Raw genomic sequence first — 111498 nt, 5'->3', positions numbered from 1 at the left:
AAAAGGCACCCCATGGACACCTTCCAACCCGCTTTCAGCAGTTGGCTGAACGCCCCCGCCCATCAGCACTGGCTCGCCGACGAAGGCCTGCGCCTGCTGGCCTTCGCCAAGGCTTCGAAGCTTCCCGAAGGCTTCGGCAATCTTGATGAAAAGGGCTGCCTCCCGGCCAACGCCCAAGCCGAAACCATGAACACCGCCCGCATGACCCACAGCTTCGCCATGGCCCACATTCAAGGCTTGCCGGGTTTCGCCGAGCTGGTGGATCACGGTGTCAAAGCCCTCAGCGGCCCATTGCGTGACGCCGAACACGGTGGCTGGTTCGCTGCCCCCGAACATCGCGACGGCAACACCGGCAAGGCGGCTTACCTGCACGCCTTCGTCGCGCTGGCCGCCAGTTCTGCGGTTGTCGCTCAGCGTCACGGCGCGCAGGCCTTGCTCGACGATGCCATCCACATCATCGACGCGCATTTCTGGAGCGAGGAGGAAGGCGCGATGCGCGAATCCTTCAACCGCGACTGGAGCTGCGAGGAAGCCTATCGCGGCGCCAACAGCAACATGCACGCCACCGAAGCGTTTCTCGCGTTGGCCGATGTCACCGACGACAACCGCTGGCTGGTCCGCGCCCAGCGCATCGTTGAGCGAGTGATCCACGGTCACGCCGCCGCCAACGATTACCTGGTGGTCGAGCATTTCGACCGCGACTGGCAACCCTTGCGCGAATACAACCACAACAACCCGGCCGATGGTTTTCGCCCCTACGGCACCACGCCGGGTCACGGTTTCGAATGGGCCCGGTTGATGCTGCATCTCGAAGCAGCGCGGGTTAAGGCCGGGATGCTGACGCCGGGCTGGCTGGCCACCGACGCGCAAAAACTCTTCGACCACAACTGCCGTCACGGGTGGGATGTCGACGGGGCGCCGGGGATTGTCTACACACTCGATTGGGACAATCGCGCGGTGGTCCGCCATCGTTTGCACTGGACTCATTGCGAAGCCAGCGCCGCCGCCAGCGCTCTGCTGAAACGCACGGGCGACGACCAGTACGAACACTGGTACCGACTGTTCTGGGAATTCTGTGACAGTCATTTCATCGACCGATGTGATGGCAGCTGGCACCACGAGCTCGATCCGCAGAATCGCCCGAGCGCCGATATCTGGGCTGGTAAGCCTGATCTTTATCACGCCTGGCAAGCCGTATTGATCCCGCGATTGCCTCTGGCGCCCAGTATGGCGACTGCCTTGGCACAGTTATCCCAGAGCGCTCCTGTGTAACCATGTGGTGACATTCGAACGTCCCTTCGTTACCTGCGAAGGGATAACTCCTGTTTAAAATCCATGCAGCGCAAGCACCAGACTTGCATGCATAACAACAAGAAAGGTAATTCTAGATGAATGCGATTTCTCGCCTCGCTACTGTCATTTCTCTTGCCTCATTGCTTCCTCTCAGTGCATTCCCTCTCAGTACGCTTGCCGCCGATTCCAAAGGTTCGGTAGAAGTCGTTCACTGGTGGACCTCCGGTGGCGAAAAAGCGGCCGTCGATGTCCTCAAGGCCCAAGTTGAAAAAGACGGTTTCACCTGGAAGGACGGCGCAGTTGCCGGTGGTGGCGGTGCTACCGCCATGACCGTACTCAAAAGCCGCGCCGTGGCCGGTAACCCGCCGGGCGTAGCGCAGATCAAAGGTCCGGACATCCAGGAATGGGCGTCTACCGGTCTGCTCGACACCGACGTCTTGAAAGACGCTGCCAAATCAGAGAAGTGGGACAGCCTGCTCGACAAAAAAGTCTCCGATACCGTGAAGTACGAGGGCGACTACGTGGCCGTGCCGGTGAACATTCACCGCGTCAACTGGCTGTGGATCAACCCGGAAGTCTTCAAGAAAGCCGGTATCGAAAAAGCGCCAACCACCCTTCAGGAATTCTACGCGGCCGGTGACAAGCTCAAGGCTGCGGGCTTCATTGCGCTTGCCCACGGCGGCCAGCCTTGGCAGGACAGCACCGTGTTCGAAGCGGTGGTCCTTTCGGTCATGGGCGTCGACGGCTACAAGAAAGCCCTGGTCGACCTGGACAACGGTGCACTGACCGGTCCTGAAATGGTCAAGGCGCTGACCGAGCTGAAGAAAGTCGCGACCTACATGGACGCCGACGGCAAAGGCCAGGACTGGAACCTGGAAGCGGCCAAGGTCATTAATGGCAAGGCCGGCATGCAGATCATGGGTGACTGGGCCAAGAGCGAGTGGACCGCGGCCAAGAAAGTCGCCGGCAAGGACTACGAGTGCGTAGCCTTCCCGGGCACCGACAAGGCCTTCACCTACAACATCGACTCCCTGGCCGTGTTCAAGCAGAAAGACAAGGGCACTGCTGCCGCTCAGCAGGACATTGCCAAGGTCGTGCTGGGTGAGAACTTCCAGAAAGTCTTCAGCATCAACAAGGGCTCGATCCCGGTTCGAATCGACATGCTGAGCGACATGGGCAAGTACGGTTTCGACTCCTGCGCCCAGACCGCTGCCAAGGACTTCCTGGCGGACGCCAAGTCCGGCGGCCTGCAGCCGAGCATGGCGCACAACATGGCGACCACGCTGGCGGTACAAGGCGCGTTCTTTGATGTAGTGACCAACTTCATCAACGATCCGAAAGCCGATCCGGCTACTGCCGCCAAGCAACTGGGCACTGCCGTCAAAGCTGCCAAGTAATGCTTGGCCCCTGTAGGAGCGAGCCTGCTCGCGATAGCTGATTGTCAGACTCTGGATGTATCAACTGATACATCGCTATCGCGAGCAGGCTCACTCCTACAAGGGGGGCATTTCCAAAGTAATTTTTCCTCACGTACGGGATCTTCCCATGAGTTCTGTTGCTGTGTTCAGCAAGGCCTCGCCGTTCGATGCATTGCAGCGCTGGCTCCCCAAACTGGTGCTGGCGCCCAGCATGTTCATCGTCCTGGTGGGCTTCTATGGCTATATCCTGTGGACGTTCGTCCTGTCGTTCACCACGTCGACCTTCCTGCCGACTTACAAATGGGCGGGCCTGGCGCAATACGAGCGGCTGTTCGACAACGACCGTTGGTGGGTAGCGAGCAAGAACCTGGCGGTTTTCGGTGGCATGTTTATCGGCATCACGCTGGTGATCGGTGTGCTGCTGGCGGTGTTTCTAGACCAGCGCATTCGTCGCGAAGGTTTCATTCGCACCATTTACCTGTACCCGATGGCGCTCTCGATGATCGTCACCGGTACCGCCTGGAAGTGGCTGCTCAACCCGGGCATGGGCCTGGACAAATTGCTGCGTGACTGGGGCTGGGAAGGCTTTCGCCTGGACTGGCTGATCGACCCGGATCGCGTGGTGTATTGCCTGGTGATCGCTGCGGTATGGCAAGCCTCGGGCTTTATCATGGCGATGTTCCTCGCCGGTCTGCGTGGCGTTGATCAATCGATCATCCGTGCCGCCCAGATCGATGGCGCGAGCATGCCGCGGATCTACCTGAAAGTGGTGTTGCCGAGCCTGCGCCCGGTGTTCTTCAGTGCGGTGATGATCCTGGCCCACATCGCGATCAAGAGTTTCGACCTGGTGGCGGCAATGACCGCCGGTGGTCCGGGTTACTCCTCCGACCTGCCCGCCATGTTCATGTATTCCTTCACCTTCAGTCGCGGGCAGATGGGCATGGGTTCGGCCAGTGCGATTCTGATGCTCGGTGCGATTCTCGCAATCATCGTGCCCTACCTGTACTCCGAGCTGAGGACCAAGCGTCATGACTAGTTTCGCTGCCAAACCTTCCATCAGCCTGAGTCGCATCGCCATCTACGGCGTGCTGATCCTGGCCGTATTCCTTTACCTGATACCGCTGGTGGTCATGCTGTTGACCAGTTTCAAGACGCCGGAAGACATCAACACCGGCAACCTGCTGAGCTGGCCGACCGTGGTCAGCGGCATTGGCTGGGTCAAGGCCTGGGCCACGGTCGACGGGTATTTCTGGAATTCGATCAAGATCACCGTCCCGGCGGTAATGATCTCCACGGCCATCGGTGCGCTGAACGGCTATGTGCTGTCGATGTGGCGCTTTCGTGGGTCGCAGTTGTTCTTCGGCCTGCTGCTGTTCGGTTGCTTCCTGCCGTTCCAGACCGTCCTGCTGCCGGCCTCGTTCACCCTCGGCAAGATGGGCCTGGCCAGTACCACCACGGGCCTGGTGTTCGTGCACGTGGTCTACGGCCTGGCGTTCACCACGCTGTTTTTCCGTAACTACTACGTCAGCGTTCCCGATGCGCTGGTGAAGGCGGCGCGGCTCGATGGCGCGGGTTTCTTCACCATCTTCCGCTTGATCATCCTGCCGATGTCCACTCCGATCATCATGGTCTGCCTGATCTGGCAGTTCACTCAGATCTGGAACGACTTCCTGTTCGGCGTGGTGTTCTCCAGCGGTGACTCGCAACCCATTACGGTGGCGTTGAACAACTTGGTCAACACCAGTACCGGGGCCAAGGAATACAACGTTGATATGGCGGCGGCGATGATCGCCGGGCTGCCGACCCTGCTGGTCTATGTGGTCGCAGGCAAGTATTTCGTGCGCGGGCTGACGGCCGGCGCAGTCAAGGGGTAATCATGGCTACGCTCGAACTTCGCAATGTAAACAAGACCTATGGCCCCGGCCTGCCGGACACCCTCAAGGACATCGATCTGTCGATCAAGGACGGTGAGTTCCTGATTCTTGTCGGACCTTCGGGTTGCGGCAAATCGACCCTGATGAATTGCATCGCCGGCCTTGAGACCATCACCGGCGGCGCGATCATGATCGACGACCAGGACGTCAGCGGCATGAGCCCGAAAGATCGCGACATCGCCATGGTGTTCCAGTCCTACGCGCTGTACCCGACCATGAGCGTGCGCGAGAACATCGCCTTCGGCTTGAAGATCCGCAAAATGCCCGCTGCCGACATCGAAGCGGAAGTGGCGCGGGTGTCCAAGCTGTTGCAGATCGAACACTTGCTCAACCGCAAACCCGGCCAGCTCTCCGGTGGTCAGCAACAGCGCGTGGCGATGGGCCGTGCCCTGGCGCGGCGGCCGAAGATCTATCTGTTCGACGAACCGCTGTCCAACCTCGACGCCAAGCTGCGGGTCGAGATGCGCACCGAAATGAAACTGATGCACCAGCGCCTGAAAACCACCACGGTCTACGTGACCCACGACCAGATCGAAGCGATGACCCTGGGCGACAAAGTGGCGGTGATGAAGGACGGGATCATTCAGCAATTCGGTACGCCGAAAGACATCTACAACAACCCGGCCAACCTGTTCGTGGCGAGTTTCATCGGTTCGCCGCCGATGAACTTCATCCCCCTGCGTTTGCAGCGCAAGGACGGTCGTCTGGTGGCGCTGCTCGACAGTGGCCAGGCGCGCTGTGAATTGCCGCTGGGCATGCAGGACGCCGGTCTTGAAGACCGCGAAGTGATCCTCGGCCTGCGCCCGGAGCAGATCGTTTTGGCGGGCAGCGAGCCGAATGGTTTGCCGACCATTCGCGCCGAAGTCCAGGTCACCGAGCCAACCGGTCCCGACACCCTGGTGTTCGTCAATCTCAACGAAACCAAAGTCTGCTGCCGTCTGGCGCCGGACGTTGCACCGGCCGTGGGCGAGACCCTGACCCTGCAATTCGATCCATCGAAAGTGCTGTTGTTCGATGCCAAGACCGGGGAGCGCCTGGGGGTGGCTGGTCAGCCAAAAGCCGAGAGCCACAGCGCCAACGTCGCCCAATTCAAAGGCCGCTGAAGATTAAAAATGTGGGAGCGAGCCTGCTCGCGATGACGGACTGACATTCAACATCGATGTCGACTGATACACCGCTATCGCGAGCAGGCTCGCTCCCACAAGGGGAAATCCATGGCGGGCGGACTGTCGCCCGTCGCAACCGATGTCACCGCGTTAGATAAAAACAGTTAATAACAATAAAACGAGGATGTAGGGATGAAGAAGAAGAACAACGCTCAGCTTATCTGCCAGTTGTCGGCGATTGCGGCAATGATGCTGGCCGGTAGCGTGCATGCGGCTGACGCGTTCAGCGCCGATTCCGAGTGGATGACTGGCGATTGGGGTGGCGAACGGACCAAGCTGATCGAGCAGGGTATCGACATCAAGATGGACTACGTCGGTGAAGTGGGCGGCAACCTCCACGGCGGCTACAACAACGACAAGACCGCACGTTACGCCGACCAGTTTGGCCTGGGCGTGGCGCTGGACCTGCAAAAGCTGTGGGGCTGGGATAACACCCAGGCCAAGATCCAGCTCACCAACCGTAACGGTGAGAACATCTCCAATGACCGTGTCGGCGATCCGCGTGCCGGCACCTTGAGTTCGTCTCAGGAAGTCTACGGCCGCGGCCATATGGTCCGTCTGACTCAATTGTGGATCAAGCACCAGTTCCTCGACGGTAAACTGGACGTCAAAGCCGGTTACTTCGGCGAAGGCGAAGACTTCAACACCTTCCCGTGCGAGTTCCAGAACCTGGCGTTCTGCGGTTCCCAAGCGGGTAACTGGGCGACCAACATCTGGTACAACTGGCCGGTCATGCAGGCTGCGGTTCGCGTGAAGTACAACATCTCGCCTGAGTTCTATGCGCAGATCGGCGCGTACAACCAGAACCCGTCGCAACTGGAGCACGGTAACGGCTTCAAGCTCAGCGGCAGTGGCACTGCCGGCACCGTCTTGCCGGTCGAACTGGTCTGGTCGCCGAACCCTAACAACCTGCCCGGCGAATACCGTGTCGGTTACTACAAAAGCACAGCCAATGCCGATGACGTCCGCAAGGATGAAAACGGCAATGATGCAGCCACCAGCGGTAACGCCTATCGCAGCCACGATAGCAAGCACGGTTACTGGTTCGTGGCCCAGCAACAGCTGACCGACCACAACGGTGACAAGAGCCGCGGTCTGACCGTTTCGGCCAACGCCACGTTCCACGACAAGGACACCAACTTCGTCGACAACTACCAGTCGCTGATGTTTGTGTACAAAGGCCCGTTCGATGCACGTCCAAAAGATGACGTCGGTATCGGTTTCGCCCGTATCCATGTCAACGATGACGTGAAGAAAAACGCCGAGCTGGTCAACGCCTCCAACGGTGTTACCGAGTACGAGGATCCACTGTTCTCGCCGCTGCGTACCACCGAGTACAACTACGAGATCAACTACGGCTTCCACGTTACCAACTGGCTGACCGTGCGTCCTAACCTGCAGTACATCACTCACCCAGGTGGTGTTGATGAAGTCGACAACGCGCTGGTCGCTGGTCTGAAAATTCAGTCGGTGTTCTAACGTTGTTGCGATAAGCTCCTCTCTATGTGCGCATTTTTGCGGACAGCCTAGGCTGTCCGCTTTTTTTTGGGGGCTGCGCACCCCGGGTGATTTTCAGGACCGTGGCACATGCAAGAGCATCCGCTACAACGCTTCTTCAAATCCTTGCGCGAACGTCCGGTGTTTGCGTGGGAGCGCTATCAGAAGCGCGACGTGCTGGTGATCGACCATCCGCTGTGTCAGGCGGTGTTCAGTCGGCAGGGGGCGCAGTTGCTGCACTTCCAGCCAAAGGGTCAGAAACCCTGGCTTTGGTGTGCGGCGAAGTGGCCGCAGGTCGGCGCGATTCGTGGTGGCGTTCCGGTGTGCTGGCCGTGGTATGGCCGTCATCCGAGCGAAAACGCCTGGCCGTCCCATGGCTGGGCACGGTTGATCGACTGGAAGCTGCTGGACAGCAGCACTGATGACGATGGCGTGCGCTTGCACTGGCAACTTCAGTTGTGCGACTGGCAAGTAGACCTGCACGCACACTTGGGCGAACGCATGGATTTACGCCTGAGTACCGAGCATCAGGACAGTCTGCCGTGCCAATTGAGTCAGGCGTTGCATGCATATTGGCGTATTGGCGATGTCGGCGAGGTAGCGCTGTCTGGTCTCGACGGGGCGCAGGGTTACGACCAGTTGAACCGTCAGGTTTGTCATCAGGAAGGCGAATTGCGGGTAGAGGGTGGCTGTCAGCGGGTGTTCCAGCATGACGGCGAATTACAGATCAAGGACCACGCCTGGCAGCGTGAGTTGTGCATCGATACCGGCAACCATGCGGACACGGTGGTCTGGCATCCAGGCTCACGGCCGTTGCTGGGAGTGAGCTGGAATGAGATTTCGGAATTTGTGTGTGTTGAAGCCGCGAGTGGCGGGACCGATAGCCTGAGCCTGGCGCCGGGGGAGAGGGCGCATTTGAGTTTGCAGGCACGGACTTCCTCACCCTAACCCTCCCGAAACGTCGGACCGCCCGGAGGGAGAGGGGACTGATCGAGGTGTTCTTGGAACTGCATCGACCTGAATAACCGAGTCGAACTCAGGATTTGAAACGCTTGAATCTCAGCTCCCTTTCCCCCTCTCCCCTATGGGGCGGTCCGACGTTTCGGGAGGGCTGGGGTGAGGGGTGGCTCTTGCAGCCTCAGTTAAACTCATCCCCGATCGGATACCGACTGGCATTCAAGCTTTCCTTGATCTTGCGCAAATGCGGCTGGAAATCCACGCCTCGGCGCAAGGTCATGCCGGTGGCGAGCACGTCCAGCACGGTCAGCTGAATGATCCGCGACGTCATCGGCATATAGATGTCGGTGTCTTCCGGCAGCGGAATGTTCAGGCTCAACGTGCTGGCCTTGGCCAGTGGCGAGCCCTCGGCCGTCAGGCCCAGTACCGAAGCACCGTTTTCCCGGGCAATACGCGCCACTTCCACCAGTTCGCGGGTACGGCCGGTGTAGGAAATGATCACGAACAACTCGCCGGTGTGCGCCACCGACGCAATCATGCGCTGCATCAGCACGTCCGCGTGGGCGGTGACCGCCAGGTTGAAGCGGAAAAACTTGTGCTGCGCATCCAGCGCCACCGGGGCCGAGGCGCCGAGACCGAAGAAGTGGATCTGCCGGGCCTGGATCAACAGGTCGACGGCGCGGCTGATCAGGTTCGGGTCAAGCGCCTGTAATGCACTGTCCAAAGAGGCGATGGCGCTGCCGAAAATCTTTTTGGTATAGGCCTCCGGATTATCATCGGCCTCGACCGCACGGCTGACATACGCCGCGCCACTGGCCAGGCTCTGGGCCAATTGAAGCTTGAGTTCCGGGTAGCCGCTAACGCCAAACGAACGGCAGAAACGGTTGACCGTCGGCTCGCTGACTTTAGAGGCCTGGGCGAGGGCGGCGATGCTGAACCGGGTGGCCTGCTCTGGGTTGAGCAGGATTACTTCGGCGACTTTGCGTTCTGCCTTGTTCAGGTCTTCAAGGCGATTCTGGATCTGTTCCAGTAAATTTCGCACGCGGTCCATATATGTTCCTTAGCTCCGCAAACATGAGAGCAATGCAAATAAGGGCCCCGGCTATGCAAATTGGGACTTTGATCGGGCCCGTAACGGTGGCCTATCCTACTGATGGCTCCGACCGTCCACCACTCGGAATCTGTATTTTGCGAAAATGTTGTGGTTATTACTACATTTTCCCTTGAGTGATGCCTTAAAAAAAGGTATTTGTAGCTTAACTTGATAAAAGAACAAACATCATGCCTTCTATTACGGTTGAACCGTGCACCTTTGCCTTGTTCGGCGCCCTCGGCGATCTGGCCCTGCGCAAGCTGTTTCCTGCCCTTTATCAGCTCGATGGCGCAGGCCTCTTGCACGAGGACACGCGAATTATCGCGCTGGCCCGTGAGCCTGGCAGCGAGCAGCAGCATTTGGCGTTCATCGCCTCCGAGCTGCGCCGCTACGTCGTCGCCAAAGAGCTGGACGAAGCCGTGGTCGAACGCTTTCTGGCCCGCCTGAGTTACCTGCACGTCGACTTCCTCAAGGCTGACGATTACGTCGCCCTGGCCGAAATGGCCGGCAGCGCCCAGCGAGTGATTGCCTACTTCGCGACACCGGCCGCTGTTTACGGCGCGATCTGCGAGAACCTGTCGAAGGTCGGTCTGACCGAAAACACCCGCGTGGTGCTGGAAAAACCCATTGGTTCGGACCTGGAATCCTCGCGCAAGGTTAACGACGCCGTGGCGCAGTTCTTCCCGGAGAACCGCACCTACCGCATCGACCACTACCTGGGCAAAGAAACCGTCCAGAACCTGATCGCCCTGCGTTTCGCCAACAGCCTGTTCGAAACCCAGTGGAACCAGAATTATATCTCCCACGTGGAAATCACCGTGGCCGAGAAGGTCGGGATCGAAGGTCGCTGGGGTTACTTCGACAAGGCCGGTCAGCTGCGGGACATGATCCAGAATCACCTGCTGCAACTGCTCTGCCTGATCGCCATGGACCCGCCGGCCGACCTGTCCGCCGACAGCATCCGTGACGAGAAAGTCAAAGTGCTCAAGGCACTGGCGCCGATCAGCCCGGAAGGCCTGACCACTCAGGTGGTGCGCGGCCAGTACATCGCCGGTTACAGCGAAGGCAAACCGGTTCCCGGTTACCTGGAAGAGCCAAACTCCAATACCCAGAGCGACACCGAAACCTTCGTTGCGCTGCGTGCCGATATCCGCAACTGGCGTTGGGCCGGTGTGCCGTTTTACCTGCGTACCGGCAAGCGCATGCCGCAGAAGCTGTCGCAGATCGTCATCCACTTCAAGGAACCGTCCCACTACATCTTCGCTCCCGAGCAGCGCCTGCAAATCAGCAACAAGCTGATTATCCGCCTGCAACCGGACGAAGGCATTTCCTTGCGCGTGATGACCAAAGAACAAGGCCTGGACAAGGGCATGCAGCTGCGCAGCGGTCCGTTGCAGCTGAATTTTTCCGACACTTATCGCAGCGCACGGATTCCCGATGCCTACGAGCGGTTGTTGCTGGAAGTGATGCGCGGCAATCAGAACCTGTTTGTCCGTAAAGATGAAATCGAAGCCGCGTGGAAGTGGTGTGACCAGTTGATCGCCGGGTGGAAGAAATCCGGTGATGCGCCCAAGCCGTACGCGGCCGGGTCCTGGGGGCCGATGAGCTCCATTGCATTGATCACGCGGGATGGGAGGTCGTGGTATGGCGATATCTGAATTGAAACTGCCTCAGGGCGTCAGCGCCCATGAGTTCAAAAGCCCGGTGCTGCTGGCCGAAGGCCTGGCGCTGAATGTGGCCAAGCAACTGAGTGACGCGATCGACGCGCGCGGCACCGCGACCTTGGTGGTTTCCGGTGGACGCAGTCCGGTGGCTTTTTTCCAGCACCTGGCCAAGCAGACGCTGGACTGGTCCAAGGTTGTCGTCACCCTGGCCGACGAGCGCTGGGTTCCGGTTGAACACGCCGACAGCAATGCCGGTCTGCTCAAGCGTTACCTGTTGCAAGGACCGGCGGCCAAGGCTCAGTTCCTGAGTCTGTACAGCGCCACGGCCAACCTTGAACTGGCGGCCGAGCAGGCGGATCGCTTGCTCGCGGAATTGCCGCCGATCGACGTGCTGATACTCGGCATGGGCGATGACGGTCACACCGCCTCGCTGTTCCCCAACAGCCCGAACCTGGCTGACGCCTTGAAAGCCGACGGCACACGTCGTTGCTACCCGATGCTGGCGCCGACCGTGCCGCATCAGCGCTTGACCATGAGCCGCGCGCTTCTGGCGTCGGCCAAGACCACCGTTCTATCGATTTCCGGTCAGTCCAAGCTGACCACTTTGAGTGCCGCATTGGCCGGTGACGATGTCGCCGCCATGCCGATTCGCGCGTTTCTGCAACCTACGTTAGAGATTTACTGGTGCCCATGAGCCAAGGAACAGCCGCTATGACAACCCCATCCCCGACCGTTTCCATGGCGGACAAAGTTGCCCTGATCGACAGCCTCTGCGCCAAGGCGCGGATCCTGCCGGTGATTACCATCGCTCGCGAACAGGACATCCTGCCACTGGCCGATGCCCTCGCGGCCGGTGGCCTGACAGCACTGGAAGTGACCTTGCGTTCGCAGTTCGGCCTAAAGGCTATCCAGATTCTGCGCGAGCAGCGTCCGGAGCTGGTGACCGGTGCCGGTACTGTGCTGGATCGCAACATGCTGGCGGCTGCCGAAGCGGCCGGTTCGCAGTTCATCGTCACGCCGGGCATCACCCGTGACCTGCTGGAAGCCAGCGTCAACAGCCCGATTCCGCTGTTGCCAGGCATCAGCAACGCCTCCGGCATCATGGAAGGCTATGGCCTGGGTTATCGCCGCTTCAAGTTGTTCCCGGCGGAAGTCAGCGGCGGCGTCGCGGCTATCAAAGCCCTTGGCGGCCCGTTTGGCGAAGTGAAATTCTGCCCGACTGGCGGCGTCAGCCCGGCCAACATCAAGAGCTACATGGCGTTGAAAAACGTGATGTGCGTGGGCGGTAGCTGGATGCTTGATCCCGAGTGGATCAAGAACGGCGACTGGGCCCGCATTCAGGAATGCACCGCCGAGGCACTGGCGCTGCTGGACTGATCGGCTTTTACCAAACACTTCGTTGTGTGTTCTACGGCTTTACGGTGCGCTTGGTCGGTGCACCGTTTTTTTTTGCCCGGTGAAAACTCTTTTGGCGGTCGACTCGCTCTTTGTAGCAGCTGTCGAGCTTGCGAGGCTGCGTTCGGCTGCGTAGCAGTCGTAAAATCAGAGATTGCGGTACGTCAGGCAGACCGCGTAAGCCGGATTCACGACGGCTATGCAGCCGAACGCAGCCTCGCAGGCTCGGCAGCTGCTACAGATCGACATCATGCGATACATAGTTACCGCATCTCGCTGCTCGGCCAGCGTTAACCTGCGTTCATCTTATGGAAGAGAGAACGTCATGGACGACAACAACCCGGTTTCATCCTCACCAGCGGTTTACCTGCTTTCACCCGAACAGATCGCCGGTCCTTATTTCCGAAATCCGAAATTGATCAGAAGAAACATCAGCGAAGGCATGGACGGTATTCCCTTGGTGCTGAGGCTGACGATCGTCGATGCCATGACCGGTCAACCGGTGACTGATGCGTTAGTGGATATCTGGCACTGCAACGCGCGCGGTGCGTATTCGGGCTGGAGCAAGGTCAATCCGGATAAGGAAGTCGACGTCGATGACATCGGCTCGATCCCGCGCACCGACGACGACACTTACCTGCGAGGCGGGCAATTCACGGACAAGAACGGCATCGTGCGGTTTACCACGATCTATCCGGGGTTCTACGCCGGCCGTGCCCTGCACATTCACGTCGTCGTACGCATTGCAGCAGGCAATAACTATCTGGAAGAACGGCATGTCGCCTGGGTCGGTCAGCTCTACTTTCCCGAGGTGGCCTCACGCTCGGTACTCAACGCCAGGGAGTACCGGGGGCGGGCCGTTTCGCCACTGACCAACGATCAAGACTTTTTCTATGAAAACATGGGCGGCGAAGCTTCGACCTTGAACGTTCACACCTTGGGTCGAGACTCGAATGAAGACGGCTACTTCGGGCACACGACCATCGGCATCGACACATTCGCGGTATCGACTCAGATCAAGCCCGAGGACTTCGACAAACACACCGTGTGACGTCAGCGCAGTTCGGTCAGCGCCCGGGCCAGTAGATCCATGTCTGCACCCGTGGTGGTAAGCCCCGGGGTTATGCGAATGCACGGACCACTCGCGGCACCACTGCGCGCCACGGTAAACAGGTTGTAGTCCTTGAGCAGCCGCTCGACCATCGCCTGTTGATCGGCATGCCGGGTAAAGCGCATCGAAGTGATGCCGCAATACAGTCGCGGGTCGTCCGGGGTCATGACTTCGATCCCCGGCAACTCACGTACCGCGCTCACCCAGCGGTTGCGCAGGTAATTGAGCCGAGCGCCCTTGGCCGCGGAGCCGCCCATGGCCCGATGTTCCTCGAACACCAGCGGCAGGGTCAGCAGCGCCGGGATGTTGGGCGTGCTGTACGGCGTGCGGGCGCGAATGTCGGTGACCGGGAAATGCATCTCTCCCATGTCCGGGTCGATGTCGGCCAGGCGTTCGGGGGCGATGTAAATGAAGCCCAGGGTCAGCGGCGCACCGATCCATTTGTGTAGATTGAAACCGGCGAACGCGATCCCAAGGTTATCGAGATTGAACTGGATCTGGCCGAGCGCATGGGCACCGTCGAGGATTACGTCTATACCGTGTTCTTTGGCGGCTGCGGCAATCGCCTGCACCGGCATCACCAGCCCGGTGCGGTGAGTGACGTGAGTCAGGGCCATCAGTTTGAGTCGCGGATAACGCTCGAAAGCTTCGCGGTAAGTGGCCAGCAAACTGTCGAAACTGGCAGGGTGCGAGTGTTCGATCTCGATCACTTCGACACCGCGATGACGTGCCAGCCAGCGCATGGCCCCTTTGACCGTGTCGTACTCCAGATCACATATCAGCACCTGATCGCCCGGCATCAGACGGTTGTAGTTGCGGATCAGCGATTGCAGACCGTCCGAAGCGTTGCGGGTGAGGGCGACGGTGTCGGCTGGAACGCCAACCAGTTCGGCAAGCTGCGCGCGGATTTCAAGACTTTCGCCCTGTTCGAAGCGTTGCCGCACATGCACCGAGTTGCTGCGGTTGATCAGTTCGATGTTGCGCTGATACTCCTCGACCACCGTGCGCGACATGCGCCCGAAGTATCCGTTTTCGAGATTGACCGGGCCGGGTTCAACCGCGTATCGGTCGGCAAAGGTTCGCCAAAAGGCTTCGTCACGGGCGCGGCGGGTGTTATCGGGCATGGGTTACTCAATCAGGGGCCAGGTCTGGGTGTCGGGTCAATGGCGAGGGGCGGGTTTGCCATGTTTTGCGCGCAGGGGTTCGAGCAACTCCGACAGGCCGTTGTGATCGATTTCCTGCATCAAGGCCAGCAAGCCGCCGAGTTCGCCATGGGGGAAACCTTCGCGAGCGAACCAGTTCAGGTACTGGCCGGGGAGGTCGGCAATGATCCGGCCCTTGTATTTGCCAAAGGGCATTTCACGGGTAATCAACAGTTCGAGCTTTTCAGGGTTCATCAATCAGTCGTCTTGATTCAAACAGTCTGGAAAATACAGGCATTCTGCATGCAGGCCAAATGACAGATCATGCAAATAAAGCGGATACAGTTTTCGCGTTAATCGATAAGCAATTGAAATATAAGGAATAACTTATCAATTCAAAGCTGGCATGCAGGATGCAACACCTACTGCATCTTTCATCAACCCGCGAGGAATTGAAAATGACCGACATGAATAAAGAAGCCATCTCTGTACTCAACGACCTGATTGAAACCAGCAAAGACGGTCAGGAAGGGTTCAAGACTTGCGCTGAAGACATCAAACACCCAGAACTGAAATCGCTGTTCATGCAGCGTTCCGCCGACTGCGCCACTGCGGCTTCCGAACTGCAAGCGCAGGTGCGTGCGCTGGGTGGCGATCCGGAAACCTCCACCAGTGTCAGCGGTGACCTGCACCGTCGCTGGGTCGACGTGAAAGCGATGTTCACCGGCAAGGATGAAGAGGCCGTACTGAACGAAGCAGAACGGGGTGAAGACCATGCACTGAAGGCTTACAAAGAAGCCATCGAAAAAATCAACAAACACAACCTGGTGAGCATTCGTGATCTGGTTGAACGTCAGTACCACGGCGTGCAACGCAATCACGATCAGGTAAAAGCCCTGCGTAACCAGGCGCGAGCACGCTCGTAAGCGTTCGTTGCCTGTCGAAAACGCCAGCCAGTCTGGCGTTTTTTTGCGTCCGGGAATTAGCACTGGACGGATGTTAGTTAGCTAGCTAATAATTTGTTTATCAAGTGACTGAACCGATCCCGACTATCGTTAAATCGCCTTTCCAAGAGTCCTTTACGTGCCTATCACTTTGCAGGCTTTGTTTGCGCCTGACCGCCGCGCCTTACAGTTCGCGATCAAAACCTTGATCGGCGGCGGCCTGGCGCTGTGGCTGGCATTACGCTGGGGTCTGGAGCAACCGGCATGGGCGTTGATGACGGCGTTCATCGTCGCCCAGCCCTTGTCGGGGATGGTGGTGCAGAAGGGCCTGGCGCGGTTGCTGGGGACTCTGGTCGGGACGATCATGTCAGTGGTGTTCATGGGGTTGTTTGCCCAGACGCCTTGGCTGTTTTTGTTGGCCTTGGCGTTATGGCTGGGTCTGTGTACGGCGAGTTCGACCTTGCTGCGCAGCGCCTGGTCCTATTCATTCGTGCTGGCCGGTTATACGGTGGCGATCATCGCGCTGCCGGCCATTACTCATCCGCTGACGGTGTTCGATCAAGCCGTGGCTCGCTGCACAGAAATCTGCCTGGGCATTCTTTGCGCCACCGCCGCCAGTGCGCTGCTGTGGCCGATGCGGGTCGAACGGCAACTGGCGGATCAGGCGCGGGCAGCGTGGCAAAGCGGTATGAACGCCGCGCGTGCGACTCTGGCCGGTGATGGTCAGGCGCGTAAAGGCTTGCTGGAAATCCTCGGGAAAATCGTCGCCGTCGATGCCCAGCGCGAGCATGCCTGGTTTGAAGGAAGCCTGGGGCGGCAACGAGCACGCGCCATCAGCGGCTTGAGCCAGAAGCTGTTGATGCTGCTGCGCATCGCCCGTTCGGCGCGTCGTCAGTGGAAGCAATTGGAACCCCAGGAAGCCGAGCAACTGTTGCCCTGGATGACCGAGGTTCAAGAGGCGCTCAACAGCCCGGATACCGCGACCCTGCAAGCGCTGCGTCCGAGGTTGCTCGACGCTTCCCACGACCCGCACATCAGCTCCGCACAGAGTTACTGCCTGGTCCGTTTCACCTTGTTGCTCGATACCGCCATGGCGGCCAGCGCTGCGTTGAACGCCGTTGAGGAGGGCAAGGAAACGGTCGATCCACCGAGAACCCTGACACCACACCGTGACCTGTCATTGGCGCTGATGTTCGGTGCCCGAAGTGCGTTGGCGTTTCTGGTGGTCTCGTGCTTCTGGTTGGCGACCGCCTGGCCCGCCGCCTCCGGCGCGCTGCTGTTGACGTGCGTGGTGTGCAGTCTGTTTGCCAGCCGCGAGAACGGCGCTCAGATCGGCATGAGTTTTATGCGCGGGATCTTCCTGGCGATTCCGGCCGCGTTTATCGTCGGGCAGATTCTGCTGCCGCAATGGAGTGGTTTTGCGTTGCTGTGCATGGGCATGGGCGTGCCGTTGTTCCTCGGCGCGTTGGGCATGGCCAAACCGCAGATCGGTGCGACGGCTACCTCATTTTGTCTGCATTTCATCGTGCTGGTCTCGCCGCTCAATGCGATGAAATTCGATGTTGCGACGTTCTTCAACAGCGCTCAATCCATCGTGGTTGGTGTCGGCGCCGCCGTGCTGGCGTTCCATTTGTTGATCCTGCGCAACCCGACGTGGCATGGCCGACGTTTGCTGGCGGCGACCCTCGACGATCTGGTGCGCCTGACCCGGCGCAATCTGCGCGGTGCCGAAAGCTGGTTTGGCGGGCGCATGGCCGACCGTTTGCTGCAATTGGCGCGGCACTATCCCGAGTTGCCGGAACCGGCGCGCAGTCGCTGGGACGATGGCTTGCTCGGCCTGGACATCGGCGACGAACTGCTGCATTTGCGTTTAAGTCTGGCGGTGGCGCAGGCACCGGTCAGTGCGCCTCAGCGGCGTTATCTCGAACAGCTGGAAAAAATCCTCGAGCAAGGCCCGGCCGGCAGTCGCGCCGAGGCGTTGGCGCTGCCGAGTGAAGAATTCTTGAAGACCTTGTACGCATTGCCCCCCAGCGATGCCGTGAAACTGGCCCAAGGCGCGGTGCTGCAATTGCAAAGCAGCTGGCGCGCCTGGTGCCGTCAACAGGAGCAAAGCCATGGGCTTGCGTGAGTGGTCGGTGGGCGGCGTGCTGCTCAGTCCGTTTCTGATTTATGTGCTGCTGGCGCTGCTCGTCACTGGAGCCTTGCGCATGCTCTTGCGCCTGACGCCGGTGGGCCGCTGGATCTGGCACGAAGCATTGTTTGATTGCGCCTTGTACGTCTGTGTATTGACCTTGATCACCGTCGTCCTCGGACCTTTATAAGGAGTTGAAAATGCGAACACCGATACGTGTCGCGGTGACCTTGTGCCTGGTGGTGGCGGCGATATTTGCCGGCTTTCATTTGTGGCAGTACTACATGCTCACGCCTTGGACTCGGGATGCGCGGATCCGCGCCGACGTGGTGGTGATCGCGCCGGACGTCTCGGGTTGGGTGCGTGAGCTCAAGGCTTTTGATAACCAGCAGGTCAAGGCCGGCGATTTATTGCTGAGCATCGACCGCGATCGTTTCGAAGCGGCGCTGGAGAAAGCCCAGGCGGTGGTGCAGACCCGCCAGCAGCAACTCAATCTGCGCGAACGCGAAGCCAGCCGCCGCGCTGCCCTCGGTCCGCAGGCAATCAGTGCCGAGCTGCGCGAGAACGCACAAATCAACGCCGGAATCGCCCGTGGCGAACTGCGTGAAGCCCAGGCCGAAGCCAAGGTTGCGGAACTCAACCTCGCCCGTAGTCAGGTCCATGCGCCGCGCAATGGTCATATCACCAACCTGCGTCTGGCTGAAGGCAACTACGTGAATGCCGGGCAATCGGTGATGGCGTTGATCGACGATTCGACTTTCTATGTGCAGGCGTATTTCGAAGAAACCAAGCTGCCACGGATTCGTGTCGGCGATCCGGTGAAGGTCTGGTTGATGAGTGCGGGGGAGGCGTTGCAGGGGCATGTGGAAAGCATCAGTCGCGGGATTACCGATCGCAATACCACGCCGGATGGGCAGTTGCTGGCAGAGGTCGAGCCGACGTTTAACTGGGTGAGGCTGGCGCAGCGGATTCCGGTACGGATCAAGATTGATCAGTTGCCGGAGGGGATGAATTTGAGTTCGGGGATGACGGCGAGTGTGCAGGTGCAGGAGGGTTCACAATGATCGTTCCCACGCTCTGCGTGGGAATGCAGCCCGGGACGCTCCGCGTCCCATCAACAGCCGAACGCGGAGCGTCCGTTGAGGCATTCCCACGCAGAGCGTGGGAACGATCAGTGTCAGGTGTTCAGCCGATGCTGATTGCCGGCAGCTTAGGCAACGTCACCGTCTGTTGCTTACGCGGCGCCAGAATCTCCGCCTCGCCATCCACTACCAATTCATCACGCTGGTTAAACACGCGAGTGGCAATCCGCACACGAAACTTCGGCAGCTTCTCGAGAATCTCCAGACGCACGGTCAGCGTATCGCCAATTTTCACCGGCTTCTGAAAGCTCATTTGCTGACCGATATAAATAGTCCCCGGCCCAGGCAATTCGCAGGCAACGGCAGCGCTGATCAGCGCACCGCTGAACATGCCGTGAGCAATGCGCTCCTTGAACATGGTGGCGGCGGCGAATTCAGCGTCCAGGTGCACCGGGTTGTGATCGCCGGACATCGCGGCGAACAACTGAATGTCGCGCTCTTCGACCGTCTTGCTGTAGCTGGCGGTCTGGCCGACTTCAAGGGCTTCGTAAGGGGTGTTGGTAACCTGGGTCATCTGTTTCAATTCCTGTCACGAATAAATAAATTCAAAAAAACTATTCCGATCTGGGTGGCCGACGGTGGCTCAGCGCCTGGGCGATCCAGCTCAACACGTCATTGATCACTTCATCGCGGTTGCTCTCGTTGAACAGTTCATGCCGTGCCTGCGGGTAAATAGTCAGTTGCAGGCTCTGGCTGCCGGCCGTGCGTAGCGCATGGGCCAGATCTTTCAGACGCTTGCCTTCGCTCACCGGATCACATTCACCGCCGATGACCAGCAACGGCAGGCCCGGATCAATCTGAGCGAGATTGGACGCTTTGCTGATTTGCTGCAACCCACCGAGCAAATCGATCCACAGTTGATTGGTGCAGCGAAAGCCGCAGAGCGGGTCGTTGGCGTACAGATCGACCTCCGCCGGATCGCGGCTGAGCCAGTCGAACCGCGTCCGTACCGGTTTGAATTTCTTGTTGAACGAACCAAACGACAGCCATTCGATCAGCGCGCTGCGACCCTTCGGACCCTGGCGCAAACGTTCTAACCGAGCAATCTGCCGCGCTGCGCGATAGAGCGCCACCGGTTGGAAGTTCGACCCGCTGAGAACGGCCCCGTGCAGGCTGGCGCTGTGATGCAGCAGATAGGCCTGGGCGATGTAGCTGCCCATGCTGTGACCGAGCAGCACAATCGGCGCGCCGGAATGTTGTTGGCCGATGTGCTGGTTGAGGCTCGCCAGGTCGCCGACCACCTTGCACCAACCGTCATCGTCGGCGAAATGGCCGAGGGTCCCGTTTTCGGCAGTTTTGCCATGTCCACGCAGGTCCGGCGCATACACACCGTAACCCTGAGCGCAGAGTTTTTCCGCCAGACGGGCGTAGCGGCCACTGTGTTCCGCCATGCCGTGGGCCAGCAGGATCACTGCTTTTAAAGGCTCGGCGGGCAGCCACTGGTTGACGAAGAGGCGGCTGCGGTCGCTCGCGGTCAGCCAGAAAGTGTCGTGGATCATGGCGGTTCCTTTGCATAGGGCTGCATGTGGCATGGGCGTCGTTGCATTGTATAGCGCATCCAAAGCGTGCCGTCTGATCAGGCCACGCCACGGCAGCAAGATTCACACGATCAATGTCGACCGTGCGCATATTTGCCTGATTCGCCATAGCTGCTAGTGTCCGTGAAGCTCCGCTTTTCGCTTTTTGTTTTGAAGAAGGACAGAAAAGCGGCCCCGGATAGGTTCAGGTAAAGAGGACAAGAACAATGCAACCTGATTTCTGGAATGACAAACGCCCGGCCGGCGTGCCCCTGGACATCGATCAAGGGGCCTATAAGTCGGTGATCGAGGTGTTCGAGCGTTCCTGCAAGAAATTTGCTGACCGCCCGGCATTCAGCAACATGGGCGTAACCCTGACCTACGCCGAACTGGAACGCTACAGCGCAGCGTTCGCCGGTTACCTGCAAGCCCACACCGACCTGGTGCCGGGGGATCGCATTGCGGTGCAGATGCCCAACGTCCTGCATTACCCGATTGCCGTGTTCGGTGCCTTGCGCGCCGGGCTGATCGTGGTCAACACCAACCCGCTGTACACCGCGCGGGAGATGCGTCATCAGTTCAAGGACTCCGGTGCCCGGGCGCTGGTCTACCTGAACATGTTCGGGGCCAAAGTCCAGGAAGTGCTGCCCGACACCGACATCCAGTACCTGATCGAAGCCCGGATGGGCGACCTGATGCCCACCGCCAAGGGCTGGCTGGTCAATACGATGGTGAGCAAGGTCAAGAAGATGGTCCCGGCGTACTCCTTGCCGCAGGCCACTTCCTTCAAGAGCGCGCTGCGTCTGGGCCGGGGCCTGGGCATCAAGCCGCTGAAAGTCGGGCTCGACGACATCGCCGTGCTGCAATACACCGGCGGCACCACCGGCCTGGCCAAGGGCGCGATGCTGACCCACGGCAACCTGGTGGCCAACATGCAGCAAGTGCGGGCGTGTCTGGAGCAGTTCGGCAATGACGGCCAGCCGCTGTTGCGCGAAGGGCAAGAGGTCATGGTCGCGCCGCTGCCGCTGTACCACATCTATGCCTTCACGGCGAATTGCATGTGCATGATGGTGTCGGGCAACCACAACGTGCTGATCACCAATCCACGAGACATCAAGGGCTTTATCAAGGAGCTGACGAACTGGCGGTTTTCGGCCCTGCTGGGGTTGAACACCCTGTTCGTTGCGCTGATGGATCACCCGGACTTCAAGACCCTGGATTTCTCCAGCCTCAAACTCACCAACTCCGGCGGCACCGCGCTGGTCAAGGCCACGGCCGAGCGCTGGGAACAGCTCACCGGTTGTCGCATCACCGAAGGTTACGGCCTGACTGAAACCTCGCCGGTGGCCTGCACCAACCCGTACGGCGACAAGTCGCGCCTCGGCACGGTCGGCCTGCCGGTGCCGGGCACCACGCTGAAAGTCATCAACGATGAAGGCGTCGAGCAGGCGCTGGGCGAGCGCGGCGAACTGTGCATCAAGGGCCCGCAGATCATGAAGGGCTACTGGCAGAAACCCGAAGCCACCGCCGAAGTGCTGGATGCCGAAGGCTGGTTCAAGTCTGGCGACATTGCGGTAATCGATCCGGACGGTTTTGTGCGCATCGTCGATCGCAAGAAAGACATGATCATCGTCTCGGGTTTCAACGTGTACCCGAACGAGATCGAAGACGTGGTCATGGCTCACCCGAAAGTCGCCAACTGTGCGGTGATCGGGGTGCCGGACGAGCGTTCGGGGGAGGCGGTGAAGCTGTTTGTGGTGGCCCGTGAAACGGGTGTCAGCCTTGAAGAGCTGAAGGCCTACTGCAAGGAAAACTTCACGGCGTACAAAGTGCCCAAGCACATTGTTCTGCGTGAGTCGTTGCCGATGACGCCGGTGGGCAAGATATTGCGGCGGGAGTTGCGTGATATCGCGTAACCGCTCGTAGGTCGAGGTGCTGCCAAAAGATCGCAGCCTTCGGCAGCTCCTACAGGGGATCGCATTCCTTTGTAGGAGCTGCCGAAGGCTGCGATCTTTTGCTTTTAAGCCCCATATTTATGGGGCTTTCAAGGTTGTATAGAATCTTTGCTCTAAAATGACTGCTAGCCATTCTTGAGTCATTAAAGTGACTGTAGAGGCGGCTTTTGGCTCTAGTCGGCCCTTGGCAAAGCTGCTACTCTCGGCGCGCTTTGTGACTTCTCGGCCTATATAAATAGCCAGACTCACCAACAAACACACACCAATAATAATCGCATCAAATGCGGTGATGAAATTCGCGTTGCTGAGGAGTGGGCTTCCATGATCGAAGACTTTTGGAAGGATAAGTACCCTGCCGGGATTGCTGCCGACATCAATCCGGACGAGTATCCGAATATTCAGGCAGTGTTGAAGCAGTCCTGCCAACGCTTTGCCGACAAACCGGCGTTCAGCAACCTGGGCAAGACAATCACCTACGGTGAACTGTACGAATTGTCCGGTGCCTTTGCCGCATACCTGCAACAGCATACCGACTTGCAGCCGGGCGATCGAATCGCCGTGCAGCTGCCCAACGTGTTGCAGTACCCGGTCGCCGTCTTCGGTGCCATCCGCGCCGGGCTGATCGTGGTCAACACCAACCCGCTGTACACCGCGCGGGAAATGGAACACCAATTCAACGACTCCGGTGCCAAAGCCCTGGTCTGCCTGGCCAACATGGCGCACCTGGCCCAGCTCGTCGTGCCGAAAACCGGCGTCAAGCACGTGATCGTCACCGAAGTGGCCGACCTGCTGCCGCCGCTCAAGCGCCTGCTGGTCAACAGCGTCATCAAGTATGTGAAGAAGATGGTCCCGGCGTATCACTTGCCCAAGGCCATCAAGTTCAACGACGTATTGAGCAAGGGCCACGGCCAGCCAGTGGCTGAAGCCAACCCGGCCAGCAGCGACGTTGCCGTGCTGCAATACACCGGCGGCACCACCGGCGTGGCCAAGGGCGCAATGCTGACCCATCGCAACCTGGTGGCGAACATGCTGCAGTGCAAGGCGCTGATGGGTTCCAACCTCAATGAAGGTTGCGAGGTCCTGATCACGCCGCTGCCGCTGTACCACATCTATGCCTTCACCTTTCATTGCATGGCGATGATGCTGATCGGCAACCACAACATCCTGATCAGCAACCCGCGCGATTTGACGGCGATGGTCAAGGAACTGTCGAAGTGGAAGTTCAGCGGTTTCGTCGGGCTCAATACGCTGTTTGTCGCGCTGTGCAACAACGAAGGTTTCCGCAAGCTGGATTTCTCTGCACTGAAAGTCACCCTGTCCGGTGGCATGGCCCTGCAACTGGCCGCCGCCGAGCGCTGGAAAGCGGTCACCGGTTGCGCCATCTGCGAAGGTTACGGCATGACCGAAACCAGCCCGGTGGCCACCGTCAATCCAATCCAGAACATCCAGATCGGCACCATCGGTATTCCGGTGCCGTCGACCCTGTGCAAAGTCATCGACGATGCCGGCGTTGAACAGCCGTTAGGCGACATCGGCGAGCTGTGTGTGAAAGGTCCGCAAGTGATGAAGGGCTACTGGCAGCGTCAGGACGCCACCGATGAAATCCTCGACAGCGAAGGCTGGTTGAAGACCGGTGACATCGCGCTGATCCAGCCTGACGGTTACATGCGCATCGTCGATCGCAAGAAAGACATGATTCTGGTCTCCGGTTTCAACGTGTACCCGAACGAACTGGAAGACGTGCTGGCGACCCTGCCGGGCGTGCTGCAATGCGCCGCCATCGGCGTGCCGGACGAGAAGTCGGGCGAGGCGATCAAGATCTTCATCGTCGCCAAACCGGGCGTGACGCTGACCAAGGAACAGGTGATGGAGCACATGCGCGCCAACGTCACCGGATACAAAGTGCCGAAAGCCGTGGAGTTCCGCGATGCGCTGCCGACCACCAACGTCGGCAAGATCCTGCGCCGCGAGTTGCGCGACGAAGAGCTGAAGAAGCTCGGCGTCAAGAAGGTCAGCGCGTAACAAACAAAAGCCCCGCAGATGCGGGGCTTTTTGTTGCCTGACCGGAAAGGTTCATTGTCTGTCAGACCGCTTTCGCGAGCAGGCTCGCTCCCACATGTGACCGCATTCTTCCTGGAGGAACTCGGTCAACTGTGGGAGCGAGCCTGCTCGCGAAGCTTTTAGCTCAGAGGCGGAACTGCGCGAAATTGACGTTGGTACCCGCCGGGCGCATGTCCTGGAGGTACGAGTCCTTGTCGGCGCTCAGTTCCAGGCTCAGGGCCGCTTTGCGTTTACCTTCGTTGCGCACGACCAGACCTTCGAGCTTCTCGCGCAGGAACACCGTCGGCACTTTCAGGTGCAGCAGTTCGTCGGTATCCGGGGTGTGCATCAGCAGGTGAACCCATTCGTACTGACCAATGGCCAGGCGCGCGACCGGAATATCAAACCACCAGATGTTGCGGTTGCGGTTCAATTCGGTGAAATGGCAGTTGTTGACGCCAAGCACAGCACCGCCAAGTTCCTGGTTTCTGCGGGCAATGGCCTGCTTTTTATCGAGTTTCATAACATTCCTACGGGATTGGATCTTCAGCGCCATGGCCTGAATACGTTGCGCATTCTCGGGGGTTGGCCGGCAAACATAAAGCCCAACCTGCACTGAACGATAAAATGTCGCCGTGAAAATAAATGAAACTCCGCGCAAACGCCCCCGGTCAACCTTGTGTAACGACTTTTCTCGTTCAATTGTTCACAGGAGAAACACCATGAGCAGCACTGGCGATAAAGCAAAAGGCTTGGCCAACGAAGCAGTCGGCAACGTCAAACAAGGCGTCGGCAAGGCCACCGGCAACGATAAAATGCGCACCGAAGGCGTGGTGCAGGAAAGGAAAGGCGAAGCCCAGCAAGCGGTCGGCAAAGCCAAGGATGCAATCAAGAAAGGCATCGACAAGGCGTGATCAGGCCTTTGATGAGCAACAGAAACGGCCATCCGCGGATGGCCGTTTTTGTGTCAGCCTGAACTTGCACAAGGAAATTGTTTCAAACTCGCCAAGTAGGCTACTTTGATGTAGAAAACGGCCCCTGAGTCGCCACGACTTCAACCTTTTTGCGGCGAAAGGAGACGCTAATGTTTTTCCCTCACATGAAAGGTCAGCGCCTGCACCGTGTCATGGTGCGCACGATCACCGAGTTCGTCGACGACGAGATGTCGACCTATGCCTCGGCGTTGGCCTATCAGATGCTGTTCTCGCTGTTCCCCTTCATTCTGTTCCTGATCGCCCTGATCGGTTTCCTGCACCTGCCGGACTTCTTCTCCTGGCTGCGCCTGCAATCGGAACTGGTCCTGCCGCCTCAGGCGCTGGAGCAGGTCAACCCGGTCATCGACCAGCTCCAGCAATCCAAGGGTGGCTTGCTGTCGGTCGGTATCGTGATTGCCCTGTGGACCGCGTCCGCCGGTGTGCGGCTGATGATGAGCGCGATGAACGCCGCCTACGACGTGGTCGAAGGCCGGCCGGCGTGGAAGCGTTTCCCGCTGTCGATTTTCTACACCATCGGCATCGCCGGCATGCTGCTGGTGGCCGCTGCGCTGATGGTGCTCGGGCCGCAGGTGATGGGCTGGATCGCCTCGCAAGTCGGCCTCGAAGACTTCATCGTGACCCTCTGGACCATCGTGCGCTGGCCGGTGGTCGTGATTCTGTTGATGATGGCGGTGGCGCTGATTTATTACGTCATGCCCGACGTCAAACAAGAGTTTCGCTTTATCACCCCCGGTTCGGTGCTGGCCGTGGTGGTGTGGATCCTTGCATCGGTGGGCTTCGGTCTGTACGTCAAAACATTCGCCGACTACAACGCCATGTATGGCAGTATCGGCGCGATCATCGTGCTGCTGCTGTACTTCTACATTTCCGCCGCGGTGCTGTTGCTCGGCGCCGAGATGAATGCCGTGATCGAACACATGTCGACCGAGGGCAAGGATGATGGCGAAAAATTCCCCGGCGAGCACGACCACGAACACAAACACCACGTGTCGGGACTGGGTCGGGACCACTCGATCAAGCCGACCACTGACGAAGTCATCAAATGATCCGTGAAATTCTGAAAATGGGCGACGAGCGCCTGCTGCGCATCGCCCCGCCGGTGCCTGCCGAAATGTTCGACAGCCCGGAGCTGTGGCAACTGATCGACGACATGTTCCAGACCATGGAAAGTGTCGGTGGCGTTGGCCTGGCTGCGCCGCAGATTGGCGTTGACCTGCAACTGGTGATCTTCGGTTTCGAGCACAGCGAACGCTATCCGGACGCCGAAGCGGTGCCGCAGACGATTCTGATCAACCCGTTGATTACGCCGTTGAGCCCGACGCTGGAAGAGGGTTTCGAAGGCTGCCTGTCGGTGCCCGGCCTGCGCGGCGCGGTGGATCGCTATCAGCAGATTCGCTATGAAGGTTTCGATCCAAAGGGCAATCCGATCGTGCGTGTTGCCGAGGGATTCCATGCGCGCGTAGTGCAGCATGAGTGCGATCACCTGATCGGCCGGTTGTACCCGTCGCGCATCACTGATTTCAGCAAGTTCGGGTTTACCGACGTGATGTTTCCGGATCTCGATCCTAACGCCGACGACTGATCCGAAAACACCACAACCCCCTGTGGGAGCGAGCCTGCTCGCGAAAGCGGTGTGTCATTCAACGATGATGTCGAATGAAACGCCGCCTTCGCGAGCAGGCTCGCTCCCACCAGTCGAACTCACCAACGGTTCCAGGCCCATGGCGATCATCGGTTTGCTGCGCGCGTAGCGGCTCAAGCGTTCGCTCATGGCGTAGGGCATTTGCGGATCGAAGGAAAACCCTCGGCGTTCATAAAAGCCCCGCAAATCGGGATGGCAGAACAGCCAGACCGGTTGCTCGAGACCGCGCACCGCTTCGGCGATCAGCGCCGCCGCGATGCCTTGTTCCCGACAAGCCGGATCGACGAACAATCCCGTCAACCAATGTCCGCCCGAGACTGGTCGCAAACACAGCGCGCCAATGATCTCATCGCGTCTGGCGACCCACAGCTGAGCGTCGCGGACCGCTTTCATCGACGATTGGTGAGCGCGATAAAACTTGTTCATCAAGGGCCACAAAGGCTCGGCGAGCAAGGTGTACTGGGTGTTGGGCATGGTCTTCGACTGTCGGTGCGCAAAGCGGGCGATTATAAAAGAACGCGCGCGCAGCGATAGGTGTATACCTGATCTCACATCCCGTATGAGTGGAGTAAGTATCATGGCCAAAGGCATGGATTCAAAAAAAGCGGCAAAGAAAAAACCGGCAAAAACCGCCGATGAAAAGCGCGCGGACAAGAAGGCCAAGAAGGTGGATGTGTTCGGTCATTGATCCCGCCGCTGGTAAATGATCGTTCCCACGCAGACGGTTCGACGCCTCGACGTGGGAACGACCCTCAAAAATAATCTGCAAGAAAACCCTGCTCCATTGCACAGAAGGGGACTGGTCCCCGATCTGAGCAACGCCATGCCTCATTACTTCGATACCGCCCACCGAGAAGAAATCGAAACCCTGCGCCAACGCCTCACCGCTCGCACCGAGTGGCCGACCTGGTTGCTGCTGATCGGCGTGTACACTGGTTGGTTCAGCATTGTTTTGGGGAGCCATAGGCTGGGGCTTTGGTGGAGCACTGTGCTGTTGATTCCGTTGGTGGTGCTCTGGTTATCGGTGCAGCACGAATTGCTTCACGGTCATCCCACCCGCTGGACATCGTTGAACAAGATCCTCGGCTACGCGCCGTTCGCCGTCTGGTATCCCTACACCCTGTATCGCGACAGCCATTTGCTGCATCACCGCGACGAAGACCTGACCCTCCCGGGTCGCGATCCGGAAAGCCGTTACCTGAGCGCCGAGCAGTGGCAGGGCAGTTCACTGTTCGAACAGAGTTTGCACTGGCTGAACAAAACCGTACTCGGACGCTTCGCCCTCGGGGCACCGCTGGCCTTGCTGGCGCTGGCCAGGGAAGAACTGCAACGTCTAAAGGCAGGTGAGCGGCAGGCCTGGTTGATGTGGCTGACCCACGGCACGTTGGCCCTGCTGATGTTGCTGTTTATCGCCCACTACAGCGTGCTGCCGGTGTGGCATTACCTGTTGTTGATCAGCGTGCCGGCGCTATCGATTGCGATGATTCGCTCCTACTATGAACACCGTCCCCACGCCGAGCCCGAGCAAAGAACGGTCATCAATGAAGCCGCCTGGCCGTGGCGCTGGCTGTTCCTCAACCTCAATCTGCATTTGGTGCATCACGATCTGCCGGGGCTGCCCTGGTACGACTTGCCCCGCGCCTACCACGTGCGTCGCGAGCAATGGCTGGCGCGCAGCGGCGGGTTTTTGGTGCAGGGTTATGGCCAGTTGTGGCGTCAGCACGGGGTGAAGGCTATCGACAGCCCGCGCCATCCGTTTCACTGATTTTTATGATCGACACCTGACTCCTGTGGGAGCGAGCCTGCTCGCGATAGCGGTGTTACTGGCAACATCAATGTTGAATGTAATGACCTCGCTCCCACAGTGAAATTTTGTCGCCTGGAAGGTTTCGATGACACAACACATCGCTGAGTTACTGATGTACGTCGCCCCCGAGCCGATCCGCGAGGCCAACGAGCGCTGGCTGACGCGAATGCTCGAGCGACTGGATGCCACCTGCCGCAACGCCGAGGGCCTTTCGCTGATGGACCTCTGGTTGTCCCCGCACTTGCTGTTGACCCAAACCTGCGGCTACCCGCTGATGACAGCGTTGCGCGGTCGGGTCCGGGTCATCGGTCGTCCTCGTTATGAACTGCCGGACGCCAGCGGTGGCAACCATTGCAGCCTGTTGTTGAGTCGCGCCGATGATCCACGGCGCAGCTTGCCGGCCTTTCGCGACAGTCGTGGGGTGATCAATGGCGAAGACTCCAACAGCGGCATGAACCTGCTGCGTCACCGGCTGGCGCCGCTGCATCGAGACGGGCAGTTCTTCGCCAGTGTCAGTATCAGCGGCAGCCACCGCGAAAGCCTGCGCGGGTTGCGTGAAGGGACAGCGGACCTGGCGGCCATCGACAGCGTCACCTTCGCCTATCTGGCGCGGCACGCCGAAGAAGAAGTGGCCGGCCTGCGGGTCATTGCGCGAAGTGCGTTCAGTCCGACCTTGCCGTATATCACCGCCGCGACCGTCACCGATGAACAGGCAGAGGCGCTGCGACAGGTGATGAACACGACGTTGCAGGCATTGCCCGAAGTCAGGGAAATCCTCGGTCTGCAAGAGGTATTGCCGGCCGGCGAAAGCGACTATCAGATTGTGCTCGACTATCAGCTAGAGGCTGAAGCGCTGGGGTATGGGCGATTACGGTAGGGGGGAAGAACGCAGCCTCGTTTCACTCGACAGCTGCTACGGGAAATCGGTGTACATCTGTAGCAGCTGTCGAGTGAAACGAGGCTGCGATCTTTTGATGTTAAATTCCAATATGGAATATAAAAATACTTTTTAAGTATTATTAATGAATAAGGCTCCTTGCTAGGATCGCGTCACCGGATCACCGGACATTCAGCGACCCCTAACCCTTGGAGCCTCTATGTCCGGCACCGACCTTTCCCATCGCAACGACGTGGGCGGATTGTTCCGCGCGCATTACTCCTGGCTGTGCGCACGGTTGCGCCGGTATCTGGGCGCCAGTTCCAGCGTCGAAGACATCGCTGCCGAAACCTTTTTGCAGCTACTCGAATCGCCGGGGCTGACCCCGATTCGCGAGCCTCGTGCCTTGCTCACCACCATTGCCCAGCGGTTGATCTATCAGCTCTGGCGCCGCCGTGAGCTGGAGCGCCAACACCTCGATCAGTTGCAACACCTCGATCAGCCTCAAGCGATTTCGCCCGAAGAACGGGTGCAACTGACCCAGGCCTTGCATGGCCTCGACCGTACGCTGGAGCGCTTGCCGGGCAAGGTTCGCGCAACGTTCCTGTTGTCGCGAATCGACGGTCTGACCTACCCGCAAATCGCCGCCGAACTGGGCATTTCACAGCGCTCGGTCAGCGTTTACATGACTCGTACCCAAGCCCTGTGCGCTCGGCACAGCGCCAACCAATCCTCGAATCCCCTGACCCGGAGGTCCGCATGAGATCGATCAAAACCCTGCTCGGCAGTTCGCTGCTGGCCCTGAGCCTTGTGGCAACCCACGTTCCCGCCGTGGAGAAAACTGCGCCGATCCACTTCGGCGACATCACCTGGGAAAGCGGCAGCCTGATCACCGAAATCCTGCGATTGATTGTCGAGAAAGGTTACGGCTACCCGACCGATACCTTGCCGGGCAGCACCATCAGCCTCGAAGCGGCACTGGCCAAGAACGATATCCAAGTGATCGGCGAAGAGTGGGCCGGGCGCAGTCCGGCGTGGGTCAAAGCCGCCTCGGAAGGCAAAGTGTTTGGGCTGGGCGACACGGTCAAAGGCGCCACCGAAGGCTGGTGGGTGCCGGAATACGTGATCAAGGGCGACCCCGAACGCGGCATCAAACCCCTGGCCCCGGAGCTGAAATCCGTCGCCGACCTGGCGCGCTACAAGGACGTGTTCCGCGACCCGGAAGACCCGAGCCGAGGACGCTTCCTCAACAGCCCGACCGGCTGGACCTCGGAGATCGTCAACAGTCAGAAACTCAAGGCCTATGACCTGACCGGCAGCTTCGTCAACTTCCGCACGGGTTCTGGCGCCGCGCTGGATGCCGAGGTGGCTTCGTCGATCCGCCGTGGCAAACCGGTGCTGTTCTACTACTGGTCGCCGACGCCGCTGTTGGGGCGTTTCAAACTGGTGAAACTCGACGAGCCGGCCTTCGACGCCGAAGCCTGGAAGACCCTGGCCGACGCCAATAACCCGAATCCAAAAGGCACGCGTTCGATGCCGGCAAGCCTGGCGATCGGCGTGTCCGCGCCGTTCAAGGCGCAGTACCCGGACCTGGTGGCGTTCTTCGAAAAGGTCGACCTGCCGATCGATCTGCTGAACCACACGCTCGGCCAAATGAGCGAAAAACGCCTGCAACCGCGTCAGGTGGCCGAAGCGTTTTTGCGGGATCAGCCGCAGGTGTGGAAGGGCTGGGTGCCCGGTGAAGTGGCCACCAAAGTGAGTGCAAGTTTGTAGGTCAGTGGCGCCTGGAAGATAGCCTTCACGGGCAAGCCTTACTCCGACTCAGCGGCCAATGCAGCCTTCACGGTTTGCCGCTGATCAACCCTCGTCTGAAACCGCGCCAACGCCGGCCACTCATTCAAATCGATTGCAAACAGGTGCGCCCACCGCAACACCGTAAACAAATACGCATCGGCAATGCTGAACCCGTCAGCCATCAAATAATCCTGGCGCTCCAGCGTCTGGCTCAACACAACAAACCGCTTGAACAGTTTCTCCTTGATCAGCGCTTTGACCTCATCCGGGAACTGCGAACTGAACAGCCAGCCCAGCCCGCCATGAATCTCTGTCGAAATGAAATTCAGCCATTCCTGCAACCGTACCCGCTCGAACGTCCCGCTCACCGGTGCCAGGTTCGCTTCGGGGCGCAGGTCTGCCAGGTATTGCAGGATTGCCGGGCCTTCGGTCAGCACTTGGCCATTGTCCAGTTGCAATGCCGCGACGTAACCCTTGGGGTTGATGGCGAGGAAGTCCTCGCCGCTGGCAGTTCTCTTGGTGGTGTTGTCGACGCGGATCAATTCGAACGACAGATCCAGTTCGCGCAGCACGATATGCGGCGCCAGCGAGCAGGCGTGTGGGGCGTAATACAACTTCATTGGCAGGGCTCTGGCTGGGGATTTGCGCCAGTGTCATAGTGCGCGGCACCTTCGGTAAAATTAATCTTTCAGAAAACCACCATAAGGAAAGCTACTGCCATGATGAATCTGATGCATTGGCGAATGGTGGTGGCGGTGGCTGATACGGGCAACATTACCCGGGCTGCCGAACGGGTCGGCATGACGCAATCCGGTGCCAGCCAGGCTTTGGCGTTGATTGAAGAGACCCTGGGCGTTCAGCTGTTCAGTCGAGAGAATCGCCAGACTTTGCCGACGGCAATAGGCCTGACTGTGATCGAACACGCGAGAACCATGCTCGGTGCTCTGGAAACCATTCGCAGTACTGTCGATTCCACCAAAGATATTCAGCGCGGGACGATTCGCCTGGCCAGTTTCCCCATGGTGTTGGCGACTTTCCTGCCGCCGCTGCTGCGTCAGTTCAATCGGCTTTATCCCGGCATTCAGGTGGTCGCGCTGGAGGTCAGCGACGATGAAGTGGAAACGCTGCTCGGCGCCGGGCTGGTGGATGTTGGCGTGGTGTTGAACCCGGCGCCCGAGCGCAATGCCGGTCGCTTGGGACGTGATGCCTGGATGGCGGTGGTGCCTGGCGGCCATCCCTTGGCTCGCCGTTCCAATGAAGAAGGCGTCTCTCTGGCGGAGTTGGCGGAGCAACCTTTTGTACTGGCCACGGGCGGTTGTTCGACCAACGCTCGCAGCCTGGCAACCGATGCCGGACTGCAGCTGCACGACGTTCGGGTCGAGGTCCGTGAATGGAGCAGTGCGTTCACCCTGGTGCGGGAAAACATCGGCGTGACGCTGGTGCCGGAGATGACTCTGCCGAGCCAACTTCAGGGGCTGCGCGTGGTACCGGTGACTCCGCGTATCGATCGAGAGTTTGCCTTGGTGGCCGCTGCGAACAAGTCACCTTCGGCGGTGGTGCAGGCGTTGTTGGGGATGCTCGCTGAGACAACAGATAAACTGATACCGGCAACGTAGAAAGGGTCCCGCTAGAGGGACCCTTTTCAGTTGTTCCAGTGCCGTTAAAGCGAGGCGAGAAACTTGTCGACCACCTGGCTGCTGCCTTTGTCGCTGCTGCCGTTGTCTTTCTCGGCCTGCGCCAGTTTGATCTTGTCTTGCATGCGCTCGGCAATCTCTTTACCGATCGCCAGTTGTTTTTCCGGCGGCATGGCTTTTAAGTCATCTTCCGTCAGCCCCATCTCTTCGAGGATGCTGTCGCGCAACCGCTGCTCCGGCGTTTTGTTCATGTACGCCTTAAAGGCGTTCGTGGCTGTTTCAACATCGGCCGGTAGTTGGGCGGACGAGGCTTGCAGTCCCACGCGGGTTTTGGCGAACGCCTCGTCGACGTTATCGCTGATCCGGGTCGCTTCGCTGACCTGTTGCGTGGCGATTTGGCTGGCGGAGTCCTGGACCTGCTTAGTGGCCTGCGTGGTTTGCGCCTGCACATTGTTTTGCAGGGCTTGGGTCATGGCGGCTTGCAGGCCGCCCTGAAGTCCGGCGGCGGCGTCCGTGATCGGTTCGTCGCCGGGCCGCTTGGGGAGGGGCGCCACCAGGTTTTGTTTTGCACTGACCAACATGATGAGTAGACCTTGTAGGTATTTGCGGTGCAGTGCTTTGAGCAAATAGTATGCCTTGTTAAAAAAGCTAACAAAATCAATTATTTATGTTTTTACGTCGAGCAAGTGACGAATGATCAGGGTCAACCTTTGCCGCCGGGCGGCAGAGGTCGACCGCACGGTGGCTCAGCGATGAGCGATGTTTTCCAGTGCCAGGTTGCGGGTTCTTGGGCCGAACCAGCCGATGGTGATCATCACGATCAGCATGCTACTGACAATGAACGCCAGCACCCCCGGCGTGCCGAAGTGCTCGAGGAAAATCCCGATCAGTAAACTGCTGAACACCGTCGACAATCGACTGAATGAATAACAAAATCCCACCGCCCTGGCGCGGATGTTGGTCGGGAACAATTCGCTTTGGTAAGAGTGATAACTGAAGCTCAGCCAGGCATTACAGAAGGTGATCATCACCCCGCAGAAGATCAGGCCGAAGGCGCTGGTTTGCCAGGCGAACAGCGTACCGAAGGTCATGGCGCCCAAGGCCGATCCGACAATCTGCCACTTGTTCTCGAAGCGGTTGGCGAACTTCACGAACAGCAACGGCCCGAGCGGGTAGGCGAGGGTGATGATGAACGCGTACATCAGGCTGTGCGTCACGCTCACGCCCTGGCCGGAGAGCAGCGCCGGCAACCAGTTGCCGAAGCCGAAGAAACCGATGGCCTGGAACACGTGGAAGACAATCAGCATCAACGCCCGACGGCGATAAGGCGGCTGCCAGATATCGGCGAAACGCCCCGAGCCCTGAACATCCACCACCGCCAACTCCGGTTCATCCAGCGGCTTGCCCTGATCCTTCACGCAGCGGGCTTCGATGCCATCGAGAATCTTGCTGGCTTCGTCGAACCGTCCATGCTGGGCCAACCAGCGCGGCGACTCCGGCAACCGCGAACGCAGCCACCAGATGAACAGCGCAAACACCGCGCTCGCCAACACCACCCAACGCCAGCCGGACACACCGAACGGCGCTTGCGGCACCAGCCACCACGACATCAACGCCACCGCCGGCACCGACAGAAACTGCACGAAAAACGCAAAGGCAAATGCCGAACTGCGCATGCGTTTTGGCACCAGTTCCGAGAGGTAGGCGTCGATGGTCACCAGTTCGATGCCCAGTCCGATACCCACCAGAAAGCGCATGCAGATGATGCCGAGGGCTGAACTCTGAACGCCCATCGCCACCGTCGCGACGGTGTACCAGATCAGTGCGAAAGTGAAGATCGCACGTCGACCGAAGCGGTCGGCCAACGGGCTCAACAGACTCGCGCCAAGGAACAGCCCGAGAAACGTCGCCGAGGCGAAGGCGGCCTGATCTGAGAAGCCGAACACGCCTTGGTTGCCGGTGGCGAAGATGCCGTCGCGAATCAGGCCGGGGCTGATGTAGGCCGTCTGGAACAAGTCATAGAGCTCGAAAAAACCACCGATCGAGAGCAGCGCCACCAGCCGCCAGATCGTGGAGACGGCGGGGAGTCGGTCGATGCGGGCGGAAATTTGCGCGGCCCGGACGGGGTCGATTCCGTCAGGTTGAGCAAAGGCGGGGGAGTGAGCAGTCATGGGCTGATCCAATGCTTATCGTTGGAGAAGCTTAGCCTGCTATCGGAAATGAATGATTGTGAATCTCGGCGGCTTTGCGTCGAGATTCACTCAGTTATTGCAATGAATGTTTACATTTTAGCGATTTGTAGCGCGGGGACCGCTCAAGGCAGGCCGTTGCAGCCATGTTTCAGGAATCCCGGGCGTTGTGCCAATCGTTGGAAATACTCGTCGATGGCCGGGTAGTCGGGGCGCTCCATCGGTGTCATCAGCCACCGGTTGACCGACAGCCCGATGACGATGTCGGCCAGCGTAAAGTGTGGCCCGGCGACATACGCTTTGGTGGCCGCGAGCTGATGCTCGAGGATGCCCATTTTCTGATTCCAGCCGTGTACACCGGCGGCAATGTGATGCGGGTCCTGGAACTCCGGATCTTTACGCACCAATGCGGTGAACGCATAGCTCCAGGAGGCATTGAGTTCAGTCGCTTGCCAATCCATCCACTGTTCCACCCGAGCGCGGGCCGCGGGTTCGTGGGGTAGCAGATCAGTGTTGTGGTGTTTGCCGGCCAGATAGCGGCAGATGGTATTGGACTCCCACAGCACGCCGGCCTCATCGATGATCACCGGCACCAGTGCGTTGGGGTTGAGCCTGAGAAACTCCGGCGTGTGGGTCGACGCATAACCGCCGCCCCAGTCCTCACGTTCGTAGGCAACACCCAGTTCCTCACAGGTCCACAGGACTTTTCTGACGTTGATGGACGAGGCTTTACCCAAAATCTTCAGTGCATGTTCCATTGAGCTACTCCGTTAGCGATTCGACGCTTCAGGAATCTAACAGACATTCAGCGTTTTCAAACCGGGGCCGGCAGCGCCGAAGTTGGCAAACCAAACGTGCGATCAAACAACCAGTTGAAGGCGAAGGTGTAGCACGGGATGAAAATGATCAGCGCCGCGTCCAGCAGGAAGGCTTGCACCAGGCTGATGTTCATCCACCAGGCGATCAACGGGATGAGGAACACTATCAAGGTTAGTTGAAAACCCACGGCATGGGCGATGCGCCGTTTAACGGTGCGGGTTCGCGAAGGCTGACGACTTTCCCAGCGCTCAAACAGCGTGGTGTAGAAGAAATTCCAGGTCACCGCGATGGTGGTAATGATCACGGCCAACGGGCCGGTGCTGTCGGGCGAGGTGCCGGACAACAACGCCAGACCCAAGGCCGAGAAGGTCATGCCGATGACCTCGTAAAGCGACACGTAGAGCAATTTTCGTTTAACGCCTTGCATGGGGATTTGCCTCTTTCTGCGAACTTGAAGCCAGGAGTACTGGCGAAGGCGACAAAAGATAGCTTCAATAGGCGTGATAGAAAAAGTCGGTAGCTTTCAGTTTTATTGATAGGAAGAGGAATGAATTTCAACAGTGACAGCATCGAGTTGTTCCTCGCGGTGATCGAGCGCGGCTCGTTTTCCGCCGCTGCTCGGGCGCTGGGTAAAGTGCCGTCGGCGGTGAGCATGGGCATCGCCAACCTGGAAGCCGAACTCGGTTATCCACTGTTCGACCGCAGCCATCGCGAGCCGGTGCCGACGGCGATGGCCAGTGCTTTGGTACCGCATGCGCGGCTGATCGCCGAGCAGCTCAAACAGTTGCAAGTGCATGCAGTCGAGTTGTCGCTGGGGCTGGAAAGCAAGTTGTCGATCGGGGTAGTGGCGGACATCGACAAAGGCCACGTGATGGCGGCAATCAAGGTCATCGCCGAGCGTCATCCGCTACTGGAAATCGAAGTGCTCAGCGCGCCGCAGGACGATGTGCTGGCGATGCTCCACAGCAGCCGGGTCAGCGTTTGCCTGGCGTTCGCCGGGCTGAGCATGAACGTGCTGGAGCGGTTCCAGTTCGTCGGTACCGAGCGGATGATTGCCACGTTGGCGGCGGATAATCCGCTGTTTCAAGGCCAGGATTTGTTTCTCGAAGATTTGGTCCACGTACGGCAAATCATCGTCGCCAGCCGCGACCTGCCGATCAGCGAAACCCGGCCACTGGTGGCCGAGTCTTACTGGCGCACCGACACCCTGGCCATGGCGCTGGAAATGGTCGAGGCCGGATTGGGTTGGGGCAATTTTCCACTGTCGGTGGTCCAGCCGTTGCTCGATGCTGGAAGGCTCAAGCGCCTGAGCTTTCGCAACATCGAGAACGGGTTGGTGCTGCCGGTGCATGCGGTGTGGCTCAAGAGCCAGCCGTTGCAGAAGGGGGCGTTGGCGTTTGTGGAGTTGATGGGGCGCTGAGCGGTGATCCTCTGTGGGAGCGAGCCTGCTCGCGAAAGCGGAGGGGCATTCACCAATAATGTCGAATGACACACCGCTTTCGTCAGAACGCCGCCCGGAGCCAGCTCGCTCCCACACGGGTCAGGTGCTTTCGCGCACCTTCAACTCAAATCCCATGTCCTGCACCGGTTTCGCAACCGTATTACCAGCCATCAACGTCAACATCTGCTCCGCCGCGCGGCGGCCGATGGCTTCTCGTGGGGTGCTGATGCTGCTCAGACGCGGGACCATGTGGGCCGAGGCCGGCAGGTCGTTGAAGCCGAGGATCGCCACTTGTTCGGGGATCTTGATCCCGCAGCGCATGGCTTCGAGCAGTGCGCCCTGGGCCAGGTCGTCGTTGCCGAAGAAGATCGCGTCGACATCGGGATGGGTGGCGAGCAGTTGCAGGAACAGTTCGCCACCAAGGCCGACGGAGGAAGAGCGAGGTGTCAGCACTTCCAGGTCCGGGTCATACAAACCGGCCTTTTGCAGGGTTTTGCGGAAACCTTCGCCGCGCAGCAACGTGCGTTGATCCAGTTGCGCGCCGATGTAGGCCAGACGCTTGCGACCCCGTGACAGCAAATGTTCGGCCGCTGTCTCGCCGGCAGCGAGTTGCGAAAAGCCTACGCAATTGAGCCCGGCTGCGCTGTCCAGTTCCATCATGTACACGCACGGAATGTTGCTGGCCTCGATCATCCGGCGCGAACTTTCGGTGCGGTCGAAACCGGTCAGCAGCAAACCGCGAGGCTGATACGCCATGTAGTTGCGCAGCAGGTTTTCTTCTTCATCACGTGAGTAATGGAAGTTCCCGATCAGCACTTCGAAGCCTTTGGGGCGCAAAACCTGATGAATGGCTTCCAGCGTGTCGATGAACAATAAGTTGGACAGTGACGGCACCAATACCACCACCGAATGGCTCTGGGCCGAGGCTAACGCGCGGGCGGCAGGGTTGACCACGTAGTTGAGTTCAAGCGCCGCTTTCTGCACTTTTTCCACCAGTTCGGTGGCCACCGTGCTGACCCCGCGCAGGGCGCGAGAGGCGGTGATCGGGCTGACACCGGCCAGCCGTGCGACTTCGTTCAAAGTGGGGCGGCCAGTGGTGCGCGTATTTTTATCGTTTTTAGGGGAGATCATCGGACGGCTTGCCAAACAAAATTCGAGGCACTAAGGTAGCGCTGTCTCGACGCAGCTGCAAATGCGTGAGCGGGGTTTGCCTGATCCCCGTTTTTTGGCGTCGGGAACGAACATGCTGCAACCCACAAAAATGACAAGAAGGCGTCGGCAACTTCTGCTTTTGTTCTAGTGTCATAACTGGCAAAGGTAGCGCTGTCTGCGCGCTGAGGTGTTACATGAATCATCCCATCACCGCCCTGGTCATCATGGGCGTTGCCGGTTGCGGCAAGACTTGCGTCAGCGAGGCCTTGTGCCAACTCAGCGGCGCGACCGCCATTGAAGGCGACACTTTCCACCCTGCCGCCAATATCGAAAAGATGAGCGCGGGTATCCCCCTGAACGACGACGACCGTGCCGGCTGGCTCGACAGCCTGTGCGATGAATTGCGCCGCATTGACGCCAAGGGCGAACGCCCGGTGCTGACCTGCTCGGCCCTCAAACACATTTACCGCGAACGTCTGCGCAGCGCCTTGCCGGGCCTGGGCTTCGTGTTCCTTGAATTGACCCCTGAAGTTGCCGCCGATCGTGTCTCTCATCGACCGGGCCACTTCATGCCGTCGACATTGATCGACAGCCAGTTCGCCACCCTTGAATCGCCCGTTGGTGAGCCCCTGACCCTGGCTCTGGACGCTTCGAATCACAGCGTCGACCAATTGGCGAAGCAAGCTCATGACTGGTGGCAGGCGCATGGCCTGAAACACGCCGTATGAGTTTTGCCAGAAGAGATAGCGCTGTCCTGTTGGCTTGCGAATTACCCGCTTTAATAACAACAACAACCAGGAGACACCCCTAATGTTTGGCATGTCCCACGAGACGTTCCTGCTGCTAGACGCAGTGGTCACGGTGATCGGGCTTATCGTCCTGATCACCAAGTTCAAGCTTCATCCGTTCATTGCCCTGATCATCGCCGCCGCTTTTCTCGGGCTGACCTCCGGCATGCCGATCGGCACCATCATCAAGGCGTTCCAGGACGGCTTCGGTGGGGTGCTTGGTTTCGTCGGGATCATCCTTGCGCTGGGCACGATGCTCGGCAAAATGATGGCCGAGTCGGGCGGGGCGGATCAAATTGCCCAAACCCTGATTCGTGCGTTCGGCAAGGACAAGGTGCAGTGGGCGATGATGTTCGCGGCCTTCCTGGTCGGCATTCCGCTGTTCTTCGAAATCGGCTTCGTGCTGCTGATCCCGCTGGTGTTCATCGTGGCCCGGCGTACCGGCGTGTCGATCATCAAGATCGGTATCCCGCTGCTGGCCGGTCTGTCCGCCGTGCACGGTCTGGTTCCGCCGCACCCGGGTCCGTTGCTGGCCATCGGCGTGTTCGGTGCCGACATTGGTAAAACCATTCTTTACGGCCTGATCGTTGCGCTGCCGACGGCCATCATCGCAGGCCCGATCTACGGCACGTTCATTTCCAAATACATCCCGGGTCATCCTAACCAGGAACTGGTCGATCAACTGGCGCGCGAGCCCGAGGCGGCTGAGCTGCCGAGCTTCAGCATCACCCTGATCACCGTGCTGTTGCCGGTGTTCCTGATGTTGCTCAAGACCTTTGCTGACGTGGTGCTGGCGGACGGCAATTTCTTGCGCACCTTCATGGACCTGGTCGGTCACCCGATCTCTGCGTTGTTGCTGGCGTTGCTGCTGTCGCTGTACACCTTCGGGCACCGTCAGGGCATGGGCTCCAACAAGATCCTCAAGTTGCTCGACGCGAGCCTTGCGCCGACCGCCGCGATCATTCTGATCATCGGTGCCGGTGGTGGCTTCAAGCAGATGCTGGTGACCAGCGGTGTGGGTGATGTCATCGGCCACATGGCGGTGAACGCACAAATCTCGCCGATCCTGCTGGCCTGGCTGGTGGCGGCGGTGATTCGTATCGCCACCGGTTCGGCAACCGTGGCGACCATTACCGGCGCCGGCATCGTGGTGCCGGTGGTGGGGATGATTCCGGGTGTGAACCGTGAGCTGCTGGTACTGGCGACCGGTGCCGGTTCGTTGATCCTGTCTCACGTCAACGACGCGGGTTTCTGGCTGGTGAAGCAGTACTTCAACATGACCGTGGCAGAAACCTTCAAGACTTGGACGGCAATGGAAACCATCCTGTCTATCGTAGCGCTGGGCTTTATCCTGCTGCTGTCGATGTTCGTCTAAGCACACCGCAAAACAAATGTGGGAGCGAGCCTGCTCGCGAATGCGGTGTGTCAATCAACATCAAGGTTGACTGACACGCCCTCTTCGCGAGCAGGCTCGCTCCCACAGTGTTATGTGTAGGGCATCAGGTTTTGGTGATCAATCCATCCGCCCGGAACATCCCACGAATCCCGCGCACGGCCTGACGAATCCGGTCCTGGTTTTCGATCAGCGCGAAGCGCACGTGATCATCGCCATACTCACCAAACCCCACGCCGGGCGAAACGCAAACCTTAGCCTCGGACAGTAGTTTCTTGGCAAACTCCAGCGAGCCCAAGTGCGCATAAGCCTCGGGAATCTTCGCCCAGACATACATCGACGCTTTCGGATTCTCGACCATCCAGCCCAGTTCGTGCAGGCCTTTGACCAGCACGTTGCGACGCTGGCGATACTGCTCGGCGATGTCTTTGACGCACTGCTGATCACCTTCCAGCGCCGCAATCGCCGCGACTTGCAGCGGGGTGAACGTGCCGTAGTCGTGGTAGCTCTTGATCCGCGCCAGGGCGTTGACCAGTTCGGCGTTGCCGACCATGAAACCGATGCGCCAGCCCGCCATGTTGTAGCTCTTGGACAGGGTGAAAAACTCCACCGCAATGTCCTTGGCGCCCGGCACTTGCATGATCGACGGGGCTTTCCAGCCGTCGTAGACGATGTCGGCGTAAGCCAGGTCGTGCACCACCAAAACGTCGTACTGCTTGGCGAGGGCGATCACTCGCTCGAAGAAGTCCAGCTCCACGCATTGAGCAGTGGGATTCGACGGGAAGCCGAGGATCATCATTTTCGGTTTCGGAATCGAGCCGCGAATGGCGCTTTCCAGTTCGGCGAAGAAGTCCACGCCCGGAATCAACGGCACCGAACGCACCTGGGCGCCGGCAATCACGGCACCGTAGATGTGAATCGGATAGCTCGGATTCGGCACCAGGACGGTGTCGCCCTGGTCGAGGGTGGCCAGCATCAAATGCGCCAGGCCTTCCTTGGAACCGATGGTGACAATGGCTTCGCTTTCCGGGTCGATGTCGACCTCGTAGCGATCCTTGTACCAATTGGAAATCGCCCGGCGCAGACGCGGAATGCCCTTGGACGTCGAATAACCGTGGGTGTCTTCGCGCTGGGCGACGGTGACGAGTTTTTCCACGATGTGCGGCGGTGTCGGGCCGTCGGGGTTGCCCATGCTGAAGTCGATGATGTCTTCGCCACGACGACGGGCGGCCATCTTCAGCTCGGCAGTGATGTTGAATACGTAAGGGGGGAGTCGATCTATGCGCGCAAAGCGGCGCGGCGAACCTGGGTTAGCCATTGTTGCCTCGGATAACGTGAGCGCCCGGAACCGTCCGAGCGACGCTGGTCACTGCGGTGACCTGTGGCGGAATGTAAGGGTTGATGTGGCAAACTGTCCAGCGACTATGTAAACAAATTTGTCCGAAGGAAATCGGTTGATGGAATTTACCAGTGGCTTCTTGCTGAGCCTTTCGCTGTGCCTGGACATCGGCGTGGCCAACATCGCGATGATCACGCTGGCGATGCAGCGTGGCTATTTTCAAGGCTTCGCGCTGGGTTTGGGGACGTGTGTCGGCGACCTGATCTACGCCGTGCTGGCCCTGGCCGGGATGACCGTTTTGCTGCAATACGAAAGCGTGCGCTGGGTGCTGTGGATCGGAGGTTCGGCGCTGTTGTTGTACTTCGCGGCGAAGATGATCTATTCGGCGATTCACCATGAGGCGGTGCTGGCGCAGGCCGAAGATGTGGGACAGAACTCCCATCGGCGCGAGTTTTTCCGCGGCATCTTCCTCGCCATGTCGTCACCCAGCGCCATTCTCTGGTTCGCGGCGGTGGGCGGCACATTGATCGCTCGTTCCAGTGGCGGTGGCGCACTCAGCTCGGCGCTGTTTCTCGGCGGGTTTCTCTGCGCCGGATTGCTCTGGTGCGTCGCTTTGTGCTTCGCAGCGAGTCACGGCGGCAAGTTGCTGGGCGACAAACTGCTGCGTTACTCCTATATGGCATCGGCGGCGATCTTCTGCTATTTCGCGGTCTACGTGATCCTATCGGGTTATAACGAGTTCGTCGGCGCAGGTGCCGTCGAGCAGTTGCACGCACTGTAATTGGGCGAATCGGGTTTGGCTTCTATACTCCCAGCCGAACCCACTTTTTTGTTCCAGGAGTTGAGCCATGGATGAGCAAACAGGCGTCGAAACGGCCAAGCCACGCTTCGAGCACGGGCACTTCCTGCTCATTGCAGGGCTTGGCGGACGATTTACCGCAGACACCACTAAAGGCATTCCCGATCTCTGGGAGAAATTCATTCCCGAGATTGGCAAAATTCCCGGTCAAAAAAACGAAGTGACCTACGGCGTCTGTTGCAATCCGGATGGCAAGGGCGGCTTCGAATACATCGCCGGCGTTGAAATCAGCAAGCTCGACGACCTGCCCGAGAAATACCGTTGGATTGAGGTCCAGCCTCAGCACTATGCGGTGTTCGAGCACAAAGGCTCTCTCGATCAGTTGCCCCAGACCTTTCAATACATCTGGAAAACCTGGCTTCCGCAGTCCGGTTATCAGGCGGCGGACGCGCCGGAATTCGAACGCTACAGCGAAGACTTCAACCCGAAGCTCAACACCGGTGTGCTGGAAATCTGGCTGCCGCTCAAGCCTTGATTACCGCGGGAGGCGGGCTCGGCGTCCGCCTCCCGCCCGTTACTTGCCTTGCTTCATCCGTCGCGCCCGCAACAGGTCGATCGACAACGTGATAAAGCCAAACGAGCTGATGCCCAACAACATAAGAAGTCCGATCTGAACGCTGCTCATGGTGAGTTCCCCCTATTGATGGCCAGAGACAGGACACATCAATAATCCTCACCGACAAGCAATGACAGCGCCTATACGAAGGCTTTACGGCGCCTGCGGTGATCGATATGAACACCTTATTAATTTATGATCCCCAGCCTTTCCATCGCTGATCCCGAGCTGCCATGAACACCGTCATCCGTCACGTCACACCTGCTGATCTGGACCGTTGCTACGCCATCGAAACCGTTGCCTACGAAGGCGACGAAGCCGCCACCCGCGAGAAAATCGCAACGCGCATCGCCACTTGGCCCGAAGGTTTCATCGTGGCCGAAGTCGACGGCGTCGTAGCCGGTTTCATCAATTCCGGTGCGGCGTTTCAGGTGGAAATGTCGGACGAGGCGTTCAAGGAACTGATCGGCCACGACCCAGCCGGCCCGCACGTGGTCATCATGTCGGTGGTGGTGCACCCGGATTTTCAGGGGCTGGGGCTGGCGAAACGGTTGATGGTCGAATTCATCGAGCGGATGCGCGCGCTGGGCAAGACCAGCATCCATCTGATGTGCAAGGAGCGGCACATTCCGCTGTATGCCGGGTTCGGGTTTGCCTACATCAAGCCTTCAGCGTCTGACCATGGCGGGATGGCGTGGCATGAGATGGTGTTGGAGTTGGGAAAAGAGCAAATGAGTTCTTGAGATAAGTTTTTTAATGGCCTAAATTCAGACCTTATTGCATTGGCCATCCTGTTCGGGTGGTCAGCAGAGGAATGAATGATGCGAGTTGAAACTATCAGTTTTGTTAAAAAGAATGCGGCAGCGCTGGATCTTTCTGAGCCAATGCTCGTCACTCAGAATGGCGTTCCGGCTTATGTGATCGAATCCTACGAGGAGCGTAAGCGGCGAGACGAGGCCATCGCGCTGATCAAACTTCTTTCGTTTTCTTCTCGCGACAAAGAGCAGGGTAAGCTGATTTCTGGCGACACTTTGCTAGCCAGACTGGCGCAGCGGCGACAAATGCAGCAAGACGATAACGATGCCTGAGGTCTTCAGGGTAGAGTTTGCGACCGCTGCGGAGCATGTGGTTGTTTCGCTGGAGCACTATCTCACGCAGCAATGCGGTCAAAAAAAAGCGGCAGAGATGGTTGATCAGCTGGTGATGCAGATCGTTACGGCTTTGAGCAATCAGGCCCATGTTTACGGTGTTTGTCAGGACGCAGCGTCGCTTGGGGTCACTCATTTTCGTGAGTACTTGCCCATGGGGCAGCGGGTTTTGTATGAGGTGTTCCCGAGTGAAAACCTTGTAGTGGTCGCTTTGGTTATCGGCCAGCGTCAAAGTATCGAGAAGCAGTTGCTCGATTACTGTCTTCTCCTCTAACAGCTAGTCAAATCTCAAAAGGGTTGCCTCAAGGCAACCCTTTTTCGTGTTGGATCAGTAGAGGCTATCCCGCACTCTCGCCGGCGCTTCCCGGTCATACGTTCCTGCATCGAACTGCCCATCGTTCAACCGCTTGTGAAACGCACCCGCCGTCGGCAGGGCAGAGCGTTCGAGGTGCTTCTCAGGGTTCCATAAATCCGAACGAACGATGGCCTTGGAGCAGTGGAAATCCGCCGCTTCGACCGTCAGTCGTGGGGTTGGCCATAGAGGGCTTCCAGTTCTTCGATGCTGTCGAGCATAACCACCTCAGAAAATCAGACCCATGCGCCGTTCGTAACCGATCCGGCCCCTGTAGGCTTCGCCGCTGTCGACCCAGCCGAATTTTGCGTAAAGCGCGATGGCCGATGCGTTATCCGCATCCACCGACAACTCCAGCCCCTTTATTTCCGGAAACGCCTGACGCGCCATGTCGGGCAGGGCTTGCAGGCAGGCCTTGCCATAGCCTTTGCCCTGAGCCCGATGATCGACTTGCAGTGCGTGAAGGGTGGCGCTGTGTTCATCGGCCCACGTTGGCAATACGGGCGGGCGTTTGAGCAGCAGAAAGGCCACGGGAACATCCTCGACCAGTAGCGCAAATCCTTTGACGCCGGGGCCGGGTTTGGACAGCAAGGTGTGCAACGCACCGTGAATGTCGCCGGAGAACTTGATCTGCTCTTTGTGAACTTCAATGGCCTCGACCTGCTGGCGCTGGAGCGCGTTCAGGCTGTCGTAAGGCACGAGTCGGGTTGTCACTGGAGTGTCCTTTTTCCAACAAAATGTGGTTCGAATTCTAACGAGTTTGCGTCCATGGATTATTTTTATTTCGACTGTCGATTTGGCTTTTCGCCAGACGACTAAGGGTGTCTTCACAACAAAAACCACGGAGAACCACCATGAACGCTACCCATGAAATCCAGGCCCTGATCGACACCTATCGTCAGGCGGTCATCGCCAAGGATGTCGAGAAACTCATGCCCCTGTATGCCGAGGACATCGTCTCCTACGACGCGGTCAAGGCCCTGCAATTTCGGGGCAAGGCCGCCTACCGCGCGCATTGGCAGGAATGCATGGAAATGTGCCAGGGCGCGCACAAGTTTGATTTCGACCATATGAACATCGTGGCGGACGAGCATATCGCCTTCGCCCACTGGCTGGCCCATTGCGGCGGCACCAACGAGAAGGGCGAAACCCAGGCCTGCTGGATGCGCGTGACTGCCTGCTATCGGCGCGACGATGGGCAATGGCGCATCGTCCACGAACACTGGTCGGCCCCGTTCGACATGATGAGCGGCACGGCGCTGTTCAACCTGGAACCCTGAGCGTCAGGCCGATTCGTCGGGAATGTCGCGAAAGCGTCAATCAGCAGCCATAGTTGATCCGTTCGATTCAGGAGAGCCCCATGAAGTATTTATGCCTGGTCTACAGCAACGAGCACGAGTTGCACTCGCTGCCCGAAAGCCCGAATGACGCTGAATGCATGGCTTACGCCGAGGCGATCCAGGGCAGCGGCCGAATGGTCGCGGCCGAGGCGCTGGAATCGGTGCAGACCGCGACCACGGTGCGGATGCGCAACGGGAAGATGTCGATCACCGACGGCCCGTTCGCCGAAACCAAGGAGCAGTTGGCCGGCTTCTACCTGATCGATGCCAAGGACCTCAATGAAGCCATCCAGGTCGCCGGCAACATCCCGGCGGCCCGGGTCGGCTGTGTCGAGGTGCGTCCCGTTCGTCAGTTGAATACCGGCACCTGATGTCGGCCGAGTCGGTACGGGCGCGGGTCGAGCAGGTTTACCGCGAAGAGTCACGGCGGATTCTGGCGACCCTGATCCGTTTGCTCGGCGATTTCGACCTCGCCGAAGAAGCCTTGCACGAGGCGTTTTTCGTCGCGGTCGAGCGCTGGCAGCGTGACGGCGTACCGGGCAATCCACGTACCTGGCTCGTGTCCACCGGGCGTTTCAAGGCCATTGATGTGTTGCGTCGGCGCGCACGCTTCATCGCTTCGCAACCGATGTTGATCGCTCAACTGGAGGCGCTGGAGCAGGCCGACTGGAGTGACGAAGACGTGGAAGACGATCGCCTGCGCCTGATCTTCACCTGTTGTCACCCGGCACTCGCGGCGGACGCCCAGGTGCCGTTGACGCTGCGCGAAGTCTGCGACCTGACCACGGAAGAAATCGCTAGAGCCTTTCTGTCGGCGCCAGCGACCATCGCCCAGCGCATCGTGCGCGCCAAGGCCAAAATCCGTGACGCGAAAATTCCTTATCAAGTGCCGACCCTGGCGGAATTGCCCGAGCGCCTGGACAGCGTGCTGCGGGTGATTTACCTGGTGTTCAACGAAGGCTATTCCGCGTCCATGGGCGCGGAACTGACCCGTGATGATTTGACCCGCGAGGCGATTCGGCTCGGTCGTTTGTTGATGGAACTGCTACCCGAACCCGAAGTGATGGGGCTGCTGGCGCTGATGCTGCTGCACGAGTCCCGACGCCCGGCCAGGACATCGGCGAGCGGAGAGTTGATCGTGCTGGAAGAGCAGGATCGTTCGTTGTGGGACGCTTCGATGATCGAAGAAGGTTGCGCGTTGGTAGAGCGGGCGTTGACGACTCGGCGCTTCGGGCCTTATTGCCTGCAAGCGGCGATTGCGGCGTCGCATGCCGAAGCGCCCACGGCGGCGGAAACAGACTGGCTGGAGATTGTGGGTCTGTATGACGTGCTGTTGCGGGCGGCGCCTTCGCCAGTGATCGAATTGAACCGTGCGGTGGCGATCTCCAAACGGGATGGGCCGTTGGCGGGCTTGGCGTTGGTTGACGGGATTCTGGGTCGGGGGGATTTGCCGGATTACCACTTGGCGCACGCGGCGCGGGGGGAGTTTTGTCGGCAGTTGGGAAGGGGCGAGGAGGCGCGGACGGCTTATGAACGGGCGTTAGAGTTGACGCAGCAAGTGCCGGAACGGAGGTTTATCGAGGCCCGGTTGCGGGAGTTAGATCGCTCCCTCACCCTAACCCTCTCCCCAAGGGGTAGAGGGGACTGACCGAGGTGTTCTTTCGAATTACATCGACCTGAGATTCCGAGTCGAACTCAGCTTTGAAGCTATTGAGATCGAGCTTCCTTTCCCCCTCTCCCCTCTGGGGCGGTCCGACGTTTCGGGAGCGCTGGGGTGAGGGGTGGCCCTTACCATCGCCATCGCTACTCCAGCATCTTGCCTAACAACCAACTCCCCGCCGGCCCTGGCGGATGCAGCCGCGACCACAGTGCATCGACGAACACCGGTTTTGGCCAGCCGCGCACGTCCAGTTCCTGCAACGTCCCAGGCCCAAACCGCTCCACCAGCCACCGGGGCAACGGCGCCCAGCCGAATCCGCCCTGAGCCATTTCCAGCAGCATCAGGTAACTCGGCGCCGACCAGACGCGCCCCTTTGCCCGGCTTTCATACGGATTGACGATCGTCGCCAGACGCAGCTCCCGGTGTTGTTGCAACACGTCCTGATTGATGTGGCTCAGCGCCGCCAACGGATGTTCGCGGGACACGAACAGGGCAATTTCGGCCCGTTCTTCCATGGTCGAACTGACCAGGTCCGGCGGGTAACTGTCCTGTTTTTCGGCGAAGGCCACATGCGCCCGACCCCGTTGCACCAACGCCACCAAGTCATCGCACTCGGCGATCAGGCATTCAAGTTCCAGATCCGGATAACGCTGCTCGAAGGCGCTGAGCGCCGCTTCGAATCGGTCGGACTGATACGTGTCGGAAATCGCCACGGTCAGCTTCGGCTCGACCCCTTGGGACAGTTGGCTGGCGGTCATTTCCAGTCGGCTGTTGGCGGCCAGAATGTCCTCGGCCCGTTGCAGCATCACGTGCCCGGCCGGGGTCAGGCTCGGTTTGCGGCTGCTGCGGTCGAACAGCGTCAGGTTCAAGTCGATTTCAAGGCTGGCCACGGCGGCGCTGATGGTCGACTGACTGCGGCCCAATTTGCGCGCCGCGGCGGAAAACGAGCCTTGAGTCGCTGCCTGAACGAAGGCCTGCAACACTTCTTGAGAGGCCATGAACTATCGCCTTGATCGATGGTTATTGGTTATGAAGTATCGGATTGAAGAAGGATCATGGCAACCACAGTCACTCAGAGGAGTCTGGCCATGAGCGCCCACAAATCCATTACTGAACGTATTTTCCAGGCCATTGGTTTCGAATTGTTGGCCATCCTGATCTGTACGCCGCTGCTGGCGTGGATCATGGACAAACCGATGCTCGAAATGGGCGTCGTGACCATGGCTATCGCGGCACTAGCCCTGGCCTGGAACGTGGTCTTCAACGGATTGTTCGACCGTGCGCTCAAACACTACGACATCGTGCACAACGCGTGGGTACGTGTTGTCCATGCGCTGTTGTTCGAAGGCGGTCTGGTCGCGGTGGGTGTGCCGTTGATTGCCTGGTGGCTGAAGGTCAGCCTGTGGCAAGCGTTCCTGCTGGACATCGGTGTGCTGCTGTTTTTCCTGCCGTACACCTACGTCTACCACTGGCTCTATGACGTAGTGCGGGAGCGGGTGGTGATGCGCCAGGCTGTCTCGGGATAAAAGCAAAATCTTAAGGCGTTTACAAAAACATCCCGCCCGACGCTTCCACGCGCTGCCCGTTGATCCACTGGCTACCCGGGGCCAGCAACAGCGCAATCGCAGCACCGATGTCATCCGGCTGACCAACGCGCCCCAATGCGGTATTGCCGGCGACATAGCTGTTCACGTCGCTGTTATCACGCACCGTGCCGCCGCCGAAATCGGTTTCGATCGCCCCGGGTGCCAGGGTATTCACGGAAATGCCGCGCGCACCGAGTTCCTTGGCCTGATAACGCGTCAGCACTTCCATCGCGCCTTTCATCGCCGCGTAGGCGCCGTAACCCGGCAAGCTGAAGCGGGTCAGACCGCTGGAAACGTTGAGGATACGGCCACCGTCAGCCATCAGCGGCAGCAGGTTCTGGGTGAGGAAGAACGGCCCCTTCAGATGGATGTTCATCAGTAAATCGAACTGGGCGACGGTGGTGTCAACGAAAGTTGCATTCAGGCCGATGCCGGCGTTGTTGAGCAAGAAGTCGAAGTGCTCGCGATCAAAACGGCTGCGCAAAACATTGGCGACCTGCGTGGCGAAATCTGCGAAGCCTTCACTCTGACCAACGTCCAGTTGCAGCATGACTGCACGAGCGCCGAGGGTTTCGATTTCTGTGACCAGTGCTTGTGCCTCTTCGGCGCGGCTGTTGTAGGTGCCGATGATGTCGATGCCTTGGGCTGCCAAATGCAGGGCTGCGTTTTTGCCAAGGCCGCGGCTGGCGCCGGTGATCAGTGCGATTTTACGGTTCATGGGGCTTCCTCAAGGAGCAGTGGGTGATGATGTGGAGGAAGTTTATTTATCCGTCCTGAAGTGATAAACAGGCTGAAATCGGAATCACTGGTCGGTTAATCCGAACAATAAAGGTCGGCCCATGAACAAGCTGGAACTGTTGCGCACTTTCGTTCGCGTCACCGAGATGTCGAGTTTTACCCTCGCCGGTGAAAGCCTGGGTTTGCCCAGGTCCACCGTGTCCGAGCACGTCCAGGCCCTCGAAATGCTGGTCGGCACGCGGTTACTGCAACGCACCACGCGTAAGGTTCAGGCGACTCAGGACGGCCTGGTGTTGTACGAGCGCAGCAAGGATTTGCTGTCGCACATGGACGAAATCGAAGGGTTGTTCCGCCAGGACGAAGCGTCGCTCGTTGGGCGGATTCGCATCGACATGCCGAACATTCTGGCCCGTCGGGTGGTGATGCCGCGTCTGCCCGAGTTCATGGCTCAGCACCCCAATCTCGAGCTGGAAATCAGCAGCACCGACCGCCGGGTCGATGTGCTCAGCGAAGGGTTTGATTGCGTGGTGCGAGTCGGCGCGCAGCCGGATCAATCGGTGGTCGCGCGTCACTTGTGCGATTTCACCATGGTCAACTGCGCCAGCCCCGAGTATCTGCAGCGTTATGGCGTGCCTGAACGGCTCGAAGACCTGACGCAGCATCGACTGGTCCATTACGTCGGCGTATTGGGTTCGCGGTCGGAGGGTTTTTTGTACGAGCAAGAGGGCAAGCTGCATCGATTGCCAATGGCGGGCAGCGTCACGGTCAACAGCACCGATTGTTACGAGTCGGCGTGTCTAGGCGGTTTTGGTTTGATCCAGGCGCCGCTGATGGGCATGCAGCCCCACCTGCGCAGCGGCGAGCTGGTGGCGGTGCTGCCGCAATTCAATGCGCCATCCATGGAGGTTTCGCTGCTCTACGCCCGGCAACGGCATTTACCGTTGCGGGTGAGAGCGTTCATGGATTGGTTGGGGCAGGTGATCCAGTCAACCATCTGACCTTAGAACAGCTTGGTGAAGAGCCAATACAAACTGCCCGACAACAGAATCGCCGCCGGCAAGGTCAGCACCCAGGCCATCAGCAGGTTGCGGATGGTCTTCATCTGCAAGCCGCCGCCGTTGGCGACCATGGTCCCGGCCACGCCCGATGACAGTACGTGTGTGGTCGACACCGGCAGGCCGAACATGTCCGCCGCGCCAATGGTCAGCATCGCGACGGTTTCCGCTGAGGCGCCTTGCGCATACGTCAGGTGGGTCTTGCCGATCTTCTCGCCGACCGTCACCACGATACGTTTCCAGCCGACCATGGTGCCCAGCCCCAAGGCGATGGCCACCGCGATTTTCACCCATAGGGGAATGAACCGTGTGGCGTTGTCGATCTGCTGCTTGAACAGTTGCAGCTTGCCGCTGGTGTCGGCGTCGAAGTTGCCGACCTTGTTTTTGTCCATCAGGCGAATGGTTTCGCTGGTCAGGTACATGTCGTTACGCACGTTGCCCATGGCCTCGGCCGGGACTTTCGAGAGTGAGCCGTAGCCCTTCACTTCGTTCCCGATATAGCCGGTCAAGGCGGCGAGGGCGGGGATCAGTTGGGGTGAGGCTTCCTTGCTGCGCATGTATTCGGACAACACCGCGCGAGGATCGGCGGGCGCTGGCAGCGGCGAACTTTTGACCAGCGCTTGTTGGGTGACTTCGGCCACGGCGGCAAACTGCAGCGCCTGGTCCGCCGGCATGGTGCGGTTCAGTGCGTAAGCCATCGGCAGCGTGCCGACCAGAATCAGCATGATCAGGCCCATGCCTTTCTGGCCGTCGTTGGAACCGTGAGCGAAAGACACACCGGTGCAGGTCAGGATCAACATGCCGCGAATCCACCAAGGTGGCGGCGTGTTGCCCTTCGGTGCTTTATACAGCGCACGATTCTTGACGAAAGCCCGCAAGGCCAGCAGCAACAGCGCGGCGAACGCGAAGCCGATCAGCGGCGAGAGCAACAGTGCGTATCCGACTTTGGTTGCCTGCGCCCAGTCTACGCCGCTGGTGCCGTCACGACCGTGCATCAGGGCATTGGCCACGCCGACACCGATGATCGAGCCAATCAGGGTGTGCGACGAAGACGCCGGCAAGCCCAGCCACCAGGTGCCGAGGTTCCACAGGATCGCGGCGATCAACAGGGCGAAAATCATCGCGAAACCGGCGGAGGAACCGACTTGCAGAATCAGTTCCACCGGCAGCAGGGCGATGATGCCGAACGCCACCGCGCCGCTGGACAGCAGCACCCCGAGGAAGTTGAAGAACCCGGACCAGGCCACTGCGAAATTCGGCGGCAAGGAGTTGGTGTAAATCACCGTGGCCACGGCGTTGGCGGTGTCGTGAAAACCGTTGACGAACTCAAAACCGAGGGCAATCAGCAGCGCCACGCCCAACAGCAGAAACGGCGTCCAGGTGGTCACCACGGTGCCGATTTCGTTCATGTCGTGCATCAGGCTGTAGGCGGTGAACAACAGCCCGCTCCCCAGCACTGCGAAGAAAATCACGATGGTGAGCAAGCCGGGCTTCTTGTCGAGTTGCGGTTTGGCGCTACTGGTGGGCGCTTGGGCGGCGGTGAAGGAAGGAGTAGCCATGACGGACAATCCTGAGGGAGAAGGAGTGTCGCCCATGATCGTTGCTGAATGTTACAGGGAGGCTGCGTTAGGTCAGGGTTTTGGGTTTTTGCTAATGCCGTCCATCAGAACTCACTACCCTGATCGTTCCCACGCTCTGCGTGGGAATGCCGCCCCGGACGCTCTGCGTCCAGCGTTGACGCAGAGCGTCAATGGATGCATTCCCACGCAGAGCGTGGGAACGATCAACGGGGGAGGCTCAATAATCCTGGCGTTTACGAAACGCCCAACGCCCGGCGATCACGGTAAACGTCGCGACCAACGCCACCAGAATCCAGAACCCTTCCGGGTCGCCGGAAAGCGGCACCCCACCGACGTTCATGCCAAAGAACCCGGCGATGATGTTGATCGGCAACGCCAGTACCGTGACCACGGTCAGGGTGAACAGTGTGCGGTTGCTCTGTTCGTTGAGGTTGGCGGCGATTTCTTCCTGCAACAGCTTGATCCGTTCGCCCAGCGCCGTGAGGTCGTTGATGATCAGCGCGAACTCCTCGGTGGACTTGCGCAATTCCTTCACATCCTCCTTCTGCAACCACAGCGGCGGGCGATTAAGCAGGCGCAGCAACGAGCCCGGTTCCAGCGCCAACAAGCGTTGCAGGCGTACCAGCACCCGTCGGTTGGCACCCAGCTCTGCCCGGTTGGTCGACAGCCGCGAGGACAGCAATTCATCTTCGATCTGATCGACACTGAGGCTGGTCTTGCGCACGATCTGGGTCAGCACTTCGCCCTGATCGCGCAGCAGATGCACCAGCAATTCCAGCGGCGAGCGAAAGCATTCACCGGCCTTCACCGACGAGCGCAGCTTGTCCACCGAGTGCAGCGGTTGCAGTCGCGCGCTGACGATCAGCCGACTGCGGGCGCAGACCCACAGCGTCGAAACATCGGAGGAAACCATGCTGCTGAGGTTGAACACCACGTCGTTGACCACCGCCAGCAACGCTGAATCCACATGCTCGATGCGCGTCGAACGGGAGCCCTCATGCAGCGCTTCGAAAAATTCGTCGGGCAATTCCAGATGGCTTTTCATCCAACGCTCGCACGCCGCATGAGCCAGGTTGAGGTGCAGCCAGAGAAATTCGTCGTTGTCGCCGGGCTGTTGCAGGCACTGCAACGCCTTGGCCGAATCGAGCTCCCGGCCGCGCTCGCCGGGGCGAAAACTGAAACCGTACAGCAGACCGAACAGGTCAGTGTCGCGATGGCTTTGGTCGATGCTGTGGTTCATGAGGTCTCGCTGTGAGGAGGCGCCTGTCGCGGGTTTCACAGGTTCACTTGAGCCGCATCATCGCAAGGTGTTTTGACAGTTTTGTGACAGAACGGTAGAGGCGAAATAGTGGCACTACCGACGGTCGGAATTGATTAAAGAACCGCTCTGGCACGCCGATCTTGCCTACGTTAACTTGCACGGTTTTGGCCACTGGCCAAGGTCGCAGACAGGGATGTCCGGACACCTTTCACGCCTGATCGCGGCGTGCCTTATCCCTGCCATGAGATCACTCGATGTTTTTGCAAAAATCCCTGAGAGCACAAATCCTTGCCTTGTTGAGCGGCAGCCTGTTGGCCATGTTGCTGATCGCCCTGGCCTGCTTTCACTTTCTGTCCAGCGGTGTTCAGAACTACGCGAATCTGATCGAAGGCCCGCTGCACACCTCGCAATTGATCGATGAAGCCAACCTGCAATTTAAGGTGCAGGTTCAGGAATGGAAAAACGTTCTGCTACGCGGCAAGCAGCCTGCGGACTTGGACAAATACTGGAAGCAATTCGAGGACCGTCAGCGCGACGTGCAGGGCATCCTCGGTGAACTGGCCGGGCAGAAGGGTATCGAGCCGTCACTCAAGACTCGCATCGAACGCCTGCGGGACGAACATCGTCTGTTGGGCGCGGCTTATCAGAAGGGCCGTGACGCCTACGTGGCGGCAGGCGCCGACCCAACGGTTGGCGACACGGCGGTCAAAGGTGTGGACCGCGCGACCAGCGAGCAGATGAGTGAGTTGGTCAGCGAATTGCGCAAGCAGGGTGCCGAGCAATCGAAGCTGATCAGCACCGGGGCCGACCGCACCGTGTTGCTGGGGATCATTGTGATGCTCGTCTCGGGTCTGTTGATCGGGTTGCTGAGCCTGTGGCTGGTCAACCGCAACCTGGTGGAACCGATACGCAAACTGATCGAGTACGTGGCGCAACTCAGCCAGGGTCGTTTCGCCGAACGCGTGGCCAGCACCCGTCAGGACGAGTTGGGCAAACTGGCGATGGCCGCCAATACCCTGCGCGATTTTCTTGCCGAAACCTTCAACCGTTTGCAGCGCAGCGCCTCGGATCTGGACAGCGCCAGCGGTGAGCTGAATTCCATCGCCAGCCTTATGGCCAGTGGCACTAACGAGCAGTTCAACCGCACCGATCAGGTGGCCACGGCGATGAACGAAATGTCTGCTACCGCGCAAGAAGTCGCACGTCACGCTGCCGATGCGGCACGTGCCGCCGATGATGCCGACCAGTCCGCCCAGCAGGGCGAAAAGGTCATGCAGGGCACCATTCACACCATCACCCAAATGCGCGGCGAAATCGCCAATACCGCCACGGTCATCCGTCGTCTGGAAACCGACAGCGGGCGCATCGGTAAGGTACTGGAAGTGATTCGCGGCATCGCCGAGCAGACCAATCTGCTGGCGCTCAACGCCGCCATCGAAGCAGCCCGTGCCGGTGAAGCCGGGCGCGGTTTTGCGGTGGTGGCCGATGAAGTCCGCAGCCTGGCCCAGCGCACGGCGGCATCGATCATCGAGATCAACCAGATCATTCAAACGGTGCAAACCGGTGCGGTGGACGCCGCTCAGGCGATTGAAAGTGGTCAGTCGCGCAGTGAGGAAAGTGTCGAGCAAGTGACTCAGGCCGGCGCCATGCTGGAGCGCATCACCCTTGCCGTGGAAGCCATCCGCGACATGAACCGCCAGATCGCTACCGCCGCGGAAGAGCAGACATCGGTGGCCGAAGACATCTCGCGCAACCTCACCGAGATCACCAGCATCGCCAGCACCAATCTGGATAACGTGCAGCGCACCGAAGCGGCCAGCCACAACCTGCATGGGTTGTCAGGGCAGTTGAATGAAGTCACGGCGCGTTTAAGCGCGTAACGGGAATGACTGTGTACCGGTTTGCTTACTGAGTCGGTACACAGTCGATCTCAAGTCCGCAGTGTCGATGTCGATGACCACGGTAATCCCAAATCCCAATGGAAAACCGCCATGGTCAGCATCACTTCCGTTTCGATCACCCCGACGGCCTCGACTGCTTCGAACAAGACTGCCCTCAGCGACAGCACCGAAGACACCTCAGTCACGGCAACCGCTGAGGCGTCCAGCGACACCACCAAGGTATCCGCCGGCGGCGCCCCCGCGGCGAGCGGCAGCAGTTCCAGCAGTAGCGAAGAATCCGATACGGTGAAAGAGCTGCGCAAGCAGATCGCCGAGCTGCAAAAGCAATTGCAGGAACAACAGCAGCAACTGCAAGCGGCCCAGGCCAAACAGGAAAGCGCCGAGGCAAAAGCGGCGGACGTCGCGGCGGCTCAGTCGCAGATGGCGGCCACTTCAGCTTCGTTGCAGACCGCGACGGCGGCGTTGTTGCAGGCGTTGCAGGATTCCGGTTCAAGCACTTCGGGGTCTCTGGTCAGCACTTCGGCCTGATATCCCGTTCAGTAGGCATGACCGCTGGTCGGATTCGACGCTTCAAACCCATTGATTTAGAGGGTACCTGTTACTTCTGACAGTAGACGGGGAGCGTTCCGAACGGCTTGATGATCGGGTCAGCGCAATGGCGCGATTATCCCGATAAGGAGTGTTCCTATGTCTACGCTTGAAGTGTTGGAAAAACTGACGATCCCGAGCATGACGCCGGTCGAAGGTCAGGAGTATGAGGGCGAGGTGTCTTTACCCTCGGCTCCCGGTCTGCGGGCGTTAGTCCCTGGCAAACAGGGTTTGAGCGAAGGGGATCATCTTGAGGTGGTATGGATCACCTACGCAGGCACTGAAACAGTTTTTACGCATGAGATCACCGAGATTGAAGAAGTAAACCCTGTGCATTTCTATGTGAAGGAAAGCTTCATCACACCGGGTTTGGTGACTACCTTTTACGAGGTTGTCAGAGACGACCGAATCTGGCGCTCCAAGCCGTTGATCATTATGGTCAAGTGATTCGAGCCTGGCAGATCACACCCGCAAGCTGAACGTAAACGTCGTGCCCTGTTGCCCGGTCGAGACTGCGTCCAGTTTTTCACCATGGGACTGCGCAATCAGACGGGCAATGTACAAACCCAACCCGAGGCCGGTCTGCGGTGTTCCGCTGGCCGGTCGCGAGTAGGGCCGGAACAGATGGGGCAACGCATCCTCGGCAATCAGCCCCTGTTTTTTCACGCTCAGCACAAACTGTCCTTCATTGATCTGCGCGCTGATGTCGATCGGGCCATCGGGGTCTCCGTGAGCAACCGCATTTGCCACAACTTGAAGAATCGCCGGCACCGCACTGATCCGACCGATCGTGGCGATGTCTGCTGCCGCTGCTTGCCCCCATTTCAATCCATCTCTGCATGAACAGTGTGGTGGGATTCTAGCGGGCTGATGCTGCGTTGGCGCGGCTTGATTGCCTGAATTTGACGTGCAAAAAAGCCGCGCGATCCGAAGATCGTGCGGCTTGGTGTTTGTGCATCAGGTGTCTTGTTTGTTGCTCAGTACTTTGCCGGTGGTGGCATCGAAGTCCACATCAAATTCTTTGCCGTCAGCGGTTTTCAGTTCCACTTCGTATTCATAGTTATTGAAGTGGTTGTCCAGATCCGTGTCGGTGATGGTCGCGCCCGGATGCAGTTTTAGAGCAGCCTGGTTCATTTCTTCCAGTGGCTTGATCTTGCCGCTTTTGACCAGCTCGGGAATCTGGTCGACGCGGACATCGGCCTGGGCCAGGCCAGCGGTAAGAGTCAGGGCTGCGGCAGTGAACAGGGCAGTCAGGGTTTTCATGAAGTTCTTTCCTTGGGTGAATCGTTTAAGTGGGATCAAGTTAACCGGCGCAACTTAATCCACCCTTAATTCTCCAAACACGACTGGGTAGCGATCGTTCCCACGTTCATCAATAACCGTTGTTCTGCAGCAACTGCGCAACGCTGGCCGCCGCCGGGCGCTTGTAAAACTTCAGCAGTTCGCTGGCGCGGTTGGTGAAGATGCCGTCGACGCCGGCGTCCATGACTTTCTGGTAATCCACGGCATCGTCGATGGTGTAAACGTGCACCAACAAGCCCTGATCGTGGGTGTACTGGTTCATCCAGGGTTGCACCAGGTCCGAGTAACTCTGATCGCCGCCCTTGGTCAGCGCGGCAGAAGGGCCGGTGCCGATCGCGCCCTGGGCTTTGGCGTACTCGACCCATTGCTGGAATTCGGCTTTGTCTTTCGGTTGCTGTTTGGCGTAGTAAGTGGCTTTGTCCTTGTCGCCGGACTCGGCAAACGTCACTTTGGATTTCGGCTCGATGCTGCCTTCACCGACCCACAGCAGGAGAATTTTCGGCACTTTCGGCATTTCCTTCTCAAGCAGTTCGAGGCTGCTCTTCTCGAAGGTTTGCAGCACGACCTTACCTTTGCCCTGGCCAACCGCCAGGTCGCTCTTTGCCAGTTTCGAACCCGCCGGGCTCAACCAGCCGCGATCCTGGAGTTTTTCCTTGAGGTCGCGCTCGATCCCGGGAAACTGCTTCGGCTCTTTGGTTTCGATGTACAGACCGGGCTTGTGCAGCGGATTGCCTTGGGCAATGTCGATGATTTCGTCGAGGGTCAGAATTTTCAGACCGACATACGAAGGACGCGCGCGATCCGGGTAGGCAGCGTTGAACCAGCTCCCGGCATCCAGGGTTTTCAGCTCGGCGATAGTGAACTCGTTGGCCGGGCGGTCCTTGCGCTCAGGGAATTTACTGGCGACGTCGGTGGTGCGTTGCAGGTTGTCGTCGTGCAGGGCGAACAGCACGCCATCCTTGCTGCGTTGCACGTCCATTTCCAGGTAGTCGGCACCCAGGTCGCGGGCCAGTTTGTAGGCCGCAGCGGTGGATTCCGGGGCATCGAAGGACGCGCCACGGTGGGCGATCACGGCCGGATGCGGAATGCCCATACGGGTTGCCAGTGCGGTGGGGCTTGGCTCGCTGGCGGCCTGTGCCTGGCCGAGGCCCAGCATCAGGCTCAGCAACAGGGCGCTCTTGGTGAAGGTAACAGGCATGGTCGAGGTCCTTTCGCAGATTTTCAAAGACGTCTCTTTTAACAACTGAGCGCCGCTTGCGCTATCGCCAGACCGACATAAACGTGTTTAAAGCAGATTTTTTCAGCGCTTTTGTGCGCTTCTTTGCAGTACTCTTGGCCCCGGCAGTTACCCCGGCAGAGGGAACGCCCATTCGCTTGCCCTGCGTGTAAACCATCGATCACCGGTCCTTTGCGACCTTCTGTGAGGTTTATCATGCGCATCACTTCCGAGCTCATCTGCCAGGCCGCCGACCAACTCAAAGGCTTCGTCGGCCTCAATCGCAAGACCGGCCAGTACATTGTTCGTTTCAGCGAAGACTCCTTCGGCATGGACGTGGCTGACGACGGCATTATTCCCTCCAGCGAATTCGTCTGGGCCCCAGGTTCCGCGCAGGCCATGACGCTCAGGCGTGAGTTGATTCAGTTGTTGCTGGATCAGAATATCGATGACCGGATCAACATCACCGAGCCGTTGCGGGTGTACATGAATCGGCGGGAAGTGCCGGAGATTTCGGCGGTTCGCAGTCTTGTGCAGAGCTGAGTTTTGCGGTGACTGTGCGGGCCCTATCGCGAGCAGGCTCGCTCCCACATGGATTATGTGTCGATCACAAGACCAATGTGGGAGCGACGGTGCGACGATTCGACCTGCTCGCGAAGACGGACTGAAGAGCGCCGCATCATTTACTGTTTGAACGCATACGCCCGCTCAACCTTGCACACCCGCGTATGACACGCCGAATACCACGTCGACCGCCCGCGCTCGCGAATCTCACTGTGCTCGGGATGATGTTTCCACGCCAGAATCGCCGCTTCGCTGGCCCAGTAGGACACCGTAATCCCGAGCCCGTCTTCACCCCGAGCCGATTCCACACCCAGGAAACCGGGTTGCTCACGGGCCAGTTCGACCATCCGCGTGGCGGCCTGCTCGTAACCGTGATCACCGTCGGTGCGCAGGGAGGTAAAAATCACCGCGTAGTAAGGCGCTGGTGGAGTCTTGGCGATCATGGCTTCTGCTTCTTGCAGGCGGCGATCAACGCACGGACCAGTGGCGGCAGCTTGCCCTTGAGCGCTGCTCGTTCAGGTTGGAACAGCGTCGCGACGAAGAACGGATGCCCTTTGAGTTCCACCGCCCGCAAGTCGCCCGAAGCATCGTGTCCAACGGCGCACAGCTGTTGGGTCAACAACTCACGTTCGAACGCCGGATTAACGCCGTAGCGGCAGCGATACCCTTCGACAATTTCAGCGCTTTCGTACGCCTCGGCGATCAACGAGCCTTCAACCAGATGGATGCTGTCGACGGCCTCCACCAGCGAACAGGTCAGTGGCGTGATCAGCGCTCGCGTCGCATCCGGCGATGTCTCGCCATGTTCGGCATCGTCCCAACCCAGAACATTTCGGGCGTATTCGAGTACGGCGTGTTGAAAACCGCCACAGGTACCCAGGAAGGGCCGTTGCTGCTCACGGGCAAAACGAATCGCCCGCAACGCACCGTCCATATCGCGGTAAGGGCTGGCGGGCACGCACCAGAAACCGTCGAAATCAGCCAATGGCGCATCGGCGCCGATGCGGTCGGTGGCCAACCATTGGAACTGCACGTCTGTGTTTGCCTGTTCAGCAGCCATGGCGAAGGCGATGGGAATGGCCTGGTGAGCAGTGACTTGCGGATCGTAATCGCCGATCAGGGCGATGCGGATTGGGCGGGTTTCCATGTGTGCGCTCCACGCTTGTTGATTCCTGGCACCCACTATAGATTGGCGTTCACGCACTCAATATTGGCGTTATCCCAATTGATCAATGCACCGACGCACTATCGACTGGACTACCCCGACCTGTCCCTGATCCTCGCGTTGGTACGCGGCGGCTCTCTGGTCCGGGCATCGACGTTGTTGAAGGTCGACGTCTCGACCGTATTTCGCGCCGTGCGCCGACTGGAAGCTGCGCTGGGCCAGCAACTGTTCGAAAAGAGCCGCGCCGGCTACTTGCCCACCACCTTGGCGCAAACCCTGGCCGAGCAGGCTGAGCGGGCCGAGCAGGCGCTGGAGGCGGCGCGCATTGGCGTGGAGCAGGGCGGTGAAGTCATCAGCGGCACGGTGCGCCTGACCTGCACCGATTCGGTCTTGCAGGGCTTGCTGCTGCCGGCGCTGGCGCGGTTCATGCCGTCCTACCCGGCGCTGACCATCGAGTTGAGTACCTCCAACGACTTCGCCAATCTGAGCCGCCGGGATGCGGATATCGCCTTGCGCCTGACTCGTACACCGCCCGAGCACTTGGTGGGCAGGCGATTGGCGCAGGTTTCCTATCGAGTCTGTGGCAGTGAGGCGTATCTGAAATCGGTCGATTCCGAAGACTTGGCTTCGCTGACCTGGATTGCCCCGGACGAATTCCTTCCCGATCACCCCACCGTCGTGTGGCGACGTCAGCAGTTGCCCGGCGTCACACCGGGTTATCGCTGCAACAGCATGTTGTCGGTGACTGAGCTGGTGCGGGCCGGGCTCGGTGTCGCGGCCTTGCCGGACTTCCTCATCGGTGACGGGCTGCAGCCGTTGAGCGAACCACTACACGGTTACGACACAGCGCTCTGGTTGCTGACCCGCCCGGACTGCCGCGCCTTGCGCTCGGTGGTGACGTTGTTCGATGAGTTGGGGCAGGCGCTTCGATTGCCTTAACCGAGCGCTAAACCTTCGGCTGATCCTTGCGCACGAAGTGCTGATGCATTTCCGAGGTCAGGCTTTCGATGCGTTCGGTGAGGGCCTTGGTCATTTCGGTGAGCCGGGTGTTTTGCTCGAGCAACTCCAGCAGTTGCGCGGTGTTCTGCGCCGCTTGTGCCTGACGTTCACTGTTGGCGACGGCGAGGGATTCGCGGTGCAGGGCGTCGGCTTCAGACTGGGCTTTGTCGCGTGCTGCCTGTCGGGTCTGGGCCAGGAGGATCAGCGGCGCGGCATAAGCCGCTTGAAGGCTGAAGGCGAGGTTGAGCAGGATGAACGGGTAGAGATCGAAGTGGGCCACGCCGAACAGATTGATGCAAATCCATACCGCCACGATCAGCGTCTGCGCCCCGAGAAAGGTCGGTGTGCCGAAGAACCGCGCAAAGGCCTCGGCGCGCAGGGCGAACTTATCGTTGCCGAAGGTGGGCGCAAGGTGTGCGTGGGGGCGATGAAAACGCAGATGGTCGACGGGGGCAGCGTGTTTAGTGTCGGAAGTCGTGGTGGTCATGGTGCTCTCTGCATGGCGCTGGGACTGAGGCTCACTATAGCCCCAGCGCCAGATTCATTCTGAAACACATTGCGGTGTTTTATTCCACGCTACCGGTCACCGCTAAAGCGGCGGACATTGTCATTTATTGCAGCTGATAGCAGGCCAGGAACATGTCCAGCGCCGACTCCACCACCGTGGTCTGCCTCTCGGCTGCCAGGCCGGGCAGGCCCATGGAAATCTGTGGCCAGAATGCAAAGGATTTGAGCATTCCCTGAATCTGTTGCGCAGCGAATTCGGGGTCGACCGGTTTCAAGCGGCCATCGGCCTGAGCGGCGCGGATCCACACGGTCAGGCCTTCTTCGCGCTCACCCATTCGCGCGACCATATTCTGGGCGCGCTCCGGGGAATGGATGGTGGCGGCGATGGCCACTCGCGCCAGGTCGAGAAAATTGTCATCGCCCAGCATCTGCAATTTCGCCATCAGCATCTGGCGCATCTGGTCGCGCAGCGGCAGGTCGGGGTGGTAGGGGGTTTCCTGCTCTGCCGTCACCCGCGCCCACAATTGATTGAGGATTTCGGCGAACAACTCTTCCTTGCTGGGGAAATGGTTGTACACCGTGCGCTTCGACACACCGGCGGTGGCAGCGATCTTGTCCATGCTGGTGATGTCGAAACCGTTGGCACGGAATTCGGCAATCGCCGCCTGAATAATGGCTTCGCGTTTTCGGTCGGTGAGGCGCTGTGGAGCTGTCATAAGTACGCTTCGGCAGGAAGTGGTGAGAATTACACTCGGCAGTTTACTTGCGATCGGCTTTGATGCAACCTAGAAACTACACTGTGCAGTGTAATGTTTTGTTAATCCTGTGCAGTGAAGAATAGAATCTCCGGCTGATGCGTGCGTGCCTTGGCCATTTATCGTCCCAAGCGGAAAACTGCGAGTCAGGTGGTTTTCCTGGAGTCATTCAGTCATGGCCACTTCAACTTCCCCATCGGATAACGCCTCTACGCCGCAAGCTTCCCGTCAGGTAGAAGGGCTCTTTCGAAACCATGCGCTGGTAAAGCGCGAAGGCTTTCGAAAAACCCTGCGCATCATGTGGAACATGATCTTCCACAAACCGCGTGACACCCGCCCGACGGCGCCTGTCCCGGTGCAAACCCTGACTCAGGCAGCGTTGATCGCCGCCCCTGACCACAGCGTTTATCGCCTCGGCCATTCCACCGTACTGCTGAAACTGCGGGGCAAATTCTGGATCACCGACCCGGTCTTCGCCGAGCGCGCCTCACCGGTGCAATGGGCCGGCCCCAAGCGCTTCCACCAGCCGCCGATTAGCCTCGAAGAGCTGCCGCCGATCGAAGCGGTGATCCTGTCCCACGATCACTACGACCACCTCGATTATCAAGCGGTGCTCAAACTGGCGGACAAGGCCAAGTACTTCCTTACACCGCTGGGCGTGGGCGACACCCTGATCAAATGGGGCATCGACGTCAGCAAAGTGCGCCAGCTGGACTGGTGGCAGGGCACTGAGGTCGACGGTATTCAGTTCATCGCCACACCTTCGCAGCACTTTTCCGGTCGAGGTCTGTTCGATGGCAACAGCACGCTGTGGGCCTCGTGGGTGATGATCGACGATGACACGCGAATCTTCTTCAGCGGCGACAGCGGCTACTTCGACGGTTTCAAACGCATCGGCGAACAGTACGGCCCGTTCGACCTGACGCTCATGGAAACCGGTGCTTACAACGTTGAGTGGCCGCATGTGCACATGCAGCCGGAGCAAACCCTGCAAGCGCACATCGACCTCAAAGGTCGCTGGTTACTGCCGATCCATAACGGCACGTTCGATCTGTCGATGCATGCCTGGAACGAACCTTTCGACCGCATTCTGGCGTTGGCCTGGGAGCGGAATGTGTCGATTACTACGCCGCAGATGGGGCAGGCGTTTAATGTGATGTATCCGCAACGGGGTGGAGCCTGGTGGTCGGAGATGGAAAACGTTGGCGATCAGGTGGAGCCTCAGAACGCTTGATGATGTGTCGCCGGGCCGACCCACGGAGCGGCCCGAGTTTCACAACCAAACTAGCTGCGTTGGTCCTGTAGCAGATTTAGATATTCCGAGATCTTTGCCACAGTCAAATCGCGAAATTTTCCGCGGAGCATTTCATTCAGCTCCTCCTTAGACAGTCCGAGCTTTTGTGCCGCCTCAGTCTTACTCAACCGACCGGTTTCGAGGAGTAAGCCAATCTTCATAACGTACTCAGATTTGCCCCGCATCTCACCCGCATCGGGATGTCCCAGCGCTTCATAAACACAGCTGTCGTTTCCATTGACTTCACTCATTCGCCGACACCTCACTCAACCATCGCATAATCCGCCCGCCCCACCGGATCAGGTGTCGCCCCTTTCACATTCATCCCTCTCCCCGGCGCAAAACCCGGGAAGAACACCAACCCCTCCGATTCAAACCGATAAGCCAACGCCAGCCGCGTAACATCCAGCACATCGCGTTCATCCTCAAATCGCTGAATAGCGTCCACCGAAACCCCGGATTCCCGAGACAGTTCCTCCACACTCCAACCCAGCATCGCTCGGGCCTGAACGCTATGCGCGGGGGTGAATTGGAAAAGGGCGATACGTTCCAGGGTGATTTTCATCGCAAGAGAGGCCATGGTGTTCTCCGGGCTCAAGAGTGCTGATTCAAAAAATACTGTGTTTTTGTACAGTTGTTTTGAGCCCGAATCAAACTCATTTTTTGATCGGTTCTATCTCGTCCCGTCCAGCCAGGTCGTTGGCGCCTGTCCCAGTACGCGGCGGAACATCGTGGAGAACGCCGCCGGGCTGTCATAGCCAAAATCCAGGGCAATCCGCGTCACCGGTTCGCCCACCACCAGCCGCGCCAGAGCCAGCACCACGCAGGCCCGCTGCCGCCATTGGCTGAAACTCAGACCCGTCTGTTGGCGGAACAGGCGATTAAACGTTCGCAGGCTGATGTGCAACTGATCGGCCCATTGCTGTGGCGACTGATGAGCGTCGGGCCGCTGGACAAAGCCCTGGCACAACGCGAGCAGCCGCGCATCGACGGGCAGGGGAATGTGCAACGGCAGGTGAGTGCTGCGCGCCAGTTCATGCAAAAGCAAGCCGATCAACGTACCGTCGCGCCCACGCTCGTCATACGCCAGCGGGATCTCCACCGCCTCCATCAGTAAATGCCGCATCAACGGCGAAACGCTGATCACTTGGCAGCGATCCCCCAGATCCACCGCCCCCGGCTCGATATACATACTGCGCGTGCTCACCCCCAGCATCAGCACCTCATGCGCCACCCCCGGCGGAATCCACACCGCCCGCTGCGGCGGCACCACCCAACTGCCATCATGTGTGCTGACCTGCATTACCCCCGTGGCGCCGTACAACAATTGCGCCCGCCGATGTGTATGACGAGGCAACAAATGGCCGTGGGAATAATCCGTACCGATGGCCACCACCGGCCGTGGTGTGTGGTCCAGCAGATCAATCGAAACATTGCGCATTGAGCAGCCCCACCGGTTGGCGTAAACGCGAACATTATTGGCTGACTTGCTGAGGCAGGCCAAGGCGCATCGTTCTATCGTCGACCGCTCTCAACCAACGGACGACCTCCATGTTCTATCTTCTGCTGGCACTCTTTGGCTGCATGACCGGCATTACCGCGGTGCTGTTCGGCTTCGGCGGTGGTTTCGTCGTCGTGCCATTGCTGTACCGCATGCTCATGGCCAGCCACGGCACAGACGACCCCATCGGCCAATCGGCGATGCACATTGCTGTGGCAACCTCGACCTGCGTGATGATCGTCAACGCAACGATCGCCACCGGAAAACACCGACGCGCCGGTAATCTCATTCGTCATTACCTGTGGCCGTTGGGCGGGTTTATCGGCGTGGGCGCGGTAGTCGGCGCCATAGCGGCGATGTGGGCCAGTGGCGAGGTGATTCGCTATGCCTTCATCGCGTACCTGGGCGTGACCATCGCCGATTGCGTGTTGCGACGCGGCTTTCTTACAGCGCCCGACACCGTCACCCCACGGCGATTGGGAAGGGCAGAAGTGTCTGGCGGCGGTGTAGGAATCGGCACCATCGCCACGTTTCTCGGCGTAGGCGGTAGCGTCATGACCGTGCCGTTGTTGCGGCGTTGTGGGTTGAGCATGTCCCAGGCGACGTCCATGGCCAACCCGCTCAGTTTGCCCGTGGCGCTGGCCGGGACACTGACTTACATGGCCATGGCCGGTTTCACCGAGTTTGATTTTGGGCCGTGGTTTGTTGGTTATGTGGATCTGCTTGCGTTTGCGGTTTTGACGGTGGGGTCGCTGGTGGGGATTCGGTTGGCGACTCCGTGGATTGGGCGGATACCGGATCGAATGCATGCGCGGGTGTATATCGGTTTGCTGGTGCTGGTGATGATCAGCCTGTGCCTGAGTTGAATGTTATCGGCGCGTAGCTTTCCATCGCTCGAACGATGCTTCGCCTCTTGATACCCGATCCGGAAACGCCCTGACGCTTGATGACGTGTTGTAGGTGGGCCAGGGCAAGCCACTGCAATCCGGTCATTCACCAGCTTCCGTAGGGGATGCCGTACTTTTCGATATAGCGTTTGGAATCTTCTTCCAACGAGAAATAGCTGCCATGGGAGAGCCCTAACCCAGGCCCCTTGGGTTCAATCTCGGCTTTGCTGCGTGCAACTTTGATTGCTCGTCGGCACTCATCCAACGCCCACACTTGCACTACACCGCCGGGGGCAATGCCTATCTGTATAGAAGCTGATTTATCCAGGAAAGCTGCCTCTGGAACACTTGCGCACTCCTTGGTCAATGCATCACGCATGATCTGTCTAGCTTCTTCCGGAATTTCAACCCAACCTTGATAGGTTTGAGGTTCGACTAACGATTGCCAGCGAACATAGATCCGTACCGGAAGCTTGGCACTCTTTACATCCCTCTCGGTGCCGCCGCCAGTCACCAGCCAACCATTAGCCCCTGGCATGCCATTTTTCCTTCCGCCAGAAGCTACGCCACTGCCTATTCGACGATAGAGAGTCCCATGGGTATCAATTGTGGCAGCGTCCTCAACCCATGCGTCCATTGCGTAAGGAGTAACAAAACCCAGCGCCCACGGCCCGGCGTCGGGGTCTGAACGCCCCAACGGCTCGCCCGACGCTTGGCAACCGCTCACAAAAAAAGCCCCCAACAAGATCCATAGTGTTCGCAAGATTTTCGACTCCTAGTCAGGTACATGGGGATGTTGTACGCGGATCCCGTCCGTGGTTGGGGAATTAAAGTAGAGTAAACCTGCGCTGGTTCGAGGTGTTGAACCTTGCAAATTTGTCGGTGGGTTCCAACTGGCCGAATTGTGAATGTACTTCAGTTTAAGCAATTGCTCCTCGGCGGGCGTTGTACTGTAGTCACCCGCCACAAAGCGGTCACTCAATGCTTGAAGCTCAGATGGGATGGTATAGGTCGGGTACTGCTCATCAAGGTCCTTAAATCGAACTCCCCGTTGTTTCGCCAACTCATACATGACCCGCAGGTATACCCGTGACAACTCGCCTCGCACTGGGCGCTTGAGCTGTAACGCCGCATAGACCCGCTTGTTTGGATTCAAACGGTCTTGCTGAGACGGAGGCAAGCTTCGAACGTAGGGGGTCACGATCTCCAGCATATTGGACGGCCAGCCTTTGGCCTCCCACTGCGCCTTCACCCGTTGAGCGTCCCGGTAGATCGATGTGTATTTCACGTCTGTCGTGGTGGGAACATCCAGCGCCTGCATCGGGCTAATCAGCAGGTTCTCTTCTGATTCAGGAAAGTACCCGCCGCCAAGGTCCGAGTGGACACCGGGCAATGTGATTTCCAGGTGATCGGGTTTTACTCGGGTCAAGGCGAAGTTGGCACGGATTTCATCCCGGGCAGCCAATTGGACGACATTCGGAAACAAGCTGCGAGGTAAGTACAGTTTGAGCCCTGGTTGTGTTTGGCTACGTATATAGCCCAGGTTGGCCAAACCGCCTACTGACGGTACGGTATCAAACAAGCCGATAAAACTCATTTGGATATCGTGCTGGTACTCAACGTTATAGGTTTGGTGGAAAGCCCCACGAAATATCTTGGAGATATTGCCCAGCGGACCATTCTGTCCCCGCGCGACTTCGTTGGAGAAATGTCGTGCAGCCGCTGCACCCCTGCTGAAGCCAAACGTATCGAACATTAAGTTAATGATTTTTGAATCGGGATAGGTTTGGGAAAAGTCAAAGATAGCTCGTCCGATTTTTTTAAATGCCTCATCTACCTTCGCAGTTACCCCCATCGCACCGCGCCCCATCCCGGCCCCAAGCATACTATCGGGTTGACCAGATGATGTGCCTATACCATCCACATAGACCGTTTCAAATCTTAGATGTAATGCCCCCTCATCCAGAGTATCGCGAGAGGAAAAATACAAATCGCTCAGCTTCTTGATGTTCGACTCATCGTTTGCATAACTGCTGTCTGGGTCGGACATATAGGGTTTACAACTGGCGTCCAGATCTTCGGGCTTGATGGCGTGGCTAGCGCCACATAGCAGTCCCATTTCACTGTTGTTTGCATTGTTCAGCGTGCCATCGAAGAACACGCCAATGCGCAAGGTGATACCCACCGGTTTCTCTTCATTCAGCTCTTCTTCCTCTTCTTCCTCCTCTAAAGCCGAGTCATCAGCAGCTACAGTCGGCGCTGAGGTAGGCGCCCGTACATCGACCGGGGGTTGGTAGCTGGAAGGCTCAACTAGATGCGCAGGCATAGGACTAAACGACGAAAAAGGCGCAGGTGTGAAGCTGTTGCCGATGATAATGCTCGATGACCCACTCGTGATGGTGTCGCCATGCGTTCCTTGCGAGCCGGTGACCAGCGCGGCCTGGCCATTGATCTGTACCGAGGACATGGCAGCCGTGGTCAAGATACTGCCGCAGGTGGTGCAGTCAGTTACCCGGGCAGCGGGGAGTCCATCAAAAAACACATTCGGTGACCCGGATTCGATGGCTGATCCACCACAGCGGGGACAGCTCACAGTATCGGACTTGCGTGCAGCAGGCTTGCCAGACATTTCGATATCCATATCAGCATTCATAGAGGCAGCACCTTACCCGCACCCATGAATAGAAAACAATCAGACGTTTCCCAAACTTGACTACGTAAATAGCTCGCGTCCAGGTGTCCGGCCACGTTGCATTGAAGTTGCCCTGACGCTGAATTACTTATCCGCCAACCCCGGCGCTTCCCGAACAATAAAGTGATCCAGGTTCTCAATATTGGCACTGAACACTCCGAACGTCTGCTCGGGGTTTTTCTTGCTCGGCACCTGCTTCAACTCCGGCGTCACGCCATAAAAGAAGCAATACAACTCCTTCCCGCTCTCACTGGCGTGCTTGATCTCTTCCAGAAACGCTTTGCGCTTGCGGTAGTTGTCGATCAGCTTTTTGCTCAGGTAAACGTTGACTGAATAAGGCTTCTTCTTTGCCTCGTCCGCTTGCTTGAACCAGACCTTTTGTTCGAAATCGATACGAAAGCTCTGCGTGTAATCCTTGATCTCCTTGATCTTGCCCCAGTAAATCAGCCCCTTGTTGTCCTGCAGATATTCGATCTTCTTGAAGAACGACCCATAAGGCGCCGTGTGCTCGCCAATCTTCAGCGGCATGCGCTTGAGCAACTCCTTGTCCTCGAAGTTCGACACAAAACACTCCACCGGATGGGCGAAGACACTGGTCTTGTCCGGTGCTGATTCGCGGCTCGGGTGTTCGACATCACTGGCCGCTGAAGAGGGTTTCGAGTCGTCCCGCATCACGTCAGCCGCCACCGCCGGGCTCGACGGCTTACGCACATACTCACGCCGCGTCAGCAACAACTCCGACGGGAAATGCTCCTCGCGACTGTCATCCGTTTCCGCGCCGTCCGCGTCCGCACCTGACGCCGAAGCCTTGAGACTGACATAAGGACAATCCGCCACATGCCGGGTGCTGGGCGTGTTCTTGAAGTGCGGGGTGCGCACGTAGTTCACGTTTTTGGCGTTGAACGTGGTCAAGACATTCGCCGCATCGAAGGCCAAACGACAGGCATCGTTGGGGCATTGGAAGTGTTCTTTGGCGGAGTCGAACTCCATGGTTTCGTCGAAATTCAAATCGCGCACGTCATAGATCGACAGCTTGTCGTCGAGGCTGAGGCAGTAGGCGAGGTCGAATTTCATGGGGCTTGGGCTCTTTGTGGGATCGTTTATATAGTCGCTAAGCTCTCGTCCTGCACAGCTTTTTCGCTGCCTCGCTCGACATTTCTGTGTGGCTTTACCAGAGATAGCAATGTGGTTACCGTTGTAGGATTAATTTCCTGTGGCTGTGCGCTGTTTCCTACGTCGAGTTTTGGGCTTACAGCCTGTGTCGACTGTAATAGAGCAATCGCCCGACCCATTTTGCTCACGTAGCAAGGATAGCGATTCGATGACTTCGCCTGCACTTAACCAAATCTTGTTTGGCCCTCCGGGTACCGGTAAGACGTACGCGACCATCGAGGCTGCACTGGAAATTCTTGCTCCTGAGTTTCTTCTGGCCAACAAGAACGATCGGACAGCTTTGAAGACTCGTTTTGATGAGCTAGCAGAAGATGGGTATGTCGAGTTCGTCACGTTTCATCAAAGCTTCAGCTATGAGGACTTTGTCGAAGGTCTGCGTGCAGAAAGCGGAGAAGATGGGCAACTGCGCTATGACGTTGTCGATGGTGTGTTCAAAAAATTGTGTGCCGCTGCTAACGCCAAGGTAAAAAAACCTAGCGTTCTGTTTACGAGAGGGGAGTCATTTGGATCGGGGTACATAGTCGCGACCGCATCGGTTGAGTTGCTCAATTTGATTAAGCCAAACGGAAAAGAACTACCGATTGGGATGAATATCCTCAACACGCTTGCTGAATATGTGCGTTCCGGACGATTAACTGTCGCAGATATTCGTAACAAGCTAGTTTTTGACAAGGTCTCCGAAACTAAGCTGGAGCCATTTTTGATCAATGGCTACAACAACATTTTGCCGGTTTTGGTCGAGCGTATTTTGGATACTGCATCCGATCACGTAGATGGTAAGGCGACTGCCCAATTCAGTAATACACGCGTACTTATCATCGACGAAATAAATCGGGGCAATGTTTCGCGAATTTTCGGCGAGTTGATTACGTTAATCGAACCGTCCAAACGCGCGGGAGCTGATGAGGCGTTGAAGGTGACGCTGCCGTATTCGAAGGATCATTTCAGCGTACCGAATAATGTCTATCTCATTGGCACCATGAACACTGCGGATCGTTCATTGGCAGGACTAGATATCGCACTGCGTCGCCGTTTCACTTTCCGTGAAATGCCGCCTAAACCGGAACTGTTGAGTGACATCATCGTGGGCGGACTTAACCTTGCCCAACTCTTGATAGCGATGAATCAACGGATCGAGATGCTGTTAGACCGAGATCATTGCTTAGGGCATGCGTATTTCATGCCGCTAGAAAGTGAGCCAACGCTGGAGCGATTGGGGCAAGTTTTTCGCGAGCAAGTGCTCCCATTGTTGCAAGAGTATTTTTTCGAAGATTGGCAGCGGATTCAGTGGGTCCTTAATGATCACCGCAAGGCTCCTGAAAACTGCTTTATCGAACAGCCGCCATTCAACTCAGGATCTTTGTTTGGCGATCAAGTGGTGCTGAGTAACCAGAATAACCAATGGCTAGTCAACGAGGATGCCTTTGCTCGGGTTGAGTCTTTTTGGGGGATTGTCGATCACCAAGCAGTGCCTCCAAAGGTCCAGGAAGCTATTGAAGCGGAAAAAGACGACATCCAGATTCGTCAGCTTGAAAGCGGCTCAATCGAGGTTTTAAAGTCTGGGAAGATCGTTAATCCTTCTAAACCCATTTTGCGAGAGCTTGCCGCAGCGCATGGCCTGGCAACACATCATGCAAGTGGTCTTGAGTTTAATACGCGACGACTGGGGGCTGCTGTTATCCATGCATTGAAAGGCGTGACGGCGTGAAACCTGTCATCACAATTCGCGAGTACGCGAGTCTGACGACAGATAAAATCACTGAGCCAACGTTGGACCTTGCTCAAGTGTCGGTTTCCGCTTTTGACTGGCTGTGCAAATTAAATGCTTCTTTCAGCAATGCTGGAGCTGCACTGGTTCAGCTTGAGAACCGTCGTTTACTCAAACTCGACAACTACGTTGGTGTGTTGGAAACACCTTGTGGCACTCGTATCGAAATTCTCCCCAAGCATTTTGAGCGAGAGGACTGCATCAAACAAAGCAGAGCGTTGTTGCGTCGTATGATTCAAGCCTCTCTAAATTTACCCTCCCGTGAAGTCGGTGCCGCAGATCTTCAAAATTTCGATGCGCCGTTAAGCGAATGGGTCATGGGCCGATTCTTGTTGGCGCTGGATCATTTGATAAAACGAGGCTTACGCTTTGACTATCGACGTGTGGAGGAGGAACAGCGTTTTCTGCGTGGTCGGCTAGATGTGGTCAAGCAAATGCGCCAACCCCCCGGGCGTCAGCACCATTTTCAGATACGACACGATATATATTTACCCGACCGACCAGAAAATCGCTTGCTCAAATTTGCGCTAGATCAGGTCTGCAAAACAACAACAGATGCCGGTAACTGGCGACTGGCTCATGAGCTAAGAAGTGTTTTGTTGGAGGTGCCTACAAGTCGTAACGTGCAGCAGGACTTCAAGCAATGGAGCGATGAGCGACTGATGGCACACTACGTACCGGTAAAGCCATGGTGCGAGCTGATCATCAAGCAACAGATGCCCTTGGCGGTCGCTGGGGAGTGGCATGGCATGAGCTTGTTGTTTCCTATGGAGAAACTATTCGAGCGCTATGTAGCTGCAAGTCTTGGCAGGGATCTGCAACACGATGCTCGACTTAAAACTCAAACCCACAGTCAATATTTGTGTCAGCACAAAGGCAAAAACTTCTTCCAGCTACGGCCGGATCTAATGGTTCACCATCAACAAAAAAGCTGGGTGTTAGACACAAAATGGAAGCGGTTGAACTCCTCCGATGAGGATAAGAGCTACGGTTTGAAGCAATCCGATTTTTATCAGTTGTTCGCTTATGGCCACAAATACCTAGCGGGTGAGGGGGAGTTGGTACTGATTTATCCAAGGCGATCTGCATTTGATGCCCCGTTGCAGGTATTCGAGTTTGCTCCGAAGCTCATGCTTAGGGTGCTGCCGTTTGATATGGAGCGTGGCGTATTGTTGGGAGCACCTGAAGGGTTCCCACTTCTCTCTCAGCAACTGCAATCGAGTGAACAGTCGGCTTGATGCTCATGGTTCCAAATCAAATGGGTGCAGAACGCTGCACCCTGTCTTCGACGGCTTCCTAAAATAGAAATAGCCGCGATGCTTTCCTCCACCAAGACATTTGCTGTTGGGGCCGCAGGATGCAAGGCATGTCCCGCATCCGAATCCATGGTTCATTCTGCCAATGCAGCAAACTCAGTTGCATCTGTGGCCAATCCAAAACGCTCAAGGTCGGCCGCTCAACTGCCCGCGATGGTCTTGCGTCACGCAGTGCAGCTACAACCTGATGCGTCAGCCATTCGCGTAGTGAGCGATATTCCGGGCAATAGTGATAAACCAATAATGCATACACGCCCGATTCGCTGAGCATCAGTCGTTCCTCTGCTACTCCGTGAGCGTGCACCAACAACATCCGTCGCTGATCTGTATCGAGTTTTCGGGACATTCGCTCATCCAAATACTTGCCCATCAGCCGCCCTATATCACGCGCGCAAAACCAGGCTTGGTTTTCGAAGAGTAGGGCGTGGAGATGAATGTCGTGGCGAGTGAATAGGGTGGATGCGAGAGGCTCCCACTCGTCGTTCATTGGTGTGGGTAAACTTCTGGATGCGAGTTGAGTAGACATAATCCGTGACCTCTACGTACTAAGGGGGCAGGGCTAGACCCAACGTAGAGTGGAATTAAGAAACCCCAACGAGCAAAGCCGTCACCTTCGAACGACAAACCACCATAGGGTGAATTGCGCATCTGTGTGATTGACCAAGCTTTCTACGTTGGGCGTTTCTTAGGCACCTGCAATGAAGCTTAGAGGTGCTTTGATGGGGCATCAACGCGGAAGCAGCTGTAAGTTTTGTAGGAGTTTTGACGTCGTAGCGTAGGGATGAGAAAAGCATTTTCATCCACCCATAAAAAAGCCCCGATCAGATCGGGGCTTTTGCTTTTTCGATTTGTCGATTCAGATCGCAATCATCAAATCGCGGCGAGCTCTGGAATCAATCCCAGCTCAACGCCCCACCAGTCTGATACTCAATAACCCGAGTCTCAAAGAAGTTCTTCTCTTTCTTCAAGTCCATAATCTCGCTCATCCAAGGGAACGGGTTAGTCGTCCCTGGATACTCTTCCTTCAACCCAATCTGCGACAGACGACGGTTAGCGATGAACTTCAGGTAGTCCTCCATCATCGCCGCGTTCATGCCCAACACGCCGCGAGGCATGGTGTCACGCGCGTATTCGATTTCCAGCTGAGTGCCTTGCAGAATCATCTGCGAAGCTTCTTCCTTCATTTCAGCGTCCCACAAGTGTGGGTTTTCGATTTTGATCTGGTTGATCACGTCGATGCCGAAGTTCAGGTGCATGGATTCGTCGCGCAGGATGTATTGGAACTGCTCGGCGACGCCGGTCATTTTGTTGCGACGGCCCATGGAGAGGATCTGGGTGAAGCCGCAGTAGAAGAAGATGCCTTCCAGAACGCAGTAGTAGGCGATCAGGTTGCGCAGCAATTCTTTGTCGGTTTCGACGGTGCCGGTTTCGAACTTCGGATCGGAGATCGAACGGGTGTATTTGAGGCCCCAGGTGGCTTTTTTCGCGACCGATGGGATCTCGTGATACATGTTGAAGATCTCGCCTTCATCCATGGCCAACGATTCGATGCAGTACTGGTAGGCGTGGGTGTGGATCGCCTCTTCGAACGCCTGGCGCAGGATGTACTGGCGGCATTCCGGGTTGGTGATCAGGCGGTACACGGCCAGCACCAGGTTGTTGGCAACCAGGGAGTCGGCGGTGGAGAAGAAGCCGAGGTTGCGCATGACGATGCGGCGCTCGTCGTCGGTCAGGCCTTCCGGGTCTTTCCAGAGGGCGATGTCGGCGGTCATGTTGACTTCTTGCGGCATCCAGTGGTTTGCGCAACCGTCCAGGTACTTCTGCCAGGCCCAGTCGTACTTGAAAGGAACGAGCTGGTTGAGGTCGGCGCGGCAGTTGATCATGCGCTTTTCGTCGACAGCCACACGGGCGGAGGCGCCTTCGAGTTCGGCGAGGCCTTCGGCGATGTCGAGGTTGTCCAGGGCAGCTTTTGCACGGGCGATTGCGGCGGAGTCGGACGCGGTTACGGCGCGGGCTTCTTGAGCCGCGACGCCACCAGCGGTGTCGAGGCGGTCCATGTTGGCTTCAGTTGCGTGGCCAGCGTTGGCGCCTTTTACAACGGTTTCGCCGCTGTCTTCTTTGTCGAATTCGTCCCAGCTCAGCATGACGTGTCGTCTCCTGCGTGAGGGCCAGTTGCCCGTGTGAAAACTGATTGGTTGTTTTTCACACGACCGTACTGGCCGCGTTGGATAGCGTTTTTTGCAGCGGTACACGCAGGCAAATAAACATAATTTTGTACGGGGTTCCGAGAGCCTCTGACGGGCGCAGAAATCGGTGAGGACTTCGGCGTGGGCTTCAGACTGGCTGTTATCCCTGTAAGGGAATATTGCAGGCCCGTTTAAGGCGGCATTATAGGGAAATTTTTGCGGTCGTGGTGGGGCGAATCCGCGCATGGAGCGGACGAGAAGGAGTGTTTTTCGGTCGGAGCGAGGGTTTACAGGGCTTTGGCTGGATGTCGCGGGTGCAGATTTTTTTTCATAAATTTTAGCGGGCAATTTTTTTGTTCAAAAAACAGCCAAAAAATTGCATTTTTCACTACATGTTGTGTTTTGAGTCGGTTTTCGAAGGCCCTAGACACAACTAGGCCCGACCGAAGTCGGGCTGTAACGTCACGCTACATGATCAGCTGAAGCGAGCGGCACCCACGTGATCAGCGCCATCGGCAGCCACTTTAGCAGCGCCGGTGTGATCAAAACCGTCAGAAGCGAGTTTGGCAGCGCCCGTGTGATCGGAACCATCGGAGGCGAAAGACGCCGAACCGGTATGGTCGTAACCGTCAGAAGCGACAGCCGCTTGTGTGGTGTAAGTAGCCGAGCCAGTGCGGTCGTAGCCGTCAGCGGCGAAGGTGTTAGCGGCCAGGACAGAGAGGGTCAGGGCGAGGATCAGTTTGGTTTTCATGGTAGTGGCTCCAGGTTCGTTGGCGTTTTGTGCCTTGGGTGTGGAATTGATACTACGCCAACTAATTTGATTGAAAATCGCAAATAAACGCTTAAATAAATCGTGTAAATCGATATATAAGGTTCGGCGCTTCATCTGCCTTAAATAGCGGGCGGGTGGGTCGAACCTTGGGAAGGTGAGATCGGGTGATTAGCCGTTAGAGCAGCCGTTACCCATGACGCTGTAACGAAGAATGTGGCGTTGGCCTTTGGAGTCGTCGTATTCCATTGTGGCTGGAACAACTTCACACACATTTGGGATTTCGCTCATCGAGATAACTTTGGCGATGTCCAGGTGAGTGGAGTAAGTGTATTCCTCAACGGCGGGTTGCTGCTGTGCGACATCAGTCGGGACCTCGTCTGCCATGGCGGTTGCGCACAGGCTGCTGAGGGCCAGAACTAATAAAGCTTTCATTTCAGATTTACCTTTTAGAGGTCGAGTGGGGTCACGCAACCTTTTTGGGGTTGCGTGTAGAACTTAAGTACTAGGTTTTGGATTAACTGCCTTCGTGGGGGCTGCAACTTGGTTAATCACGTTGCCTGGTTGGCGAGGCTGATTTTAGGCGTGAGGTTTACATTCATATAGGCGTGCTTTTGATAAACACTATTGGCAGATCCTGTAACAATCCTCGAAAAACGACCTTTGGCTCGCTGATGAAGCCAATTTAATAAATGCCCAAAGCCCCTGAAATCACCGCCCTTGAGCGCATTGACGAGGTATAGCCACATTTTGTAGGGGCTTGTTACTACCATCGTCGAATGGTTCTATAGGCCCGGCCCGGCTACAACTGGGTCATACAAAAACAACTATTCCACCGAGGTAACAAAGATGAGTGCGGCTTCTCTGTATCCCGTTCGTCCCGAGGTTTTGGCCAACACGCTGACTGACGAGGCGACCTACAAGGCCATGTACCAGCAGTCCGTCGTTAACCCGGACGGCTTCTGGCGCGAGCAAGCCAAGCGCCTCGACTGGATCAAGCCTTTCACCACGGTGAAACAGACTTCCTTCGACGATCACCATGTCGACATCAAATGGTTCGCCGACGGCACCCTGAACGTTTCCTACAACTGCCTCGACCGTCATCTGGCCGAGCGCGGCGATCAAATCGCGATTATTTGGGAAGGGGATGACCCTGCCGAAAGCCGCAACATCACCTATCGCGAACTGCACGAACAAGTCTGCAAATTCGCCAACGCCCTGCGTGGCCAGGATGTGCACCGCGGCGACGTGGTGACTATCTATATGCCGATGATCCCCGAAGCCGTGGTCGCCATGCTGGCGTGTACCCGGATCGGCGCAATTCACTCGGTAGTGTTCGGTGGTTTCTCGCCGGAAGCCCTGGCGGGTCGGATCATCGACTGCAAATCCAAAGTGGTGATCACGGCCGACGAAGGTGTTCGTGCCGGCAAGAAGATCCCGCTCAAGACCAACGTCGACGACGCGCTGACCAACCCGGAAACCAGCAGCATCCAGAAAGTCATCGTGTGCAAGCGCACCGGTGGCAACATCAAGTGGAACCAGCATCGCGACATCTGGTACGAAGACCTGATGAAAGTGGCAGGCACTGTGTGCGCGCCGAAAGAAATGGGTGCTGAAGAAGCGCTGTTCATCCTTTATACCTCCGGTTCGACCGGTAAGCCGAAGGGTGTACAGCACACCACTGGCGGCTATCTGTTGTACGCGGCGATGACCCACGAGCGAGTGTTCGATTACCGTCCGGGCGAAGTCTACTGGTGTACCGCCGACGTCGGTTGGGTCACTGGCCACACCTATATTGTCTATGGCCCGCTGGCCAATGGCGCGACCACTTTGCTGTTCGAAGGCGTGCCGAACTACCCGGACATCACCCGGGTGGCGAAAATCGTCGACAAGCATAAGGTCAATATTCTCTACACCGCGCCGACCGCGATCCGCGCGATGATGGCGTCGGGCAAGGCCGCCGTTGAAGGCGCCGATGGCAGCAGCCTGCGTCTGTTGGGTTCGGTCGGTGAGCCGATCAACCCGGAAGCGTGGGATTGGTATTACAAGAACGTCGGCCAATCCCGTTGCCCGATCGTCGACACCTGGTGGCAGACCGAAACCGGCGCGACCCTGATGAGCCCTCTGCCGGGTGCGCACGCGCTCAAGCCGGGTTCTGCGGCACGTCCGTTCTTCGGCGTGGTACCGGCATTGGTGGATAACCTGGGCAACATCATCGAAGGCGTTGCCGAGGGCAACCTGGTGATTCTCGATTCGTGGCCAGGCCAGGCGCGCACGCTGTATGGCGACCATGACCGCTTCGTCGATACCTACTTCAAGACGTTCCGCGGCATGTACTTCACCGGTGACGGTGCGCGTCGTGACGAAGACGGTTACTACTGGATTACCGGTCGCGTGGATGACGTGCTCAACGTGTCCGGCCACCGCATGGGGACCGCCGAGATTGAAAGCGCGATGGTCGCCCACCCGAAAGTCGCCGAAGCGGCCGTGGTCGGTGTGCCGCACGACATCAAAGGGCAGGGCATTTATGTCTATGTCACGTTGATCGGTGGCGAAGAGCCGAGCGAGCAGCTGCGACTTGAGCTGAAAAACTGGGTGCGTAAAGAGATTGGTCCGATTGCCTCGCCGGATGTCATCCAGTGGGCGCCGGGCCTGCCGAAAACCCGTTCGGGCAAAATCATGCGCCGCATCCTGCGCAAGATTGCTACGGCCGAATACGATGGGTTGGGGGATATCTCCACCCTGGCGGATCCGGGTGTGGTGCAGCATTTGATTGATGAGCACAAGATCATGAACGTCGCTTAAGCGGTTCTTGAGTCACCAAAGCCCCGCCCGGCATTGCGCCTGGCGGGGCTTTTTAATGCCTGGGGTTTTTGTATTGGCAGTTCGGGCCTCATCGCGAGCAGGCTCGCTCCCACAGGATCTCCAGTGAACACAGAACTTGTGATCACCAAAGAACTACTGTGGGAGCGAGCCTGCTCGCGAAGGCGGCCTGTCAGGCACCACATTAGCAACGGCCAATAATTATCGGCTTCGTCTGTAGGTGATTTCCCACTGTTACCTGCAAGCCTTCAAGTAACTGAATGTGTAACCGCTAGCTCCAATCCGGGGCATTGGGAAACGCAAAGCCCCGTTATTGGGTCTCTCTAGTGCTCATAAAAAATAAGACACAACGCTGCGCTTGCCGGATTAGAAGGCTTTGCCAATAATAGGCCCGTAATTTGCAGCATAGATCGGTTCACTGTCTTTTGCTCTTGCATGAATTTGCAAGGCTGTCAACGCGCCCAAGCGGCTTTCTCGGTGCTTCTGTAATTAGTTGTCGCATTGAAGAAATATCGGCTTCGGGCCTGTCGTTAGAATGCCGATCACTCGCTCGTTGTTGCTCGCGTTGAAAAAAACGCGCGATTCCTGCGACGCAGCACCGCTTTGCGGTTCCACTCATTCGCATATTGGGCTATCGCTCACTCTGCCGTTTTAGCCCTTTACCGATGGAGTCCCAAGATGAAGAAACTCGTGCTGCTTGGCGCCCTGGCACTGTCCGTGCTGTCCTTGCCGACTTTCGCCGATGAAAAGCCTCTGAAAATTGGTATCGAAGCGGCTTACCCTCCGTTCGCTTCCAAAGCGCCGGACGGCAGCATCGTTGGTTTCGACTACGACATCGGCAACGCTCTGTGCGAAGAGATGAAGGTCAAGTGCGTCTGGGTCGAGCAAGAGTTCGACGGTCTGATCCCGGCACTCAAAGTGCGCAAGATCGACGCGATCCTGTCGTCCATGTCGATCACTGAAGACCGCAAGAAGTCCGTGGACTTCACCAACAAGTACTACAACACTCCGGCTCGCCTGGTCATGAAGGCCGGCACTCCAGTCAGCGACAGCCTGGCTGAGCTCAAAGGCAAGAACATCGGCGTGCAACGTGGTTCGATCCACGAGCGTTTCGCCCGTGAAGTCCTGGCCCCGCTGGGTGCCGAGATCAAGCCTTACGGTTCGCAAAACGAAATTTACCTCGACGTCGCTGCTGGCCGCCTCGACGGCACCGTGGCAGACGCTACGCTGCTGGATGACGGTTTCCTGAAAACCGACGCTGGCAAAGGTTTCGCCTTCGTTGGCCCTGCGTTCACCGACGTCAAATACTTCGGCGACGGCGTAGGTATCGCAGTTCGCAAGGGTGACGCGCTGAAAGACAAGATCAACACCGCGATCACTGCCATTCGTGAAAACGGCAAGTACAAGCAAATCCAGGACAAGTACTTCGCCTTCGATATCTACGGCAAGTAATACGTCCCGGCGACAAGTCCGAAATGGCGCAAGCAACAGGATCTCTGAGGTTTGCGCCATTTTTTCATCCCCCTTTTCGAGGACCTGAATCATGTTGAAAGGCTACGGGGCTGTCATCCTCGATGGCGCATGGCTGACGCTTCAGCTCGCCTTGTCGTCCATGGTCTTGGCCATTGTTCTGGGTCTGATCGGCGTTGCGCTGCGTCTGTCCCCGATTCGCTGGCTGGCCTGGCTGGGCGATCTGTATTCCACGGTGATCCGCGGTATTCCCGATCTGGTGCTGATCCTGCTGATTTTCTACGGCGGTCAGGACTTGCTCAACCGCGTCGCGCCGATGCTCGGTTTTGACGAGTACATCGACCTCAATCCGCTGGCCGCTGGTATCGGCACCCTGGGCTTCATCTTCGGTGCGTACCTGTCGGAAACCTTCCGTGGTGCCTTCATGGCGATCCCGAAAGGTCAGGCAGAAGCCGGTATGGCGTATGGCATGAGCAGTTTTCAGGTGTTCTTCCGGGTGTTGGTGCCACAGATGATTCGCTTGGCGATTCCGGGTTTCACCAACAACTGGCTGGTCCTGACCAAGGCCACCGCGCTGATTTCGGTAGTCGGTCTGCAAGACATGATGTTCAAGGCCAAGCAGGCGGCAGATGCCACCCGCGAGCCTTTCACCTTCTTCCTCGCAGTGGCGGCAATGTACCTGGTGATCACCAGCGTCTCGTTGCTGGCATTGCGTCACCTTGAGAAGCGCTACTCGGTAGGCGTAAGGGCGGCTGATCTATGATCTTCGACTACAACGTCATTTGGGAGGCCCTGCCGCTGTACTTCGGCGGCCTGGTGACCACCCTCAAATTGCTCGCGCTGTCGCTGTTTTTCGGCCTGCTGTGCGCGTTGCCGTTGGGCTTGATGCGCGTCTCGAAAAACGCGGCCGTCAACATGAGCGCCTGGCTCTACACCTACGTGATCCGCGGCACGCCGATGCTGGTGCAGCTGTTCTTGATCTACTACGGTCTGGCGCAGTTCGAAGCGGTACGTGAAAGCTTCCTCTGGCCGTGGCTGTCCAGCGCCACGTTCTGTGCGTGCCTGGCCTTCGCGATCAACACCAGCGCCTACACCGCTGAAATCATCGCCGGTAGCTTGCGTGCCACGCCGAACGGTGAGATCGAAGCGGCCAAGGCCATGGGCATGTCGCGCTTCAAACTGTACAAGCGCATCCTGCTGCCATCGGCCCTGCGCCGGGCGCTGCCGCAGTACAGCAACGAAGTGATCATGATGCTGCAGACCACCAGTCTGGCGTCCATCGTGACCCTGATCGACATCACCGGTGCCGCGCGCACGGTTAACGCTCAGTTCTACTTGCCGTTCGAAGCCTACATCACCGCCGGCGTGTTCTACCTGTGCCTGACGTTCATTCTGGTGCGGATGTTCAAACTGGCCGAGCGCCGCTGGCTGGGCTATCTGGCCCCGCGGAAGCACTGATATGGAACGCATCGATCATTCATTGCCGTGGAGCCACTTGGGCAGCGAACGCCAGATTTCGGTGTTCCGCTTCGGTAGTGGCGAGCGCAAGGCCTACATCCAGGCCAGCCTGCACGCCGATGAATTGCCGGGCATGCGTACGGCTTGGGAGCTGAAAAAGCGCCTGACCGAACTTGAAGCCCAAGGCTTGCTCAACGGTGTGATCGAGCTGGTGCCGGTGGCCAATCCAATGGGCCTCGGCCAACTGCTTCAGGGCAATCATCAAGGGCGTTTTGAGGCGGGCAGCGGCAAGAACTTCAACCGGGATTTCGTCGAGCTGAGCGCGCCAGTGGCCGCCGAGCTGGAAGGGCACCTGGGTGATGATCCACACGCCAATATTCAGCTGATCCGTCAGACCATGAGTGATGTGCTCGCCGCATTGCCGCAAGCTACAAGTCAGTTGCAAGGCATGCAGCGCATTTTGCTGAGCCATGCCTGCACTGCTGACGTGGTGCTGGATCTGCATTGCGATGCCGAAGCGGCGCTGCACATGTACGCCTTGCCGCAACACTGGCCGCAATGGCGTTCGTTGGCCGCGCACCTGAACGTAAAGGTGGGGCTGCTGGCGGAAGATTCTGGCGGCAGTTCGTTTGACGAAGCGTGCTCGCTGCCGTGGTTGCGTCTGTCGCGTCTGTTTCCTGATGCGCAGATTCCCCTGGCCTGCCTGGCGACTACCATTGAATTAGGTGGTCAGGCCGATACCGGTCGCGCTGAAGCCTGCGCTTACGCGGAAGGCATTCTGGCGTTCCTGGCCGAGCAAGGCCTGATCAGCGGCGAATGGCCAAAACCTGCGCAAGATGCTTGCGAAGGCATGCCGTTCGAAGGCACTGAATTGCTGTTCGCGCCGCATCCTGGCGTGATCAGTTTCTTGCGTAAACCCGGTGAGTGGATTGAAGCCGGCGATGAGATTTTCGAAGTGATCGATCCGTTATCGGATCGGGTCAGCACGGTGTGTGCTGGTACGTCCGGGGTGCTGTTTGCCATTGAACGGCTGCGTTATGCCCAACCCGGTTTCTGGCTAGCCAAGGTGGCGGGGCGCGAAGCGCTGCGTCACGGGCGCTTGCTCAACGACTGACTGACTGTTTTTGTGAGAACCGACCGCATGTACAAACTTGAAGTCCAAGACCTGCATAAACGCTATGGCAGTCACGAAGTGCTCAAGGGCGTGTCCCTGAAAGCGGCGGCTGGCGATGTGATCAGCATCATCGGCTCCAGTGGCTCCGGCAAAAGTACTTTCCTGCGTTGCATCAACCTGCTGGAGCAGCCGCACGCGGGCAAGATTCTGCTCAACAACGAAGAGCTGAAACTGGTTGCCAACAAGGACGGCGCGCTGAAGGCAGCCGACCCGAAACAGCTGCAACGCATGCGTTCGCGCCTGTCGATGGTGTTCCAGCATTTCAACCTGTGGTCGCACATGACCGCGCTGGAAAACATCATGGAAGCGCCGGTCCACGTGCTCGGCATGTCCAAGGCCGAAGCCCGCGAGAAGGCCGAGCACTACCTGAACAAGGTCGGTGTGGCGCATCGTAAAGATGCTTACCCGGGCCACATGTCCGGCGGCGAGCAGCAGCGTGTGGCGATTGCCCGTGCGTTGGCGATGGAACCTGAGGTCATGCTGTTCGACGAACCGACGTCGGCGCTCGACCCGGAACTGGTTGGCGACGTGCTGAAAGTCATGCAGGCCCTGGCACTGGAAGGCCGGACCATGGTGGTGGTAACGCACGAAATGGGCTTCGCCCGTGAAGTGTCGAACCAGCTGGTGTTCCTGCACAAAGGTGTCGTCGAAGAAAGCGGCAACCCGCGTGAGGTGCTGGTCAATCCACAGTCCGAACGTTTGCAGCAATTCCTGTCGGGTAGTCTCAAGTAATCACTCCCGCTACGCACCAAATTAGGTCATGCTGCGCACCGCGCGCCAGATGGTCTAATTTGGTTGCAGCCGCTTTCGGCTTCTAACAGTGTTTTCGTTTCGGATTGCCCGCCATGACTGCCCATCGAATTGGTTTCCTGATTTGGCCCAGCACTAAAGCACTGACGCTTGCGCTGGCTGAGGAGGCCTTGCGTGTTGCTCAGCGTGTGCATCCGGACGTTGTCTACGAACTGTCGTTTTTGCAGGCCGAACCGCCGACCGAAGGCGCCTGGCAATTACCGGGTGAGCCGTGGGCCGGCAAGCTTGAGAACTTTCAAAAACTGTTCCTGCTCGCCGATGAGCCGCCGACCACACTTGCGCCGGCACTCAGTAGTTCGCTGAAACAACTGGTGCGTGCTGGCTGCGTGATCGGTGGTTTGTCGGCCGGTGTTTACCCGCTAGCGCAACTGGGTTTGCTCGACGGTTATCGCGCTGCCGTGCATTGGCGCTGGCAGGATGATTTCACCGAACGCTTCCCGAAAGTCATTGCTACCAGCCATCTGTTCGATTGGGATCGCGATCGTCTGACCGCGTGCGGCGGCCTGTCGGTACTCGACTTGCTGCTGGCCGTGCTGGCCCGCGACCACGGCGCCGAACTGGCCGGTGCGGTGTCGGAAGAATTGGTGGTGGAGCGCATCCGCGAGGGTGGCGAGCGCCAGCGCATCCCGCTGCAGAACCGTCTCGGCTCCAGCCATCCGAAGCTCACCCAAGCGGTGTTGCTGATGGAAGCCAACATCGAAGAGCCGTTGACCACTGACGAAATCGCCCAGCATGTGTGCGTGTCCCGTCGGCAGCTTGAGCGGATCTTCAAGCAATACCTCAACCGTGTGCCGAGCCAGTACTACCTGGAACTGCGCCTGAACAAGGCCCGGCAAATGTTGATGCAAACCAGCAAGTCGATCATCCAGATCGGCCTGTCGTGTGGCTTCTCCTCGGGGCCGCATTTCTCCAGCGCCTACCGCAACTTCTTCGGTGCCACGCCGCGGGAAGATCGCAACCAGCGGCGCAGCAGCAGCCCGTTCGAATTGTCGTCGGTGCCATCGGAGCGTGGGTGACAGAGCAATCACGTCACCTGCTGAGGTTGATTTACTCCTCTATTTCGGAGCCTTCAGACGTCGAGATCTCCATCTCTCCTCGATTGATCACCTCTTCCACGCCAAAGTCCATACCCGTCCGTTCGAAGTAGCCGATCAGCCGTAGCAGGCTCTCCCCGGAAAACCGATTACCTCGAAAACTGATGTTTTCAGCGATTTCCACCGGCAGTTCCAGCACGTCGCTGGGGACTTCGGTGATGGCGTTGCCACTGAGGTCGGCCCAGTCCAGCGCTGTCATTTGCAGCAGGCCGTGCGGTATTTCGGTGATACCGGTGTCATTCAGCAGTACGGTCGTGAGCTCCATCATCTGACTCAGGTCAGGCGTTTGCCCCAGGGGGTTGCGGGCCAGATCGAGATAATCGAGCTGTTCCATTCCCGCCAGCGCACTTGCCGATTCCATTGACAGTGCGACACGGCATTTAGGGAGCGACAGCGACCGCAGTTGACCCATCTTGAACACCGCATCGGGAATGTTGCCCAGATTACAGTCGCGCAGTTTGAGACGTTTGAGGTTGGGGAAAGACTCCAGAAAATGCCCGGTGCGGGTCACTCCGTCGGTGCTGCGTAACTCCAGCGATGTCACATGACTGAAGTCGGCGTTCAGGGTAGGCAAGTCGCCGTTGATGCAGGAGTCGAAAACGAGTTCAAAGGTGGGCTCCAGCGCCTCATTGAAATCATCCAGTTCGCTTTCATGCCGCCAGCACTGCTCCAGTGTCTGTTTGAACTGGTCGCGGTTCATGTGCTCGACAAGTTGTTGTTGGGCGGTGAACGGTTCGCCCGTCAACGGGTGTTGGGCCGGAAGGTCGGAGGTCCATACCGCCAAGTCGTTGCTCAGTTGTGCCAGCTCCGCTTCAAGGTTTGTCAGCTCGATCCGGCCGTCTGCCAGTGTGCCTGCCAGTTCATACACAAACTCGCTCGCCTGTTCGACCTCCAGGTTCGGGTACAGCGCCCTGACTCGGTTGATGTCCGCCTCTGGGGCGTAGATACCCAAATCGTATGAGCTGTCGAAGTAGTGATGCTTGATCAGTTGTCGGGCGTTATCCGAAAGCGGATTGTGCGTCAGGTGTATTGCTTGTTTGGTGTACACCGGGCTTTCGAACAATTGCGAAGGCAGCTCGCTGATCCTGTTGTGTAGCAGCTTGGCGGTATCAAGTTTGGGGTGGCGAACTACGCTGTCGGGAATGTCGGTCAGGCCGGTACGGCTCAGGTCCAGGTGAACAAGCTCAGGCATGGGTTCGACACTGGGCACCATAGTGAACGGGTTCTGGTACAGATCCAGCATGACCAGTTTGTTCAATGAAGACAGCTTCGACCAGTTGGCTGCATCGAACCTGATTCCGCAATCGCTTAACACCAGCGCATCGAGGTCCGTCATTCGAGGAATGGCCTCGGGGAGGGAGGTCAGGAAAAAGCGTTTTAATTCGAGGCGGCGCAAGCCATTGAAGCGCTGCAGGAACTCAGTAACACCCTGCACAGCATGACTGCCTTCAAGGGACAGCAATGACACATGGGGGAAATCGGCCGTCAGCGTCGGTAGATCGCCAAGAATCGGCTCGGAAAATCTGAGCGCATAGCGCGGCGTGTCATCCGGGCCATCGGCGTCCCGCTCTGATTGTCGGCGCCAACTGCGCTGGATTTCCTGGGCCAGCAGCCTGCGATTGTGTTGAACGGCCTGTCGTTCCAATTCGTTCAAAGAGGCTCGGGTTTGCGGGTGAACAGTGGGCGAGTCATTTATCCAAGTGTTCAGATCCTGCTGCAGTTGCGCGAACTCGCTGGAGAGGCGTGAGAGCTCCATGCGCGCGCCATCGGGATGCGTTTGTAACTGGAGAACAACAGACTGGAGTTCCTCCTCGGAAAGGCTGGGGTAAACCTCGCGAACACGGTCGTTGAGGGATGGCGTCGGGGAGGGGCTGCGCTGGTATCCATTTGAGCCGCCAGGCAAGCGCATGGTCGTCGGATCGTAAAACGGTTTTCGATTGGGATTTTTTGCGAACAGCTTGCGGAGTGCCGGTTGGTTCAATGCATGTTCGGCGATGCGTAGTTTGAGTGACTGAGCATTTGCGATCGATGGGCTCAACGCATTGCGCTGTGCTTGCGGCAGCGCTTGAAAGAGTCCCTGATAAAAATCACCGGGCGCCGATTCATTGTCTTGATAAACCTGATAAGTGCCGTCTTCGGCGCGCACCAGTGTTTTCAGGATTGGCGCATCGGCCTGGCCAATGCTGTCGCGGACAAGTCCGTCATGGGTGTAATCCCTCACTTCAATACGCAGCTCGGCGGGAAAGCCGGGCAGCGAACTCAGGCTATGCAAGGCCAATCGGTGGGTGTCGGTGTTGTCCAAAACGTCGGAGTAAAGGCCTTCACTGGCTCGGGTTACGCGTACGGCCTCCATGGCTTTTAGTGCCGCCTCCTTGAGCCGTGGGGGCGTGCGACCGTTGTGCAGCTGGCGTAACTCGGTCCCGGTGGCATTGCTCACCAGCTCTTGCGCGACATCGGTCGGCAATCCATTTACGTCGTCGAGCAATCGCTGAAGGAGCTGATCATCGGTTTTTTCCTGTGCGCGGTAGCGTGTCTCGAACAGCGATTGGTGGTGCTTTCGGGCGAGTTCGGCCGTTTGTTTTCTGAAGGCTTGCGTTTGGGTTTCTGGTGTCGGCATTGGCGTGTCGACAGGCCATGAATCGAAGCCGGTCAGCAGTTGGTGTTGCAGGGTCACATCGGCCTTTCGATAGCGCTCGGGTTGGTCGCTGCCGATCTGTTCGATAAAGGTTTCGATGTCCCGGTTGATCTTGAAGCGCTTGATCGTGTCTGTCAGCAGCGAAGGCGGGCGGTAATGTTCGACATGCATTTCGCGCACTACGTTGTCGTGGTAACCGCTGACTCGCAGGATCTGTTCGCGCTCGGCACTGGTGAACGACTCGACGCTATGGCCGAGGCGACGCATGACCTTTTCCCGGTCCCAGTTCAGCGGTTGCTCCAGTTCTGTGTGCCAGGCGCCGTGGTTGTTATGCAGCAGAGGTGGCTGATAAGCATCAGTTCGGTTCGGATGCTCAATCTGAAACGTGCCGGGCACGCGGAGGGGCTTCACGGCATACAGTTTTCCCTCCAGTGGCAGCAGCGTCTTGCCCTCGTTTTGATAGAGGCCGAGATGATCGGGTTTTGCTCCTTCCGGCAAAATGAGTGCTTGTTCGTAAGGCTTGAGATCCGGCTTCCAGTAGCGGGTTTTTCCTTCGGGCGTCGTGACGGGTTTGAGTGGGTCGACAAGCGCAATAGCTTCACGCGAGAGCAGACGGCTGAGGGTCCGGGCAGCGATGGCACCGCCCACCGCAAATATTCCCACCTGAACCACCGTTTCGACGAACGTCATCAGATGCCCGAACGCTTCTGTTTTCAGCCCTTCAGCCAGGTCCACTATGCCTTCGAAGGTTTCGTCGAGTAACTGGTAGGCCATGTAACCCAGCATCAATTCGCCGAGAAACGGGACGAAAGGCAACGCAACAAACGTCGCGATTTCAAGGATTGTCGAGGTCACTTTGCTGAAGGCATTCCACAATGCCCATCGCGCGTTGCTGTCGGCCGTGGCAGTGGAGACGGCGAGCGTGCTTGCATCGTTGAGGATCTTGTTCAGCTGTCGCTGATAGAGATGGTTCCACAGGTCCGCTCTGAACGGGATCGCCGAAAACCGCAAATCAGGCTTGTGGATAGGTGTTTCGCGCCAGCTCGGCAGGGGGTCGCCCTGTCGGTGTTGATGCCAGGTCACGCTCTGGAGGCGACGGTTGAGGTCCGCGAAAAAATGTCCTCTTTCCTTGTGGTCGACGAAGCGACTGAAGAACGTTTGATAAGCGGGCGAGCGCAGTTTGCGGGTCAGCTCGGCCATGAACGCCAACGTGTTCGGGTATTCCTTGAGAGGATGCTCTGGATCATCGGGAATGTAGGCAATGATCCGTGTTGCCTTGTGCGCGCGCTCCAGGCTCGCCGAGAAAATGACAATGCCGGTCAGCGAGGAGGACATCATTGTCAGGTCGTGACCATACAGCGGCTGCCCATCCAGTCGAGCACCCGAACGCCCCTCCAGAATGCGCAGGATCGAGAGATGGGCATCCGCTGCAATATCCTTTCGGATTTGCGCCATCTGCAGCGCAGATTTGAGTGCTGTTTTGTGCGAGCCGATCACCTTCGATTTCAACACCGCACCGGCCACCGGGTTGGACAGCCCCAGATTGTCTTTGAGGTAAGTGTTGTACCGGGCGCCGATATCCAGTTCCCGGCATAGCCGGGTAAAGGCCGGGACAGTGAGCTTTTGCTTGACCGCCGGCAGCGTATCGAACTGCCCTGTGGGCGAAGGTTTGGTGATGAACGTCGAGGCTGACTCGTAAGCCCCTGCCGCTGTTTCCGATTGCTGAAAGTTATGCAGGGCGGCGTCGAGCATCGACACGGTCCAGGTGCGCGCGGCGCCAGTCTTGATTCCGAAAAGCGGTACGGTTTGAGGGATGTACAGGCGCAGGAAGGTGGTTTTGACATCCAGATCCAGGTCAAACCGGGTTTTCAGGGCGTCGCTCAGCAGCGGTTCGGCAAAGGCTTGTGCGCTTTGCAGCTTCGACAGCATTGAGTCCAGACGATTTCGATGGGTCCAGTGTTCCTGACTGATCTTTTTCAGCGACTGGTGCTGCAGCGGTGTTGCGGTGCCATGCCAGTCCGGCGTCATAAGCGTGGCGTTCTTGAGTGCTCGGTGTGTACTGGACGATGCTTCTAATACCCAGACTGGCAGATTGTTGAACAGGTGATGGTAGTGATCGTCCGGTTGCGTAGCGGATCCACTGCCTCCAGTAGAGGAAAGGCGATCGTTCTCGTATCGGCTCATGCGCTATTCCCTTAGCGTTTTGAATGAGCCGCCAGCAAAACAGACGATGATCGGTTCCGTGCGGTACATATTTACCGCACCGCTCGACAACCCTGCCTATAACCTGTGCCGGCGGTTTAAACTGCGCCTTTGCGACCCTATATGTCGCATTGCCGTAAACCCGGGAAAAACCGGGGTTTGCGCTATAAGAAGTTGTCGCTTGGCGGCAAGGCCGGGCTGAAAACTGTCCTTACAATCCCCTCATCGCTCGCCAGTTTCAGGCGAGTGTTCCTCATCAGGAGACTCCGATGTCCGTTGAGCACGCTGCGGTACAACGCGCCGATTTCGACCAGGTAATGGTTCCCAACTACGCGCCTGCCGCATTCATCCCTGTGCGTGGCGCCGGTTCCCGCGTCTGGGACCAGTCTGGCCGCGAGCTGATCGACTTCGCCGGCGGGATTGCCGTTAACGTATTGGGCCATGCGCACCCGGCGCTGGTCGGTGCCTTGACCGAGCAGGCGAACAAGCTGTGGCACGTGTCCAACGTGTTCACCAATGAGCCGGCCTTGCGCCTGGCCCATAAGCTGATCAACGCCACATTTGCCGAACGCGCGTTCTTCTGCAACTCCGGCGCCGAAGCCAACGAGGCCGCCTTCAAGCTGGCCCGTCGCGTCGGTTTCGATCGTTACGGCAGCGAGAAGTACGAAATCATCGCCGCGCTCAACAGCTTCCACGGTCGTACCTTGTTCACCGTGAACGTCGGTGGCCAGTCGAAGTACTCCGACGGTTTCGGTCCGAAAATCACCGGTATCACCCACGTGCCGTTCAACGATCTGGCCGCTCTGAAAGCGGCTATTTCCGACAAGACTTGTGCCGTGGTGCTCGAACCGATTCAGGGTGAGAGCGGCGTCATCCCGGCCGAACTCAAGTACCTGAAAGGTGCCCGTGATCTGTGCGACGCGCACAACGCGCTGTTGGTGTTCGATGAAGTGCAGACCGGCATGGGCCGCACGGGCAAGCTGTTCGCCTACCAGCAGTACGGCGTGATTCCAGACATCCTGACCACCGCCAAGAGCCTGGGTGGTGGTTTCCCGATCGCCGCAATGCTGACCACCGAAGACCTGGCCAAACACCTGGTCGTCGGCACTCACGGCACCACCTACGGCGGTAACCCGCTGGCGTGCGCTGTCGCTGAAGCCGTGATCGACGTGGTTAACACCCCCGAAGTGCTGGCCGGCGTCAACGCCAAGCACGACAAGTTCAAGGCCCGCCTGGAACAGATCGGCGAGAAGTACGGCCTGTTCACCCAGGTCCGTGGTATGGGTTTGTTGATCGGTTGCGTGCTGAACGATGCCTGGAAAGGCAAGGCCAAGGACATCTTCAACGCCGCTGAAAAAGAAGGCCTGATGATTCTGCAAGCCGGCCCGGACGTGGTTCGTTTCGCGCCAAGCCTGGTGGTTGAAGACGCCGATATCGATGCCGGTCTCGACCGTTTCGAGCGCGCCGCGGCCAAACTGACTCAGGCCTGATAGGCCCTTCGACGCCTGATTTTCAGGCGTCGAAACAATTTTTTGTTCCAGACCGGACCAAATGTGGGAGCGAGCCTGCTCGCGAAGAGGGCCTGACAGCCAACATCTTTGTTGACTGACAGGACGCAATCGCGAGCAGGCTCGCTCCCACAGTGTCTCAGTGATCTGTCTGGACTATTTCCCTCAAAGAGTTTTTCGAGAAAGGAGTGACACCATGCTGGTGATGCGCCCCGCGCAAATGGCTGATCTGGGCGAGGTACAGCGTCTGGCTGCGGACAGCCCGATTGGTGTCACTTCCTTGCCGGATGACGTTGAACGCCTGAGCGACAAAATCGCGGCAAGCGAAGCTTCGTTCTCCGCCGAAGTCAGCTTCAACGGTGAAGAGAGCTATTTCTTCGTCCTCGAAGACACCGCCACCGGCAAACTGGTGGGCTGCTCGGCCATCGTTGCGTCGGCCGGTTATTCCGAGCCGTTCTACAGCTTCCGTAATGAAACCTTTGTACACGCCTCCCGCGAGCTGAAGATTCATAACAAGATCCACGTGCTCTCCCAGTGCCACGACCTGACCGGCAACAGCTTGCTGACCAGTTTCTACGTGCTGCCGGAGCTGGTGGGTTCGGCCTGGTCGGAGCTCAACTCCCGCGGCCGCTTGTTGTTCGTGGCCAGCCATCCGGAGCGTTTCGCCGATTCTGTGGTGACCGAGATCGTCGGTTATAGCGATGAAAACGGTGATTCGCCGTTCTGGGATGCCATCGGTCGTAATTTCTTCGATCTCAACTACGCCGCTGCCGAGCGTCTGTGCGGTCTGAAGAGCCGGACGTTCCTGGCCGAGTTGATGCCGCATTACCCGATCTATGTGCCGCTGCTGCCGGACTCCGCTCAAGAGGCGATGGGCCAGGTGCACCCACGGGCGCAGATCACCTTCGACATACTGATGCGCGAAGGCTTCGAGACCGATCACTACATCGACATTTTCGACGGCGGGCCGACGTTGCACGCCCGTGTCTCGGGGATCCGTTCGATCGCCCAGAGCCGAGTCGTCCCGGTGAAAATCGGCGAGCCGGTCAAAGGCGCCGGTCGTCAGTACCTGGTGGCCAACGCCCAGTTGCAGGATTACCGCGCCGTTTTGCTTGAGCTCGATTACGCGCCGGGCAAACCCGTGACCCTGGATCTCGAAGCGGCCGAAGCCTTGGGCGTCGGTGAAGGTGCCAGCGTGCGCCTGGTGGCGGTTTAACGCCTGCTGCTACGCCTGGAAAGATTGCTTGGAAAGAATGCCTAAAAAGCAGCGAGTTTCACGGGTGGCGCAAGCGGCCCGTTTGAGGAGATAGCATGATCGTTCGTCCCGTACGCAGCAGCGATTTACCCGCTCTGATCGACCTGGCCCGCAGCACCGGCACTGGCCTGACCACCTTGCCGGCCAATGAAGAGCGTCTGGCCCATCGGGTCGGCTGGGCCGAGAAGACCTTCCGCGGCGAAGCCGGGCGGGGCGATGCAGACTACCTGTTCGTGCTCGAAGATGATGACGGCCGCGTGGTGGGTATTTCCGCCATCGCTGGCGCCGTCGGTCTGCGCGAGCCTTGGTATAACTTCCGGGTTGGCCTGACGGTCAGCGCTTCGCAAGAGTTGAACATCTACCGCGAAATCCCGACGCTGTTCCTGGCCAACGACCTGACCGGTAACTCCGAGCTGTGCTCGCTGTTCCTGCACGCCGACTACCGCACCGGCCTCAACGGCCGCATGCTGGCCAAGGCGCGGATGCTGTTCATCGCCGAGTTCCCGCAGCTGTTCGGCAACAAGATCATCGCCGAGATGCGCGGCATGTCCGACGAAGCGGGGCGTTCGCCGTTCTGGGAAAGCCTGGGGCGTCATTTCTTCAAGATGGAATTCAGCCAGGCTGACTACCTGACTGGTGTGGGCAACAAGGCGTTCATCGCCGAACTGATGCCGAAATTCCCGCTTTACACCTGCTTCCTGTCGGAAGATGCGCGCAACGTGATCGGCCAGGTTCATCCGGACACCGAGCCGGCGTTGGCCATGCTCAAAAGCGAAGGTTTCAGCTATCAGGGCTACGTCGACATCTTCGACGCCGGTCCTGCTGTTGAGTGTGAAACCGGCAAGATCCGCGCAGTGCGTGACAGCCAGGCGCTGGTGCTGGCCATCGGCACGCCGGGTGACGACGCCACACCGTTCCTTATTCATAACCGCAAGCGCGAAGACTGCCGGATCACTGCTGCTCCTGCACGTTTCGCCGCCGGTACGCTGGTGGTCGATCCACTGACCGCCAAACGTCTTCAACTCAACGCCGGCGATCAAGTGCGCGCCGTTCCGTTGTCCGCTGCCAGGGAGTCGAAATAATGAATTCGCTATACATCGCAGGTGAATGGCTGGCCGGCCAGGGTGAAGCCTTTCAGTCGCTGAACCCGGTAACCCAACAAGTGCTGTGGGCCGGCGAAGGCGCTACCACTGCTCAGGTTGAATCGGCCGTGCAAGCCGCGCGCCAGGCATTCCCGGGCTGGGCCCGACGTACTCTGGAAGAGCGCATCACAGTGCTGGAGGCCTTTGCCGCCGCGCTGAAGAACAATGCTGACGAACTGGCTCGCACCATCGGTGAAGAAACCGGCAAACCTTTGTGGGAAGCGGCGACCGAAGTCACCAGCATGGTCAACAAGATTGCGATCTCGGTGCAGAGCTACCGCGAACGTACCGGCGAGAAGAGCGGCCCGTTGGGCGACGCCACCGCCGTGTTGCGCCACAAGCCACATGGCGTAGTGGCTGTGTTCGGGCCTTACAACTTCCCTGGTCACCTGCCGAACGGTCACATCGTGCCGGCGCTGCTGGCCGGTAATAGCGTGCTGTTCAAACCCAGCGAGCTGACGCCGAAAGTTGCCGAACTGACGGTCAAGTGCTGGATCGAAGCCGGTCTGCCGGCAGGCGTGCTGAACCTGCTGCAAGGCGCTCGCGAGACCGGTATCGCCCTAGCGGCGAACCCAGGCATCGATGGCTTGTTCTTCACCGGCTCCAGCCGCACCGGCAATCACCTGCATCAACAGTTTGCCGGTCGTCCGGACAAGATCCTCGCGCTGGAAATGGGCGGTAACAACCCGCTGGTCATCGATCAGGTCGCAGACCTCGATGCTGCCGTTTACACCATCATCCAGTCGGCGTTCATTTCCGCTGGTCAGCGTTGCACCTGCGCCCGCCGCTTGCTGGTGCCACAGGGCACCTGGGGCGACACACTGCTGGCGCGTCTGGTGGCGGTCAGCCGTACGATTGAAGTCGGCGCGTTTGATCAGCAACCGGCACCGTTCATGGGCTCGGTGATTTCCCTCGGCGCTGCGAAAGCACTGATGGATGCGCAAGAGCATCTGCTGGGCAACGGCGCAGTCGCGCTGCTGGAAATGACCCAACCACAAGCTCAAGCTGCCTTGCTGACCCCAGGCATTCTGGACGTCACGGCAGTGGCTGATCGCCCTGACGAAGAACTGTTCGGCCCGCTGCTGCAAGTGATCCGCTACGCTGATTTTGAGGCGGCGATCGCTGAAGCCAACGATACCGACTATGGCCTGGCGGCCGGTCTGCTGTCGGATTCCGAAGCGCGTTATCAGCAGTTCTGGCTGGAAAGCCGTGCGGGCATCGTCAACTGGAACAAACAGCTGACCGGTGCGGCGAGCAGCGCGCCATTCGGCGGTGTCGGCGCCTCGGGCAACCACCGCGCCAGCGCCTACTACGCAGCAGATTACTGCGCGTACCCGGTTGCATCGCTGGAAACCCCGAGCCTGGTGATGCCTGCGACCCTTACGCCAGGCGTGAAAATGGCGTAATGCCCGTTCGCGAGCAGTCTCGCTCCCACATTGGAATGCATTTCCCTGTGGGAGCGAGCCTGCTCGCGAAGGCCGCGCCTCGGTCTCAAAGAATAGTTACAGAAGCCATAACAACAGATTCTCGTGGAGCCTCGCTGATGAAATCCTATGAAGTCAATTTTGACGGTCTAGTGGGGCCGACCCATAACTACGGCGGTTTGTCCTACGGCAACGTCGCGTCCCAGAGCAATAGCCAGCAGTCTTCGAACCCGAAGGAAGCCGCGCTGCAAGGCCTGGCGAAAATGAAATCGCTGATGGAAATGGGCTTTCAGCAAGGTGTTCTGGCGCCACAGGAACGCCCGGACGTGGCAGCCCTGCGTCGCTTGGGGTTCAGCGGCACCGACGCTCAGGTGATCGAGCAGGCGGCTAAAGACGCGATGCCGTTGCTGGTGGCCAGTTGCTCAGCGTCGAGCATGTGGGTGGCCAACGCCGCCACCGTCAGCCCGAGCGCCGACACCGCGGATGGCCGTGTGCATTTCACCGCGGCCAACCTGAACTGCAAATATCACCGCAGCATCGAACACCCGACCACCAGTCGCGTACTGGGGGCAATGTTCGCTGACCAGAAACACTTCGCTCACCACGCTGCATTGCCGGCCGTGGCGCAGTTCGGGGACGAGGGCGCAGCCAACCACACCCGTTTCTGCCGTGAATACGGCGAAGCAGGCGTCGAGTTCTTCGTGTTCGGTCGCAGCGCGTTCGACACCCGTTACCCGGCACCGCAGAAATACCCGGCCCGTCAGACCCTCGAAGCCTCCCAGGCGGTTGCCCGCCTGCACGGCTTGAGCGATGACGGCGTGGTCTACGCTCAGCAGAACCCTTCGGTGATCGATCAGGGCGTGTTCCACAACGATGTGATCGCGGTGGGTAATGGCGAGGTGCTGTTCTATCACGAGGACGCGTTCCTCGACACCGAGCAGATGCTCGCTGAATTGCAAAGCAAGCTCGCAAAAGTCGGTGGGAAATTTCAGTCGATCTGCGTACCGCGTTCCGCGGTCACCGTGGAAGACGCCGTTCGCTCCTACCTGTTCAATAGCCAGCTGCTGACGCGTCCTGACGGCTCGATGCTGTTGATCGTGCCGGAAGAATGCCGTGGCAATGAGCGCGTCTGGCAGTACCTGCAAGGTTTGACCAGCTCCGGTGGCCTGATCCGCGAAGTGAAAGTGTTCGATTTGAAGCAGAGCATGCAGAACGGCGGCGGCCCGGCTTGCCTGCGACTGCGCGTCGCGCTCAACGAAACCGAACTGGCGGCCGTCAACCCAGGGGTTATCATGACGGCACCGTTGTACGGCACGCTGACCGAATGGGTCGACAAGCACTACCGCGACCGCATGACCGAAAACGATCTCGCGGACCCGCAATTGCTGCTTGAGTGCCGGACGGCACTGGATGAACTGACACAAATCCTTAAACTGGGCGCGGTTTATCCATTCCAGATCAATTGAACGTCGAGAGCGTAAAAAACATGAGCGATACCCTGCAGCTGATCCTTGAAGACACCGACGGCACGCAACTGGAAACTTCCTGCACCCGCGTCGCGGTCATGTGGCAAGGCAAAGAGCTGTGGATTCAGCAGGACGGCCGCGGCCAACTGCTGATCGGCGTGGATGTCGAAGAAGGTGACGCTGAATTCGCAAACCTGCTGCTGCGCCCATTGGCGACTAATCTGGTAAGTCTGCAACTGGAAATGGAACCGGCTGAAGTCGGTGACGAAGACCATGTGCACGGCCCGGATTGCGCGCACGACCACTAAGGAAACCGCTCTATGCTCGCCCTCGGCAAACTGCTTGAACTGACCCTCGCCGGCCGCGAACCGGCGGAGAAGACTCAACTGACTGTCGAAGGCGTGCGCATGCGCTGGTTGAGCGAAGGCGCGCTGGAAGTCCGGCCGCCTGAAGTTCGCGACAACGGCCTGGACCTGCTGCTATCGGCCGGCATCCATGGCAATGAAACAGCGCCGATCGAATTGCTTGATCGCCTGTTGCATGACATCGCCCGCGGCGATCTTAAGCCGCGCGCACGTATTCTGTTCTTGTTTGGCAACCCGGAAGCGATTCGCAAGGGCGAGCGCTTCGTCGAGCAGGACGTCAACCGGCTGTTCAACGGCCGTCACGAACAAAGCAGCGGCTCCGAAGCCCTGCGCGCGTGTGAACTGGAGCGGCTGGCGGCGAGTTTCTTCAGCCTGCCGGATCGCAACCGTCTGCACTATGACCTGCACACGGCCATTCGCGGTTCGAAAATCGAACAGTTCGCGCTGTATCCCTGGAAAGAAGGCCGTCAGCATTCACGCCTGGAACTGGCGCGCTTGCGCGCTGCCGGCATGGAGGCGGTGCTGCTGCAAAACAAGCCGTCCATCGTTTTCAGCTCCTACACTTACGACAAACTCGGTGCCGAGTCTTTTACCCTTGAACTGGGCAAAGCGCGGCCATTTGGGCAGAACGATGGGGTCAACGTCGATCTGCTGGAAACTCGCCTCAAACAGATTATCGAAGGCAACGAGCCGGCCCAGACCGAAGAGGCGCTGGACGGTTTGCAGCTGTTTAGCGTGGCGCGAGAAATCATCAAGCACAGCGATAGCTTCCGCTTGAACCTGCCAGCGGACATTGAGAACTTTTCGGAATTGGAAGTGGGTTACCTGCTGGCCGAAGACATCGCCCAGACCCGGTGGATCATTGAGGAGGAGGGTGCCCGGATCATCTTCCCGAACCCCAAGGTCAAGAACGGCCTGCGCGCCGGCATCCTGATTGTGCCGACTACCGACGAAAACCTTGCCTGACCCAATCTCGGGCTGAACATAAAGCCCATGTGGGAGCGAGCCTGCTCGCGAAGGCGGACTAACAAACAACATCATCGTTGAATGTTATTCCGCCTTCGCGAGCAGGCTCGCTCCCACAGGTTTTTCTGCGTTTAGACGGCTACCGCGCGGGGCTCGCTACGACGCAACGCACGCATCTTGTGCAACGTATCCGCGCACGTTTTCGCCGCTTCCTGGCCTTTATGCACAAAGTGCTCGAAGAAGAACTTCTGATGTTCTTCGCCAGCATGGAAGTGGTGCGGGGTCAAAACCACCGAGAACACCGGCACTTCGGTTTCCAGCTGAACTTGCATCAAACCGCTGATCACCGACTGGGCGACGAATTCGTGGCGATAGATGCCGCCGTCGACTACCAGACCCGCCGCGACGATGCCGGCATAACGACCGGACTTGGCCAGCAGCTTGGCGTGCAGCGGAATTTCAAAGGCGCCGCCGACTTCGAAGAAATCGATCTCCGACTCCTGATAACCCTGAGCAATCATTTCGGCAACAAAGCCTTTACGGCTCTGATCGACGATTTCCTTGTGCCAGCAGGCCTGGATGAACGCAACGCGCTCGCCCTGATGGTTTTTGCTTTTGCTATCGATTGCGGTGGGTTGCATGTTCTGACTCCTGTTTATGTAAAAAACAGGGCATATGAATCGAATGGGATTTAAGGGTACGCACGCTCGCACGAATGCCTGCGGACGGCCCTTTGGCGCCAATCCCGTTCTCTCTTCATCCGGACTATGACCGTCGGCCCCGGGATCACACCGGGTCTGCTGACCTTGCCGCCATCACAGCCATTGCCGTGCCTGTCGCCAAGCGCTCGCGGGCTATGCGCATTGCGCGCAATTACCGCCGGTGGGGAGTTGCACCCCGCCCTGAGAACGTTTTGCCGCCAGATTGTTTGGCGGCGAAGCGTTTTTAACACATATTTCTCACCTGTGCATTGCTGCTATCTGATGATTGCTATCGACTTTTTCGTCGGTTCAGGAAGCCTTTTCCTGCCCAAGGGTTGATTATTCGTCTGCATGACCGCAGTAACTCCTGACTGAAAGGGATTTTCCCTGCTTACCGAGGCCAGATTCATGAGCGTTATTGATCTTCGCAGCGACACCGTCACCCAACCGACCGCAGGGATGCTCGACGCGATGGCCAGCGCGGCCACCGGTGACGACGTTTACGGCGAAGATCCGACGGTTAATCGACTGGAAACCGAGCTTGCGAATCAGTTGGGTTTTGCCGCAGCGCTGTTTGTGCCGACGGGCACCATGAGCAATCTGCTGGGTTTGATGGCCCACTGCGAACGCGGTGACGAATACATCGTCGGCCAGCAGGCTCACACGTATAAGTACGAAGGTGGCGGCGCGGCGGTGCTCGGTTCGATTCAGCCGCAACCGCTGGAAGTGCAGGCCGATGGCTCGCTGGACCTGGCCCACGTGGCGGCCGCGATCAAACCGGACGACTTCCACTTCGCCCGCACCCGTTTGCTGGCGCTGGAAAACACCATGCAAGGCAAGGTTTTGCCATTGGAGTATCTGGCGCGGGCTCGAAGCTTTACCCGTGAACATGGGTTGCAGCTGCACCTGGACGGCGCGCGGCTGTACAACGCGGCGGTCAAGCTGGGTGTCGATGCTCGCGAGATCACCCAGTATTTCGATTCCGTCTCGGTCTGTCTGTCCAAAGGCCTGGGCGCGCCGATCGGTTCGGTGCTGTGCGGCTCGGTCGAGTTGATCGGCAAGGCGCGACGCCTGCGCAAGATGGTCGGCGGCGGCATGCGCCAGGCCGGGATTCTGGCGGCGGCAGGTTTGTACGCACTTGATAAAAATATTCAGCGTCTGGCTGACGACCACGCCAATGCGCAGTGGCTGGCCGAAGGCTTGCGAGCCGCGGGTTACGAGGTCGAGCCGGTGCAGACCAACATGGTTTACGTGCAGATGGGCGACAAGGCCGAGGCCATCAAGGCGTTTGCCGCCGAACGCGGGATCAAGTTGAGCGCTGCCGGACGTCTGCGCATGGTCACGCACATGGACGTCAGCCGCGCTCAAATCGAGCAGGTCGTCGCGACATTCGTCGAGTTTTCGCGCAACTGATAGCGTTAGCGGTCCAATTGACCGTTTCTATCGTATAAACACGCTGTACCCCGCGCGCAGGGCCGATATAATGCGGCCCTTTGCCGTCGCTTCGTCTGTTGACGTTTCGCACAGGCCTTTGGCCGCAGCCTCCGTGGAAGAACCTAATGAAAAGCGCAGAAATCCGTGAAGCCTTCCTTCGCTTCTTCGAAGAGCAAGGCCACACCCGTGTAGCCTCCAGCTCTTTGATTCCGGGCAACGACCCAACCCTGCTGTTCACTAACGCGGGGATGAATCAGTTCAAGGACTGTTTCCTGGGCCAGGAAAAGCGCGCGTACACCCGCGCGGTCAGCAGCCAGAAATGCGTGCGCGCCGGCGGCAAGCACAACGACCTGGAAAACGTCGGTTATACCGCCCGTCACCACACATTCTTCGAAATGCTGGGTAACTTCAGCTTCGGTGATTACTTCAAGCGCGACGCGATCACCTACGCCTGGAACTTCCTGACGTCCGACAAGTGGCTGAACCTGCCGAAAGAAAAGCTCTGGGTCACCGTCTACGCCAGCGATGATGAGGCCTACGACATCTGGACCAAGGAAATCGGCGTTCCGGCCGAGCGCATGGTCCGTATCGGCGACAACAAAGGCGCGCCGTACGCGTCCGATAACTTCTGGACCATGGGCGATACCGGCCCATGCGGTCCTTGCACCGAGATTTTCTACGATCACGGCGCCGACATCTGGGGCGGCCCACCGGGCTCGCCGGAAGAAGACGGCGACCGTTACATTGAAATCTGGAACAACGTGTTCATGCAGTTCAACCGCACCGCCGATGGCGTGTTGCACCCGCTGCCAGCGCCGTCGGTCGATACCGGCATGGGCCTGGAGCGGATCAGTGCCGTGCTGCAGCACGTTCACTCGAACTATGAAATCGACCTGTTCCAGAGCCTGCTGAGTGCATCGGCCAAGGCCATCGGTTGCACCAACGACAATCAGGCGTCCCTGAAAGTCGTCGCCGACCACATTCGCTCGTGCGGTTTCCTGATTGCCGACGGCGTGCTGCCGTCCAATGAAGGTCGCGGCTACGTGCTGCGCCGGATCATTCGTCGCGCTTGCCGTCATGGCAACAAACTGGGCGCCAAGGGCAGCTTCTTCTATCAGATCGTTGCGGCACTGGTCGCCGAGATGGGCGAAGCCTTCCCAGAGCTGAAATCCCAGCAAGCGCACATCGAGCGCGTACTGAAAGCTGAAGAAGAGCAGTTCGCCAAGACCCTGGAGCAGGGCCTGAAAATCCTCGAGCAGGATCTGGCCGATCTCAAAGGTGACGTGGTTCCGGGCGATGTCGTGTTCAAGTTGTACGACACTTACGGTTTCCCGATGGACCTGACCGGCGACATCGCTCGCGAACGCAGCCTGACCATCGACGAAGAAGGCTTCGAGCGCGAAATGGAAGCCCAGCGCGTCCGTGCCCGTTCCGCCAGCTCCTTCGGCATGGACTACAACAGCCTGGTCAAGGTTGATGTGGCCACCGAATTCACCGGCTATGAAGCGACTAAAGGTTCGGCGAAAGTCGTTGGTCTCTATAAAGATGGCCAGTCGGTCGACGTACTCAGCGAAGGCGAAGAGGGTGTGGTCGTACTGAACCAGACGCCGTTCTACGCTGAATCCGGCGGTCAGATCGGCGACTGCGGTTACCTTCAGGTCGGCAACGCACGCTTTGATGTACGCGACACCACCAAAACCGGCGGCGCCTTCTTGCATCACGGCGTGCTGGCGTCGGGCAGCCTGACCATCGGCGCGCCGGTAGAAACGCATGTTGATGCTGAAGTGCGTCACGCGACTTCGTTGAACCACTCGGCGACTCACTTGCTGCACGCGGCATTGCGTCAGGTATTGGGCGATCACGTTCAGCAGAAAGGCTCGTTGGTCGACAGTCAGCGACTGCGCTTTGACTTCAGCCACTTCGAAGCCATCAAGCCTGAGCAATTGAAGGCGCTGGAAGACATCGTCAACGCCGAGATTCGCAAGAACTCCGAAGTTGAAACCGAAGAAACCGATATCGAAACCGCCAAGCAGAAGGGCGCGATGGCGCTGTTCGGCGAGAAATACGGCGACAGCGTGCGCGTACTGAGCATGGGCGGTGATTTCTCCGTCGAGCTGTGCGGTGGTATCCACGCCAACCGGACTGGCGACATCGGCCTGCTGAAGATTATCAGCGAAGGCGGTGTGGCTTCCGGCGTGCGTCGTATCGAAGCGGTCACTGGCGCCGCGGCGCTGGCATACTTGAACGCTGCTGAAGAACAACTCAAGGAAGCGGCCAACCTGGTCAAGGGTAGCCGCGACAACCTGATCGACAAGCTGTCGGCTGTGCTGGAGCGCAACCGTCTGCTGGAGAAGCAACTCGAGCAGTTGCAGGCCAAGGCTGCCAGCGCGGCGGGCGACGATCTGTCGGCTTCTGCCCTGGATGTCAAAGGCGTGAAAGTGCTGGCCGTGCGTCTGGACGGTCAGGACGGCAAGGCGCTGCTGGCGCTGGTCGATCAACTGAAAAACAAACTCGGCCGCGCAGTGATCCTGCTCGGCAGTGTCCATGAGGAAAAGGTCGTTCTGGTTGCAGGCGTAACCAAAGACCTGACTGGCCAACTCAAAGCCGGTGATTTGATGAAGCAAGCCGCTGCGGCAGTGGGCGGGAAGGGCGGTGGTCGTCCAGACATGGCGCAAGGCGGTGGTACTGACGCTGGCGCACTGGATGCGGCATTGGCCCTGACTGTTCCATTTGTAGAGCAGGGTTTATAAGGCAGTGTGTCCGGCCCGCAGTCTAGTGGCGGGCCGGAACGCTGTTTGAGTGATTATTTGGGCGCCCTTCATGGGCAGAGGCGGCTTTGAAATGGCTTTGATCGTACAGAAATTTGGAGGCACCTCGGTCGGCACTGTCGAGAGAATCGAACAGGTCGCCGACAAGGTTAAGAAGTTCCGCGAAGCCGGCGATGACCTGGTGGTTGTGCTGTCTGCAATGAGCGGCGAAACCAACCGTCTGATCGATCTGGCCAAGAAAATCAGTGGCGACGGCCAACCGGTTCCTCGTGAGCTGGACGTGATCGTCTCCACCGGTGAGCAGGTGACGATTGCACTGTTGGCCATGGCGCTGATCAAGCGCGGCGTGCCAGCGGTGTCCTACACCGGCAATCAGGTGCGGATTCTGACGGACAGCGCTCACAATAAAGCGCGTATCTTGCAGATTGATGACCAGAAGATTCGTGGCGATCTGAAGGCCGGTCGTGTGGTGGTTGTCGCCGGTTTCCAGGGCGTCGACGAGCACGGCAACATCACCACCCTCGGTCGTGGCGGTTCCGACACCACCGGCGTGGCGCTGGCGGCAGCCTTGAAGGCTGACGAATGCCAGATCTACACCGACGTCGACGGCGTCTACACCACCGACCCGCGTGTGGTGTCCGTGGCTCAGCGCCTGGACAAGATTACCTTCGAAGAGATGCTGGAAATGGCCAGCCTCGGTTCCAAGGTGTTGCAGATCCGTGCGGTGGAATTCGCCGGCAAGTACAACGTTCCGCTGCGCGTACTGCACAGCTTCAAGGAGGGTCCGGGCACCCTCATTACTATTGATGAAGAGGAAACCATGGAACAGCCGATCATTTCCGGCATCGCTTTCAATCGCGATGAAGCCAAGCTGACCATCCGTGGCGTGCCAGACACCCCGGGCGTTGCATTCAAAATTCTCGGCCCGATCAGCGCCGCGAACATCGAAGTCGACATGATCGTGCAGAACGTTGCGCACGATAACACCACCGACTTCACCTTCACCGTGCACCGCAATGACTTCCAGGCAGCGCAAACCGTGCTGGAAAACACCGCTCGCGAGATCGGTGCCCGTGAAGTCGTTGGCGATATCAAGATTGCCAAGGTGTCGATCGTCGGTGTCGGCATGCGCTCCCACGCAGGCGTGGCCAGCCGCATGTTCGAATCCCTGGCCAAGGAAAGCATCAACATCCAGATGATCTCGACTTCGGAAATCAAAGTCTCCGTAGTGATCGAAGAGAAGTACCTGGAACTGGCTGTGCGCGCGCTGCACACGGCTTTCGAACTGGACGCACCGGCCCGTCAGGGCGAGTGATGCGTTAACCGAAGGGCGCGGTCTGACCGCGCCCTTTTGTTTTTTTGAATGGCGCGACTCGAGGCTGTTCTTTTGCTCGCGCTAGTCAATACTCAGGCATGTAGGGCTGCGATCGTTCAGGTTGTAGGTCAAGTGCCTTTTTTTTGCAGACTGTTGTCCCTGAAATGAAATGCGTGAGGAGAAAGGTATGCTGATTCTGACTCGTCGGTGCGCAGAAAGCCTGATTATTGGTGATGGCGAAATCACCGTGACCGTGCTCGGCGTCAAAGGAAATCAAGTGCGTATCGGTGTCAACGCCCCGAAAGAGGTTGCGGTCCACCGTGAGGAAATTTACCTGCGTATAAAGAAAGAGAAGGACGAAGAACCAAGCCATTAATTTTTATCGTTTTTTATGTTTGCAAACGGGGAAGAAGCTGGTTAATATACGCCCCGTGTTGCGGAGAGCTGGCCGAGTGGCCGAAGGCGCTCCCCTGCTAAGGGAGTACACCTCAAAAGGGTGTCGGGGGTTCGAATCCCCCGTTCTCCGCCATTATTTGCGTAGTACGTTGTAATCTAGCTTCTTCGGTAAGTGTTTGAAATTACTAGAAAAAGTGCTTTACATAGAGATTAAACGGCCTATAATGCGCGGCAACAAATGCACTCGTAGCTCAGCTGGATAGAGTACTCGGCTACGAACCGAGCGGTCACAGGTTCGAATCCTGTCGAGTGCACCATTTAAGAGTTGTTTGCAGTAATGTGAATGACTTGGCTTCAACCAGTTGTGATCTGGTATAAAAACACAAATGCACTCGTAGCTCAGCTGGATAGAGTACTCGGCTACGAACCGAGCGGTCACAGGTTCGAATCCTGTCGAGTGCACCAAACACCAAAAAGCCCGCGTTTAACGCGGGCTTTTTGCCGTCTGGGATTTGGCTTTTCCTTTGGTGCATCCTCTCTCATCGAACTCGACGTGTGCGCTACGACCTCGCTGGGTGTCGTAACGGTAGCTCGTGGCCGAATTGCGAATACTGATCTTGTCTGGCTTGCCAAGGGCGCTCTCGACATCCTGCTGGCTCATGCCGGCAACAATCCGTTGATTGATGATCGCTTCGCGGCGTTCTCTGGCGCTGATGAGGTTTCCACATTTGTCCTCGGTCTTGCCGATGACAGTCGGATCCCTCCTTTTGATTTTCATACCTGATGTTTCGCGATTCTCGGCTTCCGGCATGAGAGCGGTCACGCTGCCTGGGGTGAAGGTGCGGACATCCTGAAGCGAAAGGCTGTCTCCGGCCGCACAGCTCAACGTAGTGAAGGTAATGCGCCCGTCGGCCGCCTCGCAGCGGTGAACGGTCGTGGCAAGCGCGCAGGACGGCGGCCAGAGCAGGGTAATCAATAAAAAATAATGTGCATTCGATGGCATTAAACGTCCTCCATGACGGTCCATCTGAAGGGTAGTCGTTACATTTTTCGGCTGTGGTGTGTTTTCTTTTCAGGATGAGTCGTCGCAGTTTCATGGATCAGGGCGGTGCTCAGGATTGTCTTGCAAGCGCTTGTTTCAGCCACGATTTTTTAACGTTTAAAACCGTCGGGCGGTGTATCATTGCGCCCGTCAGCCCCGCCGGGGCTTGTGGAATACCTCCATGGACTTACCCAGTAGTTACTCAGTACCCCGTTTTTCCAATCATGAATTGACTGATTGATCCTTCCGGCGTGCCCCGCTGCTGGGAGTGGAGTTCGCCTATGTCTGAAGTTGAAGTAAAGAAAACGCAGGAAAGCTTACAAGACCGCCTCGCTCAAGTTGTTGAGCTGCTGCAGCGTCAGCGGGTGGTCGAAGACCTGACTCATCGCCAGGAAGGTCCGCATCACGACCGGGTCGAGAACCTGGTTCACCGGCAAAACCTCGTCGAGTTGCAACGCAAGCTCGATGATCTGCACTCCGCCGACGTCGCCTACATCCTTGAAGCCTTGCCGCTGGACGATCGTCTGACGCTCTGGCAATTGGTCAAGGCCGATCGCGACGGCGACATTCTGCTCGAAGTATCCGATTCGGTTCGTGAAACGCTGATCGCCGACATGGACGATCACGAGCTCCTGGCTGCGGCCAAGGACATGGACGCCGACGAACTTGCTGACCTGGCCTCCGAGCTGCCGCGAGACGTCGTCCACGAGCTGATGGAAACCCTCGATGGTCAACAGCGTGAGCGCGTCCGCTCTGCGTTGTCCTACGACGAGGAGCAGGTCGGTGCGCTGATGGACTTCGAGATGGTGACGATCCGTGAGGATGTCAGTCTCGAAGTGGTTTTGCGTTACCTGCGCCGCCTCAAGGAGCTGCCAGGCCATACGGACAAACTGTTCGTGGTCGATTACGACGGCGTGCTCAAGGGCGTGCTGCCAATCAAGCGTTTGTTGGTCAACGACCCGGAAAAACAGGTTTCTGAAGTCATGGCCAGCGACCCGGTGAGTTTTCACCCGGACGAAGACGCCTATGATGCGGCTCAGGCGTTCGAACGTTACGACTTGATCTCGGCGCCTGTGGTCGACAAGAACGGCAAGCTGATCGGCCGTCTGACCATCGATGAAATGGTCGACCTGATTCGTGAGGAGAGCGAAAACGAAGTTCTCAACATGGCGGGTCTGCGTGAAGAGGAAGATATTTTTGCGTCAGTCTGGAAATCCCTGCGTAACCGTTGGGCCTGGCTGGCAATTAACCTGATCACTGCGTTCATCGCATCCCGGGTGATCGGTCTTTTCGAAGGCTCCATCGAGAAATTGGTGGCGTTGGCGGCACTGATGCCGATCGTGGCGGGTATCGGTGGCAACTCGGGTAACCAGACGATCACCATGATCGTTCGGGCCATGGCGCTGGATCAGGTCAGCACTGGCAATACTTCGCGCCTGATGCGCAAGGAGTTGGCGGTAGGCTTGATCAATGGCCTGGTGTGGGGCGGTGTGATCGGCGTCGTCGCCTATCTGCTGTATGGCAGTTGGTCTCTGGGGGTGGTGATGACCGCTGCCATGACGCTCAACCTGTTGCTGGCGGCATTGGCGGGGGTATTGATTCCCATGACCCTGGCGCGGCTTGGGCGCGATCCTGCGATGGGCGCCAGTGTGATGATCACCGCCATGACGGACAGCGGCGGGTTCTTCATCTTTCTCGGGTTGGCGACGATCTTCCTGCTCTGACTTATCGACATAAAAAACCCGCCAATCAATCGGCGGGTTTTTTTATGCCCGAATTTCAGGCAAAAAAAAGCCAGCGATTAAGCTGGCTTGAACTTTCGGATGAAATCAGGAAGCGTCTGCGGCCATTTCGGCATCATGCGCAATCAGCGAAACAAGAGCATTCTGCTGACGGTGGGAGAGTTGGCGGAAGCGTTGCAGCAGTTCACGTTCGTGCAATGACAGCTCCGGGCTGTCCAGGCGCATGCTCAATTCTTCGCCCAACGCGCCTTCCTGAATAAGGCTTTGCTCAAGGCGCGCGATGATTTCGGAGTTCATGCTGCGATGATGATTGCGAGCCACCTCGGCAATGCGTTCACGCATTCCGTCTGGCAGACGTACGACGAACTTGTCAGCCGTACGGCTGGAATAAATTGCCTGTTTCAATGGGCGCATATATTTAACCGGTTAGTTCAGGGGAGCGGTTCTCGGGATTGGCCGCAGGATGTCTGATAGGACAAGCGGTCTGGCCAAATGTTCAACCTGAATTGATAGAGGCTCGCATCATGCCTCAAGGCAGCCAGTTCATTGGCGTCAATTCTGTGACAAATATTGAACTGGATAAAGGCGTTATGCCAGCACCAATCATCAGAAATGCGGACTGGTTTGAAAAGTTTGCCCTGGTCCGTATTACTGACCGCCTCCTCTTGCCCGACAGGTGATGTCCTGGGACGCCTGAAGGTGCATGCTGTGCAGATTCGATCAGTGTTCCTTACTTGTACAGGATAGTGGCAATTGGCCGATTTACTAGGGGAAGACGTGCAGTGCGAGGTGATTTCAAGATGGATGGCAGGCTGATTTACTTGATGGGGCCTTCCGGGTCCGGCAAGGACAGCCTCATCGAAGCCGCTCGAGAGCCGTTGCAGACGCTCAATTGTGAAGTGGTGCGTCGGGTCATCACGCGGTCGGCCGAATCAGTGGGCGAAGATGCGATTGGCGTTTCGCGGGAAGAGTTCGAACAACACAGAGTCGAGGGCGATTTCGCGCTGTGCTGGAACGCCAATGGCCTGGATTACGGTATTCCGATCGAAATAGATCAATGGCTCAATGACGGTCGGCATGTCTTGGTCAACGGCTCTCGCGGTCATCTGGCTCAGGCGCTGCGCCGGTATCCGACGCTATTGCCGGTTCTTTTGACGGTCAAGGATGAAGTCCTGCGAGAGCGCCTGCTGCGCCGTGGTCGCGAAAGTTTTGCTGAGATCGAAGCGAGGCTGCACCGCAATGGGTTATTCACGGCAGAGGGTTCAGACGGAGATGCGCGGATCCATCGACTCGACAATTCAGGTGAACTGTCCACCACAGTTGCCCATTTGCTGGACCTGTTGAGGATTAACGCAGTACCGGATCGAATTTGATCTTGCGCCCGGCAATCAGCGCCAGCACAAACAGCGCACCGAACACGCCGCTGGCGATCAAAGGCAGGGTAAGGACCGTATCCTGGACCACTGACAGATGAAGAATGCCGCTCAGTAAGGCGAGGATGAAAAACCCTGCGGCTGATTTGGACATGCGGTGCTCCTGATGGGGTGATTCAAAATACCAAACGTTCTGAAGACTGAGCCGGCAGCAGAATGCCTTCCTGGCTCACCTCCTGGCTGACAAAGCTGCGCTGATCGCTCATTACCGCCAGTTGAGGCGCTCTTTGCACCTGAAGGTAATGAGGCATGCTTTGAGCAACCGGTTCTACACCGTTCTCGGGGACAAATTGAAAGCCCAACAAAATCGCCAGAGCGATCGCGTTCGAGAGTAAAAGGGTGCTGTACATGAGGCTTGCCTCCGATGTTCTTCGAGAACAGCTAAAGCAGCCCGCATGCCAAGAGTCTAACGGTAATTAAATCCTTTAAAAACAATGAATTAAGATATTTTCCCGAAGTGCCTGCATTGCATTTTGCAATGATGTCTTTTTGCGGCGATGCAATTTGCACGGTAAACAAAGCCACGCTCCTGCGAGGCGTCTGCCTACACTTAAAAAGCCCAACGGACGACATGACAAAAGCGGGCCTGCCCGTTAACATGCACGCCGTCCATCGCACTGCGTTTCTTCGCGGTCGATTTGTGTCTCAGTAGCTCAATTGGATAGAGCATCCCCCTCCTAAGGGGAAGGTTGGCAGTTCGAACCTGCCCTGGGACACCATTAATTCGTACCTCTCCGGTCACCTTCTGACAGGGCATGTTCTCCTCGTCAGCAGGTAGCACCAAGTGGCAAAAAAAGCCCCGCCGGGCAGTTCTCCGGCGGGGCTTTTTTACGCGCCATCACCCGACGATCTACATGGAAAGTCTGTCATTGCTGTGCCTTACTCCAGACACAACTCATGGAGCGACGTCGATGCGGCGTAGAGGCACAAAATTCTGGTTATGGACCAACACGCAGTTACCCATCCATACGCATGAAGAGGTACTCAACAATGGCCTGCATATCGAGGTGCAGGCACGGGTCAGTCATGAGGGGGTTACCCAGGTGTTTATAGGCGTCTACGGCACCAATGGCTGGGCTGTTGGCGAGGAGGTTCATGACCGGCACGCCGGTGAGCATTACTGCGAGGCCTTGAAGTGGGGCGCTCAGCGGGCGAGGGAGATTGTCGCGGACACCCTGGAGTTCGTCGCACCGCACCGGGTGCAGTTGACCTTGAGTCCGGTGATTACCGATGAGTCGGAACTGGCCCTGCGGCGGATGGAAATGACCGAGCGCGAGTCTTTGAAACTCAGGTCCGACGATGCCTGGTCGGAGTACCTGGCCGCCAAGGCAGCCATGCTGGCGCTGATGCGCTCAACTAAAGTCGACCCCAGGGTCTGGACTGATCACAAGGAGCGGCTCAGGCAGGCCATCGATCGACGAGCCTGCGTACAACGCGCCTATCTGCGCTGACCCTGTCTCAGGTCTGGGAGCGTCGCAGATTCTCAATGGTGTCGATCAGCTCATCGTAGGACACCGGTTTTCCAATGTGCTGGTCAAAGCCCGATTGCCGTGATTTTTGAATGTCGCTGTGGGCGCCATAGCCGGTCAGTGCAATGGCCGGCACATCCTTGACCAGCGGCAACTGACGCAATGCGCTCATCAGCTCGTGGCCGTTCATGACCGGCATGCCCAGGTCAGAAATGATCAGGTCGAAACGGGTGCTTTTTGCCGCGTCCAAAGCCGCCACCGGTCGATCGAAGGCAATCACGTGCGCGTCTTCCATTTCCAGCAGCATTTTCAACGTTTCCAGCACATCAGCGGAGTCGTCGACCAGCAGGATCGTCAAACCACTCAGCCTGCCAGAGGCCTCTTCGACCTGGGTCGGAGATTGCGGCTCACCTTTGGTG

At 58.2% G+C, this 111498-nt stretch carries 111 protein-coding genes, 4 tRNA genes, 2 pseudogenes and 1 riboswitch (1 of these 118 cut by a window edge); of the genes and pseudogenes, 73 read left to right on the top strand and 44 right to left on the bottom strand.

The window, feature by feature from the left end; all coding sequences use genetic code 11:
* The first annotated feature begins 12 nt into the window (after positions 1-12).
* The 7 genes from JFU47_RS10855 (at position 13) to JFU47_RS10825 (ending at position 8256) form a co-directional block, all read left to right on the top strand.
* The gene (locus tag JFU47_RS10855; RefSeq protein WP_201182908.1) at positions 13-1272 is read left to right on the top strand and encodes a D-mannose isomerase; all 1260 of its coding nucleotides are present in this window, start codon (positions 13-15) and stop codon (positions 1270-1272) included.
* 116 nt (positions 1273-1388) lie between these two features.
* The gene (locus JFU47_RS10850; protein WP_140676759.1) at positions 1389-2690 is read left to right on the top strand and encodes an ABC transporter substrate-binding protein; all 1302 of its coding nucleotides are present in this window, start codon (positions 1389-1391) and stop codon (positions 2688-2690) included.
* A gap of 148 nt (positions 2691-2838) precedes the next feature.
* Positions 2839-3747 carry a carbohydrate ABC transporter permease gene (locus tag JFU47_RS10845; protein WP_046056150.1) on the top strand — a complete coding sequence of 303 codons (909 nt, stop codon included), beginning with the start codon at positions 2839-2841 and terminating at the stop codon, positions 3745-3747.
* Complete coding sequence (locus JFU47_RS10840; RefSeq protein ID WP_123367208.1) at positions 3740-4585, top strand: carbohydrate ABC transporter permease; 846 nt, start codon at positions 3740-3742, stop codon at positions 4583-4585. Before JFU47_RS10845 ends, JFU47_RS10840 begins: the two co-directional genes overlap by 8 nt.
* A 2-nt stretch (positions 4586-4587) precedes the next feature.
* Entirely contained in the window at positions 4588-5748 is a 1161-nt protein-coding gene (locus JFU47_RS10835; protein ID WP_201182906.1) for an ABC transporter ATP-binding protein, read from the top strand.
* Positions 5749-5943: 195 nt separating this feature from the next.
* On the top strand, positions 5944-7290 hold the full coding sequence (locus tag JFU47_RS10830) for a carbohydrate porin (protein ID WP_123367206.1): 1347 nt from the start codon (positions 5944-5946) through the stop codon (positions 7288-7290).
* Positions 7291-7398: 108 nt separating this feature from the next.
* The gene (locus JFU47_RS10825; protein ID WP_201182904.1) at positions 7399-8256 is read left to right on the top strand and encodes a D-hexose-6-phosphate mutarotase; all 858 of its coding nucleotides are present in this window, start codon (positions 7399-7401) and stop codon (positions 8254-8256) included.
* A 190-nt stretch (positions 8257-8446) separates the two neighbouring features.
* Here the strand turns inward: JFU47_RS10825 and JFU47_RS10820 are convergent, their stop codons facing one another.
* Positions 8447-9307: a MurR/RpiR family transcriptional regulator gene (locus tag JFU47_RS10820; RefSeq protein WP_173667542.1), complete on the bottom strand. Its 861-nt coding sequence runs from the start codon at positions 9305-9307 to the stop codon at positions 8447-8449.
* A 239-nt stretch (positions 9308-9546) separates the two neighbouring features.
* Here JFU47_RS10820 and zwf point away from each other — a divergent pair, with 239 nt between their 5' ends.
* The 4 genes from zwf (at position 9547) to JFU47_RS10800 (ending at position 13468) form a co-directional block, all read left to right on the top strand.
* Complete coding sequence (gene zwf / locus JFU47_RS10815) at positions 9547-11016, top strand: glucose-6-phosphate dehydrogenase (protein ID WP_201182901.1); 1470 nt, start codon at positions 9547-9549, stop codon at positions 11014-11016.
* A complete protein-coding gene (gene pgl, locus JFU47_RS10810) occupies positions 11003-11716 on the top strand; it encodes a 6-phosphogluconolactonase (RefSeq protein WP_140676748.1) in 714 nt (237 codons plus the stop codon). Before zwf ends, pgl begins: the two co-directional genes overlap by 14 nt.
* A gap of 17 nt (positions 11717-11733) precedes the next feature.
* The gene (locus tag JFU47_RS10805) at positions 11734-12399 is read left to right on the top strand and encodes a bifunctional 4-hydroxy-2-oxoglutarate aldolase/2-dehydro-3-deoxy-phosphogluconate aldolase (protein WP_008151112.1); all 666 of its coding nucleotides are present in this window, start codon (positions 11734-11736) and stop codon (positions 12397-12399) included.
* 343 nt (positions 12400-12742) lie between these two features.
* Entirely contained in the window at positions 12743-13468 is a 726-nt protein-coding gene (locus JFU47_RS10800; RefSeq protein ID WP_201182899.1) for an intradiol ring-cleavage dioxygenase, read from the top strand.
* A gap of 2 nt (positions 13469-13470) precedes the next feature.
* Here the strand turns inward: JFU47_RS10800 and JFU47_RS10795 are convergent, their stop codons facing one another.
* Both JFU47_RS10795 and JFU47_RS10790 read right to left on the bottom strand, forming a co-directional pair.
* Complete coding sequence (locus JFU47_RS10795) at positions 13471-14652, bottom strand: aminotransferase class V-fold PLP-dependent enzyme (RefSeq protein ID WP_201182897.1); 1182 nt, start codon at positions 14650-14652, stop codon at positions 13471-13473.
* Positions 14653-14688: 36 nt separating this feature from the next.
* Complete coding sequence (locus JFU47_RS10790; protein WP_007949456.1) at positions 14689-14925, bottom strand: DUF3820 family protein; 237 nt, start codon at positions 14923-14925, stop codon at positions 14689-14691.
* A gap of 203 nt (positions 14926-15128) precedes the next feature.
* On the opposite strand from JFU47_RS10790, the gene JFU47_RS10785 reads away from it, so the two are divergent.
* The 4 genes from JFU47_RS10785 (at position 15129) to JFU47_RS10770 (ending at position 18809) form a co-directional block, all read left to right on the top strand.
* A complete protein-coding gene (locus tag JFU47_RS10785; RefSeq protein WP_201182895.1) occupies positions 15129-15596 on the top strand; it encodes a ferritin-like domain-containing protein in 468 nt (155 codons plus the stop codon).
* Between the two features lie 157 nt (positions 15597-15753).
* Entirely contained in the window at positions 15754-17742 is a 1989-nt protein-coding gene (locus JFU47_RS10780; RefSeq protein WP_201182893.1) for an FUSC family protein, read from the top strand.
* Positions 17729-17935 carry a DUF1656 domain-containing protein gene (locus JFU47_RS10775; RefSeq protein ID WP_008151119.1) on the top strand — a complete coding sequence of 69 codons (207 nt, stop codon included), beginning with the start codon at positions 17729-17731 and terminating at the stop codon, positions 17933-17935. The genes JFU47_RS10780 and JFU47_RS10775 overlap by 14 nt, the downstream gene beginning before the upstream one ends.
* 10 nt (positions 17936-17945) lie before the next feature.
* Positions 17946-18809: an efflux RND transporter periplasmic adaptor subunit gene (locus JFU47_RS10770; RefSeq protein ID WP_201182891.1), complete on the top strand. Its 864-nt coding sequence runs from the start codon at positions 17946-17948 to the stop codon at positions 18807-18809.
* A gap of 121 nt (positions 18810-18930) precedes the next feature.
* Here JFU47_RS10770 and JFU47_RS10765 read toward each other — a convergent pair whose 3' ends face one another.
* Entirely contained in the window at positions 18931-19401 is a 471-nt protein-coding gene (locus JFU47_RS10765; protein ID WP_201182889.1) for a MaoC family dehydratase, read from the bottom strand.
* 40 nt (positions 19402-19441) lie between these two features.
* A complete protein-coding gene (locus JFU47_RS10760; protein ID WP_201182887.1) occupies positions 19442-20386 on the bottom strand; it encodes an alpha/beta hydrolase in 945 nt (314 codons plus the stop codon).
* Between the two features lie 245 nt (positions 20387-20631).
* On the opposite strand from JFU47_RS10760, the gene fadD2 reads away from it, so the two are divergent.
* Both fadD2 and fadD1 read left to right on the top strand, forming a co-directional pair.
* Positions 20632-22320, top strand: a complete 1689-nt coding sequence (gene fadD2 / locus JFU47_RS10755; protein WP_201182885.1) for a long-chain-fatty-acid--CoA ligase FadD2 — start codon at positions 20632-20634, stop codon at positions 22318-22320.
* Positions 22321-22680: 360 nt separating this feature from the next.
* Entirely contained in the window at positions 22681-24381 is a 1701-nt protein-coding gene (fadD1, locus tag JFU47_RS10750; RefSeq protein WP_123367194.1) for a long-chain-fatty-acid--CoA ligase FadD1, read from the top strand.
* A gap of 163 nt (positions 24382-24544) precedes the next feature.
* Here fadD1 and JFU47_RS10745 read toward each other — a convergent pair whose 3' ends face one another.
* A complete protein-coding gene (locus JFU47_RS10745) occupies positions 24545-24922 on the bottom strand; it encodes a hypothetical protein (protein ID WP_033056806.1) in 378 nt (125 codons plus the stop codon).
* A 199-nt stretch (positions 24923-25121) separates the two neighbouring features.
* On the opposite strand from JFU47_RS10745, the gene JFU47_RS10740 reads away from it, so the two are divergent.
* From JFU47_RS10740 to def, 3 genes are all read left to right on the top strand, one after another.
* Positions 25122-25313, top strand: coding sequence for a CsbD family protein (locus JFU47_RS10740; protein WP_129437765.1), 192 nt, complete (start codon positions 25122-25124; stop codon positions 25311-25313).
* 170 nt (positions 25314-25483) lie between these two features.
* A complete protein-coding gene (locus JFU47_RS10735) occupies positions 25484-26440 on the top strand; it encodes a YihY/virulence factor BrkB family protein (RefSeq protein ID WP_201182883.1) in 957 nt (318 codons plus the stop codon).
* Positions 26437-26976 (top strand): peptide deformylase, encoded by a 540-nt coding sequence (def, locus tag JFU47_RS10730; protein WP_123367191.1) that lies wholly within the window; start codon positions 26437-26439, stop codon positions 26974-26976. The genes JFU47_RS10735 and def overlap by 4 nt, the downstream gene beginning before the upstream one ends.
* Before the next feature lie 54 nt (positions 26977-27030).
* On the opposite strand, the gene JFU47_RS10725 is transcribed toward def, so the two are convergent.
* Positions 27031-27510, bottom strand: coding sequence for a GNAT family N-acetyltransferase (locus JFU47_RS10725; RefSeq protein WP_201182881.1), 480 nt, complete (start codon positions 27508-27510; stop codon positions 27031-27033).
* 349 nt (positions 27511-27859) lie between these two features.
* Here JFU47_RS10725 and JFU47_RS10720 point away from each other — a divergent pair, with 349 nt between their 5' ends.
* From JFU47_RS10720 to JFU47_RS10705, 4 genes are all read left to right on the top strand, one after another.
* A complete protein-coding gene (locus tag JFU47_RS10720) occupies positions 27860-28801 on the top strand; it encodes a fatty acid desaturase (protein WP_201182879.1) in 942 nt (313 codons plus the stop codon).
* Positions 28802-28928: 127 nt separating this feature from the next.
* On the top strand, positions 28929-29720 hold the full coding sequence (locus JFU47_RS10715) for a phosphate/phosphite/phosphonate ABC transporter substrate-binding protein (protein ID WP_201182877.1): 792 nt from the start codon (positions 28929-28931) through the stop codon (positions 29718-29720).
* Between the two features lie 220 nt (positions 29721-29940).
* Positions 29941-30483, top strand: coding sequence for a sigma-70 family RNA polymerase sigma factor (locus JFU47_RS10710; RefSeq protein WP_201182875.1), 543 nt, complete (start codon positions 29941-29943; stop codon positions 30481-30483).
* Entirely contained in the window at positions 30480-31493 is a 1014-nt protein-coding gene (locus tag JFU47_RS10705; protein ID WP_201182873.1) for an ABC transporter substrate-binding protein, read from the top strand. The genes JFU47_RS10710 and JFU47_RS10705 overlap by 4 nt, the downstream gene beginning before the upstream one ends.
* Positions 31494-31531: 38 nt before the next feature.
* Here the strand turns inward: JFU47_RS10705 and gstA are convergent, their stop codons facing one another.
* Positions 31532-32134: a glutathione transferase GstA gene (gene gstA / locus JFU47_RS10700; protein ID WP_201182871.1), complete on the bottom strand. Its 603-nt coding sequence runs from the start codon at positions 32132-32134 to the stop codon at positions 31532-31534.
* Between the two features lie 99 nt (positions 32135-32233).
* On the opposite strand from gstA, the gene JFU47_RS10695 reads away from it, so the two are divergent.
* Positions 32234-33130: a LysR family transcriptional regulator gene (locus tag JFU47_RS10695; protein ID WP_201182870.1), complete on the top strand. Its 897-nt coding sequence runs from the start codon at positions 32234-32236 to the stop codon at positions 33128-33130.
* A 44-nt stretch (positions 33131-33174) separates the two neighbouring features.
* On the opposite strand, the gene JFU47_RS10690 is transcribed toward JFU47_RS10695, so the two are convergent.
* The 4 genes from JFU47_RS10690 to JFU47_RS10675 form a co-directional block, all read right to left on the bottom strand.
* A complete protein-coding gene (locus JFU47_RS10690; RefSeq protein ID WP_201182868.1) occupies positions 33175-33729 on the bottom strand; it encodes a hypothetical protein in 555 nt (184 codons plus the stop codon).
* Between the two features lie 165 nt (positions 33730-33894).
* Positions 33895-35319 carry an MFS transporter gene (locus JFU47_RS10685; RefSeq protein ID WP_201182866.1) on the bottom strand — a complete coding sequence of 475 codons (1425 nt, stop codon included), beginning with the start codon at positions 35317-35319 and terminating at the stop codon, positions 33895-33897.
* A gap of 143 nt (positions 35320-35462) precedes the next feature.
* Complete coding sequence (locus JFU47_RS10680; protein ID WP_123367181.1) at positions 35463-36095, bottom strand: glutathione S-transferase family protein; 633 nt, start codon at positions 36093-36095, stop codon at positions 35463-35465.
* A gap of 56 nt (positions 36096-36151) precedes the next feature.
* On the bottom strand, positions 36152-36583 hold the full coding sequence (locus JFU47_RS10675) for a PACE efflux transporter (protein ID WP_201182864.1): 432 nt from the start codon (positions 36581-36583) through the stop codon (positions 36152-36154).
* A gap of 120 nt (positions 36584-36703) precedes the next feature.
* Here JFU47_RS10675 and JFU47_RS10670 point away from each other — a divergent pair, with 120 nt between their 5' ends.
* Positions 36704-37576: a LysR family transcriptional regulator gene (locus JFU47_RS10670; RefSeq protein WP_201182862.1), complete on the top strand. Its 873-nt coding sequence runs from the start codon at positions 36704-36706 to the stop codon at positions 37574-37576.
* Positions 37577-37696: 120 nt separating this feature from the next.
* On the opposite strand, the gene JFU47_RS10665 is transcribed toward JFU47_RS10670, so the two are convergent.
* Complete coding sequence (locus tag JFU47_RS10665) at positions 37697-38728, bottom strand: LacI family DNA-binding transcriptional regulator (RefSeq protein WP_201182860.1); 1032 nt, start codon at positions 38726-38728, stop codon at positions 37697-37699.
* A gap of 215 nt (positions 38729-38943) precedes the next feature.
* Here JFU47_RS10665 and JFU47_RS10660 point away from each other — a divergent pair, with 215 nt between their 5' ends.
* Both JFU47_RS10660 and JFU47_RS10655 read left to right on the top strand, forming a co-directional pair.
* Positions 38944-39477 carry a gluconokinase gene (locus tag JFU47_RS10660; protein ID WP_046049516.1) on the top strand — a complete coding sequence of 178 codons (534 nt, stop codon included), beginning with the start codon at positions 38944-38946 and terminating at the stop codon, positions 39475-39477.
* 82 nt (positions 39478-39559) lie between these two features.
* The gene (locus JFU47_RS10655; protein ID WP_201182858.1) at positions 39560-40912 is read left to right on the top strand and encodes a GntP family permease; all 1353 of its coding nucleotides are present in this window, start codon (positions 39560-39562) and stop codon (positions 40910-40912) included.
* A gap of 124 nt (positions 40913-41036) precedes the next feature.
* Here JFU47_RS10655 and alaC read toward each other — a convergent pair whose 3' ends face one another.
* A complete protein-coding gene (gene alaC / locus JFU47_RS10650; RefSeq protein WP_201182856.1) occupies positions 41037-42248 on the bottom strand; it encodes an alanine transaminase in 1212 nt (403 codons plus the stop codon).
* Between the two features lie 139 nt (positions 42249-42387).
* Here alaC and JFU47_RS10645 point away from each other — a divergent pair, with 139 nt between their 5' ends.
* The 5 genes from JFU47_RS10645 (at position 42388) to JFU47_RS10625 (ending at position 45106) form a co-directional block, all read left to right on the top strand.
* Positions 42388-43050, top strand: a complete 663-nt coding sequence (locus JFU47_RS10645) for a LysE family translocator (RefSeq protein WP_201182854.1) — start codon at positions 42388-42390, stop codon at positions 43048-43050.
* A gap of 67 nt (positions 43051-43117) precedes the next feature.
* Entirely contained in the window at positions 43118-43603 is a 486-nt protein-coding gene (locus JFU47_RS10640) for a GyrI-like domain-containing protein (RefSeq protein ID WP_201182853.1), read from the top strand.
* Positions 43604-43917: 314 nt separating this feature from the next.
* Positions 43918-44427, top strand: coding sequence for a GNAT family N-acetyltransferase (locus tag JFU47_RS10635; RefSeq protein ID WP_201182851.1), 510 nt, complete (start codon positions 43918-43920; stop codon positions 44425-44427).
* A 78-nt stretch (positions 44428-44505) separates the two neighbouring features.
* Positions 44506-44772: a type II toxin-antitoxin system Phd/YefM family antitoxin gene (locus JFU47_RS10630; protein WP_140895179.1), complete on the top strand. Its 267-nt coding sequence runs from the start codon at positions 44506-44508 to the stop codon at positions 44770-44772.
* Positions 44765-45106 carry a type II toxin-antitoxin system RelE/ParE family toxin gene (locus JFU47_RS10625; RefSeq protein ID WP_201182849.1) on the top strand — a complete coding sequence of 114 codons (342 nt, stop codon included), beginning with the start codon at positions 44765-44767 and terminating at the stop codon, positions 45104-45106. Before JFU47_RS10630 ends, JFU47_RS10625 begins: the two co-directional genes overlap by 8 nt.
* 54 nt (positions 45107-45160) lie before the next feature.
* Here JFU47_RS10625 and JFU47_RS10620 read toward each other — a convergent pair.
* Both JFU47_RS10620 and JFU47_RS10615 read right to left on the bottom strand, forming a co-directional pair.
* Positions 45161-45355: pseudogene (locus JFU47_RS10620) on the bottom strand (pyridoxamine 5'-phosphate oxidase family protein); the annotation flags it as partial.
* A 57-nt stretch (positions 45356-45412) separates the two neighbouring features.
* A complete protein-coding gene (locus JFU47_RS10615) occupies positions 45413-45898 on the bottom strand; it encodes a GNAT family N-acetyltransferase (RefSeq protein ID WP_201182847.1) in 486 nt (161 codons plus the stop codon).
* Between the two features lie 140 nt (positions 45899-46038).
* Here JFU47_RS10615 and JFU47_RS10610 point away from each other — a divergent pair, with 140 nt between their 5' ends.
* From JFU47_RS10610 to JFU47_RS10600, 3 genes are all read left to right on the top strand, one after another.
* Positions 46039-46464 carry a YybH family protein gene (locus tag JFU47_RS10610; RefSeq protein ID WP_140895176.1) on the top strand — a complete coding sequence of 142 codons (426 nt, stop codon included), beginning with the start codon at positions 46039-46041 and terminating at the stop codon, positions 46462-46464.
* A gap of 80 nt (positions 46465-46544) precedes the next feature.
* On the top strand, positions 46545-46895 hold the full coding sequence (locus JFU47_RS10605; RefSeq protein ID WP_201182845.1) for a YciI family protein: 351 nt from the start codon (positions 46545-46547) through the stop codon (positions 46893-46895).
* On the top strand, positions 46895-48172 hold the full coding sequence (locus JFU47_RS10600; protein WP_201182843.1) for an RNA polymerase sigma factor: 1278 nt from the start codon (positions 46895-46897) through the stop codon (positions 48170-48172). Before JFU47_RS10605 ends, JFU47_RS10600 begins: the two co-directional genes overlap by 1 nt.
* Positions 48173-48327: 155 nt before the next feature.
* Here the strand turns inward: JFU47_RS10600 and JFU47_RS10595 are convergent, their stop codons facing one another.
* Positions 48328-49182 carry a LysR family transcriptional regulator gene (locus JFU47_RS10595; protein WP_201182841.1) on the bottom strand — a complete coding sequence of 285 codons (855 nt, stop codon included), beginning with the start codon at positions 49180-49182 and terminating at the stop codon, positions 48328-48330.
* 90 nt (positions 49183-49272) lie between these two features.
* Here JFU47_RS10595 and JFU47_RS10590 point away from each other — a divergent pair, with 90 nt between their 5' ends.
* Entirely contained in the window at positions 49273-49710 is a 438-nt protein-coding gene (locus tag JFU47_RS10590) for a multidrug/biocide efflux PACE transporter (RefSeq protein ID WP_201182839.1), read from the top strand.
* 19 nt (positions 49711-49729) lie between these two features.
* Here the strand turns inward: JFU47_RS10590 and JFU47_RS10585 are convergent, their stop codons facing one another.
* Positions 49730-50488, bottom strand: coding sequence for an SDR family NAD(P)-dependent oxidoreductase (locus tag JFU47_RS10585; protein WP_201182837.1), 759 nt, complete (start codon positions 50486-50488; stop codon positions 49730-49732).
* Between the two features lie 121 nt (positions 50489-50609).
* Here JFU47_RS10585 and JFU47_RS10580 point away from each other — a divergent pair, with 121 nt between their 5' ends.
* Entirely contained in the window at positions 50610-51506 is an 897-nt protein-coding gene (locus JFU47_RS10580; RefSeq protein ID WP_201182835.1) for a LysR family transcriptional regulator, read from the top strand.
* Positions 51507-51508: 2 nt separating this feature from the next.
* On the opposite strand, the gene JFU47_RS10575 is transcribed toward JFU47_RS10580, so the two are convergent.
* Positions 51509-53122 (bottom strand): inorganic phosphate transporter, encoded by a 1614-nt coding sequence (locus JFU47_RS10575; protein ID WP_201182833.1) that lies wholly within the window; start codon positions 53120-53122, stop codon positions 51509-51511.
* A gap of 238 nt (positions 53123-53360) precedes the next feature.
* Positions 53361-54383, bottom strand: coding sequence for a transporter (locus JFU47_RS10570; RefSeq protein ID WP_140676616.1), 1023 nt, complete (start codon positions 54381-54383; stop codon positions 53361-53363).
* Positions 54384-54658: 275 nt separating this feature from the next.
* On the opposite strand from JFU47_RS10570, the gene JFU47_RS10565 reads away from it, so the two are divergent.
* From JFU47_RS10565 to JFU47_RS10555, 3 genes are all read left to right on the top strand, one after another.
* Positions 54659-56284 carry a methyl-accepting chemotaxis protein gene (locus tag JFU47_RS10565; RefSeq protein ID WP_201182831.1) on the top strand — a complete coding sequence of 542 codons (1626 nt, stop codon included), beginning with the start codon at positions 54659-54661 and terminating at the stop codon, positions 56282-56284.
* Between the two features lie 111 nt (positions 56285-56395).
* Positions 56396-56833 (top strand): hypothetical protein, encoded by a 438-nt coding sequence (locus JFU47_RS10560; RefSeq protein ID WP_201182829.1) that lies wholly within the window; start codon positions 56396-56398, stop codon positions 56831-56833.
* Between the two features lie 159 nt (positions 56834-56992).
* Complete coding sequence (locus JFU47_RS10555) at positions 56993-57340, top strand: hypothetical protein (protein ID WP_201182827.1); 348 nt, start codon at positions 56993-56995, stop codon at positions 57338-57340.
* Positions 57341-57355: 15 nt separating this feature from the next.
* Here JFU47_RS10555 and JFU47_RS10550 read toward each other — a convergent pair.
* The 3 genes and pseudogenes from JFU47_RS10550 to JFU47_RS10540 all read right to left on the bottom strand — a co-directional run.
* A pseudogene (locus JFU47_RS10550) lies at positions 57356-57646 on the bottom strand (sensor histidine kinase); the annotation flags it as partial.
* A gap of 204 nt (positions 57647-57850) precedes the next feature.
* Positions 57851-58156: a PepSY domain-containing protein gene (locus JFU47_RS10545; RefSeq protein ID WP_140676604.1), complete on the bottom strand. Its 306-nt coding sequence runs from the start codon at positions 58154-58156 to the stop codon at positions 57851-57853.
* Positions 58157-58265: 109 nt separating this feature from the next.
* On the bottom strand, positions 58266-59393 hold the full coding sequence (locus tag JFU47_RS10540) for a glycerophosphodiester phosphodiesterase (protein WP_201182825.1): 1128 nt from the start codon (positions 59391-59393) through the stop codon (positions 58266-58268).
* A 234-nt stretch (positions 59394-59627) separates the two neighbouring features.
* On the opposite strand from JFU47_RS10540, the gene JFU47_RS10535 reads away from it, so the two are divergent.
* A complete protein-coding gene (locus JFU47_RS10535; protein WP_201182823.1) occupies positions 59628-59954 on the top strand; it encodes a DUF2025 family protein in 327 nt (108 codons plus the stop codon).
* 140 nt (positions 59955-60094) lie between these two features.
* Here JFU47_RS10535 and JFU47_RS10530 read toward each other — a convergent pair whose 3' ends face one another.
* Together JFU47_RS10530 and JFU47_RS10525 are read right to left on the bottom strand one after the other, a co-directional pair.
* Entirely contained in the window at positions 60095-60418 is a 324-nt protein-coding gene (locus tag JFU47_RS10530; protein WP_140676596.1) for an antibiotic biosynthesis monooxygenase family protein, read from the bottom strand.
* On the bottom strand, positions 60415-61122 hold the full coding sequence (locus JFU47_RS10525; RefSeq protein WP_201182821.1) for a CTP synthase C-terminal region-related (seleno)protein: 708 nt from the start codon (positions 61120-61122) through the stop codon (positions 60415-60417). The genes JFU47_RS10530 and JFU47_RS10525 overlap by 4 nt, the downstream gene beginning before the upstream one ends.
* A gap of 15 nt (positions 61123-61137) precedes the next feature.
* Here JFU47_RS10525 and JFU47_RS10520 point away from each other — a divergent pair, with 15 nt between their 5' ends.
* Positions 61138-62079, top strand: coding sequence for a LysR family transcriptional regulator (locus JFU47_RS10520; RefSeq protein ID WP_201185201.1), 942 nt, complete (start codon positions 61138-61140; stop codon positions 62077-62079).
* A gap of 7 nt (positions 62080-62086) precedes the next feature.
* Here JFU47_RS10520 and JFU47_RS10515 read toward each other — a convergent pair whose 3' ends face one another.
* The gene (locus JFU47_RS10515) at positions 62087-62626 is read right to left on the bottom strand and encodes a DUF1003 domain-containing protein (RefSeq protein ID WP_201182819.1); all 540 of its coding nucleotides are present in this window, start codon (positions 62624-62626) and stop codon (positions 62087-62089) included.
* Positions 62627-62750: 124 nt separating this feature from the next.
* The gene (locus tag JFU47_RS10510; RefSeq protein ID WP_201182817.1) at positions 62751-63362 is read right to left on the bottom strand and encodes a TetR/AcrR family transcriptional regulator; all 612 of its coding nucleotides are present in this window, start codon (positions 63360-63362) and stop codon (positions 62751-62753) included.
* A gap of 214 nt (positions 63363-63576) precedes the next feature.
* Between JFU47_RS10510 and JFU47_RS10505 the strand changes: the two genes are divergently transcribed.
* Positions 63577-64635 (top strand): MBL fold metallo-hydrolase, encoded by a 1059-nt coding sequence (locus JFU47_RS10505; RefSeq protein WP_201182815.1) that lies wholly within the window; start codon positions 63577-63579, stop codon positions 64633-64635.
* A gap of 50 nt (positions 64636-64685) precedes the next feature.
* Here the strand turns inward: JFU47_RS10505 and JFU47_RS10500 are convergent, their stop codons facing one another.
* From JFU47_RS10500 to JFU47_RS10490, 3 genes are all read right to left on the bottom strand, one after another.
* On the bottom strand, positions 64686-64946 hold the full coding sequence (locus tag JFU47_RS10500) for an XRE family transcriptional regulator (RefSeq protein WP_201182813.1): 261 nt from the start codon (positions 64944-64946) through the stop codon (positions 64686-64688).
* An 11-nt stretch (positions 64947-64957) separates the two neighbouring features.
* Positions 64958-65275 (bottom strand): helix-turn-helix transcriptional regulator, encoded by a 318-nt coding sequence (locus JFU47_RS10495; RefSeq protein WP_201182811.1) that lies wholly within the window; start codon positions 65273-65275, stop codon positions 64958-64960.
* Positions 65276-65368: 93 nt separating this feature from the next.
* Positions 65369-66136, bottom strand: coding sequence for an AraC family transcriptional regulator (locus JFU47_RS10490; RefSeq protein WP_201182809.1), 768 nt, complete (start codon positions 66134-66136; stop codon positions 65369-65371).
* Positions 66137-66246: 110 nt separating this feature from the next.
* On the opposite strand from JFU47_RS10490, the gene JFU47_RS10485 reads away from it, so the two are divergent.
* Positions 66247-67062: a sulfite exporter TauE/SafE family protein gene (locus tag JFU47_RS10485; protein WP_201182807.1), complete on the top strand. Its 816-nt coding sequence runs from the start codon at positions 66247-66249 to the stop codon at positions 67060-67062.
* A gap of 127 nt (positions 67063-67189) precedes the next feature.
* On the opposite strand, the gene JFU47_RS10480 is transcribed toward JFU47_RS10485, so the two are convergent.
* The 3 genes from JFU47_RS10480 to JFU47_RS10470 all read right to left on the bottom strand — a co-directional run bounded on the left by JFU47_RS10480 (position 67190) and on the right by JFU47_RS10470 (position 70849).
* Positions 67190-67846, bottom strand: a complete 657-nt coding sequence (locus tag JFU47_RS10480) for a DUF2931 family protein (protein ID WP_140895161.1) — start codon at positions 67844-67846, stop codon at positions 67190-67192.
* Between the two features lie 12 nt (positions 67847-67858).
* Entirely contained in the window at positions 67859-69736 is a 1878-nt protein-coding gene (locus tag JFU47_RS10475) for a PAAR domain-containing protein (RefSeq protein ID WP_242485111.1), read from the bottom strand.
* A gap of 123 nt (positions 69737-69859) precedes the next feature.
* Entirely contained in the window at positions 69860-70849 is a 990-nt protein-coding gene (locus JFU47_RS10470; RefSeq protein WP_201182805.1) for a hypothetical protein, read from the bottom strand.
* A 247-nt stretch (positions 70850-71096) separates the two neighbouring features.
* On the opposite strand from JFU47_RS10470, the gene JFU47_RS10465 reads away from it, so the two are divergent.
* Together JFU47_RS10465 and JFU47_RS10460 are read left to right on the top strand one after the other, a co-directional pair.
* Entirely contained in the window at positions 71097-72656 is a 1560-nt protein-coding gene (locus tag JFU47_RS10465; RefSeq protein WP_201182803.1) for an McrB family protein, read from the top strand.
* Entirely contained in the window at positions 72653-73954 is a 1302-nt protein-coding gene (locus JFU47_RS10460) for a 5-methylcytosine restriction system specificity protein McrC (RefSeq protein ID WP_201182801.1), read from the top strand. Before JFU47_RS10465 ends, JFU47_RS10460 begins: the two co-directional genes overlap by 4 nt.
* A gap of 58 nt (positions 73955-74012) precedes the next feature.
* On the opposite strand, the gene JFU47_RS10455 is transcribed toward JFU47_RS10460, so the two are convergent.
* From JFU47_RS10455 to JFU47_RS10440, 4 genes are all read right to left on the bottom strand, one after another.
* Entirely contained in the window at positions 74013-74558 is a 546-nt protein-coding gene (locus tag JFU47_RS10455; RefSeq protein ID WP_446739632.1) for a BRO-N domain-containing protein, read from the bottom strand.
* Between the two features lie 367 nt (positions 74559-74925).
* Entirely contained in the window at positions 74926-76176 is a 1251-nt protein-coding gene (locus tag JFU47_RS10450) for a ribonucleotide-diphosphate reductase subunit beta (RefSeq protein WP_008034875.1), read from the bottom strand.
* Positions 76177-76693: 517 nt separating this feature from the next.
* Positions 76694-76969, bottom strand: coding sequence for a hypothetical protein (locus JFU47_RS10445; RefSeq protein ID WP_201182800.1), 276 nt, complete (start codon positions 76967-76969; stop codon positions 76694-76696).
* 189 nt (positions 76970-77158) lie between these two features.
* Positions 77159-77422, bottom strand: coding sequence for a DUF2790 domain-containing protein (locus tag JFU47_RS10440; RefSeq protein WP_123368728.1), 264 nt, complete (start codon positions 77420-77422; stop codon positions 77159-77161).
* 414 nt (positions 77423-77836) lie between these two features.
* Here JFU47_RS10440 and acs point away from each other — a divergent pair, with 414 nt between their 5' ends.
* The 7 genes from acs to argR all read left to right on the top strand — a co-directional run bounded on the left by acs (position 77837) and on the right by argR (position 85738).
* Positions 77837-79792: an acetate--CoA ligase gene (gene acs / locus JFU47_RS10435; protein ID WP_201182798.1), complete on the top strand. Its 1956-nt coding sequence runs from the start codon at positions 77837-77839 to the stop codon at positions 79790-79792.
* Between the two features lie 696 nt (positions 79793-80488).
* On the top strand, positions 80489-81262 hold the full coding sequence (locus JFU47_RS10430; protein WP_008154331.1) for an ABC transporter substrate-binding protein: 774 nt from the start codon (positions 80489-80491) through the stop codon (positions 81260-81262).
* 91 nt (positions 81263-81353) lie between these two features.
* Positions 81354-82043: an ABC transporter permease gene (locus JFU47_RS10425; RefSeq protein WP_111451529.1), complete on the top strand. Its 690-nt coding sequence runs from the start codon at positions 81354-81356 to the stop codon at positions 82041-82043.
* Positions 82040-82738: an ABC transporter permease gene (locus JFU47_RS10420; RefSeq protein WP_111451530.1), complete on the top strand. Its 699-nt coding sequence runs from the start codon at positions 82040-82042 to the stop codon at positions 82736-82738. Before JFU47_RS10425 ends, JFU47_RS10420 begins: the two co-directional genes overlap by 4 nt.
* A 1-nt stretch (position 82739) precedes the next feature.
* Complete coding sequence (locus JFU47_RS10415) at positions 82740-83852, top strand: M14 family metallopeptidase (RefSeq protein WP_201182796.1); 1113 nt, start codon at positions 82740-82742, stop codon at positions 83850-83852.
* A gap of 27 nt (positions 83853-83879) precedes the next feature.
* Positions 83880-84644, top strand: a complete 765-nt coding sequence (locus JFU47_RS10410) for an ABC transporter ATP-binding protein (protein WP_008154324.1) — start codon at positions 83880-83882, stop codon at positions 84642-84644.
* Between the two features lie 113 nt (positions 84645-84757).
* Positions 84758-85738, top strand: a complete 981-nt coding sequence (gene argR / locus JFU47_RS10405) for a transcriptional regulator ArgR (RefSeq protein ID WP_033056741.1) — start codon at positions 84758-84760, stop codon at positions 85736-85738.
* A gap of 31 nt (positions 85739-85769) precedes the next feature.
* Here argR and JFU47_RS10400 read toward each other — a convergent pair whose 3' ends face one another.
* A complete protein-coding gene (locus tag JFU47_RS10400; RefSeq protein WP_201182794.1) occupies positions 85770-90635 on the bottom strand; it encodes a leucine-rich repeat domain-containing protein in 4866 nt (1621 codons plus the stop codon).
* Positions 90636-90922: 287 nt separating this feature from the next.
* On the opposite strand from JFU47_RS10400, the gene JFU47_RS10395 reads away from it, so the two are divergent.
* The 7 genes from JFU47_RS10395 to astE all read left to right on the top strand — a co-directional run bounded on the left by JFU47_RS10395 (position 90923) and on the right by astE (position 98779).
* Entirely contained in the window at positions 90923-92143 is a 1221-nt protein-coding gene (locus JFU47_RS10395) for an aspartate aminotransferase family protein (RefSeq protein WP_140895512.1), read from the top strand.
* Positions 92144-92357: 214 nt separating this feature from the next.
* On the top strand, positions 92358-93377 hold the full coding sequence (aruF, locus tag JFU47_RS10390; RefSeq protein ID WP_056741423.1) for an arginine/ornithine succinyltransferase subunit alpha: 1020 nt from the start codon (positions 92358-92360) through the stop codon (positions 93375-93377).
* A 95-nt stretch (positions 93378-93472) separates the two neighbouring features.
* Complete coding sequence (astA, locus tag JFU47_RS10385; protein WP_008154313.1) at positions 93473-94498, top strand: arginine N-succinyltransferase; 1026 nt, start codon at positions 93473-93475, stop codon at positions 94496-94498.
* Positions 94495-95964, top strand: a complete 1470-nt coding sequence (gene astD / locus JFU47_RS10380) for a succinylglutamate-semialdehyde dehydrogenase (RefSeq protein WP_170206251.1) — start codon at positions 94495-94497, stop codon at positions 95962-95964. Before astA ends, astD begins: the two co-directional genes overlap by 4 nt.
* A gap of 137 nt (positions 95965-96101) precedes the next feature.
* Positions 96102-97448, top strand: a complete 1347-nt coding sequence (gene astB, locus JFU47_RS10375; protein WP_140676539.1) for an N-succinylarginine dihydrolase — start codon at positions 96102-96104, stop codon at positions 97446-97448.
* A 20-nt stretch (positions 97449-97468) separates the two neighbouring features.
* Entirely contained in the window at positions 97469-97756 is a 288-nt protein-coding gene (locus JFU47_RS10370; RefSeq protein WP_140895507.1) for a topoisomerase II, read from the top strand.
* 12 nt (positions 97757-97768) lie between these two features.
* Positions 97769-98779, top strand: a complete 1011-nt coding sequence (gene astE / locus JFU47_RS10365) for a succinylglutamate desuccinylase (RefSeq protein ID WP_140895505.1) — start codon at positions 97769-97771, stop codon at positions 98777-98779.
* Positions 98780-98910: 131 nt separating this feature from the next.
* On the opposite strand, the gene JFU47_RS10360 is transcribed toward astE, so the two are convergent.
* A complete protein-coding gene (locus JFU47_RS10360) occupies positions 98911-99420 on the bottom strand; it encodes a 6,7-dimethyl-8-ribityllumazine synthase (protein WP_007943897.1) in 510 nt (169 codons plus the stop codon).
* A 102-nt stretch (positions 99421-99522) separates the two neighbouring features.
* Positions 99523-99693, bottom strand: a riboswitch (FMN riboswitch).
* A 195-nt stretch (positions 99694-99888) separates the two neighbouring features.
* Between JFU47_RS10360 and ltaE the strand changes: the two genes are divergently transcribed.
* From ltaE to JFU47_RS10325, 7 genes are all read left to right on the top strand, one after another.
* Complete coding sequence (gene ltaE, locus JFU47_RS10355) at positions 99889-100893, top strand: low-specificity L-threonine aldolase (RefSeq protein WP_201182792.1); 1005 nt, start codon at positions 99889-99891, stop codon at positions 100891-100893.
* A 146-nt stretch (positions 100894-101039) separates the two neighbouring features.
* Positions 101040-103664, top strand: a complete 2625-nt coding sequence (alaS, locus tag JFU47_RS10350) for an alanine--tRNA ligase (RefSeq protein ID WP_201182790.1) — start codon at positions 101040-101042, stop codon at positions 103662-103664.
* A gap of 91 nt (positions 103665-103755) precedes the next feature.
* Positions 103756-104997 (top strand): aspartate kinase, encoded by a 1242-nt coding sequence (locus tag JFU47_RS10345; protein WP_008154299.1) that lies wholly within the window; start codon positions 103756-103758, stop codon positions 104995-104997.
* Positions 104998-105184: 187 nt separating this feature from the next.
* Positions 105185-105373: a carbon storage regulator CsrA gene (gene csrA, locus JFU47_RS10340; protein WP_002554426.1), complete on the top strand. Its 189-nt coding sequence runs from the start codon at positions 105185-105187 to the stop codon at positions 105371-105373.
* Positions 105374-105435: 62 nt separating this feature from the next.
* Positions 105436-105526 (top strand) — tRNA-Ser (locus tag JFU47_RS10335).
* A 107-nt stretch (positions 105527-105633) separates the two neighbouring features.
* Positions 105634-105710 (top strand) — tRNA-Arg (locus JFU47_RS10330).
* 71 nt (positions 105711-105781) lie between these two features.
* Positions 105782-105858: transfer RNA gene (locus JFU47_RS10325), tRNA-Arg, on the top strand.
* Between the two features lie 19 nt (positions 105859-105877).
* Here JFU47_RS10325 and JFU47_RS10320 read toward each other — a convergent pair.
* Positions 105878-106396, bottom strand: a complete 519-nt coding sequence (locus JFU47_RS10320; RefSeq protein ID WP_201182788.1) for a cell envelope protein SmpA — start codon at positions 106394-106396, stop codon at positions 105878-105880.
* Between the two features lie 320 nt (positions 106397-106716).
* Between JFU47_RS10320 and mgtE the strand changes: the two genes are divergently transcribed.
* Positions 106717-108159, top strand: coding sequence for a magnesium transporter (gene mgtE / locus JFU47_RS10315; protein WP_095130991.1), 1443 nt, complete (start codon positions 106717-106719; stop codon positions 108157-108159).
* Between the two features lie 105 nt (positions 108160-108264).
* On the opposite strand, the gene JFU47_RS10310 is transcribed toward mgtE, so the two are convergent.
* Positions 108265-108591, bottom strand: coding sequence for an Arc family DNA-binding protein (locus JFU47_RS10310; RefSeq protein ID WP_003178899.1), 327 nt, complete (start codon positions 108589-108591; stop codon positions 108265-108267).
* A 110-nt stretch (positions 108592-108701) separates the two neighbouring features.
* Between JFU47_RS10310 and JFU47_RS10305 the strand changes: the two genes are divergently transcribed.
* Positions 108702-108857 carry a hypothetical protein gene (locus tag JFU47_RS10305; protein WP_170206250.1) on the top strand — a complete coding sequence of 52 codons (156 nt, stop codon included), beginning with the start codon at positions 108702-108704 and terminating at the stop codon, positions 108855-108857.
* A gap of 120 nt (positions 108858-108977) precedes the next feature.
* Entirely contained in the window at positions 108978-109550 is a 573-nt protein-coding gene (phnN, locus tag JFU47_RS10300) for a phosphonate metabolism protein/1,5-bisphosphokinase (PRPP-forming) PhnN (RefSeq protein WP_201182786.1), read from the top strand.
* Here the strand turns inward: phnN and JFU47_RS10295 are convergent.
* Entirely contained in the window at positions 109525-109704 is a 180-nt protein-coding gene (locus tag JFU47_RS10295) for a PA3371 family protein (RefSeq protein WP_056741414.1), read from the bottom strand. The genes phnN and JFU47_RS10295 overlap by 26 nt on opposite strands.
* A 22-nt stretch (positions 109705-109726) precedes the next feature.
* On the bottom strand, positions 109727-109960 hold the full coding sequence (locus JFU47_RS10290; RefSeq protein ID WP_201182784.1) for a hypothetical protein: 234 nt from the start codon (positions 109958-109960) through the stop codon (positions 109727-109729).
* 292 nt (positions 109961-110252) lie between these two features.
* On the opposite strand from JFU47_RS10290, the gene JFU47_RS10285 reads away from it, so the two are divergent.
* Both JFU47_RS10285 and JFU47_RS10280 read left to right on the top strand, forming a co-directional pair.
* Positions 110253-110329 (top strand) — tRNA-Arg (locus JFU47_RS10285).
* Positions 110330-110521: 192 nt separating this feature from the next.
* Positions 110522-111061: a hypothetical protein gene (locus tag JFU47_RS10280; protein ID WP_201182782.1), complete on the top strand. Its 540-nt coding sequence runs from the start codon at positions 110522-110524 to the stop codon at positions 111059-111061.
* Between the two features lie 7 nt (positions 111062-111068).
* Here JFU47_RS10280 and JFU47_RS10275 read toward each other — a convergent pair whose 3' ends face one another.
* Positions 111069-111498 carry the end of a CheR family methyltransferase gene (locus tag JFU47_RS10275; protein WP_201182780.1) on the bottom strand. 3707 nt of this gene lie beyond the right edge of the window, so 430 of the gene's 4137 nt are visible here — the last part of the coding sequence; its start codon lies off the right edge, out of view; its stop codon occupies positions 111069-111071.

This window comes from Pseudomonas sp. TH39(2020) (genome assembly GCF_016650715.1).
GTDB classification, from domain to species: Bacteria; Pseudomonadota; Gammaproteobacteria; order Pseudomonadales; family Pseudomonadaceae; genus Aquipseudomonas; species Aquipseudomonas mandelii_C.
This window is presented reverse-complemented; position numbering and strand designations above follow the sequence as displayed.

Coding starts and splice junctions, on each gene's coding strand:
- JFU47_RS10835 (WP_201182906.1), top strand. CDS start 4,588: ATGGCTACGCTCGAACTTCGCAATGTAAACAAGACCTATGGCCCCGGC.
- zwf (WP_201182901.1), top strand. CDS start 9,547: ATGCCTTCTATTACGGTTGAACCGTGCACCTTTGCCTTGTTCGGCGCC.
- mgtE (WP_095130991.1), top strand. CDS start 106,717: ATGTCTGAAGTTGAAGTAAAGAAAACGCAGGAAAGCTTACAAGACCGC.
- JFU47_RS10675 (WP_201182864.1), bottom strand. CDS start 36,583: ATGCAAGGCGTTAAACGAAAATTGCTCTACGTGTCGCTTTACGAGGTC.
- JFU47_RS10310 (WP_003178899.1), bottom strand. CDS start 108,591: ATGCGCCCATTGAAACAGGCAATTTATTCCAGCCGTACGGCTGACAAG.
- phnN (WP_201182786.1), top strand. CDS start 108,978: ATGGATGGCAGGCTGATTTACTTGATGGGGCCTTCCGGGTCCGGCAAG.
- pgl (WP_140676748.1), top strand. CDS start 11,003: ATGGCGATATCTGAATTGAAACTGCCTCAGGGCGTCAGCGCCCATGAG.
- csrA (WP_002554426.1), top strand. CDS start 105,185: ATGCTGATTCTGACTCGTCGGTGCGCAGAAAGCCTGATTATTGGTGAT.
- JFU47_RS10560 (WP_201182829.1), top strand. CDS start 56,396: ATGGTCAGCATCACTTCCGTTTCGATCACCCCGACGGCCTCGACTGCT.
- JFU47_RS10415 (WP_201182796.1), top strand. CDS start 82,740: ATGGAACGCATCGATCATTCATTGCCGTGGAGCCACTTGGGCAGCGAA.
- JFU47_RS10440 (WP_123368728.1), bottom strand. CDS start 77,422: ATGAAAGCTTTATTAGTTCTGGCCCTCAGCAGCCTGTGCGCAACCGCC.
- acs (WP_201182798.1), top strand. CDS start 77,837: ATGAGTGCGGCTTCTCTGTATCCCGTTCGTCCCGAGGTTTTGGCCAAC.
- JFU47_RS10465 (WP_201182803.1), top strand. CDS start 71,097: ATGACTTCGCCTGCACTTAACCAAATCTTGTTTGGCCCTCCGGGTACC.
- JFU47_RS10430 (WP_008154331.1), top strand. CDS start 80,489: ATGAAGAAACTCGTGCTGCTTGGCGCCCTGGCACTGTCCGTGCTGTCC.
- JFU47_RS10680 (WP_123367181.1), bottom strand. CDS start 36,095: ATGGAACATGCACTGAAGATTTTGGGTAAAGCCTCGTCCATCAACGTC.
- JFU47_RS10790 (WP_007949456.1), bottom strand. CDS start 14,925: ATGAACCCTGAAAAGCTCGAACTGTTGATTACCCGTGAAATGCCCTTT.
- JFU47_RS10290 (WP_201182784.1), bottom strand. CDS start 109,960: ATGTACAGCACCCTTTTACTCTCGAACGCGATCGCTCTGGCGATTTTG.
- JFU47_RS10770 (WP_201182891.1), top strand. CDS start 17,946: ATGCGAACACCGATACGTGTCGCGGTGACCTTGTGCCTGGTGGTGGCG.
- JFU47_RS10775 (WP_008151119.1), top strand. CDS start 17,729: ATGGGCTTGCGTGAGTGGTCGGTGGGCGGCGTGCTGCTCAGTCCGTTT.
- JFU47_RS10475 (WP_242485111.1), bottom strand. CDS start 69,736: ATGAATGCTGATATGGATATCGAAATGTCTGGCAAGCCTGCTGCACGC.
- JFU47_RS10760 (WP_201182887.1), bottom strand. CDS start 20,386: ATGATCCACGACACTTTCTGGCTGACCGCGAGCGACCGCAGCCGCCTC.
- JFU47_RS10535 (WP_201182823.1), top strand. CDS start 59,628: ATGCGCATCACTTCCGAGCTCATCTGCCAGGCCGCCGACCAACTCAAA.
- fadD1 (WP_123367194.1), top strand. CDS start 22,681: ATGATCGAAGACTTTTGGAAGGATAAGTACCCTGCCGGGATTGCTGCC.
- JFU47_RS10710 (WP_201182875.1), top strand. CDS start 29,941: ATGTCCGGCACCGACCTTTCCCATCGCAACGACGTGGGCGGATTGTTC.
- JFU47_RS10705 (WP_201182873.1), top strand. CDS start 30,480: ATGAGATCGATCAAAACCCTGCTCGGCAGTTCGCTGCTGGCCCTGAGC.
- astA (WP_008154313.1), top strand. CDS start 93,473: ATGATCGTTCGTCCCGTACGCAGCAGCGATTTACCCGCTCTGATCGAC.
- JFU47_RS10715 (WP_201182877.1), top strand. CDS start 28,929: ATGACACAACACATCGCTGAGTTACTGATGTACGTCGCCCCCGAGCCG.
- JFU47_RS10525 (WP_201182821.1), bottom strand. CDS start 61,122: ATGGAAACCCGCCCAATCCGCATCGCCCTGATCGGCGATTACGATCCG.
- JFU47_RS10845 (WP_046056150.1), top strand. CDS start 2,839: ATGAGTTCTGTTGCTGTGTTCAGCAAGGCCTCGCCGTTCGATGCATTG.
- JFU47_RS10305 (WP_170206250.1), top strand. CDS start 108,702: ATGCCTCAAGGCAGCCAGTTCATTGGCGTCAATTCTGTGACAAATATT.
- JFU47_RS10740 (WP_129437765.1), top strand. CDS start 25,122: ATGAGCAGCACTGGCGATAAAGCAAAAGGCTTGGCCAACGAAGCAGTC.
- JFU47_RS10505 (WP_201182815.1), top strand. CDS start 63,577: ATGGCCACTTCAACTTCCCCATCGGATAACGCCTCTACGCCGCAAGCT.
- aruF (WP_056741423.1), top strand. CDS start 92,358: ATGCTGGTGATGCGCCCCGCGCAAATGGCTGATCTGGGCGAGGTACAG.
- JFU47_RS10825 (WP_201182904.1), top strand. CDS start 7,399: ATGCAAGAGCATCCGCTACAACGCTTCTTCAAATCCTTGCGCGAACGT.
- JFU47_RS10575 (WP_201182833.1), bottom strand. CDS start 53,122: ATGGCTACTCCTTCCTTCACCGCCGCCCAAGCGCCCACCAGTAGCGCC.
- JFU47_RS10670 (WP_201182862.1), top strand. CDS start 36,704: ATGAATTTCAACAGTGACAGCATCGAGTTGTTCCTCGCGGTGATCGAG.
- ltaE (WP_201182792.1), top strand. CDS start 99,889: ATGAGCGTTATTGATCTTCGCAGCGACACCGTCACCCAACCGACCGCA.
- JFU47_RS10830 (WP_123367206.1), top strand. CDS start 5,944: ATGAAGAAGAAGAACAACGCTCAGCTTATCTGCCAGTTGTCGGCGATT.
- JFU47_RS10500 (WP_201182813.1), bottom strand. CDS start 64,946: ATGAGTGAAGTCAATGGAAACGACAGCTGTGTTTATGAAGCGCTGGGA.
- astE (WP_140895505.1), top strand. CDS start 97,769: ATGCTCGCCCTCGGCAAACTGCTTGAACTGACCCTCGCCGGCCGCGAA.
- JFU47_RS10450 (WP_008034875.1), bottom strand. CDS start 76,176: ATGCTGAGCTGGGACGAATTCGACAAAGAAGACAGCGGCGAAACCGTT.
- JFU47_RS10280 (WP_201182782.1), top strand. CDS start 110,522: ATGCGGCGTAGAGGCACAAAATTCTGGTTATGGACCAACACGCAGTTA.
- JFU47_RS10840 (WP_123367208.1), top strand. CDS start 3,740: ATGACTAGTTTCGCTGCCAAACCTTCCATCAGCCTGAGTCGCATCGCC.
- JFU47_RS10625 (WP_201182849.1), top strand. CDS start 44,765: ATGCCTGAGGTCTTCAGGGTAGAGTTTGCGACCGCTGCGGAGCATGTG.
- JFU47_RS10530 (WP_140676596.1), bottom strand. CDS start 60,418: ATGATCGCCAAGACTCCACCAGCGCCTTACTACGCGGTGATTTTTACC.
- alaS (WP_201182790.1), top strand. CDS start 101,040: ATGAAAAGCGCAGAAATCCGTGAAGCCTTCCTTCGCTTCTTCGAAGAG.
- JFU47_RS10605 (WP_201182845.1), top strand. CDS start 46,545: ATGAAGTATTTATGCCTGGTCTACAGCAACGAGCACGAGTTGCACTCG.
- JFU47_RS10545 (WP_140676604.1), bottom strand. CDS start 58,156: ATGAAAACCCTGACTGCCCTGTTCACTGCCGCAGCCCTGACTCTTACC.
- JFU47_RS10640 (WP_201182853.1), top strand. CDS start 43,118: ATGGATGAGCAAACAGGCGTCGAAACGGCCAAGCCACGCTTCGAGCAC.
- JFU47_RS10690 (WP_201182868.1), bottom strand. CDS start 33,729: ATGTTGGTCAGTGCAAAACAAAACCTGGTGGCGCCCCTCCCCAAGCGG.
- JFU47_RS10555 (WP_201182827.1), top strand. CDS start 56,993: ATGTCTACGCTTGAAGTGTTGGAAAAACTGACGATCCCGAGCATGACG.
- JFU47_RS10850 (WP_140676759.1), top strand. CDS start 1,389: ATGAATGCGATTTCTCGCCTCGCTACTGTCATTTCTCTTGCCTCATTG.
- argR (WP_033056741.1), top strand. CDS start 84,758: ATGACTGCCCATCGAATTGGTTTCCTGATTTGGCCCAGCACTAAAGCA.
- JFU47_RS10805 (WP_008151112.1), top strand. CDS start 11,734: ATGACAACCCCATCCCCGACCGTTTCCATGGCGGACAAAGTTGCCCTG.
- JFU47_RS10635 (WP_201182851.1), top strand. CDS start 43,918: ATGAACACCGTCATCCGTCACGTCACACCTGCTGATCTGGACCGTTGC.
- JFU47_RS10765 (WP_201182889.1), bottom strand. CDS start 19,401: ATGACCCAGGTTACCAACACCCCTTACGAAGCCCTTGAAGTCGGCCAG.
- JFU47_RS10360 (WP_007943897.1), bottom strand. CDS start 99,420: ATGCAACCCACCGCAATCGATAGCAAAAGCAAAAACCATCAGGGCGAG.
- JFU47_RS10735 (WP_201182883.1), top strand. CDS start 25,484: ATGTTTTTCCCTCACATGAAAGGTCAGCGCCTGCACCGTGTCATGGTG.
- JFU47_RS10630 (WP_140895179.1), top strand. CDS start 44,506: ATGCGAGTTGAAACTATCAGTTTTGTTAAAAAGAATGCGGCAGCGCTG.
- JFU47_RS10745 (WP_033056806.1), bottom strand. CDS start 24,922: ATGAAACTCGATAAAAAGCAGGCCATTGCCCGCAGAAACCAGGAACTT.
- def (WP_123367191.1), top strand. CDS start 26,437: ATGATCCGTGAAATTCTGAAAATGGGCGACGAGCGCCTGCTGCGCATC.
- JFU47_RS10455 (WP_446739632.1), bottom strand. CDS start 74,558: ATGTCTACTCAACTCGCATCCAGAAGTTTACCCACACCAATGAACGAC.
- JFU47_RS10320 (WP_201182788.1), bottom strand. CDS start 106,396: ATGCCATCGAATGCACATTATTTTTTATTGATTACCCTGCTCTGGCCG.
- JFU47_RS10515 (WP_201182819.1), bottom strand. CDS start 62,626: ATGACCACCACGACTTCCGACACTAAACACGCTGCCCCCGTCGACCAT.
- JFU47_RS10410 (WP_008154324.1), top strand. CDS start 83,880: ATGTACAAACTTGAAGTCCAAGACCTGCATAAACGCTATGGCAGTCAC.
- JFU47_RS10610 (WP_140895176.1), top strand. CDS start 46,039: ATGAACGCTACCCATGAAATCCAGGCCCTGATCGACACCTATCGTCAG.
- JFU47_RS10585 (WP_201182837.1), bottom strand. CDS start 50,488: ATGAACCGTAAAATCGCACTGATCACCGGCGCCAGCCGCGGCCTTGGC.
- JFU47_RS10855 (WP_201182908.1), top strand. CDS start 13: ATGGACACCTTCCAACCCGCTTTCAGCAGTTGGCTGAACGCCCCCGCC.
- JFU47_RS10665 (WP_201182860.1), bottom strand. CDS start 38,728: ATGATCTCCCCTAAAAACGATAAAAATACGCGCACCACTGGCCGCCCC.
- gstA (WP_201182871.1), bottom strand. CDS start 32,134: ATGAAGTTGTATTACGCCCCACACGCCTGCTCGCTGGCGCCGCATATC.
- JFU47_RS10590 (WP_201182839.1), top strand. CDS start 49,273: ATGAGCGCCCACAAATCCATTACTGAACGTATTTTCCAGGCCATTGGT.
- JFU47_RS10565 (WP_201182831.1), top strand. CDS start 54,659: ATGTTTTTGCAAAAATCCCTGAGAGCACAAATCCTTGCCTTGTTGAGC.
- JFU47_RS10725 (WP_201182881.1), bottom strand. CDS start 27,510: ATGCCCAACACCCAGTACACCTTGCTCGCCGAGCCTTTGTGGCCCTTG.
- JFU47_RS10570 (WP_140676616.1), bottom strand. CDS start 54,383: ATGAACCACAGCATCGACCAAAGCCATCGCGACACTGACCTGTTCGGT.
- JFU47_RS10345 (WP_008154299.1), top strand. CDS start 103,756: ATGGCTTTGATCGTACAGAAATTTGGAGGCACCTCGGTCGGCACTGTC.
- fadD2 (WP_201182885.1), top strand. CDS start 20,632: ATGCAACCTGATTTCTGGAATGACAAACGCCCGGCCGGCGTGCCCCTG.
- JFU47_RS10295 (WP_056741414.1), bottom strand. CDS start 109,704: ATGTCCAAATCAGCCGCAGGGTTTTTCATCCTCGCCTTACTGAGCGGC.
- JFU47_RS10425 (WP_111451529.1), top strand. CDS start 81,354: ATGTTGAAAGGCTACGGGGCTGTCATCCTCGATGGCGCATGGCTGACG.
- JFU47_RS10495 (WP_201182811.1), bottom strand. CDS start 65,275: ATGGCCTCTCTTGCGATGAAAATCACCCTGGAACGTATCGCCCTTTTC.
- JFU47_RS10445 (WP_201182800.1), bottom strand. CDS start 76,969: ATGAAAACCAAACTGATCCTCGCCCTGACCCTCTCTGTCCTGGCCGCT.
- alaC (WP_201182856.1), bottom strand. CDS start 42,248: ATGGCTAACCCAGGTTCGCCGCGCCGCTTTGCGCGCATAGATCGACTC.
- JFU47_RS10655 (WP_201182858.1), top strand. CDS start 39,560: ATGTTTGGCATGTCCCACGAGACGTTCCTGCTGCTAGACGCAGTGGTC.
- astB (WP_140676539.1), top strand. CDS start 96,102: ATGAAATCCTATGAAGTCAATTTTGACGGTCTAGTGGGGCCGACCCAT.
- JFU47_RS10595 (WP_201182841.1), bottom strand. CDS start 49,182: ATGGCCTCTCAAGAAGTGTTGCAGGCCTTCGTTCAGGCAGCGACTCAA.
- JFU47_RS10400 (WP_201182794.1), bottom strand. CDS start 90,635: ATGAGCCGATACGAGAACGATCGCCTTTCCTCTACTGGAGGCAGTGGA.
- JFU47_RS10695 (WP_201182870.1), top strand. CDS start 32,234: ATGATGAATCTGATGCATTGGCGAATGGTGGTGGCGGTGGCTGATACG.
- JFU47_RS10720 (WP_201182879.1), top strand. CDS start 27,860: ATGCCTCATTACTTCGATACCGCCCACCGAGAAGAAATCGAAACCCTG.
- JFU47_RS10370 (WP_140895507.1), top strand. CDS start 97,469: ATGAGCGATACCCTGCAGCTGATCCTTGAAGACACCGACGGCACGCAA.
- JFU47_RS10660 (WP_046049516.1), top strand. CDS start 38,944: ATGAATCATCCCATCACCGCCCTGGTCATCATGGGCGTTGCCGGTTGC.
- JFU47_RS10785 (WP_201182895.1), top strand. CDS start 15,129: ATGACCGACATGAATAAAGAAGCCATCTCTGTACTCAACGACCTGATT.
- JFU47_RS10580 (WP_201182835.1), top strand. CDS start 50,610: ATGAACAAGCTGGAACTGTTGCGCACTTTCGTTCGCGTCACCGAGATG.
- JFU47_RS10485 (WP_201182807.1), top strand. CDS start 66,247: ATGTTCTATCTTCTGCTGGCACTCTTTGGCTGCATGACCGGCATTACC.
- JFU47_RS10420 (WP_111451530.1), top strand. CDS start 82,040: ATGATCTTCGACTACAACGTCATTTGGGAGGCCCTGCCGCTGTACTTC.
- JFU47_RS10685 (WP_201182866.1), bottom strand. CDS start 35,319: ATGACTGCTCACTCCCCCGCCTTTGCTCAACCTGACGGAATCGACCCC.
- JFU47_RS10540 (WP_201182825.1), bottom strand. CDS start 59,393: ATGCCTGTTACCTTCACCAAGAGCGCCCTGTTGCTGAGCCTGATGCTG.
- JFU47_RS10395 (WP_140895512.1), top strand. CDS start 90,923: ATGTCCGTTGAGCACGCTGCGGTACAACGCGCCGATTTCGACCAGGTA.
- JFU47_RS10510 (WP_201182817.1), bottom strand. CDS start 63,362: ATGACAGCTCCACAGCGCCTCACCGACCGAAAACGCGAAGCCATTATT.
- JFU47_RS10795 (WP_201182897.1), bottom strand. CDS start 14,652: ATGCCCGATAACACCCGCCGCGCCCGTGACGAAGCCTTTTGGCGAACC.
- JFU47_RS10800 (WP_201182899.1), top strand. CDS start 12,743: ATGGACGACAACAACCCGGTTTCATCCTCACCAGCGGTTTACCTGCTT.
- JFU47_RS10490 (WP_201182809.1), bottom strand. CDS start 66,136: ATGCGCAATGTTTCGATTGATCTGCTGGACCACACACCACGGCCGGTG.
- JFU47_RS10645 (WP_201182854.1), top strand. CDS start 42,388: ATGGAATTTACCAGTGGCTTCTTGCTGAGCCTTTCGCTGTGCCTGGAC.
- JFU47_RS10470 (WP_201182805.1), bottom strand. CDS start 70,849: ATGAAATTCGACCTCGCCTACTGCCTCAGCCTCGACGACAAGCTGTCG.
- JFU47_RS10600 (WP_201182843.1), top strand. CDS start 46,895: ATGTCGGCCGAGTCGGTACGGGCGCGGGTCGAGCAGGTTTACCGCGAA.